We start from the raw sequence: 113,550 nt of genomic DNA on the forward strand, positions 1-113,550 counted from the left end.
TCTCTTCCGGTACGGCAGAGGTTTTCATGACCGCGCGGCCCAGATTGCCGCTCAGCACTTTCGTCCCACCATGATGAGAGAAAGGTTTATCGATAGTGGCGATAACCTGCGCATCAAGAGAGGCGGCAGCCCCATCACGCCAGTCCAGCTCACCGTTGTTCAACCACGGCTCCAGGGTATAACGCTGCAGACCAAACCCTGCTACGGTGTTCACGTCTTCATGCAGCAGACCGCCCTTCAGCAGCTCGCGCATCAGCACCGGTACGCCACCCGCGGCCTGGAAGTGGTTGATATCTGCCGGACCGTTCGGGTACAGGCGTGCCATCAATGGCACAACGGCAGAGATATCGGAGAAATCATCCCAGTTGATCAGAATGCCTGCAGCCCGCGCCATCGCCACCAGGTGCATGGTGTGGTTGGTTGAGCCACCGGTCGCCAGCAGAGCAACGATGCCGTTCACCACAACTTTTTCATCGACCATTTTGCCGAGCGGCATCCACTCAGTGCCGTTGCCGGTGAGACGCGTAACCTGGCGAGCTGCGGCCTCCGTCAGCGCCTGACGCAGTGGTGCATCTGGCTGAATAAAGGACGAACCCGGAAGCTGCATCCCCATAAACTCCACCACCATCTGGTTCGTGTTGGCCGTACCGTAGAAGGTGCAGGTGCCTGGTGCGTGGTAAGACGCCGCTTCTGCTTCCAGCAGCGCTTGTCGGTCCGCCTTGCCTTCAGCATACAGCTGGCGAATACGCACTTTTTCTTTGTTTGGCAGGCCGCTTGCCATCGGGCCGGACGGCACGAAAATCGCAGGCAGATGACCAAACGACAGTGCGGCCATCGCCAGGCCGGGAACGATTTTGTCGCACACGCCCAGATAGAGCGCACCATCAAACATATTGTGTGACAAGCCCACAGCAGCAGACATGGCAATCACTTCGCGGCTCAGCAAGGACAACTCCATCCCGTCCTGACCCTGCGTCACACCGTCGCACATGGCTGGCACACCGCCCGCCACCTGACCTACCGCATTCACACTGTGCAGCGCTTTACGGATGATCTCCGGATAGACTTCGTACGGCTGGTGCGCGGAAAGCATGTCGTTGTAGGAGGTTATGATCGCAATATTGTTACGCAGCATACTTTTCAGCGACGCTTTATCATCGGGCTGGCAGGCTGCAAAGCCGTGGGCTAAATTGCCGCACGCCAGCTGTGAACGATGAACCGTTGCTGATTTGGCCTGTTCGATACGTGCGAGGTAGGCAGTACGTGTCTTTTTCGAGCGATCAATAATACGCTGTGTTACCCGTAACAATACTGGATTCATAAAAGCTCCTAAAATTTGTTTTCCCTGGCTCGAATATTAACAAGGTAAGGCGCATGTATTAACAAGGCTGAAACGCTTGCAGTCAGGGCCAGTGGGCAAAATTACTGGAGGCAGTGTAATAAAAAAAGCTCCGTGGGTGAATCCACACGGAGCTTAAATGATTAAAAATTGTGCCACAATCTGTGCCAGATCATGTTACCGGTAAAATAACCCGTTTGGATTACCCGGAATGCTTACTCAAACTCGTTCCAGGAGCGACCATCGCGGGTGATCATCGCAACAGAGGCGACCGGTCCCCAGGTGCCCGCCTGATACGGTTTTGGCGCATCCTGATCGGCAGCCCACGCTTCGGTAATGGAGTCGACCCATTTCCACGCCTCTTCCACTTCATCACGACGCACGAACAGCGCCTGAATACCACGCATGGTTTCCAGCAGCAGGCGCTCGTAAGCGTCGGCCAGGTGCGTTTCGTTAAAGGTTTCGGAGTAGCTCAGGTCCAGTTTGGTGGTCTGTAGGTTATGTTTGTGATCCAGACCCGGCACTTTGTTCAGGATCTGAATATCCACACCTTCGTCCGGCTGCAAACGGATGGTCAGCTTATTCTGCGGCAGCTCCTGCCATGACTCTTTGAACAGGTTCAGCTCAGGGTTTTTGAAGTACACCACCACTTCGGAACATTTAGTTGGCAGGCGTTTGCCGGTGCGCAGGTAGAATGGTACGCCCGCCCAGCGCCAGTTATCGATATCCACGCGGATTGCGACAAACGTTTCGGTGTTGCTGGACTTGTTAGCGCCCTCTTCTTCCAGATAGCCAGGCACTTTTTTGCCCTGGGCAAACCCGGCGGTGTACTGCCCGCGGACGGTTTTCTCACGCACGTTTGAGCGATCGATGCGGCGCAGCGATTTCAGCACTTTCACTTTTTCATCACGGATGCTGTCTGCAGTCAGATCTGACGGCGGAGACATGGCGATCATGCACAGGATCTGCAGCAGGTGGTTCTGGATCATGTCGCGCATCTGACCGGCCTGGTCAAAGTAACCCCAGCGCCCTTCGATACCCACCTCTTCGGCCACGGTGATTTCCACGTGATCAATGGTGCGGTTATCCCAGTTGTTCACAAACAGGGAGTTGGCAAAACGCAGCGCCAGCAGGTTCAGTACCGTCTCTTTACCGAGATAGTGGTCAATACGGTAGACCTGGCACTCTTCAAAATATTCGCCCACCTGGTCGTTGATTTCACGCGAGGTTGAAAGCGATGTCCCCAGCGGTTTTTCCATGACCACGCGCGCAGGTTTGGCATTCAGTTTTGCCTCGCCCAGACCTTTGCAGATTGCGCCGAAGGTGCTTGGCGGCATGGCGAAATAGTTAATGGTGACGCGGTTTTTCTGATCCAGCATTTCGCCCAGACGGGAAAACGCACTCACGTCATTCACATCCAGGTTACAGAAATCGAGGCGTCCGCTCAGCGTGTCCCACAAACTTTCATCAATTTTCTCTTTCATGAAGGTTTCGAGCGCTTCGCGTACAACCTTAGTATAAGCGTCCTTGTCCCAGTCGGCGCGCCCAACACCCAGGATACGGGTATCCGGATGAAGCTGGCCCGCTTTCTCCAGTTGATACAGGGAAGGCAGCAATTTTCGGCGTGCAAGATCGCCTTTCGCGCCGAAAATGACCAGGTCACATGCCTGGGCTGTTTGCGTTACCGCCATGTCATTCTCCTCAGTTGGATCACCTGGTACTTCTGCCAGGTATCGTTGTAATTTTATTACAATGCACTGTACTGCTTTTACGTCATTCCCGAAACCATTAGCGCTTAGCGTCACGTGCGATACCGCGATTTTTCACCACTCAAAGGCACAGGAGACGGTTATCACGCAAAAAGCGTTGATTCTTTGTACTGATACGCCACAGCAAAACCCGACAGCGATCAAGTAATGAAAAAAAACAACAACATTTCTTGCCGACTGTTACCCTTTAGGGAAGTCACAGGGGTAATATCGGCTAAATCGAATCACGATTTCATCTATAAATGAAATCGTTTCCACACATGAGCGCCTTGTTAACAATGAACATGCTGGAAAAAATCCAGTTTCAACTGGAACACCTTAGCAAATCCGAGCGAAAAGTGGCTGAAGTTATTCTCGCCTCTCCCGCTCAGGCGATTCATTCAAGCATCGCCGCTCTGGCTCAGGAATCGGGCGTCAGCGAGCCGACGGTAAACCGATTCTGCCGAAGCCTGGAAACGCGCGGCTTCCCTGATTTTAAACTGCATCTTGCGCAAAGTCTGGCAAACGGTACTCCGTATGTTAATCGCAATGTGGATGAAGACGACAGCGTCGATGCATACACGGCGAAAATATTTGAGTCGGCCATGGCGACACTCGACCATGTCCGCCAGTCGCTGGATATGAGTTCAGTGAATCGTGCGGTGGATTTACTGACCCAGGCCAAACGGATTGCGTTTTTCGGCCTTGGCTCCTCTGCTGCCGTCGCCCATGATGCCATGAACAAGTTTTTCCGCTTCAATGTTCCCGTCATTTATTCCGATGACATTGTCCTGCAACGCATGAGCTGTATGAATTGTAGCGAAGATGATGTCGTGGTTCTGATTTCACACACCGGACGCACCAAAAGTCAGGTTGAACTGGCGCAACTGGCGCGTGAAAACGATGCCATGGTCATCGCCCTGACGACGGCCGGTACGCCGCTGGCACGAGAAGCGACGCTCGCCATCACTCTGGACGTCCCGGAAGACACCGATATGTATATGCCAATGGTTTCCCGCCTTGCGCAGCTCACGGTGATTGATGTACTGGCGACCGGATTTACCCTGCGTCGTGGCGCAAAATTCAGAGATAACTTGAAGCGGGTCAAGGAAGCGCTGAAGGAATCGCGTTTTGATAAAGAATTGCTTATAAAGAGCGATGTTCCCTAAAAGTTTATAACGAAGATGTAACAATTCACGGCATTCGGTCCCCTCCCTGTTGCCTTGCAGCAGAAGATGGCCGATTTATTGTTCACGCAACACCAAAGTTGTTTCAGTCAACGGAGTATTACATGTCCAGAAGGCTTCGCAGAACCAAGATCGTCACCACCTTAGGTCCGGCCACCGATCGCGATAATAACCTTGAAAAAATTATTGCCGCAGGTGCCAACGTGGTGCGTATGAACTTCTCTCACGGTACACCAGAAGACCATAAATTACGTGCAGATAAGGTCCGTGAGATCGCGGCTAAACTGGGCCGTCATGTTGCTATCCTCGGTGACCTGCAGGGTCCAAAAATTCGTGTATCAACATTCAAAGAAGGGAAAGTTTTCCTCAATATTGGCGACAAGTTCCTGCTTGATGCCAACCTGAGCAAAGGCGAAGGCGACAAAGAAAAAGTCGGCATCGACTACAAAGGCTTGCCCGCTGACGTTGTACCTGGCGACATCCTGCTGCTCGACGACGGTCGCGTACAGCTTAAAGTGCTGGAAGTTCAGGGGATGAAAGTGTTCACCGAAGTGACCGTCGGCGGCCCACTTTCCAACAACAAAGGGATCAACAAACTTGGCGGTGGCCTCTCTGCAGAAGCGCTGACCGAAAAAGACAAAGCGGATATCGTGACCGCGGCGCAAATTGGCGTCGACTATCTGGCCGTCTCCTTCCCGCGCTGCGGCGAAGACCTGAACTACGCGCGCCGTCTGGCACGCGACGCGGGCTGCGATGCGAAAATCGTTGCCAAGGTTGAACGTGCTGAAGCCGTTTGCGACCAGGATGCGATGGACGACGTGATTCTGGCGTCAGACGTAGTGATGGTTGCCCGTGGTGACCTGGGTGTGGAAATCGGCGACCCGGAACTGGTCGGTATCCAGAAAGCGCTGATCCGTCGTGCGCGTCAGCTGAACCGCGCGGTGATCACCGCGACCCAGATGATGGAGTCGATGATCACCAACCCAATGCCAACCCGCGCGGAAGTGATGGACGTAGCCAACGCCGTACTGGACGGCACGGATGCGGTTATGCTGTCAGCAGAAACGGCTGCAGGTCAGTATCCGGCAGAGACCGTGGCGGCGATGGCGCGCGTGTGCCTGGGCGCTGAAAAGATCCCAAGCATCAACGTCTCTAAACACCGCCTCGATATTCAGTTCGACAACGTGGAAGAAGCGATTGCGATGTCCGCCATGTACGCGGCGAACCACCTGAAAGGGGTAACGGCAATCATCACCATGACCGAATCCGGCCGCACCGCGCTGATGACCTCCCGTATCAGCTCCGGTCTGCCGATCTTCGCGATGTCTCGTCACGAACGTACGCTGAACCTGACGGCGCTGTACCGCGGTGTCACACCGGTTCACTTCGACAGCACCAATGACGGCGTCGCGGCCGCGCACGATGCAGTGAACCTGCTGCGCGACAAAGGCTACCTGGTGTCCGGTGATATTGTTATCGTGACGCAGGGTGACGTGATGAGCACCATCGGCTCGACCAACACCACCCGCGTATTGACCGTGGAATAAGGTTTGATCCCCTCTCCCCCAGGGAGAGGGGTATTATTTATTTCTTCGGAAAAAGCTCTTTGCGTTTGTAGGGCTCTTTTTCGCCCGGCTTACGCGTTTTAAGCAGTTTGAGTATCCACGTATACTGTTCAGTATGCGGTCCCACCAGCAGCTCCACCTCCTCATTCATACGACGCGCGATGGTGTGATCGTCTGCGGTTAGCAAGTCGTCCATCGGCGGACGCACCTCAATGGTCAGGCGATGCGTTGTACCGTCATAAATCGGGAAAAGCGGAATAACGCGGGCACGACAGACTTTCATCAGGCGACCAATCGCGGGCAGCGTGGCTTTGTACGTGGCGAAGAAATCCACAAATTCGCTGTGCTCAGGACCGTGATCCTGATCCGGCAGATAGTAACCCCAGTAGCCCTGACGCACAGACTGAATAAATGGCTTAATTCCGTCGTTTCGCGCGTGGAGCCGTCCACCAAAGCGACGACGAACGGTATTCCAGACGAAATCAAAAATCTTGTTTCCCTGGTTGTGGAACATGGCTGCCATCTTCTGACCCTGGGATGCCATCAGCATTGCCGGGATATCCACGCCCCAGCCATGTGGCACCAGAAAAATCACCTTCTCATCATTGCGACGCATGTCGTCGATGATTTCCAGTCCTTTCCAGTCCACACGCTTCAGGAGCTTTTCAGGGCCGCGCAGCGCCAGTTCTGCCATCATCGCCATTGCCTGCGGGGCGGTGGTATACATAGCATCAATAATGGCTTCACGCTCGGCGTCGCTTTTCTCGGGGAAGCAGTAGTAGAGATTGATTTGCGCACGGCGGCGAGCGCTTTTTCCTGCTCGTCCTGCAAGGCGGCCAATTTTACCCAGCACGGGATCGCGAACAGACGCGGGTAACAGTGCGATGCCAGCAAACGCGTAAACGCCAAGCCATGCCCCCCAGTTGCGTGGATGGCGGAAAGATTTTTCAAACTCAGGAATGTATTCAATATTGTTTTTTTTGGTTTCCATGCGGGTTCCAGGGTCTGGTGACGCAAAAATTCATTGAGATAGTGTAGCGAGGCAGCCGCTTACGCACAAAAGAAAAAGCCGGCGCATACAGACGCCGGCTTTTTAACAAAACGGATGGCTTAGTCGAAGCGCAGCTGCGGCATGACCTCTTTGACCTGAGCCAGGTAATCAGTACGATCTTTACCGGTCAGCCCTTCGGTCCGAGGCAGTTTTGCCGTCAGCGGATTCACCGCCTGCTGGTTAATCCACACTTCGTAGTGCAGGTGTGGACCCGTGGAACGTCCGGTGTTGCCTGAGAGCGCAATACGGTCGCCACGCTTCACCTTCTGCCCAGGTTTTACCAGAAGTTTGCGCAGGTGCATATAACGGGTGGTGTAAGTACGACCGTGACGGATGGCGACATAATACCCTGCCGCACCGCTGCGTTTCGCCATAACGACTTCACCGTCACCCACCGCGAGCACTGGTGTCCCCTGCGGCATGGCGAAGTCCACACCGCGGTGAGGTGCCACGCGACCGGTTACCGGATTCAGACGACGCGGGTTGAAGTTGGATGACACACGGAATTGTTTTGCCGTCGGGAAGCGCAGGAAACCTTTCGCAAGCCCTGTCCCACTGCGGTCATAGAACTTACCGTCTTCGGCACGAATGGCATAGTAATCTTTACCCGCAGAACGCAGGCGTACACCCACCAGCTGGCTCTGTTCGCGTTTGCCGTCCAGCATTTCACGGGACATCAGAACAGAGAATTCATCACCTTTTTTCAGCTTGCGGAAGTCCATTTGCCACTGCATGGCTTTGATAACCGAGCTAATTTCAGCACTGGTCAGCCCCGCATCGCGCGCGCTGGACACAAAACTCGCGCCGACAGTCCCTTTCATCACGCTGTTAACCCAGTCGCCCTGCTGCAGTTCGCTGGTCATCTTGAAACCAGTGGCAGTGCGATCGTAGGTGCGGGTTTCGCGACGCGACATTTCCCACGTCAGGCGTTGCAAATCCCCCTCCGGGGTTAATGTCCAGGAGAGCTGCTGACCGATTTTAAGGTTACGTAACTCTTTATCCGATGCGGCGAGCTGGCTGATATCCCCCATTTCGATGCCGTACTGGTTCAGAACGCTGCTCAGCGTATCCCCGGTTGAGACGACATATTCATGGATACCTGCTTCGTTCGCGATCTTGTCATCCAGCTCATCCTGAGGGATAGCTTCATCTTCCTGAGCCGCCTGGTCGATTGGCTCGCTGGCCTCAGGCAGCAAAGAACGAATTTCGCTCTTCTCAAGCTCGATGGTTTTGATGATAGGGGCAGAACTCGGGTGGTAAACATAGGGCCGCCAGACGGCGACCGCTAAAGTGAGAACTGTAAGCGACCCCAGCATAACGCGGTGGGGTCGGGGCAGATTATTAAATGCCAGGGCGACAGAGCGGGCTATCTGTTGCACGTATTCACTTCCTCGTTAATCTCCTTTCAGGCAGCTCGCATACTGGTTCGCCAGTTGGCTGAGGAACTGCGAATAGCTCGCTTTGCTCAACTGGATATTCGTTCCTAGCGGGTCAAGGGTACCCATGCGCACGGATGTTCCCCTGGCCACGGCTTCTACGACCGCTGGCCTGAACTGTGGCTCAGCAAAAACACATGTTGCTTTTTGCTCAACCAGCTGTGTTCTGATTTCATGTAAACGCTGCGCACCAGGCTGAATTTCAGGGTTGACGGTAAAATGCCCCAGCGGGGTCAGTCCGTAGTGTTTTTCGTAATAGCCATAGGCGTCATGAAAAACGAAATACCCTTTTCCTTTCAGCGGTGCCAGCTCGTTACCTACCTGCTTATCGGTTGCGGCTAATTGTGCCTCAAAATCCTTCAGGTTGGCGTCAAGTTTGGCTCGACTTTGCGGCATAAGTTCCACTAATTTGTCATGGATTGCAACCGCCGAAAGCCGCGCTATCTCTGGGGAGAGCCAAAGATGCATGTTGTACTCGCCATGATGGTGATGACCGTCACCTTTTTCACCGTGAGCATGATCGTGATCGTGTTCGTCGCCGTCGTCTTCAGCCCCTTTCATGAGCAACGGTTTCACACCGGAAAGATCGGCAATGGTGACCTGCTTTTCCTCAGGAACCTGTTTTGCCGACTTCTGCATAAACGCTTCCATCTCTGGGCCAATCCAGACAACTAAGTCCGCGTTTTTTAAGCGTTTTACATCAGAAGGCCGTAATGAGTAATCATGCTCAGAGGCACCATCAGGCAGTAATACCTCGGTCTCCGTTACCCCATCTGCAATGGCAGACGCGATAAATCCAAGCGGTTTAAGCGAAGCGACAACGGCAGCGTTAACATCTTGTGCTGTTGTACCCCAAAGGGCAGCGGATAATGCTGCGAAAAGAAGCGTATTTTTATGTAACATAATGCGACTAATCATCGTAATGAATGCGTGGAATGTGATATTATAACATTCGATGACTTCTGCAAGCATAAATTGACATGACGACTTTGGTTTCTCTCGAAAATATTTCGGTCTCTTTTGGTCAGCGCCGCGTCCTCTCTGATGTGTCGCTGGATTTGAAGCCCGGTAAAATACTGACGCTCCTCGGCCCCAACGGGGCAGGAAAATCGACGCTTGTCCGCGTGGTGTTAGGGCTGGTAGCACCGGATGAAGGTGTGATCAAACGCGACAACGCCTTACGTATTGGCTATGTGCCACAAAAATTACACCTGGATGCCACGCTGCCGCTGACGGTCAGCCGGTTTCTGCGTCTGCGTCCTGGCACCCGTAAAGCGGATATCCTTCCGGCGCTGAAACGCGTGCAGGCGGGTCATCTGGTTGATGCGCCACTGCAGAAACTCTCAGGTGGTGAAACGCAACGCGTTTTACTCGCCCGCGCCCTGCTAAGCAGCCCCCAGTTGCTGGTGCTGGACGAACCGACGCAGGGTGTCGATGTGAATGGCCAGGTTGCGCTTTATGATTTGATCGACCAGCTTCGCCGCGAGCTTAACTGCGCGGTGCTGATGGTTTCACATGACCTGCATCTGGTGATGGCAAAAACCGACGAAGTGCTGTGCCTGAACCACCACATTTGCTGCTCCGGTACGCCGGAAGTGGTGTCGATGCACCCGGAGTTTATCTCTATGTTTGGCCCTCGCGGTGCCGAACAGCTCGGAATATATCGCCATCATCACAATCACCGCCATGATTTACAGGGACGAATTGTCCTGCGCCGGGGAAATGGACACTCATGATTGAACTGTTACTGCCCGGCTGGCTGGCCGGGGTTATGCTTGCCTGCGCTGCGGGTCCACTTGGCTCGTTTGTGGTCTGGCGCAGAATGTCCTATTTCGGCGATACCCTCGCACACGCCTCTCTGCTGGGCGTTGCCTTTGGCCTGCTGCTGGACGTCAACCCGTTTTATGCCGTGATTGTGGTTACACTGCTGCTGGCCGCCGGTCTGGTCTGGCTGGAAAAACGCCCTCACCTCGCCATTGATACGCTGCTTGGCATTATGGCCCACAGTGCGCTCTCGCTCGGCCTGGTGGTGGTGAGTCTGATGTCAAATGTTCGCGTTGACCTGATGGCCTACCTGTTCGGCGACCTGCTGGCTGTTACGCCGGAAGATCTGATTTCCATTGCCATTGGCGTCGTCGTGGTACTGGGTATTCTGCTGTGGCAGTGGCGTAACCTGCTGGCGATGACCGTCAGCCCGGATCTGGCGTTTGTTGATGGCGTGAAGTTGCAGCGCGTGAAGTTGCTGCTGATGCTTGTGACGGCATTGACCATTGGCGTGGCAATGAAGTTTGTCGGAGCGCTGATTATTACGTCACTGCTAATCATACCTGCTGCCACGGCGCGTCGCTTTGCCCGCACGCCGGAGCAGATGGCAAGCGTGGCGGTCATAATCGGGATGATTGCGGTTACAGGAGGGTTAACCTTCTCGGCGTTCTATGACACGCCGGCGGGGCCGTCAGTGGTATTGTGCGCGGCAGTGCTGTTTATTTTCAGTATGATGAAAAAGACCGCGCAGTAGTCAGCATGTCCCCGGTGATGCTTCGCTTACCGGGGCTACAAAAACGTTCCATAGGCCGGGTAAGGCGTAGCCACCCCCCGGCATTATTTAAGGCATCGCTGGCGGCGTTATCCCGAAATGATTCCATGCCCGCACCGTCGCCATACGTCCACGCGGCGTGCGCTGTAAAAAGCCCTGCTGGATCAGATACGGCTCCAGTACATCCTCAATGGTTTCTCGCTCTTCCCCGATTGCCGCCGCCAGGTTATCCAGCCCGACCGGTCCGCCAAAGAACTTGTCCAGCACCGCCAGCAGCAGCTTGCGATCCATGTAATCAAAGCCTTCGGCATCCACATTCAGCATATCCAGCGCCTGGGCAGCGATTTCGGCTGAAATCGACCCATCGTGCTTCACTTCGGCAAAGTCACGCACACGGCGCAGCAGACGGTTAGCAATACGCGGCGTACCACGGGAACGCTTTGCGACTTCAAACGCACCCTCTTCGCTCATTTCCAGCCCCATATAGCGCGCACTGCGGCCCACAATATGCTGGAGATCGGGCACCTGATAGAACTCCAGACGCTGGACAATACCAAAGCGATCACGCAGCGGCGAAGTCAGCGACCCGGCACGCGTCGTCGCGCCTATCAGGGTAAACGGCGGCAGATCGATTTTAATAGAGCGCGCTGCCGGCCCTTCGCCAATCATAATATCCAGCTGGTAATCTTCCATCGCCGGATAAAGCACCTCTTCCACCACCGGAGAGAGGCGGTGGATTTCATCGATAAACAGCACGTCGTGAGGTTCAAGGTTGGTCAGCATCGCCGCCAGATCGCCTGCTTTCTCCAGCACCGGACCGGAGGTGGTACGCAGGTTAACGCCCATTTCATTGGCAACGATATTCGCCAGCGTGGTTTTACCTAAACCCGGCGGGCCGAAAATCAGCAGGTGATCGAGCGCATCACCGCGCAGCTTTGCCGCCTGGATGAAGATCTCCATCTGGGAACGAACCTGCGGCTGGCCAATGTACTCATCAAGCAGTTTCGGGCGGATCGCGCGATCCACCACGTCTTCTGCCTGAAGGGTGCCTGCCGATACCAGGCGGTCTGCTTCAATCATCCTTTACCTCACAATGCGGCGCGCAGCGCTTCACGAATCAGGGTTTCACTGCTGGCATCCGGCGTGGCGATTTTGCTCACCATCCGGCTGGCCTCCTGAGGTTTATATCCCAGCGCCACCAGCGCAGCAACCGCTTCCTGTTCGGCGTCATCCGACGTTGGCGCGCCTGGGGAGGTCAGCACCAGGTCAGCGGCTGGCGTAAACAGGTCGCCATGCAGCCCTTTAAAGCGGTCTTTCATTTCGACAATCAAACGCTCTGCGGTTTTTTTGCCGATACCCGGCAGTTTTATCAGCGCAGCAGGATCTTCGCGCTCAACAGCATTCACGAACTGTTGTGCAGACATACCGGACAAAATCGCCAGCGCCAGCTTGGGCCCTACGCCGTTGGTTTTGATCAGCTCGCGGAACAGCATGCGTTCCTGTTTATTGTTGAAACCGTACAGCAGTTGAGCATCTTCACGCACCACAAACTGGGTAAAGACAATCGCCTCTTTGCCCGCATCCGGCAGCTCGTAGAAGCAGGTCATCGGCATATGGACTTCATAGCCCACGCCACCCACTTCCAGCAGCACTAACGGGGGTTGTTTTTCAATGATGATGCCTCTGAGTCTGCCTATCACGTGACGCTCCTGCGTTCTGGAAAATTTGATATGCGACATAATAAAAAAAGGCTGGATAAACATCCAGCCTGATTTGTCATTATCGTAACCTGCCTCGCGCCAGATTAAGCCGCGACTCGCTCATTTGCATCGCGTTCTGGCTCACATGACAATGGGTAATCGCAATCGCCAGCGCATCGGCGGCATCGGCCTGCGGATTAGCAGGGAGCTTCAGTAACGTGCGCACCATGTGCTGCACCTGGCTTTTCTCCGCGCTACCAATCCCCACCACCGTCTGCTTAACCTGTCTTGCCGCGTATTCGAACACCGGAAGATCCTGGTTCACCGCAGCAACAATCGCTACGCCGCGCGCCTGGCCGAGCTTCAGCGCCGAATCAGCATTTTTCGCCATAAAGACCTGCTCGATGGCGAAATAGTCGGGCTGAAACTGGGTGATAATCTCCGACACGCCCGCGTAAATGAGCTTCAGGCGCGACGGCAGATCGTCCACTTTGGTACGAATACAGCCACTGCCGAGGTAGGTTAACTGGCGTCCAACCTGACGGATGACGCCATAACCGGTGACGCGTGAGCCAGGGTCAATCCCGAGGATAATCGACATCACGCGTCTCCTGTAGACGGTTTACACGCTCTCATCAGAGAGTTGCTGCAACCTCATCAGAGATTTCACCGTTGTGATACACTTCCTGCACGTCGTCGCAGTCTTCGAGCATGTCGATCAGACGCAGCAGTTTCGGTGCCGTTTCTGCATCCATATCCGCTTTGGTAGACGGGATCATGGACACTTCAGCGTTGTCCGCTTTCAGGCCAGCCGCTTCCAGCGCATCACGTACCGCGCCCATCTCTTCCCATGCGGTGTAAACGTCGATTGCGCCATCATCGTAGGTCACAACGTCTTCTGCACCCGCTTCCAGCGCCGCTTCCATGATAACGTCTTCATCACCTTTCTCGAAGGAGATGACGCCTTTCTTGCTGAACAGATAAGCGACGGAGCCGTCAGTGCCCAGGTTACCACCGGTTTTGCTGAATGCATGACGCACTTCCGCAACGGTACGGTTACGGTTGTCAGACAGACATTCAACCATCACCGCAGTACCGCCAGGGCCGTAACCTTCATAAATGATGGTTTCCATGTTCGCGTCTTCGTCACCGCCCACGCCACGCGCAATTGCACGGTTCAGGGTATCACGCGTCATGTTGTTCGACAGCGCTTTATCAACCGCTGCACGCAGACGTGGGTTAGACGCCGGATCGCCGCCGCCCAGACGCGCGGCTGTCACCAGCTCACGAATGATTTTGGTAAAGATTTTACCGCGCTTGGCATCCTGTGCCGCTTTGCGGTGTTTGGTGTTGGCCCACTTACTATGACCTGCCATAAAAGTATCCTCAAAGAGCGCGCCTTTTCAGGCAGCGTTAATTACAAATTCTTCAATCGCCTGCCGGTTGCTCCACGACTTGGTCAGCGCGGCAGCCTCCGCCGCATTCACCCAGCGGTAAGTCAGGTGTTCCGTGAACACAATCTCCCGTTCATGGGGAAGCGCAAGGCAAAACCACGATTCCGTGTTGCGCTCAATACCCGGCGCATAGCGATGACGTAAATGGCTAAAAATTTCAAACTCCACCGTACGCTGACAGTCCTTCAGGGTCAGTTGCTCGCAAGCAACATCAATGGTGACCTCTTCCTTTACTTCGCGCGCGGCGGCCTGCGGCGCGGTTTCTCCCTCTTCCAGGCTGCCGGTAACCGACTGCCAGAAATCAGGATCGTCGCGCCGCTGCAACATCAGCACCCGCTTCGTGTCTTCTGCATAAATGACGACCAGAACAGAAACGGGACGCTTATATGTCATATCAGTTTTTCTCTTCCTTTTTCACCACATCGATACCCAGTTCAGCCAGAGCTGCCGGGTTAGCGAAACTTGGCGCTTCGGTCATCAGACACGCCGCGGCAGTGGTTTTCGGGAAGGCGATAACATCACGAATGTTATCGGTGCCGGTCAGCAGCATGGTCAGACGGTCAAGACCGAATGCCAGGCCCGCATGCGGCGGCGTACCGTATTTCAGGGCATCCAGCAGGAAGCCGAATTTCTCGCGCTGCTCCTGCTCGTTAATGCCCAGAATGCCGAACACGGTCTGCTGCATGTCACCGCTGTGAATACGCACGGAACCGCCGCCCACTTCGTAACCGTTGATCACCATATCGTAGGCGTTTGCGACCGCATCTTCCGGTGCCGCTTTCAGCTCTGCCGCCGTCATGTCTTTTGGCGAGGTGAACGGGTGGTGCATTGCGGTCAGGCCGCCTTCGCCGTCGTCTTCAAACATCGGGAAGTCGATAACCCACAGTGGTGCCCATTTGCTTTCGTCGGTCAGGTTCAGGTCTTTACCGAGCTTCAGACGCAGCGCGCCCATCGCATCCGCAACGACTTTCTTGTTGTCTGCACCGAAGAAGATCATGTCGCCGTCCTGCGCGCCGGTGCGCTCAAGGATCGCTTCCACGATGTCTGCGTTCAGGAACTTCGCTACCGGGCTGGTGATACCTTCCAGACCTTTCGCACGCTCGGTCACTTTAATATAGGCCAGACCTTTCGCGCCGTAGATTTTGATGAAGTTGCCGTAGTCGTCAATCTGCTTACGGCTCAGAGCCGCACCACCCGGTACACGCAGGGCAGCCACGCGACCTTTCGCATCGTTAGCCGGGCCGGCAAATACCGCGAACTCAACGGATTTAACCAGGTCCGCAACGTCCACCAGCTCCATCGGGTTACGCAGGTCTGGTTTGTCAGAGCCGTAGCGACGCTCGGCTTCGGCGAAGGTCATGATAGGGAAATCGCCCAGCTCCACGCCTTTCACGTCATTCCACAGGCTACGCACCAGCGCTTCCATCACTTCACGCACCTGACCGGCCGTCATGAAGGAGGTTTCCACATCGATCTGGGTAAATTCTGGCTGACGGTCAGCACGCAGATCTTCGTCGCGGAAGCATTTTACGATCTGATAGTAGCGGTCGAAGCCGGACATCATCAGCAGCTGTTTGAACAGCTGAGGAGACTGTGGCAGCGCGTAGAATTTGCCTTTATGAACGCGGGACGGGACCAGGTAATCGCGCGCGCCTTCCGGCGTGGCTTTGGTCAGCATCGGGGTTTCGATATCGAGGAAACCGTGGTCATCCATAAAGCGACGCACCAGGCTGGTGATTTTCGCACGGGTTTTGAGGCGCTGGGCCATCTCCGGGCGACGCAGATCCAGGTAGCGATATTTCAGACGCGCTTCTTCGGTGTTGACGTGGTTAGAGTCCAGCGGCAGCGCTTCAGCACGGTTGATGATCACCAGGTCAGACGCCAGCACTTCAATTGCGCCGGTCGCCATGTCTGCGTTTACGTTTTTCTCGTCACGCGCACGAACGGTGCCGGTGACCTGAATGCAGAACTCATTACGCAGCTCAGAAGCCAGTTTCAACGCGTCCGCACGATCCGGATCGAAGAACACCTGAACGATACCTTCGCGGTCGCGCATATCGATGAAGATAAGGCTACCAAGATCACGACGACGGTTGACCCAACCACACAGGGTCACCTGCTGTCCCACGTGGGACTGACGCAGCTGCCCGCAATATTCTGTACGCATGAGATATCCCTTAATTAGCCGCAGGCTGATTGTCGCAGCTTTACTGTATGTCACAACTGGATGAAAAAAGGCGGCTATTATACTGGAAATTCCGCCTGACGATAAGAGAGAAGCGCGGCCTGACGCACGTTTGCTGCACTCTTATTGCGCATTCTCACAAAAATTAACAAAATTATCCGCCCGATAACAGGTCAGAACGTCGTAAGGTGTAGCCAACACCTTTATTTAACTGGAGTTATTATGTTGACACTTGATGCCACCAAAACCGCACTTGTGGTGATTGATTTACAGGAAGGGATCCTCCCCTTTGCTGGCGGCCCGCACACCGCTGACGAGGTGGTTAGCCGTGCCGCGCGTCTGGCGGAAAAATGCCGCGCCAGCGGTGCGCCTGTTGTCATGGTGCGTGTCGGCTGGTCAGCAGATTTCGCCGAAGCATTGAAACAACCAGTCGATGCGCAGGCGGCGGCACAGGCTCTGCCCGCCAACTGGTGGAACTACCCGGTTTCACTCGGCAAACGTGACAGCGATATCGAAGTGACCAAACGCCAGTGGGGCGCATTCTACGGCACCGATCTGGAGCTACAGCTGCGCCGTCGCGGCATTGATACCATTATTCTGTGCGGGATCTCCACCAATATCGGCGTGGAATCCACCGCCCGTAACGCATGGGAACTGGGCTTTAATCTGGTGATTGCCGAAGATGCCTGCAGTGCAGCGTCTGCGGAGCAGCATCAGGGCAGCATGAGCCATATTTTCCCGCGTATCGGCCGTGTGCGCAGCACGGATGAGATCGTAAACGCCTTATGATGTATGTGGGCCTTCCCCAGTGGTCGCACCCGAAATGGGTGCGCCTGGGCATCACCAGCCTTGAAGAGTATGCCCGACACTTTAACTGTGTTGAGGGGAACACCACGCTCTATGCATTGCCACGGGCCGAGATCGTCCAGCGCTGGCGTGAGCAAACTACCGATGATTTCCGCTTCTGTTTTAAATTTCCGGCAACCATCTCTCATACTGCTGCGCTGCGTAACTGCGGCGATTTAACCGACGAGTTCTTTCACAGAATGTCGCCGCTGGCAAACCGGATTGGTCAATACTGGTTACAACTGCCCGCCGCGTTTGCACCACGCGATCTTCCTGCTTTGTGGCAGTTTCTGGACACCCTCCCCCGCGAGTTTACTTACGGGGTTGAGGTCAGACACGCCGCATTCTTTGCCAAAGGTGAGGCTGAAAAAGCGCTTAATCGCGGCCTGCATGAGCGCGCCATTAACCGGGTGATCCTCGACAGCCGCCCCGTGCACAGCGCTATTCCGCATAACGAAGCGATTATTGATGCCCAGCGTAAAAAGCCCAAAGTCCCGGTGCATGCCGTCGTGACGGCAAAAAACCCGATGGTCCGGTTTATCGGCAGCGATAACATGCAGCAAAATCAGGCATTATTTAACGTCTGGCTGCAAACGTTGCCAAAATGGGAGCAAACCACCACGCCGTATCTCTTTTTGCATACGCCGGATATCGCTCAGGCTCCCGAACTGGTCGATGCTCTCTGGCAGGCCTTGCAGGCTGCGGTTCCGTCGGTAGGCAACGCCCCCTCTATCCCACAACAATCTTCTCTTTTCTGAAATCAGCCCCTATCATAGAGACGTGCCATCTGCCAAAAACAGGGAGTTTGTATGGTCAGCGCGCTGTATGCGGTGTTAGGTGCATTACTGCTGATTAAGTTTTCATTTGATGTTGTGCGCCTGAGAATGCAGTACCGCGTCTCCTACGGTGACGGTGGTTTTTCAGAACTGCAGAGCGCTATTCGCATTCACGGCAACGCGGTCGAGTACATCCCCATTGCATTAATTTTGCTGCTGTTTATGGAGATGGATGGCGCAGAAACGTGGATGGTTCACGTCTGTGGTCTGCTCCTGATTGCCGGCCGGTTAATGCATTATTACGGCTTTCACCATCGCTTATTCCGCTGGCGTCGTTCCGGCATGAGCGCGACATGGTGTTCGCTTTTGCTGATGGTGCTGGCTAACCTTTGGTATATGCCGTGGGAGTTGGTTTTCTCCTTCCATTAGCGCACAATACGCCACTTTATTTTTCCCGGATTTTTACGTTATGTCAGATCGCGACACGCTTTTTTCCGCGCCTATCGCCAGCCTGGGCGACTGGACCTTTGATGAACGGGTAGCTGAAGTCTTCCCGGATATGATCCAGCGCTCTGTTCCCGGTTACTCCAACATTATCTCCATGATCGGCATGCTGGCTGAGCGCTTCGTTCAACCCGGCACGCAGGTCTATGACCTGGGCTGCTCGCTTGGCGCGGCAACGTTGTCGGTACGTCGTAACATTCCCCACGAAGGCTGTAAAATTATTGCCGTGGATAACTCCCCCGCCATGGTTGAACGCTGCCGTCGCCACATTGACGCCTGGAAAGCGCCAACACCGGTCGAGGTGGTGGAAGGCGACATTCGTGATATCGAAATCAACAACGCCTCCATGGTCGTCCTGAATTTTACCCTGCAGTTCCTTGCGCCAGAAGACCGCCAGCTGTTGCTGGACAAAATTTATAAAGGTCTGAACCCCGGCGGTGCGCTGGTGTTATCCGAGAAATTCAGCTTTGAAGACGCTCAGGTGGGCGAACTGCTGTTCAATATGCACCACGATTTCAAACGGGCGAACGGTTACAGCGAGCTGGAAATTAGCCAGAAGCGCAGCATGCTTGAAAACGTGATGCTGACGGACTCCGTTGAAACGCATAAAGCACGCTTGCGTAAAGCCGGATTTGAGCACAGCGAACTGTGGTTCCAGTGCTTCAATTTTGGTTCTCTGGTGGCGCTGAAAGCTGAGGATGCGGCATGATCGAGTTCGGTAACTTCTATCAGCTGATTGCCAAAAACCACCTCTCCCACTGGCTGGAAACCCTGCCCGCGCAGATCGCCACCTGGCAGCGCGATCAGCAGCATGGCCTGTTAAAGCAGTGGTCCAACGCGGTTGAGTTTTTGCCGGAACTGACGCCGCACCGTCTGGATCTGCTGCACAGCGTGACGGCAGAGAGTGAAGAACCGCTCCCGGCCGGGCAGATAAACCGCATCGAAACGTTAATGCGTAACCTGATGCCGTGGCGCAAAGGGCCGTTCTCGCTCTACGGCGTGAACATCAACACCGAATGGCGCTCAGACTGGAAATGGGATCGCGTTCTGCCGCACCTGTCCGACCTGACCGGGCGCACCATTCTGGACGTGGGCTGTGGCAGCGGCTATCACATGTGGCGCATGATTGGCGCAGGCGCGCATCTGGCCGTCGGTATCGATCCGATGCAGCTGTTCCTGTGCCAGTTCGAAGCGGTGCGTAAACTGCTGGGTAACGATCAGCGCGCGCACCTGCTGCCGCTCGGCATCGAACAACTTCCGGCCCTGAAAGCGTTTGATACCGTGTTCTCCATGGGGGTGCTGTATCACCGTCGTTCTCCGCTTGAGCATCTCTGGCAGTTGAAAGATCAGCTGGTGAGCGGTGGCGAGCTGGTGCTCGAAACGCTGGTGATTGAAGGCGATGAAAATGCGGTGCTGGTGCCGGGTGACCGCTACGCGCAGATGCGCAACGTCTACTTTATCCCTTCCGCGCTGGCACTGAAGAACTGGCTGGAAAAGTGCGGATTCGTGGATGTACGCATTGCGGACGTAAGCGTAACGTCCATTGAAGAGCAGCGCCGCACCGACTGGATGATCACCGAATCGCTGGAGCAGTTCCTTGACCCGACCGATCACAGCAAAACCATCGAAGGCTATCCGGCACCGATGCGTGCGGTGTTGATTGCGACGAAGCCGTAGTATTGCCTCCCCCCCGGCCCTCTCCCCACTGGGGAGAGGGTGAAAAGACCGCACCGTGCAGTCCCCTCTCCACTGTGGGGAGAGGGTTAGTGTGAGGGGCGAATAAAAAAAGGCCCCTGTTGAAATTGCAGGGGCCTGGTACAAGCAAGCATCATATTGGGCGACATGATGCGCGGTAAAAATCGGTACGTTGCTACACGTGATGACGTTCAATCAACGATTTCATTACCGCAACCGACTCTCCATCTACACCGTAGCGCGAGTACTCATCCGCTTCAGCATCCGTCGACATTGACAACCCTGTATTGCGATAACGCATGGGTGACGGTGTCCATTTCCCCGCCGAGCTGTGAAGCTCCTCTACCCCTGCGTTCAAAAACAGTTCCAGATTGCTGGCGCGTACTCCTGCGCCCGCCATGATTATTGGAACACCGGAATGTGCTTTTAGTTCCGTAATTAATTGCAGTCCTTTTTCAGCACTCGACTGCTGTCCTGATGTCAGGATGCGCGCCACGCCAAGTTCAGCCAGCGTATCAAAGGCTTGCACAGGATCTTTACACATATCAAACGCGCGATGAAAAGTGACAGCCATTCCCTTCGCCGCGCTCATTACCTGTTGCATACGCGGTAAATCAACATGACCGTCCTCATCAAGCAGGCCGATAACCAGCCCTGGGAACCCCAGATCGCGAACGAGGGCGATATCTTCAAGCATGGCACTGAACTCGCCCGCCGTGTAACAAAAATCACCGCCGCGCGGACGGATAATCGGATGAACCGGAATCGTCACGACCTGACGGGCAGACTTCAGCACGCCATAAGAGGGCGTTAAGCCCCCCTCTTTCGGAGCCGCGCACAGTTCAATGCGATCGGCTCCCTGCTGTTGTGCAGTTTCGGCACACTCCACGCTGTAACAACAAATCTCCAGCAGCGCCATGTAATCCTCCTTAAAATCCACTCAACGCACCATCATGACACGCCTTATACTTACGGTCCCGGCGTAAACTCACAACTCTTACGCTTCGCTGGCAACGATCTGTTCGATAGTCCAGGGATGAAATTTCACGGTGACCTGTCCGTCAGTGACGGCCAGCGTCGGGTTAGGCAGACGCTCGCGCTCACCTTTCGGGGAACTGGTCTTCACAAAAATACCCGGCTTGCTTAGGCCCTCGTCTGATAGCAGCGCCAGCGCGCGGGCATTCAACGTTTCAGGCTCACCCGGCAGCACAATTTCAATATGTTCCCATCCTTCATGCGGATAGCGTTTCTCGCCCGGCCACGGCAGTTCGACCACGGTGAATTGCCAGTGCGCCACGCAGATCGGCTCATGCAGTTTGAACAGGCAAATAGGGCGACCATTAATGATGTTCTCCGAAAGCAGCGCGCCGCACTGTTCAAACCCACGACGCCAGCGTTCTGCGGTCGCGTTCTGATGGCAGCGCAACGAAATGTGATCGGCTTCTAATGGCGCAATATCCAGACCGAGGCGGGTGGCAAGTTCTGTGAACGCCTGGGTGAAGCGCGGTAAATCTGCGGAAATATCATGCAGTTCGTCAATGGATTGCCAGTTCGCCATAAATCAGTCTCTTATCGTGTCGCAAAGCCGCTAATTTACTCTGTTAGCCCCTTTCGACCAACCGCAGAATCAGAGTTTTGCTGACTGCATGATTATGCACACCTTCTTAGCCTGGATTCTGAGCAATCTTCGGCCCCTGCATTGCTGACGCCAGAGGGCATTTGCAGTATACTCCCGCCCTAAATTCTTTAACTGGCGCGGGTGGTTATTAACCCGCATCAAAAACGTAAGGTATCCAGGTGAATATTCAGGCTCTTCTCTCAGAAAAAGTCAGTCAGGCACTGATTGCCGCAGGTGCGCCTGCGGATTGCGAACCACAGGTTCGTCAGTCAGCAAAAGTACAGTTTGGCGACTATCAGGCTAATGGCGTGATGGCAGTGGCTAAAAAACTGGGCATGCCACCGCGACAACTCGCTGAGCAGGTACTGACGCATCTGGATCTCACCGGCATTGCCAGCAAAACCGAAATCGCCGGTCCGGGCTTTATCAACATTTTCCTTGAGCCTGCCTTCCTGGCAAGCCACGTTGACGCAGCGCTGAAGTCTGACCGTCTGGGTGTCACACAGCCGAAAGCGCAGACCGTGGTGATTGACTACTCTGCACCTAACGTGGCGAAAGAGATGCATGTGGGTCACCTGCGCTCCACGATTATCGGTGATGCGGCGGTGCGTACCAATGAATTCCTCGGCCATAAAGTGATCCGCGCGAACCACGTCGGCGACTGGGGTACTCAGTTCGGGATGCTGATCGCTTACCTGGAAAAACAACAGCAGGAAAATGCCGGCGAAATGGCGCTGGCGGACCTGGAAGGTTTTTACCGCGAAGCGAAAAAACACTACGACGAAGATGAAGCCTTCGCCGAGCGTGCGCGCAGCTACGTGGTGAAACTGCAGGGCGGCGATCCGTATTTCCTGGAGATGTGGCGCAAGCTGGTCGATATCACCATGTCTCAGAACCAGCTCACCTATAACCGCCTGAACGTGACGCTGACCCGTGACGACGTGATGGGTGAAAGCCTGTATAACCCAATGCTGCCTGGCATTGTGGCGGATCTGAAAGCCAAAGGTCTGGCGGTTGAGAGCGAAGGCGCAACGGTCGTGTTCCTTGATGAGTACAAAAACAAGGAAGGCGAACCGATGGGCGTCATCATCCAGAAAAAGGATGGCGGCTACCTCTACACCACCACCGATATCGCCTGTGCGAAGTACCGTTACGAAACCCTGCATGCCGATCGCGTGCTGTATTACATCGACTCCCGTCAGCACCAGCACCTGATGCAGGCGTGGACTATCGTGCGTAAAGCCGGTTACGTGCCGGATTCCGTGCCGCTGGAACACCACATGTTCGGCATGATGCTCGGCAAAGACGGCAAGCCGTTCAAAACCCGCGCAGGTGGCACCGTTAAACTTTCTGACCTGCTGGATGAAGCGCTGGAACGTGCCCGTCGCCTGGTGGCCGAGAAAAACCCGGACATGCCTGCCGATGAGCTGGAAAAACTGGCAAACGCCGTGGGTATCGGTGCTGTGAAATACGCAGATCTTTCCAAGAACCGTACCACCGACTATATCTTCGACTGGGATAACATGCTGGCGTTCGAAGGTAACACCGCGCCGTATATGCAGTATGCCTACACCCGCGTGCTCTCCGTGTTCCGCAAAGCCAACATTGACGAGAGCGTGCTGGCTAACGCCACGGTCTCCATTACGGAAGATCGCGAAGCGCAGCTGGCAGCCCGTCTGCTGCAGTTTGAAGAGACCCTCGCGGTCGTCGCGCGCGACGGTACGCCGCACGTCATGTGTTCATACCTGTACGATCTGGCCGGTCTGTTCTCCGGTTTCTACGAACACTGCCCTATTCTCTCTGCAGAAAGCGAAACCGTTCGCAACAGCCGTCTGAAGCTGGCGCAACTGACGGCGAAGACCCTGAAGCTGGGTCTGGATACCCTGGGTATCGAAACCGTAGAGCGTATGTAAAAAAGAAACCCGGCAATCGCCGGGTTTTTTATTATCAGAAGTATTTCCGTAAGTATTCGGTCAAACACAAAATCGCCATTGCCTGTCCATACGGCATCGACGTCAGCGGGATCTGGCGGTAAAAGTCTAAATCACTTCCCATCCCTGTGCCGAACGAGGTTTGCAGCAGTTCACCTTCCGGAGAGATGTTTTTCACAATCCCGCGAATCGCGTTCTCAGCGACCTCAGCATATTCCGCCCCGACATAACGCTTACGCACTGCTTTCAGTATACCGTAGGCAAACCCTGCCGTGGCCGATGCCTCCAGATAAGAGTCAGGATCGTCGAGCAGCGTATGCCACAGACCGCTGTCGTCCTGGCATTTCGCCAGCGCGGCAATCTGCGCATTCAATACCTGCACCAGATAGCGGCGCACGGCGTTGTTTTCCGGCAGATCCACCAGTTCAAGGAAATCCGGTATCACGATGGTGAGCCAACTGTTGCCGCGCGCCCAGCGGGCATGGGCAAAATTATGGTTCCCGTCATAATTCCAGCCGTGGAACCACAGCCCGGTTTCACGGTCCATCAGGTTCTGCACGTGCAGCAGGAACTGATACACCGCCTCTTCAACGTACTCCGGCTTGTTGAGCAATTTGCCAATTTTCGCCAGCGGCAGCACGGTCATCATCAGCGTGTCATCCCACATCTGCTGATGGTTCTCCTCCGCCAGGGTGATGTGCTGCATACCGCCGTGTTCGGTGCGCGGCATCTCGTTCATCGCCCACTCAGCCCAGCTTTCCAGCCATGGCAACCAGGCCGGGTTTTTAGTCTCTTCGTAGCGATATGCCAGCGTCAGGAACGGTGACATGGTGTTGACGTTTTTGGTGGTCGCCCCTTCCTCAAAACGATCGGCAAACCAGCGGTCAATAATATCGCGCATCGCTTCGTCGCCGGTCTGGCAGTAATACTGCCAGATACCGTACAAACCAACGCCATGCGTCCATTCCCATCCTGCCCAACCTTTGGTGTCGATCACGCGTCCGTCGTCCAGCCGCAGCAAAAATTCACCCGTTTTATCGTGGATGTTGACCAGGTTATGCGTCACCTTTTGAATCAGCGATTTCAGTTCATCCCTGGCGATAAAACGCTCAGGCTGACGCAGTAACGGGCTATGTTTGACAGGCCAAACTTTCATCATCTTAACCTCTGTTGTATGTCGAATTCAGTACCGCACGATCCTTCAGGGAAGGTGCCGCCGGTTTATTGCGATTCAGATAACCAATATTGTTGTTGCCCCACAGCGATTCGTACGGCATACCGGCCAGCATCTCAACGGTAGCGCGAGCTTGCGGGGTCGCCGTCTCCGGCATCGCGCGGCCAGACTCGCGCATTTTGGCCGTCTCTTCACGCAGCGTGCTGTGGGTCTGCAAATTAAGTTTGAAGCGCAGGGAGACCAGGAAACCACAGAACAGGACCAGAATCGTGCCTACGCTCAGGATCATCAGGATGGTGTGGCTGACTTCCGCAGGCTGAACTTTCTGGCCGCTGACAAAACCGGACATCTGCATCACAATCCCGACCAGCATCACCGCCCCGGCCTGCGACGCTTTGCGGGTCAGGGTCATGATGCCGGCAAAGATCCCTTCGCGGCGCTGACCGGTGATCACTTCATCCACGTCAGCAATATAGGTGTAGGTATTCCACGGCACATAGTTGATACCACCACGGCCAAGACCGGCAACGGCAGAAACCAGCAACAACAGAGAATAGATATCGCTCAGACCCGCGTAATAAAGCAGAGCATAAGAGAGGGACGCCAGACCGAACAGTACCACCACCATGCGGTAAGACGGCGCTGGCCCAAAGCGAATACAGAGCGGGATCATGCCGATGACGGCAAGGAACTGGAAGATAGCCATCGTACCCAGCAGGTTAGAAGCCATAGACGCTTCCTGCATCAGGACAAAGACCACGTAGTACGTAAAGACCGCATTGAAAACGTCCTGCGCAATATAGCCGCCGAGGTACATCCCCAGATGCTGACGGAAAATCTTGATGCGCAGCGTAGAGCTTAACTCCACAAACAGACGGTTGAGGCTCTGCCCCAGCGTCAGTTTCTTCTTCTCTTCTTCGGCACGCAGCGCCGCTTCAGACCACTCCTCGCGCGGGCGCTCCCAGGTAAAGAACCAGACGAAAGTCAGCATCAGCGCGCACAGCACGGAGAAGACCAGGCTCGCATAGAAGAAGGAGATGGCGTTGTCTTTGCCGAAGTGGGTCAGCAATATCCCCGGCAGGAATGACGCCAGAATAGCAGACATCTGCGCCATAGAGATGCGCGCGCCGGAGAACTTGGTTTTCTGTTTAAAGTCATCTGTCATTTCCGGCACCAGCGTTTCATAAGGCACCAGAATCATGGTGTAGACGATATCAAACACCAGATAAGTCAGCAGGTAGTACCAGAAGCTCATGTCGCCAACCCACATCAGTGAGTAGCTGAACACACAAGGAATACCCAGAAGAATAAAGAATTTACGGCGACCAAAGCGCTTACCGAGCCAGGTGGTGCCAAAGTTATCGGTCAAAAAGCCCATTAACGGGCTGACAACAGCGTCCAGCACCCTTGCTGCGGCAAAGATAAAGGTTGCTTCAATCGGTGTGAGTCCACAGAAGGTCGTATAAAAATATAAAAGCCAGGCCGCCGTCAGCGCGGTCGTTCCCGCCCCGAGGAAATCCCCTGACCCATAAGCAAGATAATTTGCGAGTCCAATTTTACGTGTTTTCATTGCCGTCAACCCTAATCAGTTTTGGGAGACTCCCTGTAAGCAAACCTCATCCGGGAGTTTTTACACGGCTACAGTAAAAGTATCGACCTGCCGATACCTTTCTGTTTCTGCCATCACAAAGTGCCGGATGGCAAAAATGCAAAGAGTGTCGTCACGCGTGTCACTGATTTATAAAACAGCGTTTCTATTGCATCAAAAGGTGAGGTCATTTTTGCGAGCCAGCCATCAGAATTGCCCGATGGCTGGTGAAAAGGCAGGCAGTTAGCGGTAGTTGACGATGACAGAATTGCTCTGCACTTTCAGCGCCGGGATCAGACGTCCCCCGCCCGGCACTTCCCAGATAAAGCGTAAAGGTTCAACCGCAGGGACGCCGTTGAACGCCTGTGTGGTTCCATTTTCACCGTCGATTTCCGTACACCGGGTCTGGGAGCACAGGCGTACCCGCAACCCGGCAGGCGTTGGCCCAATCAGCTTATAATTCCAGACCACCAGGGTCATCAGGCCAGAGGCGGGTTCAGGCGGGGACAGCGGGCGTGAAGACATGGAAACGCCACGATTGCTGAGCGTCACCCCCATGCTGCTCGCCTGCCACATCCCCTCGCCAGCAGCCTGCGCCGCCAGCGGGAAAAAGAGTATCCATAGCCACTTACGCATTATTTTCCTCCGATGGTCGCCGTCATACGAATATGACGGTTATCCGACAGTTCCATGTTCGACAGCACCACCAGCTGGTTCAGGCTACGACGCAGGAAGCGCGACAGCAGCGGACGCAGGGCATGATTCACCAGCAGTACCGGCGGCGCACCGAGCATCTCCTGCCGGGCCAGCGCCTCCTGAGTTTGTGCCAGTAACCGATCGGCCAGCCCCGGCTCCAGACCGCCGCCGCCCTGCAGGGCCTGTAACAACAGGCGCTCAAGTGGCGTATCAAGCCCAATCACCTGCACTTCGCCAGTGCCAGGGAACCACTGCTGGGTAATAGCACGGCCCAGTGCCACGCGAACCACCGCCGTCAGCTCGTGCGGATCGTTCTGCAGCGGCGCATGCTCGGCCAGCGTTTCCAGAATGGTACGCATATCGCGAATCGGCACTTTTTCGTCGAGCAGGTTTTGCAGCACCTTGTGCAGCGTGGTTAATGTCAGCACACCCGGCACCAGGTCTTCCGTCAGCTTCGGCATCTCCTGCGTCACGCGGTCAAGCAACTGCTGTGCTTCCTGGCGTCCAAACAGCTCGGCCGAGAACTGCCCAATCAGGTGATTTAGATGGGTCGCCACCACGGTACTGGCTTCTACCACGGTGTAGCCCTGGATCTGCGCCTGCTCTTTCAGCGCACTCTCAATCCAGATCGCTGCCAGGCCAAAGGCCGGATCGATGGTTTGTTCCCCCGGCAACGTCCCGGCGGCCGTTCCAGGGTTAATGGCCAGCCAGCGGCCCGGATAAGCGTCGCCGCTGCCGATTTCCACGCCTTTCATCAAAATGCGATAGCGCGCGGGGGGCAGATCCATGTTGTCACGAATATGAACAACCGGCGGCAGGAAGCCCATGTCCTGAGCGAATTTTTTGCGGATACTGCGAATGCGGCCGAGCAGTTCGCCGTCCTGCTGGAAGTCCACCATCGGGATCAGGCGATACCCCACTTCCATCCCGAGGGTATCTTCCAGTTGAACGTCGTTCCAGGTCGCTTCAACGGCCTGGGTGTTCTCCGGCATTTTAACCGGTGCGGGTTCAGCGGCCGGTTTGGTTTCACGGCCACGCATCCACCATGCAAGCCCCAACAGACCAGCAGTGAACAGCAGGAAGACCAGGTTTGGCATCCCCGGCACCAGCCCGAGCAGGCCCAGCACCGCCGCCGCCAGCAGCATGACGCGTGGGTTGCTGAACAGCTGCCCCACCATCTGCTCACCCACATCCTGATCGGTACTGACGCGGGTAACAATAACACCCGCCGCAGTGGAGATAACCAGCGCCGGGATCTGGGCAACCAGACCGTCACCGATGGTCAGCAGCGTATAGCTTTCCGCCGCATGACCCATGTCCATACCGTGTTGCAGAACGCCCACCAGCAGGCCGCCCACCACGTTAATCACCATGATCAGGATGCCCGCGATAGCGTCACCGCGCACAAATTTACTCGCACCGTCCATCGAACCGTAGAAGTCCGCTTCCTGCGTCACTTCCGCACGGCGCTTTTTCGCTTCATCTTCAGCGATTAAACCGGCGTTCAGGTCGGCGTCGATCGCCATCTGCTTACCCGGCATCCCGTCCAGCACGAAGCGCGCGCCCACTTCCGCGATACGTCCCGCCCCTTTGGTGATAACCATGAAGTTGATAATCACGAGGATCACGAACACCACGATACCGATGGCAAAGTTACCGCCGACAAGGAAGTGGCCGAAGGCTTCAACCACTTTACCTGCCGCCGCCGCACCGGTATGCCCTTCCATCAGGATGATACGCGTGGAGGCCACGTTCAGCGCCAGGCGCAATAAGGTGGTAAACAGCAGAATGGTCGGGAATGCCGCGAATTCCAGGGTACGCTGGGTGAACATCGCCACCAGCAGCACCATGATGGACAGCGCAATGTTGAATGTGAAAAGCAGGTCGAGGATGAATGCAGGTAACGGCAGCACCATCATCGACAGAATTAGCAGGATCAGAATCGGTCCGGCAAGGATCTGCCATTGGGTCGATTTCAGGTTGCCGGGCAGGCGCAACATTGCCACCAGATTAGCCATCAGTGTCCTTCTCGTTCAAAAAATCCAGCGCGTCAGGCACCGGAAGGTTTTCAGGTTTCACAGGTCGTTGACCGCCTGCTAAACGCCAGCGTTTCAGTTGCCACACCCAGGCCAGCACTTCCGCCACGGCGGCGTAAAGTTGCCCAGGGATCTGTTGTCCGATTTCCGCATGCCGGTATAACGCACGTGCCAGCGGCGGTGCTTCAAGAATGGGGACGCGGTTTTCCGTCGCGATTTCACGGATACGCAGCGCAATCAGCCCCGCCCCTTTCGCCACCACTTTCGGCGCGCTCATTTTGTTTTCGTCGTACTGCAGCGCAACGGAGTAATGCGTCGGGTTGGTCACGATAACATCGGCTTTTGGCACATCATCCATCATGCGGCGACGCGCGGCGGCACGCTGCATCTGGCGAATACGCCCTTTCACGTGCGGGTCGCCTTCCATTTGCTTGTATTCGTCGCGGATATCCTGACGTGACATGCGCAGTTTTTTGATGTGGGTATAAATCTGGAAGATAACGTCGAAGCCGACCATGGGAATAATACTGAGTACCACCAGCAGCGAGCATAACCCGATGAGGTTCATGGCGTTACTCATGGCGCTTAACGGTGATTCGCTAATCAGGCGCATCATCTCCGGCCAGTTGTGCAGCAGGAAAAAGCCTGCCGCGCTTCCCATCAGGGTAGATTTGAGGATAGCTTTAATCAGTTCCGCGCCGGTCTGCGCGGAGAACATACGCGCAATGCCCGGAAACGGATTAAGTTTGGAAAACTTGGGCTGCAGCGATTTGCCGCTAAACACCAGGCCACCCAGCATGATCGGTGACACAATAGCCACCAGCACCACGCCCGTGATCAGCGGCAACAAGGCGATCATCGCGCCTTTAATCAAAATAATGATTTGGCCGAGGATAAGGTTGGGATCGTTGACCATACTGTGGTCAAAACGCAACCCGGCAGAGAGCATCCCCGCCAGTCTGCGGGCGAGCGACTCCCCACCCAACCAGATAATGCACACGCCTACAACCAGGATCAGCAGGGAGGTCAATTCTCGGGATCGGGGGATCTGCCCTTCCTCACGCGCTTTTTCAAGTCGGTGGGGGGTGGGGGCTTCTGTTTTGTCGTCGTTTTCTTCTGCCACAGCGCGCGCTCGCTACCCATTACGTCACGCTTATCATGCCATCGCACCGTGTCATCAATGGGCTGAAAAAACCCTATAACCGGGTCTTTTTAGCCAGTTTACGGGCTACACCTTCAGTTGATGAAGGTTCAGGCAGGGCAAATAATGATCATTCAGAAATATTCCAGCGTTTTTTGGCGTGATTTTTACTTTAAAATGAAATTAAAAAAACTCAATATTCCTCGCCTCAATACCCTTTCACGTAAAAGACGTTAACATTGTCGGCGATTTTATCTTCATATCTTTTCAGAAAAGATAAAAATATGTAAATTCAATAGACCATACATATTGAAAGTCGAAGTTAAATTAATTTCCAACACATCAAAAATGCTTTATCTTATTTAAGATTAATTATGACCCACCCTTACCTGAAGAAAATAACGCGTTATACTCCTGCGTGGTGTAATTTGATTTAAAAAAATTCAAATGGCATACCACACATGTTTTTCACATTCAGGAATTTTATCAGATGGACTTTAAAAAACATTTTTTTGCAGGCATTGCGCTTGCGGCCCTTTCAACGAGCACGTTTGCCGCAGAAATGAATGCCGGAACAATCCACTTCACCGGTGAAATTATTGAACCAAGCTGTACCATTCAAGGAAACGACGGTACTGACAGTACCATTCCTCTGGGGACTTATCCTACCTCACTCTTCACCAGCGTTGGGACAGAAACCCCCCTCACCCCCTTCTCCATCGTTCTGGCTAACTGCCCGTTAAGAAGCGATGGTCTGCCAGCCATTCAGTTAACCTTCAATGGCCCCACCGCATTGACCAACACCAACACGCTGCTCGACGTCAGTACAATCACCACGACAGGTGATACCGCAGCCACCGGCATCGGTATTGCCGTCAGCCCTAAAGGTGAAAATACGCGTCTTATTACCATGGATGGTGCCGAAGAGCAGGTTTATATCGAACTGGCCACCAAATCTACAGATACCATTCAGGCTGACTTTAATGCGCGATACATATCTTTCGCGAATGAAGTCACACCCGGACCTGCCGATGCTGATATGACGGTAAACATTCTTTATCGTTAATCATCAGCTAATTTATATCCAGCATGCTTATATACGCGTCATGACGTTAAGGAGTCATGCTCCGATAATAGTTCCGGTATTTTTCCGGACTATTATCTTTTTCGCTTAATCGCCATTATAAAAGGTTCTACTATGCGCATCGCAACGCGACTTTTATTATGCCTTCCATTAATTACAGGCTCATTTTGTCACGCAACGGGCGTACAAATTGGTCGTACCCGCGTAATCTACGATGCCAATAAAAAGGAAGTTGCTCTGCCTCTACAAAACAATGATAAAGAACTTCCCTGGCTGGTGCAGTCCTGGACGGATACGGGCGACGGTAAAACACGCGGGCCTTTTATCGTTACGCCGCCCCTTTTTCGTCTTGATCCACAAAAGGAGCAAAGCCTGCGTATCACCTGGAATGGCACACCGCTTCCCACCGATAAAGAGACGCTTTTTTATCTGAATGTGCGCACGGTGCCTGCCACGGCTGCGGATGACGAAGCTAAAAACGTTCTGCGTCTTATCTACAAAACGCGCCTGAAACTTTTCTGGCGTCCGGCAGGACTGAGCGGCACACCCATTGATACATGCCAGAAACTGCGTTTTATTCGCCAGGGTCAGCAGCTTACGGCCATAAACGACGGCGCGTATTACAGCATTTTTGACTCCCTGACGCTGGACAATCAGAAAGTGGAAAAAGCCGACATGGTCGCGCCTCACTCCCGCGCTGACATCGCGCTGCCCGCCAGAGTACAAGGAACGCACGTCAGCTGGCGCTGCATCACGGACTACGGCAACGCTTCCGAAAAATTCTCTTCCATTCTGGCGCAGGATTAAAACATTTCATGATTGCAGAACGATATTCCTTGCCAGGTCCGCGACAGTTTCAGCTGAATCCGTTTCTTCGCTTCCTGAGCAGCATCTTAATTATGGCGAGTTGCTCCGCGCACGCCCGCGAGTATCGTTTTTCCCCTTCCTCGCTCGAAGGGGATATGTTGACCCAACAGGATATCGATCTCTCGCTGTTCTCGAAATCGAACGCCCAGTTACCCGGCACCTATTCATCTCGCGTGGTGATCAACAACAACCGAAGGAGCGATGCGGAGATCGCCTATATCAGTACGTCTGAAGGCGCGCTGGCACCACAACTGACGCCGAATATGCTGCGGGCATGGGGCATCAACGTCGATCGCTACCCGCAGCTTGCTGAGCTTCCCGCTGAGGAAATATTGCCGCAGCCCCTCAGCAATTACATACCACTGGCGTCGGCACAGCTTGATTTTTCAACCATGACGCTGCAGTTAAGCGTCCCCCAGGCGGCCATGTCCAGCAATGGACGCGACTATATTGACCCTTCTCGCTGGGATGACGGTGTACCCGTATTGTTCACCGATTACGCCTTTTCCGGATCGCAGAATGAAGACAGCGAGCACAACACCACTGAGAACCAGTATTTGAACCTGCGCACCGGCGCTAACCTGGGCGGCTGGCGGCTGCGCAATTACTCGACGTGGAGTAAATCCGACACCGATAATCAATGGGATACCATCAATACGTTCCTTCAGCACGACATTGACGTACTGAAAGCGCAGTTTACAGCGGGTGAAAGCAACAGCCGGGGCGAAGTATTTGACAGCCTGCAGTACCGCGGCGTGAATCTCAGCTCAGATGAAGAAATGCTGCCTTACAGCCAGCGCGGCTACGCGCCTGTTATACGCGGTATTGCCAGTTCAAATGCCGAAGTGTCCGTTCGTCAGAATGGCTATCTTATCTATCAACAGAACGTCGCACCGGGCGCGTTTGAAATCAACGATCTTTACTCCACCACCAATAGCGGCGATCTGGAGGTCACGGTAAAAGAGGCCGACGGTACTGAGCATCACTTTACGCAACCATACTCCAGTATCGCGGTGATGCAGCGTCCAGGGCATTTCAAATACGAATTTACGGCCGGGCGTTACCGGGCGGACAGCGGCAGCGATCAAAACGAACCCGATTTTCTGCAGGGAAGCCTGATTTACGGTTTAAACAACCGCCTCACCGGGTTTGGCGGGCTGACGCTTTCAAAAGATTATAATGCCGTGAATACCGGCGTCGGCGTGGCGCTGGGGTTACTGGGGTCGCTGTCGGCGGATGTTACCCTGGCCCGCGCAAAACTTGACGATGAAAGCGAGCATACCGGCCAGTCCTGGCGTTTTCTCTATACCGGCAAAATCGACAGCACCAATACTAACTTCACTCTTGGCAGTTATCGCTATTCCAGCCGTGGGTACTACAGCTTTGCCGACGCCAATCAAAAAATGGACGGGCATGAAGACGATCTGCTGTTCCAGTACAACAAACGTAGCCGTATTCAGGCCAGCATGAGCCAGACGATTTCAGGGATAAGTCTTTACCTGAATGGTTATCAGCAGGATTACTGGGGAACGTCCAAAAAAGAACGCAGCCTGTCAGCCGGTTTTAACACCGTCTATGCTGGCATTAGCTACCACCTGGCCTACACCTACAGCAAAACCAACGGTGAAGATGACGACCGGATGGTCTCCTTTGGCTTTAGCTTACCGCTCGCCAGATTGCTGCCACACGCCTGGAGCAGCTACAACATCAGCAACACCAGAGGCGGCTACACGCGGCAAAACCTGGGGGTCAATGGAACATTGCTGGACGATGAACGCTTAAGCTATTCGCTGCAGCAGAGTCATTCCAACCACGACGGGGAAGATACCAGCAGCGTTTACGGCAGCTATCGTTCGCAATACGCCAACCTGAACGCCGGGTATTACACGTCGACAGACGATTCACAGCAGCTCAGCTATGGGATCAGCGGCGGTATCGTGGCGCATCCCCACGGCCTCACCCTGGCTCAGCCTTTGGGCAGCCAGTTTGCCATCGTTAACGCTAACGACGCCGCCGGGGTCCGCTTCCAGAACCAACAGGGAATTCAGACAGACTGGCAAGGCAATGCCATCATCCCGTCGCTGACGCCTTATCAGGAAAACCGCATACGCATCGACACATCCAGCCTGCCGGAAGATGTGGACAGCGGTGACACCACGGCCACCGTTATCCCTTCCCGCAACGCGGCGGTGATGGCGAATTTTGACGCCCACGTAGGCTACCGCCTGTTGATTACGTTGACGCGTCCTGACGGCCAGCATGTACCCTTCGGCGCTATCGCCACCCTCACCTCTCCGGCGCTGAGCGGTATCGTTGACGATACCGGCACCGTTTACCTGGCAGGCGTAGCAGAAACCGCGCAGCTTACGGTGAAATGGGGCAACGCCCCCGATCAGCAGTGCAGCGCCCGAATTTCACAACAGTCAGAACGGCAAAACGTAAGCCCTAACGGAATCCGTTCGGTTAGCGCGCTTTGCCAGCAGGAACACTCGCATGGAAAATAAACTGAAGAGACGGCTCACCGCAGCTTCACTGGCTTTCGCACTCAACCTTCTGTCCACCACGCCGGTATGGGCGGTAACGGTACTGCATAACTGTTTTGACGCGCCGCAAACCTACACGATCTCATACGATCATGAATTTGCAGCCAGCGATAACGTCGCCAATAAAGACTACGATATTCCGGGACATCTTGTGGGAGCTGGTCCTGAAATGGAGGCAAACTGCAGTTGTCCTGGCAATCTGTATGCTTCCACAATCGTTTATGAAGATACGCTGGCGGGCAGCCCGCTTAATCCGGGAACAAATGGTTACGGCTATCTCACCGATAAAATCGACATCGACGTGACCGGCTACGCCGATGCGATCCATTCTCCTGATGGCAGCTATCTTAATCCCCTGAGAATCAACGAATACCCTACGTCACGGGGAAATATGCCTGTCACGTTTGAGACGGCGAGGATAACGGAGGGCGAAGCCAGCGTGTGTAGCAACGAGACGCGCCCCGCAGATTCCACCTCCGTGAAGCGTAAATTTCGCTGGAACGTGGTGGGCGTTATGCTGCACGTTAAAAAACCCATTCTGGGTGAAGAGGTGATTCCACCGACAATTATCGTCCAGAACTATGCCTGCCTCTATTTTAGTTCCGGTAGCTGCGATCCCTCACTGGCGCAACAGGTCTCCAGTATCTGGTTCGGCGGCACCTTGTCAGCCCCGCTGAGCTGCACCATTAACGAAGGCAGTACCATTGAAGTCGAGTTTGGCAGCATCGTCAGCAAGCAGTTCACCAGCAAGGGCCAGCCGCCACAGGGCTATGCGCTCAAAAATGTCGATATTACGTATCACTGTGATGACAATGCCATCGGCAATACCGACAGGATTAAGTTCACGCTCACCGCCGATCAGGGCGTTGCGGACAGCAGTACACCGTACATCGCCAGGCTGCTTGAACGAAACGACCTTGGCGTGCGGGTATACGATGAAAACAACCATGACGTCGCTCTGGACGGGAGCTATGAGTTTCCGGTTACGTTGGATGAACAGGGAAATGGCGTGGTTAAAATTCAGGCCGTACCGGTGAGTACCACGAATGCGACACCCGAACCGGGCAGTTTTGAAGGCAACGTCACAATAAAAATGGATTTGCGTTAATACACCCTGCTCAGGCTGTCACGCAGCCTGAGCAGGGTTTCAATGCAGACTTAAAAGCCGAGGCTGTCCAGCAGGTCGTCCACCTGGTCCTGGCTTGCCACGACGCCTGCTTTGGTCGCGTCGAGCTGTGGGCCATTGAGCAGGCTTTCGTTCTCGCGTTTTGGACGGGCAGCCGGTTCCGGGATGTTCTCCAGCAGCACCATCAGCAGCTGACGTTCAATTTCCTGAATCACGTCCATCATGCGCTTGATCACCTGACCGGTCAGGTCCTGGAAATCCTGCGCCATCATGATGTCCAGCAGCTGAGCGTTGGTGAAACTGGTGTGACCCGGCACATCCCCCAGGAACTGGCGGGTATCGGTCACCAGCTCGCGGGCATCTGCCAGCTCGATGGGGTTTTCAAACCACTCGTCCCAGCGTTTAGTCAGCGCCTTCGCCCCCTTCTCCATCGCATCCTGGTGTGGCTGTGATGCTTCAACGCTGTTCAGCGCACGTTCCGCCGCCTGCGCGGTCATCTGGACAACGTAGTCAAGACGGTCACGGGCATCGGGAATGGCTTCTGCCGCTTCGGCAATAGCCTGATCCAGCCCCAGTTCACGCAGGCTGTCGCGCAGCATGCGCGTCAGGCTACCAATGCGGGCAATAATATCGCTGGGCGAATGTTCTTCAACGGGTTTCATAGCAGGTTGCATCATAACCAACACCTCACATGCCGAGTTTCTCGAAGATCTTGCCGAGCTTCTCTTCCAGGGTCGCTGCGGTGAATGGCTTCACCACATAGCCGCTTGCGCCCGCCTGTGCAGCGGCGATGATGTTCTCTTTCTTCGCTTCCGCAGTCACCATCAGTACCGGCAGAGAGGCCATACCGGCATCTGCACGAATGGTTTTCAGCAGTTCCAGACCATCCATGTTTGGCATGTTCCAGTCGGAGATAACAAAACCAAATCCGCCAGCCTGCAGTTTATTCAGCGCATCCACGCCGTCTTCTGCTTCTTCAACATTGTTGAAGCCCAGCTCTTTCAGCAGGTTGCGCACGATGCGACGCATGGTGGAAAAGTCATCCACAACCAAAAACTTAAGCTCTTTATCCGCCATAAAATAATACTCCTGAGTCAAATACGTATTGCCTGTCCGGCACTGATTTTCGCCAGCATCTGCTGGCTTACCTGGCTAAGATCGACCACTTCGCTCACGCCACCCATATTGATGGCCTCGCGCGGCATGCCGAACACCACACAACTTGCTTCATTCTGCGCAATCGTCCAGGCTCCGGCCTGGTGCATTGCAAGCATTCCGGCGGCACCATCGTTGCCCATCCCCGTCAGGATCACCCCAACGGCGTTGCGCCCCGCATGTTTCGCCACCGAATGAAACAGCACATCCACCGACGGGCGGTGCCGGTTGACCGGCGGCCCGTCATGAATTTTGATCTGATAGTTCGCACCGCTTCGCGCCAGCTCCATATGCTTGTCACCCGGCGCAATATAGGCGTGCCCCGGCAGTACGCGCTCACCGTCTTCCGCCTCTTTCACGCTGATCTGACACAGTTTGTTCAGACGCTCCGCGAACGAGCGGGTAAAGCCTGGCGGCATATGCTGAGTGATAAGAATACCGGGACTTGAAAGCGGCAATGGCTGGAGTACATGACGAATTGCCTCTGTTCCCCCGGTTGACGCGCCAATCACCAGCAATTTTTCCGAGCTGAGTAAGGGCCCGGCTTTCAGGGTTGCCGGGGTAGCCAACGGTTTGTGGGCGGCCAGCTTCGCGCGCGACGCAGTGCGGATCTTCTCCGCTATCATCTCGCTGTAGGCCAGCATCCCTTCGCGAATGCCAAGCTGTGGCTTGGTGACAAAGTCCACCGCCCCCAGCTCCAGCGCGCGCAGGGTAATTTCAGAGCCTTTCCCCGTCAGCGAGGAGACCATCACCACCGGCATCGGACGCAGGCGCATTAATTTTTCCAGAAAATCGATGCCATCCATGCGCGGCATTTCGACATCCAGCGTCAGCACGTCGGGGTTAAATTTTTTAATTAAATCCCGCGCAACTAAAGGATCAGGGGCTGTCGCCACCATCTCCATATCGCTGTGGCTATTGATAATTTCAGTCATGATCTGGCGCATCAGCGCCGAATCATCGACAGACAATACCCTGATTTTACTCATGCTTTTTCCTTACTCAGCGCATAAACCGTTTGCCCACGCAGGCTAAACTCACGCACGAGGTTGCTAAAGTTTTCCGAGTGCCCGGCAAACAGTAAACCGTCAGGCTTGAGCAACGGAACAAAGCGACGCAGAATGTCCTGTTGCGTCGCTTTATCAAAATAAATCATTACGTTACGGCAAAAGATGGCGTCGAAAGGCCCCGGCACGTTGTACTGCTTGTCAAGCAGATTGATGGGGGCGAACTCGACGCAGTTCGCCAGTTCCTGACGCACGCGCACCAGCCCTTCATGCGGGCCTGTGCCACGCATGAAGTAACGCTGCAGTTGCTGAGGTGACAGCGTTTTCAGTTCATCCTGGCGATAAACGCCGTTACGGGCTTTCTCCAGTACCTCAGTGTCGATATCGCTGGCGAACACTTTCCAGCGCCCCGGAGCCATTCCCAGGGTATCGGCAAGGGTGATCGCCAGAGAGTACGGCTCTTCCCCGGTCGATGCCGCTGCACTCCAGACGCGATACTCCCCGCTACGACGACGCGCGTGTTCCGCCAGCACCGGAAAGTGGTGAGCCTCGCGGAAAAACGCGGTCAGGTTAGTGGTGAGAGAGTTGATAAATGCCTGCCATTCGGCGCTGTTCTGGTTCGCTTCGAGCATGCTCAGATAGCGGCCAAAATCATCCAGCCCAAGCGTGCGCAAGCGCCGCACCAGTCGGTTGTAAACCATGTCTCGCTTATGATCGGCAAGCACGATCCCCGCACGCTGGTAGATTAACTGACATATCCGACGAAAATGCGCGTCGGACAGCGCGAGGCGCTGTGTCATCTGCAACAATAATGACGTTTGCCCTGAGGGCATGGGTGATGTCATAGCGCCTTCTTAATCACATTCAGGATACAACTGGCACGGCCTGCGACCGCCCGACTTCTGTTACTGCTTCTACGTGCTCTTTCACATTAAATACCGCCACCAGCCCGGTCAGATGGTCCGCCTGGTTTGCCAGCTGCTCAGTGGCCGCCGCCGCCTCCTCAACCAGCGAGGCGTTCTGCTGCGTCACCTGATCCATCTGGCTGACCGCCTGCGCCACCTGCTCAATCCCGCGGCGCTGCTCATCAGACGCAGAGGCAATCTCACCCATGATGTCGTTAACCCGCGTGATGGAGGTGACGATCTCGGTCATGGTTTTCGCCGCCGTATCCACAAGCGTTGAGCCCTGCTGAACGCGGGAGACCGACTCTTCAATCAGCCCCTTAATCTCTTTCGCTGCGTTGGCGCTGCGGCTCGCCAGGTTACGAACTTCGCCAGCCACTACCGCAAATCCGCGTCCCTGCTCACCGGCGCGCGCAGCCTCAACCGCCGCGTTGAGTGCCAGAATGTTGGTCTGGAAGGCAATACCGTCAATCACGCTAATGATGTCGCCAATTTTCTGCGAGCTGGCGGCAATGTCCTGCATGGTGGTCGCGACGTGGGAGGCCTGATCGCCCCCCTTCTTCGCCGTCAACGCCGCCTGTTTTGACAGGTCAGACGCCTGACGCGCGTTGTCGGCGTTCTGACTCACCGTTGCGGTCAACTGCTCCATACTCGCGGCCGTCTGTGCCAGCGAGGCCGCCTGTTGTTCGGTTCGGGAAGAGAGATCGTTATTCCCGGCCGCAATTTCTGAGATCCCGGTGTGCATGGCATAACTGCCCTGGCGCACATCGGTCACCGTTTCCCTGAGCGATCCCTGCATTGCCTTAAGGCTGGCAAAAATTGCGGAGATTTCGTTTTTACCGTACACCGCCACCGGGCGCGCCAGATCCCCTTTAGCGATGCTGTCGAAGTGGCTACTGATAATGGCCAGCGGCTGTACGATCATCTTGCGTGACCAGAACAGCGCCCCGCCGGTTAACAGCGCCGCCAGGATCACCATCACGGCAAAAATCACGCCCGACATGTGGTAGCTTTTGCGGCTGCCTTCTCCGGCACGCTCGACAAACTGGTTAATTTCCTGCTGCCATGCGTTAAAACTGCCGTCAAACGCATCCTGAGACGCCTGCACCGGCGCGGTCATAAAGTCAGAGAGCTGGTTGTTCTCAAGCCAGGTCGCCTGATGCTCCAGATCGCTGTGCCACTGTGCAAAGTTCTTCTTCATGGCAACCTTCAGCGCTTTTCCTTTCTCGTTCACCGCGTCCTGCGACATGAAGGTTTTAAACTGCGCATCGGCCTGCCTGAGGCTGTCGCGCGCCGTTACCATCAACGCCTTGATATCGTCCGGCGGATAGCTCAACGCAGTTAACGTCCCTGCTTTATTCAGCGCAGTGCTTGCCTGCAACAGCACGGCACGCGTTTGTGCCAGTGCGGAACGCTGCTGATTACTCGTCTCGACTTCCTGTAAATTCTGATAGCCATCGCGAAACGCCCAAAAAGACAACCCGTTACTGCCAACCTGCAACACACCACACAGGATCAGAATCAAAAACAGTGTGGTCGAGATACGAATACGATTTAACATCCACGCTCCCATCAAGCGGCAAGCAGCCGCGGTTTAAATGTCAGTCAAAATGTTTCCCAGTTATCATCTTGTCCGGCCACGACTGCGCGGGTGCGTGTTGCCACCGGCGCGGACGGTGTCTCGTTATATGAACGCGAGCTGACCGGTTTTGTTGTTTTGGAAGTAAGACGGAACGCCGAGACGGCCATTTTCAGGCGGCTCGCCTGGTCTTCCAGCGCAGCGGCCGCCGTGGCGGACTCCTGCACCAGCGCGGCGTTTTGCTGTGTCACACGGTCCATTTCCGATACCGCCAGAGCAACCTGGTCAATACCCCGACTCTGCTCATCCGATGCAGAGGCGATTTCACCCATGATGTCCGTTACGCGAGTCACGGCATTCACGATGTCATTCATGGTTTCACCCGCACTTTCCACCAGCACCGAGCCGGTATCCACGCGTGAAACGGAGTCTTCAATCAACGCTTTGATCTCTTTCGCTGCATTGGCACTGCGGCTGGCAAGGTTGCGTACTTCACCGGCCACCACTGCGAAACCACGTCCCTGCTCACCGGCACGCGCCGCTTCTACCGCCGCGTTCAGTGCCAGGATATTGGTCTGGAAGGCGATGCCGTCGATCACGCTGATGATGTCAGCGATTTTTTTCGAGCTGTCGGCAATTTCGTGCATGGTTTTCACCACGCCATCGACCACACGTCCCCCGCGCTGCGCCGTTTCGGAGGCGCTTTCAGCCAGTTGCGAAGCCTGGCGAGCGTTATCGGCGTTCTGCTTCACGGTGGCGGTGAGTTCTTCCATGCTGGCCGCCGTCTCTTCCAGCGCGGAAGCCTGCTGCTCGGTGCGCGAGGAGAGATCGTTATTACCCATGGCAATCTCACTGGTGCCGGTATAGATAGCATCCGACCCTTCACGCACATTGGCGACGGTATCAATTAACGAGCGCTGCATATGATCCACGCTGTTTGCCAGCTCCGTGATCTCATTACGCCCGGTAACCGTCAGGGTTTTGGTCAGGTCGCCGCTGGCAATATCGCGGATATGGGCAATCACACGGCCAAGCGGGTTAAGCAGAATATGGCGAATGCCATACCAGACGGCCACCAGCACGATAACCAGCGCCAGCGCGAGAACCGCCACCTGCCATTTGGCGAAGCGATAGTCATTCTGGCTTTCGGCAAACGCCGAGTGATAAAGCTCGCTACTGGCTTTGGCGTAGTCACCCAGCGCCGCGCCGAGGGCGTTTTGCATCCCCTGGGTTGGCTGCGCAAAATAGGCGTCCATATTGCCGCTTTCCAGGAACTGCACCAGCTCCGTCAGGCCCGCAAAATAGGCGTTATATTTTTCATCAATGTTGGCGCTCACCTGCGCCATCGCAGGCTGCGGGGTGATCTTTTTAAAGGCGTCGTAATGTTTTGCGGCATCAGCAAGGGTGGTACGGGCATTTTTCAACAGATCCGTTTTCGCACTGCTCTGCTGATTGTTCGGGTCCATCATCATGCGAGCGGACGAGCGGCTCAGGTTGATACGCGTTTGCAGCATCAGATCCCACGTCGACGTCAGTTCACTTTGCTGTAAACGGAGATCGTTCGACGCGGCGAAACTGTCCTGATTTTGTTTTAAAGACGAGAAAAAAAGCCCGCCGGAGATGAGCTGAAGTAGTGCGAAAATGACCAGCACCATCATGAGCATTGTGACAACGCGGATACGGTTCAACATACAACACCTTCTCATAGATTTATTAACGGTGTTATCGGCACCCGCCACAGGAACTTTACATTTGCGAAAGGGAAAAGGAGAAGGAGGATCGAGAATGTCGTTTATGGCTACCGCTTCAACCAGGCACTCACAACAAAATCAATAAAAATTAAAAAAGAGTTGTATCCCTTCTCGCTTTACTTCAATTTATGTGCCGAATGAATTCCCACGCTGCGATAAAAAATCCATATACATCAGCGTGGAATATATCCTAAGCGCATAGAGGGTCTTTTTTCGTGGCAAGTGCAAACAAACTCACACTCTTCATCGTGATATTCATGCTGGCGGGTATTCTTTCGGGGGCCGCAATTCATGAGTACGCCTCACCGGATGCCATCAACGCCTGGTCTGATAACATCACGCTCCTCACCGACATCTTCCTGCGGTTGATCAAAATGGTCATTGCGCCACTGGTCTTCAGCACCCTGACGGTCGGAATTATGAAACTGGGCGAAACGTCCACCATTGGCCGCGTAGGGGGCAAAGCAATGGTGTGGTTTATCAGCTCATCCGTGCTTTCCATCCTGGTAGGGCTGTTTATCGTCACGCTGGAACATCCGGGCAGCGGGCTGAATCTGGCGATTCCTGCTGAATCGGTGGACACCGGCCTGGCCGTCGGCGGAATGACGCTGAAGGGCTTCCTGACTCATACCATTCCAACCAGCATCGCCGGGGCGATGGCAAATAACGAGATCCTGCAAATTGTGGTGTTCTCAATGTTCTTCGGTATTGGCGGTGCGTCGCTAGGGCAGAAATTCAACGCCCCGCTGGTGGCCGCGCTGGATGTGGTCTCTCACATCATGCTGAAGGTGACCGGTTACGTGATGTATGTTGCGCCGCTGGCTATTTTCGCGGCTATCTCGTCGGTTGTCGCAACCCAGGGGCTGGGCATTCTCCTGAATTACGCCTCTTTCATTGGCGGCTATTATGTCGCGATTGTACTGACCTGCATGGTGCTTATGGCGGTCGGTTACATGATGCTGAAAAAAGAGGTGTTCCGCCTGGTCAGCATGCTGAAAGATCCGGTGCTGGTTGCCTTTACAACCAGCAGTTCTGAAGCGGCTTATCCAAAAACGCTGGAGCAACTGGTGCGCTTTGGCTGCTCACGCAACATCGTGTCGTTCGTGTTGCCGATTGGCTATTCCTTTAACCTGGTCGGCTCCATGGTGTATTGCTCTTTCGCCTCGATGTTTATCGCCCAGGCATACAACATTCATTTGAGCTTTTCGGAAGTGACGGTACTGATGCTAACCCTGATGCTGGCCTCGAAAGGGATTGCCGGTGTGCCACGTTCTGCACTGGTGGTACTGGCAGCAACCATTCCGGGTTTTAATATTCCTGTTGCGGGGATTCTGCTGCTGATGGGGATCGATCACTTCCTGGATATGGGCCGTTCAGCAATTAACGTGCTGGGTAACGGGATTGCAACGGCAATGCTGGCGCAAAACGAAGGGTTGCTTGAAGAAGAAGCTGAACTGGTGGAGCAGGAAGCGTAAGGTGAAAAAAAGGGTGAGGCCTGATGCCCTCACCCCAGCCCTCTCCCTAAGGGAGAGGGGGCAAACACAAAAAACGGCAACCTGGTTGCCGTTTTGCATTTACCTACGCTACATGGCTCGCCGCAATATCCAGCAGCGCCATCTCTTCGCTGTTCAGCAGCTTCTCAATGTTCACCAGAATCAGCATACGCTCGCCGAGTGCACCCAGGCCGGTCAGGTATTCGGTCGACAGCGTGACCGCAAATTCCGGTGCCGGACGGATTTGATCGGACGTTAACGACAGCACATCGGATACGCCGTCAACGACGATGCCGACCACACGCTGCCCCAGGTTGAGCACAATCACCACGGTGTTGTCGTTGTACTCCACATCGCCCTGGCTGAATTTCACGCGCAGGTCAACGATGGGCACAATAACGCCGCGCAGGTTGGTCACACCTTTGATAAAGGCGGGAGTGTTAGCAATGCGCGTAACCTGATCATAACCACGAATTTCCTGCACTTTCAGGATGTCGATACCGTACTCTTCGTCACCCAAAGTGAAAACCAGGAATTCCTGTCCTGATGGCTCGCCCGCCAGTTTCGTTACATTACTCATACCGGTCATGTTATTACCTTCTACTTAATCAGGCGGCTGTGTACGCCACACGTTGTTCACGATTTAACCCCTGAAGCGCCGAAACATCGACGATCAGCGCGACGCTACCATCACCGAGGATGGTGGCGGCAGAAATACCTGGCACTTTGCGGTAGTTACTTTCGAGGTTCTTCACCACCACCTGGTGCTGACCAATCAGTTGATCCACCAGCAGCGCATAGCGGCGTCCGGCGCTTTGCAGGATCACAACGATGCCCTGCGTGGCTTCGGTTTTCGCGCCGTCCACCTCGAACACTTTCCACAGCTCCACCAGCGGCAGGTACTCCCCGCGCACTTCAAGCACGCGCTCGCCGCCCGCCAGCGGATGCAGATCTTCTTCGCGCGGCTGGAGTGATTCCATCACCGCGTTCAGCGGTAGAATGAAGACTTCGTCCGCCACTTTGACGGACATACCGTCGAGGATTGCCAGCGTCAGCGGCAGCAGGATGCGAATGGTCGTGCCGGAGCCTTGCTTAGACTGGATCTCAACGTGGCCGCCCATCTCCTGGATGTTACGTTTCACCACGTCCATCCCTACGCCACGCCCGGAAACGTCCGTCACCTGCTCGGCGGTGGAGAAACCCGGCGCGAAGATCAGCATGCCCACTTCTTCGTCAGTCATGTTTTCATTGACCGCCATCCCCTGCGAAATGGCTTTCGCCAGAATGCGCTCGCGGTTCAGGCCAGCCCCGTCATCGGTCACTTCGATGCAGATGTTGCCGCCCTGGTGTTCCGCGGAGAGGATCAGGTTGCCGACCGGTGATTTCCCGGCAGCAATACGGTTTTCCGGCAGTTCGATCCCGTGGTCAAGGCTGTTACGCACCAGGTGCGTTAACGGATCGATGATGCGTTCGATCAGGCTCTTGTCCAGCTCGGTAGAGCTGCCCATCAGCGTCAGTTCAATCTGTTTATTCAGCTTACCGGCCAGGTCACGCACCAGACGCGGGAAGCGGCTAAAGACATATTCCATCGGCATCATACGGATGGACATCACCGATTCCTGCAGATCGCGGGCGTTACGTTGTAACTGACCCATGCTGGTGATGAGATCGCCGTGGGTGACCGGGTCCAGTTCGTTAGAACGTTGCGCCAGCATCGACTGGGTGATCACCAGTTCGCCCACCAGGTTAATCAGCTGGTCAACCTTCTCAACCGCCACGCGAATGCTGGTGGATTCACTGGAGCGCGCCGCCGGCTTTTCGCCGCGACCAGGCGCGGCCGCCTCTTTCGGTACGGCCTTCAGCACAGGTGCCGCCGGCACGACGGCGGGCGCAGCCGCTTCAGGGGCTTCGGCCTCCACCACCGCAGGCGCATCAACGGCCGCGGTTTCCGTCTCGAAAGCAATCTGATCCGCTTCGATAACAAAGCACAGCACCGCGATGATGTCGTCCTGGCTGATCCCGTCATCAAGCGTCGCAGCCAGGCTATCTTTGCCTTTCACCACGTTGCTTAACGTCGCCAGGTTGCCCAGCTCTTCTTCCAGCAGGTCAACTTCGTTCTCTTTCAGGCGAGACAGCACCACGCGCAATTTGCCCGAGGGTGCAGCCGCTGGCGCAGCGTCTTGTGCGGCAACCGCATCGACCACGCTCAGTTTTGCCGCAGGGACAACAGCCGCGGCGACTTCACCTTTTGCTTCCAGCGCTAACTGACGCAGCGCATTGCAGATGTATTCAAAGCTGGCGGCATCAGGCTCTGCCGAGCTTTTATAGGCGTCGAGCTGTTCCTGCATAATATCTTTGGTTTCCAAAAACAGGTTGATAATATCGGTATTGAGCTGCATCTCACCGCGTCGTGCTTCATCAAGCAGGTTCTCCATCAGGTGCGTGGTTTCCTGCAAAATGGTAAAGCCAAAGGTTCCGGCTCCGCCTTTAATGGAGTGCGCCGCACGGAAGATGGCATTGAGTTGCTCTGAATCGGGTGCTTCGGGCACCAGATCCAGCAGGTGTTGCTCCATATCGGCCAACAATTCGTCGGCTTCATCAAAGAATGTCTGGTAAAAATCGCTAATATCCATGCTCACGCTATCACCTCGGATTGGCTGGTGGCGATGTTGGAACGGCAGCCGAAGGAACGGCCCCAGGCTGTTTTAAATCGTCCAGTGACTCATTCTGACTTTCGGCGTTTTCATGCAGGATGGCCTGCTCCGCCTGCTGGTTCAGCACTAAAAGACTGATACGACGGTTGATGGCGTCATCCGGCCCGCGGTCGGTGACACGCATGGTTGCTGCCATGCCGACCACGCGCAGTACCTTGCCATCATCAAGCCCACCCGCCACCAGCTCGCGACGCGAGGCGTTGGCACGATCGGCAGAAAGTTCCCAGTTGCTGTATCCCTTCTCACCCGTGGCATACGGGAAATCATCCGTGTGTCCTGACAGGCTGATTCGGTTAGGAATGCCGTTCAGCACCGGGGCAATCGCGCGCAAAATATCGCGCATATAGGGTTCAACTTCCGCACTCCCGGTTTTAAACATGGGGCGGTTCTGGCTGTCGATAATCTGAATACGCAGACCTTCCTGCACGAGGTCAATCTTCAGATGCGGGCGCAGCGCGCGCAGTTTCGGGTCCGCTTCGATCAGTTGATCCAGGTCACCACGCAGTTTTTTCAGGCGCGCCTGTTCCATCCGTTTTTTCAGCTCGTCGATGTTAGGCTCTTTTTTCACCTCACCCTTCTGCTGGGTGTAATCATCGCCACCGCCAGGAATGGGACTCTCGCTGTTTGAAATGCGTTGTCCCCCTGTCACCGCTGTGGCCAGCGGCGTTCTGAAATATTCCGCAATCTGGATAAGCTCTTTCGGGCTGGAGATGGAGATCAGCCACATCACCAGAAAGAACGCCATCATGGCGGTCATAAAATCGGCATACGCGATCTTCCAGGAGCCATGCGCACCGTGCCCATGCCCCTTGTGCTTGCGTTTTTTTACGATGACGATCGGATGGGACTGGTTTTTCATGCGTCCTCAGTGGTCGTCTGTTGGTTTGGGTTTTTCACCGCACGCACGTGCTCTTCCAGTTCGATAAACGATGGACGTTCACTGGAGTAGAGCGTTTTACGGCCAAATTCGACGGCGATCGGTGGCGCATAACCGTTGAGATTAGAGAGCAGCGTGATCTTCACGCACTGCATCATTTTGGTGGTTTCCGCGCTCTTCTGGCGCAGGACGCTTGCCAGCGGTGAGATAAAACCGTAGGCCAGCAAAATACCGAGGAAGGTACCGACCATCGCGTGGGCAATCAGCGCGCCCAGTTCTGCCGCCGGACGATCCGCTGACGCCAGGGCATGAACCACACCCATAACCGCCGCAACGATACCGAACGCCGGAAGCGAGTCACCGACCAGTGCCAGGCTGTTGGCCGGCACTTCGGATTCGCTTTCGTGGGTCTCAATTTCTTCGTCCATCAACGCTTCGATTTCGAAGGTATTCATGTTGCCGCTGATAATGAGGCGCAGGTAATCGACAATGAAATCCAGCATCATCGCGTCCGCAAGAATGCGCGGATAGCTGGCGAAGATTTCGCTCTCTTTTGGGTTTTCGATGTCACGCTCCAGCGAGAACATCCCCTGCTGACGGGATTTCGCCATCAGACGATAGAGCAGCGCCAGCAGATCCATGTACATACTTTTGGTGTATTTTGAGCGACGGAACAGCAACGGAATGGCTTTTAGCGTCCCCTTGATCGATTTACCGTTGTTGCCAACGATAAAAGCCCCTATCCCTGCGCCGCCGATGATAATAAGTTCAGCCGGTTGATAGAGTGCTCCAAGGTGCCCGCCGGTCATCATGTAACCGCCGAAAACTGTACCGAGAACTACCAGGTAACCTAATAAGATAAGCACGACATCATCCTTCCGCTAGTGACTATGGCAGGACGTTCATCTCGAACGGGTTACCGGAATGGAGGGTAAAAAAAAGCAGCGGTAATCTCTTACCGCTGCTGGAATCTTGCCCACACGTTCGGGTTAAACAGCTTGTTCGATCTGTTCATCCAGCAGTTGTGGAATAATATCGGCAGCCTGTCGGGAAAGTTTACGTCTTTTTACTGCACGGGATGGTGGCTGACATAAACTACAGGCGAAGCTGCCAGCAGGCTGGTGCGCATGGGTAATAAAATTACCGTTACAGCAATTGCAGTGTGACAATTCAAGCATTCCGCTTTCAACAAAACGCACCAGCGTCCATGCGCGGGTCAGCGCCAGCAGGGGGCCTCCTTCCTGCTGTGGGCATTGCTCAAGGTAAAGTTTATACGCTTTGATCACGGCATCGACACCGCTACACAAACCGGTTTTCAGCAGATACTGCCAGGCGTTACAGAACATCGAGGCATGAATATTCTGTTCCCAGGTCATAAACCAGTCCGTTGAAAACGGCAGCATCCCCTTCGGTGGAGGGCTGCCACGTAACTCTTTATACAGTTTAATCAGGCGACCACGGCTCAGCTGAGTCTCGCTTTCCAGCATTTGTAAACGAGCACCCAGCGTAATCAATTCCATTGCCAGCTGTATGTCACGGGCTTCCTGAACAATGCTTTTCTCGCTCATTTTTACGCCCTTTTCTTACGGGCTGCGTCATCAGTCTGGCTGATTTCGTTGAGCAGGCGAGTTGAGAGCAGGATACCGGTATGGATCTGTTGCAGATCGTCAACACGGGATTCCTGAGTAAGACGCGTAATCGTCTGCGGATTATCAAAACGGAACTGACAAACCAGTTGGTTCGTTTCAGCCAGCTTTACCATTTGTGGAAGGGTTAATCCACCCAGCATGGTTGCCATCTCTTCGTTAATACCCAGACGAAACATCGCGGACGCTTTGTCCTGACTAATCAAACGCTGCGCGAGCAGTAAATATGACAAATTGATGTCATAGATATGTTTTAGCAACTCGGATGTATGCATTTTTCCCATCCCGAATAACCAACTATTATTTTTATGCGGAAAGACCGCACCCCGTGATGTCGCCGGGAAATCACCCGGTATAAAAAGAAAAGGCCAAATGCATAGTTGAATTAAGGTTGTATGCTGTAAAACGCGCAGCAACTCAGCACGCGGATGCGTTGCTTACACCTTTTATCATTTCTTACAAATAACTAAGATTTTTCCTAATTCGACGCAAACTCTACTCGTCAGTTTTGACACATACAATGCAGCCTCCCCTGAAATTTAAAAAAAATGTGATCCACATCACATAATTTAAGCGAATATATCCCATAAATCCATCAGCACGACTTGTAAGTTGGCTAATTTATGCTCAATCGACACGCTTTTGTATTCCAGCAGGACGAATACTGATGCAGAAGGCTGAGTTAAATGGGTACAGGAATTGCTTACCACCCTAACGATGACGCGGCCAGACGCCGGAGAGGCTGCGCTGTCAGAAACGAAGTTTCATTAATCATGAAAAACAGGAAGTTATCCTTAAAAAAGCCGCAGGAAGTTTCACACTGAAATCATCCCGCCCGTGTTAATAACGCGTTAAAACGATTTAGCCAGGCAGAATGTTAAATGTGTGATTTAGGTTAAGATGTTAATTTTTCTCATTCACGAGCACGTTTGCAGTATTCTTCTTATAAGAATAATTAATGAATAATTATGATAAGGTTCACACTATTGTCGTATTCCCCACTTGCAGAAGTGGCAAATTCGCGGTAAAGCTGAGAAAACATTGTCTTTCAGACATCAAAGGAGTGCGTGATGAGTTACAGCCATCTTCTTGTTTCTGTAGCAGTTTCACCGGAAAGCCATCAACTCGTCGCCCGTGCTGTTTCCATTGCCAGACCCACCAATGCCCGTATCAGCCTGATCACGCTGGCCGCCGAGCCTGAGATGTACAATCAACTGGCTGCGCCCATGCTTGAAGATATTCGTGATGTCCTGCAGGAAGAAACACAGCAATTTCTGCGGGAGCTGGTAGAAAAGGCGCAATATCCTGTTCATGAAACCGTTATTGCGACGGGGGAATTAAATCAACATATTCTGGATATATGTCGTAAACAGAATATTGATTTGGTTATTTGCGGTAATCATAACCAGAGCTTTTTTTCGCGTGCAGCCTGTTCGGCTAAATCAATTGTTGCGTCAAGCCAGGTGGATGTACTGTTAGTGCCTCTCGGGGGCCGGTAATGCCCCCGAGGAATATCATGCCAGTTTAGGGAATGTCGCGATCTTCTTTTGCAGATGGCCTTCGCTGTTTTGCGGCGTAATCTCGCGTAAATCACTCATAAAGCGCGCCTGCCAGTGATTAATATCGTTCGTGCGAATGGTTTCCATCATCTCCGCATGTCGTGAGATACGTTCGGTAAGGGGCATTTTCAGCGCACGATCGAGCGCATTCGCGACATCATCGCGGTCATAAGGATTGACAAGCAGTGCGGACGTGAGTTCATTCGCTGCACCGGCAAACTGTGACAGGACCAGCACGCCAGGGTCGGCAGGATCTTGTGCTGCAACATACTCCTTCGCCACCAGATTCATCCCGTCGCGCAGCGGCGTTACCAGCCCGACATCCGCATAGCGGAAGACCTTCATCAGGATCTTGCGGTCAAAGTGTTGATTCAGATAGAAAAGCGGCGTCCAGCCCAGTTGCCCGTATCGGCCATTAATTCGGCCCGCTTCCGTCTCCAGTTGATGACGAATATCCTGATAGGCCTGCACTTCACCCCGTGATGTGGGCGCGATTTGCGTGTAGCGGATCTTTCCGTGGTGCTCAGGGTATTTATCCAGCAGCGTCTCATAAGCCAGAAAACGCTCCGGCAAGCCTTTTGAGTAATCCAGACGTTCTACCGAAAAGATGTTCTTCACATGCTTCAGCTCGTTTTTAAGCTGTGCCAGCTTCGGCGGTAGCGGGCCTGACGCCTGTTCGGCAATCTCGTCCGGTTCGATGCCGATAGGATAAACCTCGGTGTGGAACGTCTTCCCCCATGCCGTATGCGATTTCCCGCTGTGCGTCGTCAGACGCGTTTTACCGGACACGCTGTCAAGGAAGGCCAGACGGTCATTTTCCGTCTGGAAGCCCAGCAGATCATAATCTGCCAGCGCCTCAAGCAGCTCTTCATGCGGCGGCAGCGCGGTGAATATCTCCGGTGTCGGGAAAGGAATATGGAGGAAGAAGCCGATCCGGTTATTCACGCCCCGTTTTCTCAGCTCTCTGGCGAAGGGAAGAAGATGATAATCGTGTATCCATAGAATATCGTCCTCCTGGATTAATGGCAGCAGTTTATCCGCCAGCAGCGCATTGACGCGCATATACCCTTCGAATGACTCCCGCTGGAACTTCACCAGGTCGAGGCGGTAGTGAAACGCAGGCCACAATACGGCGTTGGAGAACTCGGAGTAATACTCTTCATAATCTTTTTCACTGAGAGCAAACGAGGCCCAGGTGATATTGCCCTGCGTGACTTTTTCCAGCGGTTTCTCGTCATTACTGATTTCACCGCTCCAGCCAAACCACAGGCCACCGGCGGCTTTTAAGGCACCTAACACCCCTACCGCCAGGCCACCCGCACTGGCTTTTTTATCATCCGGCGGTGCAATGCGATTAGAGACGACGACTAAGCGACCCATAATGATTTCTCCCGTTGTTTTGCGCTATTTGTTGTTGTTGCTGGTTAGCGACGTCAGATATCCATTGCCAGACGCTGGCGACGCTTTCCAGCCGCCATTCGGCAATTGTTTCTCCAGGGCCGACTTTGACAGACATCCCGCCGGCCTTGTTTACCACGGTAAACCCGGCCTCATCGGTCAGGTCATCCCCAAAAAATACTGGCGTCCTGCCCCTGAAGGGCGGCTCAGCCATAAACGCCGCGATTGCAGCGCCTTTGTTGATCCCTTGCGGTTTTATCTCAACGACACATTTTCCCGGCTGCAGAGCGAGCTGCGGATGCGCCTCGGCCACGCTTCTGGCAATGGCAAAGATTGCCGCTTCATGATGTGGGGCCTGGCGGTAGTGCAAGGCAAAAGCCATACCTTTGGGTTCCAGCTCAGTACCCGGCAGCTTTTCAAGCGCCTGAGCGAGATGCATATGCAGCATCTGGATTAAGGTATCGGGGAGTGAAACCACATGCAGTTGATCATGGATATCGCGGCGCTCCGCTCCGTGCACACCAGCCAGCGGAAAGTGGTATGGACTGGCGAGCACATCCAGCTCGGCCATAGAGCGCCCTGAAATCAATGCCAGTGCTCCCTCGTTCATTCGGGAGAGCTGCTGCAAATTCTCTAATACCGTATCCGGTACGACGACCTCATCAGGATGCGGTTTTATCCCGGCGAGAGTCCCGTCGAGGTCAAAAAAGAAAGCAAATTTTCCGGGCAGTACAGGCGGTGCGGTTAACAAGTCAGCCACCCTTTTCCTCCTTACAGTGAGTAAACAACCATGTAAGTATAGACAGTGTGACGGTGCTCGCCATTTGACAACCGACCCGCCTGTGAAACTGGCGGGCCGGTCAGGAGGTCAACTATGGTTAATAGTTGAGCAGAATAAAGGCAGGAAGTGACTCAGACGGTACGCTTCGCTTTTTGTTTGTAACGGTCGAAAATCACGGCTGCCAGCAGGATCAGGCCGCGAACCACGTACTGCGAGAACGGTGAAATATTCAACAGGTTCATGGCGTTCTCCACCGTCCCCAGAATCAGGATACCGGCCACCACATATGAGATTTTTCCGATGCCGCCTTTCAGGGAAACACCACCCAATACGCACGCTGAAATGACGATCAGCTCGTAACCGATAGAGGTCATTGGCTGGCCGCTGGTCATACGCGAAGCCAGAATGATCCCCGCCGCTGCAGAGACCAGCCCGGAGAGCACGAAGATGATGATCTTGGTGCGTACAACCGGCACACCGGCCAGACGCGCAGCCTCTTCATTACCGCCAATCGCCAGGGTATTACGACCAAAGGTGGTACGGTTGAGCAGGAAGCCGAACAGGATCAGGCATGCCACCGTCAGCCAGATGGGGGCGGGCAAGCCGAGCCAGTTCGCATAGCCCAGGGTGAAGAAACGTTCGTCTTCAATCCCGACCGCTTTACCATCGGAAATGATGTAAGCCAGACCACGCACGATTTGCATCGTCGCAAGCGTCGTGATCAGAGCGTTAATTTTCAGGCGGGCAATGACAAACCCGTTCACCAGCCCGCTGAGAACGCCCAGCAACAGACCAGCGAAAACGCCAATCCACAGGCTTTCGGTCAGGTTGATGACCACCGCCGTTGTCACGCCCGCACAGGCAATCACCGAGGCGACAGAGAGGTCGAAATCGCCGGAGGCCAGACAGAACAGCATCCCGCAGGCCACCATGCCGGACATAGAGATCGCCAGCCCCAGCCCTTTCATATTGATAAAGGTGGCGAAGTTAGGCACAAAAATCGCGCAGGCGATGAACAGCGCGGCAAAAACGACCAGCATGCCGTACTGGTCCCAGATGCGGCCAAAACTGAAAGCTGACTTCGGCGCTCCGGATGTAGTAACAGAGGACATCATTGACTCCTTACTCAGGCGACAGCCTGGCTAACTTTAGGCATGGCGAGACTCAACGCCTGTTGTTCATTCGCCTGTTCATGTTGCAACTCACCGGCAATTTCACCTTCACGCATCACAACGATGCGGTCAGCGACGCCAAGCACCTCAGGCAGATCGCTGGAGGCGAACAACACCGCCACGCCGCGTTTTGCCAGTTCATAAATGACGTTATAGATTTCATGCTTCGCCCCCACGTCAATACCGCGTGTCGGCTCATCCAGCAAAATGACCTTCATATCTTCCGACAACCAGCGGCCCAGAATCGCCTTCTGCTGATTACCACCGGAAAGATTCATGATCAGTTGCGCCGCCCCCGGCGTTTTTATGTTGAGCGAACGGATATGGCGATCGGCGTTGCTCGCTTCCCAGCTGTCGTTGATCAGGCAGCCCGCCCGGATGTATTTACGCCTTGCCGAGATATTGATGTTGTCGCGCACCGAGTGGACCGGAATAATCCCCTCCGCTTTGCGATCTTCCGGGCAAAGCATCATGCCCGCGTTGATAGCGTGGGCCGGCTTCTGGATATCAACCGCTTTTCCGTCGATGGAGACCTGCCCCCCGGTAATGCGCGTGCCGCCAAACAGCCCTTTCATCAATTCACTCCGCCCGGCCCCAACCAGGCCAAACAGCCCGACAATTTCACCGCTGCGCACCGAAAGCGAAACGGGTGTCCGCACCCCTGGCGCTTTCACATTGTCCAGCCGCAGACGTTCAGGGCCGTATTCACGCGGCTGCCAGTGGTAAATATCCCCCAGCTCGCGACCCACCATCGCCTGCACCAGCTGATCATGGTTAACCTGCTGCATGTCGGTAAACGTGCGCACATAGCGGCCATCTTTAAACACGGTAATGGCATCGCTTAGGGCAAAAATCTCTTCCATACGGTGAGAGACATACAAAATGACGCGTCCTTCTTTGCGCAGCTCGCGGATGACGCGGAACAGATTTTCGATTTCACGCGCAGAGAGCGAACTGGTCGGCTCGTCAAAGGCGATAATTTTGGCGTTACGTGCCAGAGCCTTGGCAATTTCTACCATCTGCCACTGACCGATAGAGAGATATTTCAGGGGCGTCTGGGGATCAACATCCAGACCAAGATGTTTTAACTGCAGCCCCGCTTCATAATTGAGTAGCGAGCGATTAACCAGGCCGCTTTTGTGCGGCAACTGGCCCAGATAGATGTTTTCCGCCACGGTCATCTCAGGGATCAAATGCAGTTCCTGATAGATAATGGCGACCCCGGCGTTTAGCGCCGCCGTGGTGTCGGCAAAGGTCATCTCTTCGCCGCGAATAGCCAGTGTTCCGGTTGTTGGCGTGTAGTTGCCGCTGAGGATTTTCAACAGCGTGGATTTCCCCGCGCCGTTCTCCCCCATCAGCGCATGAACCTGGCCAGCATAGCAGTCGAAACTGATATCGGTCAGCGCGTTAACACCGGGGAAGGTTTTCCCGATGCCGCGAAATGAGAGATACGGATCAGACTGTCGCATAACGTCTCCGTGATTCCAGTAGTGTGTACGTCTGGCCCCTCACGATGAGCGAGGGGCACAATCACTGCGTATTACTTACCGCCCAGTCCTTTTTTCGCCAGCTCCTCTTTGAAGTTATCGCGGGTGATGAGCACCACGTCGGTCACTTCGGTGAATTTCGGTGGCTCAACCCCTTTGGTCACCCAGTTGTAGAGCATCTCGCTGGATTTGTAGCCGTGTACGTCAGGGCTTGGTAACAGCGAGCCGTAGAAGCCGGTGGCTTGTGCTTTGGACAGCTCGCTGACCGCGTCCACGCCGTTGATGCCAATCCCGATGACATCAGGTGCCTTGAAGCCCTGCCCCTCTGTCGCGCGCACGCCACCCAGTACGGTGTTATCGTTCATGCCGACCACCAGCCAGTGTTTGACTTCAGGGTGCTGCACCAGCATGGAGTTCGCGGCATCGAATGCGCCGGGGATATCGTTGGATTTGGTCGGCACTTTATAGATCTGTTTTTCCGGGAAACCGGCAGCTTTCAGCGCGTCCATTGAACCGGTGGTACGGCGGCGCGCGGTATCCAGCTCATCAGCGGTGATAGCCATTACCCCGGTCTCTTTGACATCCCAGCCGCGTTTTTGCATCTCTTTATAGAGTTCCTGGCCCTGACGCTCGCCGATTTTGGTCGCCGCCATCATCACCAGCGGTACGGAGTCCATCGGTTTGCCTTTGGCGTTCACGAACTGATCGTCAACAGCGATCACCTTCATGTCGTAACCGCGCGCTTTTGCTGCAATGGCTGAACCCAGTTTTGGGTCCGGCGTACAGATCACAAACCCTTTCGCGCCGCTGGCCGCCAGGCTGTCGATGGCGTTCAGGGTTTTTTCTCCATCCGGCACGGCGATTTTAATAACGTCAAAACCTAAATCTTTCCCGGCTTTATCAGCGAATTTCCATTCGGTCTGGAACCAGGGTTCTTCGGGTTGTTTCACCAAAAAACCGAGTTTTAAATTTTCTGCGATAGCGGATTGTGACATAACGGCAGCCAAACCGATGGCCGCCAGCGCTTTAGTAAATTTGTGCATGGTAAACTCCAGCTTTAGCGTTCTTTTCTGTAGGGAATAATTGCGTGCTTCTTATTTAATCGGACTTAAAACAAGGCATTAGCGCTTACCTCGTCATAAGCGTTAGTGCTGGTGATAGTTTTAGCGGGAAATTAATCATCCATAAGAGAGCGACATCACACCGCAGAATTACAGTAATTGCGTACATAAATTCAGCGGAAAATGACATAAAAAAGGAGGGTATTGTCGGACAAATGAAAGGGGGTTAAGCAGAATTATCCATAAGGTCAGCTAAGAAATCCTTGTCAGCCGAACGCCATAGCGTCCGGCGAGGAAATTACCAGGCGTAGTAGATGTGATCGGCGTGATCGCGAACAGGTGCCTCGTCACCCAGCAGGCGGGCAGAAAGCGTCAGTGCAAAATCGAAAGCATGTCCAAGCCCTTTGCCGCTGATTAGGTTTTTATCCTCAACAACCGGTGCATCAACATATTCACCGTCTTTTACCTTTTCCCATAAGTCGCCAGAACAGACGTAACGACGTCCCTTCAGCAGGCCGTTCCCGCCCAGAACGCGCGCCGCCGCGGAACAGATTGGGCAAATCAGTTTGCCACTCTCATCATGTGCTGTAATAAAGCGCACTACGTCGCGGCTAGCCGCCAGATTCATGCTCCCCTGTGGCCCGCCCGGTAAGACCACGGCGTCATAAAGCGTATTGATACGCTCTGTTAACGTGCTGTCTGCCACCATGGGGATATTGTGGTAACTCACCACCGCACGGGACTCCGCACAGGCCAGTGTTTCCACCTCAATCTCCAGACGACGCAGGATATCAATTGTGATGATTGCTTCCGCTTCTTCAAACCCAGGAGCCAGTAGCACAGCAACTTTAGCCATTTTCAACCTCAGTGATAAAAGTTATAAAACACTGTTTCATTTTCTCATTATGCGCAGAAACATACCTGCACGGAGATCACATAACGCGCTTATCATGCTAATTTGATCTGACTCATTTTTTCTATTACATCATATATTCGGAGTTATTAATCCGCATTCGCCTTTTCCTTATCGCCACTACATCATTAATTATTTAAAAAATGTCTCTTGCTCAATAACCAAAAGTAATCCCATAAAAATCATAAGATTATATATTTTTAATTTATGCATGCTGATTCGAAAATTTGGACTATATTAAAATTTGTAATCTATGGTAAACACAGCGACGTTAAGAGTTTTCTTAGACCAGAGACAAGGGTATGCTTATTTATATCGAACACAGGAAGTGAATATTCGGTCACTTTTATTCAGCGCAGAAATGACATTTCTGCCCGTCAATCGCATGAGCCTGCCGGGTCAGGTTAAGCAGCGGACATCGTGTCCCTCAGTCAATAAGGATATTTGTATGGCTACCCAAACGATGATTCAAAAACTCAATGCCCAGATGAACCTGGAGTTCTATGCATCAAATCTGCACCTGCATTTGAGCAAATGGTGTTCTGAGAACAGTCTCAACGGTACGGCCACCTTCTTTCGTACGCAGGCACAAAGCAACGTCACGCATATGATGCGCGTGTTTAATTTTATGAAAACTGCCGGGGCGAACCCAATCGTCAAAGCACTAGATACGATCGATGACAGCTACTCTTCTCTCGAAGAGCTGGTTCAGAAAACGCTTGAAGAGTATGAGCAACGTTGCACCACGCTCAGCAATCTGGCCGAAGAAGCGAAAGCACAGCAGGACAGCACGACCCTGAATTTCTTACGCGATATGGATAAAGAGCAACAGCAGGATGGCATGCTGCTCAAAACGCTCGCCGATGAAATTCGCAATGCCAGACGCAACGGCTTATGTCTGGAACAAACCGATCGCCATCTGCTCGATCTGGTGACGGTGCAACATCACTAAACATTTCCCCCTGCTCCCGATCGGGGGCAGGTTCTTCTTCCCACAACGCCCTGCTTTTGCTGAAATTTAACAAATCTGATCTTGCTCCCAATGAATAACCACACATCGTGTAATGATTTGTTTAATAACAATCATTGACGAGAGAGCATCATGATCACCATTGAGTTTATTGTCATTATCCTCTGCCTGCTGGTAGGCACCCGATTCGGCGGTATGGGGCTTGGGCTGATAAGCGGTATTGGCCTGTTTATTCTGAGTTTTGTCTTTGGCCTGCAGCCCGGTAAACCGCCGGTTGATGTCATGCTCACGATCCTCGCCGTTATTGGCTGTGCGGCAACATTGCAGACAGCGGGTGGCCTGAATGTGATGATGCAGTTCGCTGAGCGCCTGCTGCGTAAACACCCGCAGCACATTACCCTGCTTGCGCCTTTCACCACCTGGATGCTGACTTTCCTGTGCGGGACCGGGCATGTGGTCTACACCATGTTCCCTATTATTGCCGATATCGCATTGAAAAAAGGGATTCGTCCGGAGCGCCCGATGGCCGTGGCGTCGGTGGCCTCGCAGATGGCGATCACCGCCTCCCCGGTTTCCGTTGCCGTGGTTTCGCTGGTGTCGATACTGGGTGCGCAGCATGGGATCGGTCACGCGTGGGGGATACTCGAAATCCTCGCGGTGTCCGTTCCCGCCTCGCTGTGTGGCGTCGCCATTGCCGCGATGTGGAGCCTGCGTCGTGGCAAAGATCTGGCCGATGACCAGGAGTTCCAGGAAAAGCTAAAAGATCCGAAACAGCGGGAGTTCATTTATGGCAGTACGGAAACGTTGATGAACCAGCGGTTCCCGAAACAGGCGTACTGGTCCACATGGATTTTCTTCGCCGGGATCGCCGTTGTTGTTTTGCTGGGTGCATTGCCGGAGCTGCGTCCTGCCTTTGAGGTCAAAGGTAAAATGACCGCGCTGTCGATGAACCTTGTCATCCAGATGATGATGCTTATTGCCGGTGCTGTAATGCTCGTGGCCTGTAAGGTCAACGCCTCTGCCATCTCGAACGGTGCGGTATTTAAAGCGGGTATGGTCGCTATCTTCTCAGTATTCGGCGTGGCATGGATGAGTGATACCTTCTTTCAGGCACATCTTGATGAGCTAAAAATGGCGCTGGAAGGCGTAGTGAAAAGCCATCCGTGGACGTATGCCATTGTGCTGTTCCTGGTTTCCAAGCTGGTGAACAGCCAGGCAGCGGCGCTAACCGCTGTTGCGCCCATGGGGTTAATGCTAGGTATTGACCCGAAAATGCTCATCGCCTTCTTCCCGGCGTCGTATGGCTATTTTGTTCTGCCCACCTATCCGAGCGATCTGGCGTGTATCGGGTTTGATCGCTCTGGCACCACCCGTATCGGCAAATACATCATCAACCACAGCTTTATTCTGCCGGGGCTGATTGGCGTAAGCTCGGCGTGTGTCGTGAGTTATCTGCTGGTCCAGACCTTCTTCTGATCCTTTCTCCGGGCGACAACCTGTGTCGCCCTTCGACGTTTGAGCAGAAATCTGTTTCTAATTTCAAAACATCGGTTTATTTTAGTGAGACTCACCCTGCGGCGTGAATCTCAGCTCAATCAGCGCGATAGCTTTCTGAATCGCACGGAGCGTGACCGGATCGGCCGCAGCAGGATGGCTGGTGAAATCGATGTTTTTCAGTTGGGTGGACATCTTCTCGCGCACTTCGACTGGCGCGATAACGTCCAGTACATCAAGGATCTGTTTGATAACCAACTGGCATGCGACGACGTCAGACACCAGTTCCTGATCGGCGCTCAGGTTTTGTGACATGGGCTTTCTCCTTATTCAAAGGCCGCCATAGTAGCAAAACGCACGCCCTTTCATCTCTCTCTCGTCGTCTGCAGGCATAAAAAAACCTGCCGAAGCAGGTTTTTTTATCAGAACATCGCACCCGGTGGGACGTCTTTAAAGGTGTTGCAGTAGTTAGCCCACATGCTTTTCAGGATTTTGCGCAGTTTCATTATGATGCTCCGGTAATTTGTTATGCAGGTGTTATTGTCTATGCGCTTATAATATGACCGCCATCACAAAAATCAATACTTTTGTGACTAAAATCACAGTCATAAAACCCACTGCGCGGCTGAGATGTTAATAAAAATGACGATAAATCCGTTAGTTACGATCGTATAAATTCCAGTAAATTTTTATAAAATTTTTTGATATGGCAGGAAAAATGAGCGAGAACATAACTGACAAAGAGCGTCGTGGCTTATCGCCTGCGGCGCTGTTGGTTGCCGGTGCTTTCTTTATGGAGTTTCTTGACGGGACGGTGATTGCCACCGCCCTGCCCGACATGGCGAAGAGTTTCGGCGTGCAGGCGGTGGATCTGAATATCGGGATCAGCGCCTATCTCATTACGCTTGCCGTGCTCATCCCCGCCAGCGGCTGGATTGCCGACCGCTTCGGCGCGCGCAAAGTATTTGCCTTTGCACTGGCGATCTTCACGCTGGCCTCTGTTTTTTGCGGGCTGTCGAACACGGTCGATCAGTTTGTCGCCATGCGTGTCCTGCAGGGGATGGGCGGCGCGCTGATGGTGCCCGTCGGTCGTCTGGCCGTCCTGCGCACGACACCAAAACACCAGCTGATTACAGCCATCGCCACACTGACCTGGCCCGCGCTGGTTGCTCCAATTATTGGCCCACCGCTGGGCGGGTTTATTACCAGCTACGCCGACTGGCGCTGGATATTCTTTATTAATGTTCCGCTGGGGATTGTGGCCATTATTCTGGCGCTGCGTATTATTCCCGACCTGCATGAAGATGCTCGTCGCCCCTTCGACCTCACGGGCTTTGTTGCAACAACGATTGCGATGGTCAGCCTGGTCTATGCGATGGAAACCCTGGGCGGGCAGCATGTAAAGGAAGGGATAACGCTTGCACTGATGGTTGTGGGTCTACTTTCGCTGGTGTTTGCTCTGCGCCATTTCAGGCGCACGAAATGGCCGATGATTCGGCTTGATGCACTGCAGGTTCCCACGTTCCGCGTGACAATGTACGGAGGTTCGCTGTTCCGCGCGTCAATCAGCGCCGTTCCCTTCCTGCTACCGTTGATGTTTCAGGTTGGCTTTGGGATGGATGCCTTTCACTCTGGCCTGCTGGTTCTTGCCGTGTTCGTCGGGAATCTCACTATTAAACCCGCCACCACGCCCTTAATCCGTGGATTAGGCTTTAAGCGCTTGCTGCTGATCAACGGCGCATTAAACGTGCTGGCGCTGCTGGCCTGCGCATTTCTTACCGCCGACACGCCCGTCTGGCTGATTATGCTGATCCTTTACCTCGGCGGGGTATTTCGTTCGATTCAGTTTACGGCAGTAAGCACGCTCGCCTTTGCCGATGTGCCCTCAGCCCAGATGAGTTACGCCAATACGCTGTTTTCCACCGCCACGCAGCTTGCCGTGGGGCTGGGCATCACGCTGGGCGCAATTGGTATTCGCATTGGTGAAAAAATCAGTGAGGCGTTTGGGCTTGAAGCCATACCCGGCATTAGCTTCCGGCTGGCGTTTGTCGCCATCGCGCTCATTTGCCTGGTGGGGATGTTTGACACGCTACGCCTGACTAAAGATGCGGGCAGCGCCGTATCGACGAAGAGGTGATGTTATAAGCCGGGCAACACGGCCCGGCAATGACACAGTTAGCCCACAATCCCGCGAACGAAGGCTTCGATCTCTTTGTCCTGGCAGTTTTCAAAGAAGCACTGCTGGAAGCGCTGGCCGGAAACGGCAGTCTTCACCAGTTCAGGATCGATCGCACGCAGAGTATCGAGATAGTTCTCTTTTACTACGGCGGCTTTCACCTGGTTCAGTATCCCGGCGTTACGCACCTGTGGCTCTTTACGCTCTGGCGGATAACCTTCGCCATTACGGCCAGTGAAGGCTTTTTCAAAGATAAAGCGCACGTTCAGCTCCGCACCCCAGCCAAAGCCTTTCGCAAACGGCAGGGAGAGCGCGTTACCGTTGTTGATCTGCGCGAACAGGAAGGCATCAGCAGGATCGATGCAGTAGCCACAAATCACGCCCGGATGAATATTCAGAGACATCAGCGCACCCTGACCCGTACCGCAGCCGGTGACAACAAAATCAACGGCTTTTGAATTGAGCAGAATACTCGCCATGATTCCAAGGTGAATATAGGTAAGGTGATGATCGTTCTCATCACTCATGCCTACGTTATACACCGGGAAGCCCTTCTCATCGGCGACGGCTTTTAACTCATTAAGGATGATGGGATTTTTAGCTGCCTGGCTGTTTTCCATCATCAGTGCAATTTTCATCTTTTCTCTCCTGAATGCATGGCGGGAAGTCCCGCTGTGGATACCTTTTCATCAGTAACCTTACTATCAAACAAACATGCTTTCAAATTAAGTGAAAACTTGTTTTAAAAAACACAGATGCGCTCACAATTTCTCGACCTGATGCTGTTCGTTGCGAAGAGAAAGGGTTGATCCTCCGGCTATTCCAGCCATTGACCTGAACGGTGGACGTTAAAATAACGTATTTCCCCTTCACGCAGAGTGAACCATGAAAAGAGTAATCATAGCTGGCACGATCCTGCTTCTCGCTGGGTGTAACATTAACCGCCAGGCTGAGGTCAGTCATCTTGACGCACCCAACGGGATTGTCCGCCTTGACTTCGGCCAGGCCATACTGCAAAACGCCCACTCCGATGAGTATGTGAATAACGGTACAGCCGTTAAAGCCTGTCAGAGCATGGGATATGCCACCGCCTCCGCCTATGGTCAACCCGTCAAAACATGTACCCTCATTAGTGGCTCTCTGTGTCTTAATGAGAGCGTGACGATCCAGTATAAATGCATGGGCTACGCCGTTAACCCTAATGCAACCAATCCGTGGTAATAATCTCTGCTGCCAGCACCGCTGGCAGTCTGTTTAATTAAGAACAAAAATAATTCTCATTAATATAAATACAAAGCGTCAATGCGTTTTATTCCCATTCGTATTTTTAATAAAGAAATATTTATTTTACTTTTTGCAAATAATTAAATAACAAATTATAGTGTCGCTCATCGTGAACCAGAAATAATAAACCGGAGCTGCACCATGCTGAAAACTGAAATGATCGACAAGCTCAATGCACAAATGAACCTTGAGCTTTATTCCTCTCTCCTTTACCAGCAAATGAGCGCCTGGTGCAGCTACCACAGCTTTGAAGGTGCTGCGGCATTTCTGCGTCGCCATGCGCAGGAAGAGATGACTCACATGCAGCGCCTGTTTGACTACATGACCGATACCGGCAGCCTGCCGCGTATTGAACCGGTGGCTTCCCCGGTTGCGGAATACGGTTCTCTTGATGAGCTGTTCCGAGCCACCTACGAGCATGAGCAGCTGATCACCCAGAAAATTAACGAACTGGTTCATGCCGCTATGATCGGCCAGGACTATCCAACCTTTAATTTCCTGCAGTGGTATGTTGCAGAGCAACATGAAGAAGAGAAACTGTTTAAATCCGTGCTGGATAAATTATCTCTGGCAGGTAAATCCGGTGAAGGTCTTTACTTTATTGATAAAGAACTTTCCACGCTCGATACGCAGAATTAATTCTCTGACGGTGCTGATCTTTCAGCACCGTTTTCATGACACCCACGCCACGTATTACCTTTTCTTTCCCTCGCACACAATTAAACACATCACTTTCTCATCGCCAGATATCGCTTAGCGCCAGCCCCGATTTGTGCCCCTCTGTCGAACCGTAAACATTTAATTACATGGGTTGTAACGGTGATTTGACGAGTTACGGCTTTTCCCTTACTCTGCGCCGCAGATTTTGTCGCGATATGGAACGGTTGTAGAGGAAAGCGTGAAAAACAGAACTCTGGGAAGTATTTTTATCGTCGCCGGTACGACGATTGGCGCAGGAATGCTGGCAATGCCACTGGCAGCCGCAGGCGTTGGATTTAGCGTCACGCTGCTGTTACTGGCCGGGCTTTGGGCACTGATGTGTTACACCGCCCTGCTACTGCTGGAGGTTTATCAGCATGTTCCTGCTGATACAGGGTTGGGCTCGCTTGCGGCACGCTATCTCGGGCGCTACGGGAAGTGGCTCACCGGCTTTAGCATGATGTTTTTGATGTACGCCCTCACCGCCGCTTACATTAGCGGTGCCGGGGAGCTGATCGCCTCCAGCGTTAATGACGGGTTCGGCTTTGACATTTCACCGGCGACCGGTGCCATGTTCTTCGCGCTGACTGGCGGCGGTGTCGTCTGTGCAGGGACTACACTGGTCGATCTGTTTAACCGTTTTTTGTTCAGTGCCAAAATTCTCTTCCTGATTGTGATGCTAGTTCTGCTGGCACCGCATGTTCACAAGGTTAACCTGCTGACGCTGCCGCTGGAGAAGGGGCTGGCGCTTTCCGCCATCCCGGTGATTTTCACCTCATTCGGTTTCCACGGCAGCGTACCGAGCATTGTTAGCTATATGAAGGGGGACATACGCAAGCTGCGTCGCGTCTTTGTTATCGGCAGCGCCATTCCGCTGATCGCCTATATCTTCTGGCAACTGGTGACGCTCGGCAGCATTGATTCCCCGACCTTTATCGGTTTAATGGCGGCGCATTCGGGCCTGAATGGTTTCCTGCTGGCGCTGCGTGAGGTCGTCACTTCCCCACACGTCGAGCTGGCGGTACATCTGTTCGCAGACCTGGCGCTGGCCACCTCATTCCTGGGTGTGGCGCTCGGTCTGTTTGATTACCTGGCGGATCTGTTCCAGCGTCGCAACACCGTTGCCGGACGTTTACAGACAGGGGCGATCACCTTCCTGCCCCCGCTGGCCTTCGCGCTGTTTTATCCGCGAGGATTTGTGATGGCGCTGGGCTATGCGGGTGTGGCGTTATCGGTACTGGCGCTGCTGCTGCCTTCCCTGCTGGCGTGGAAAAGCCGTCAGCAGCATCCTCAGCAAGGGTATCGCGTAGCGGGCGGTAAGCCGCTGCTGTGTATTGTGTTTACCTGTGGCGTGGTCATTATTCTGGTGCAGTTTTTGATCGCAGCGGGGATGCTGCCGGAAGTGGGATAACGCAAGGGGCTCTGAATGAGCCCCTCTTTTTATCAGTGCAAACAGCAACTCTTAAACTTCTTTCCGCTGCCGCACGGACACGGATCGTTACGGCCAACCTTCGTCCCGTTCACCGTTGGCTTTTTCGCTTCCGGCTGCTGCGGGTTTTCCACCCAGTAGTTGTACAAACGCAACGCCGCTGGCTGGATACGCTCAATGCTGGCAGTGTATTCCGCTTCGGTCAGGTCATCCAGCGTCTCGCTGTTTTCTTCTGAACCGTGCAGCGCAATAACATCCAGATCCGCTTTTAACGCGTCAGGCAATGCGGACCAGTCTGTCAGCGCCACGCCGCGCATATAGCCGTAGCACCACTCTTCCACCACGGTGTAGCTCTGGCCGTCAACGTCGTTATAGCCAAACATCGGTTCAAACTGATCCGGGTATTCGCTCAGGCGCTCAGCAATGTCGTTCATATGCTTAAAGCAGAGATCGATAAAACGGTTCATTTCACGATCGTTTTTCCAGCGCGGAATATATTTCTCGCCGCCCCATACCGCCACCAGCCAGGTATCGGGTTCAACCACAACGGGGCCGGAAAGCACTGCGGTAAGCATGCCGTCCAGTTCGGACACGTCAATCACGGACGCATCGTCATGACCGTAAGACATTAACGTCTCTTCCAGCCACTCCATTTCACTTTCATTTAATGGGCCTTCAGTCATTACTGACACTCCTGATAAAAAGGAAACGATCCTGACATATATTGCAGTCGATGCCTATCTGAAGTTTAGGCCGGGGCTGCCGTAAAAACGTGCAAATCGTGACCGTTGCACAACTTATGGGCATTGTTGTTAACGGGATGTGATCTTCGCTGTAATTTCGCGCCATCCCCGAAGGCTGCGTAAAACGGCGCTCTATACTCAAACATGTCGCAACCCACTCAACGGGTTAACCATTCTGGCAACATTCTTGCTTAGTCTTTTTCGCGCGTAACCACGCCGGAAAAACTCGCCGTACTGAGCTGAATAATGTCTGGATCTCGTTCGTTTCGTGCATTTTGTTCTCGCTTTTGTTTTTGGATTGACAACGCCAGCAGGCGTTCAGGTTTATACCGTGGTGCAAAAACCTCTTTGCTAAGGAACATAATAATGTCGCTGAAATTTATCAGAAGTCCCCTTTCTCTTGTGCTGGCTGGTTGTCTGGTGACGGCATTTTCCGCCCAGGCCGATATAGTCATTGGCGTGGCCGGGCCGTTCACGGGGCCGAATGCAACCTATGGCGATCAGTACTGGCATGGTGCAACACAGGCCGCAGAAGACATTAACGCCGCGGGCGGGATCAACGGCGAGAAAATCAAACTGGTTCAGGGCGATGACGCATGCGAGCCAAAGCAGGCGGTCGCCGTCGCCAACCGCTTAGTTGACCAGGACAAAGTCAACGCCGTGGTCGGCCATTTCTGCTCCTCTTCCACCATGCCCGCCTCTGAGGTGTACAGCGACGCAGGAATAATCTCCATCACCCCCGGTTCGACAAACCCGCTGATTACCGAACGCGGCATGAGTGATATGTTCCGCATGTGTGGTCGCGATGACCAGCAGGGCCAGGTCGCCAGCGATTTCATTATCGATAAGCTGAAAGCCAAACGTGTGGTGATCATCCACGATAAAGACACCTATGGGCAGGGGCTGGCAGACGCCACTAAGGCCGCGCTGGCAAAACGCGGTGTTCAGGATGTGATGTACGAGGGCTTATCGCGCGGGGAAAAGGACTTTAACGCACTGGTAACCAAAATTGGCGCACAAAAACCGGACGTGGTCTTCTTCGGTGGCTGCCACCCGGAAGCGGGCCCGCTGGTTCGTCAGATGCGTGAACAGGGCGTGCAGGCCAAGTTCTTCTCCGGTGACTGCATCGTCAATGAAGAGATGGTCACGGCGGCAGGTGGCCCGCAATACACTAATGGTATTTACATGACCTTCGGGAAAGATCCACGCCTGATCCCGGATGGCAAAGCCGTTATCGATAAATTCCGCGCCGGTAAGTTCGAACCTGAAGGCTACACTCTCTACGCCTATGCCTCAATCCAGGCCATCGCGGCAGCATTTAACGCCACAAAAGGAACCGATTCCGCCAAAGCCAGCGAATGGCTGAAAGCCAATTCCGTCGACACGGTGATGGGTAAAAAAGCCTGGGACAGCAAAGGCGACCTGAAAGTTTCTGACTATGTGGTGTATCAGTGGGATGACAAAGGAAAATATAAGGAAGTGCAGTAACGGGACGGAGTCACGCTCAACGTCGGCAGGTTCGCCTGTCGACGCGTAATAAACATCAGGCTGCGCGCAATGCGCGGCCCAGAACACGAGCGCGCGATGATGAGTACATTCTTTTTGCAACAACTGATCAATGGATTAACGCTGGGTTCCGTATACGGGTTAATCGCCATCGGTTATACGATGGTGTATGGCATCATTGGCATGATCAATTTCGCCCACGGCGAAGTGTATATGATTTCCGCTTATCTCTGTGCCATCGGACTGGCACTGCTCTCCTTCTTTGGTCTGGAATCCTTTCCCCTGCTGATTCTGGGTACGCTGGTATTTACCGTTGTGGTGACGGGCGTCTATGGCTGGACTATCGAGCGCATCGCCTATAAACCGCTACGCAACTCGACCCGTCTGGCACCGCTGATCTCCGCCATCGGGATGTCGCTCATCCTGCAAAACTACGCCCAGCTCAGCCAAGGCCCGCGTCAGCAGGGCGTTCCAACCATGCTGGACGGCGTATTCCGCCTCCATCTTGGGGAAGGTTTTGTCCAGATAACCTACACCAAAGTGTTTATTCTTCTCGCCTCGTTCGCAGGGATGCTGCTGTTGACCTGGATAATCAGCCATACCCGGCTGGGACGTATGTGCCGCGCGGTGCAGCAGGATCGCAAAATGGCATCCATTCTGGGAATTAATACTGACAGAATCATTTCGCTGGTGTTTGTTATCGGCGCAGCGATGGCTGGTCTGGCAGGCGTATTGATCACCATGAATTACGGCACCTTCGATTTCTACGTCGGGTTTGTCATCGGTATTAAGGCGTTTACGGCGGCGGTGCTGGGGGGCATTGGCTCTCTGCCGGGTGCCATGCTCGGCGGGTTGATACTCGGCGTGGCCGAAGCGCAATTCTCCGGGATGGTGAACTCAGATTATAAAGACGTGTTCTCGTTTGGCTTACTGGTCATGATCCTGATTTTCCGTCCTCAGGGGCTGCTTGGCCGCCCTGTCGTGGCCAAAGTGTAAAGGTGAAAACAATGATATCTGCCGGGTTTTCCCTTAAGCGCTGCATTCTGGATGCCGTTTTTTCCGGACTGGTGGCTCTGATTATTTTTGGCCCCATCGCGGGCGTAGTGCTGGACGGGTACAGCTTTAACTTCGAAGGTCGGCGGCTGGCATGGATCATCGCCATCGTTATGCTGGGGCGTTTTCTGCTGAGTGCGTTTTTAGGGACGGCTTACGGACGGCGTTTTCAGGCGCGTTTTGAGGCGGACAGCGCTGGCGTTTATGTCCGCCCTCCTGAATATAAGAGCCGTATGCGCTGGATTATTCCCCTGATTATTGCTCTTGCGATCTGCTTCCCGTTTGTTGCCACCAAATACGTGCTGACCGTTGCCATTCTTGGGCTGATCTACGTGTTGCTCGGGCTCGGGCTGAACATCGTGGTCGGTCTTGCCGGGCTGCTGGATCTGGGCTATGTCGCTTTTTACGCCATCGGTGCGTATGGCCTGGCGCTCGGATACCAGTATCTGGGGCTCGGATTCTGGAGCATGTTGCCGCTGGCGGCAATCATGGCCGCTGCCGCCGGTGCCCTGCTCGGCTTCCCGGTGCTTCGTATGCACGGGGATTATCTGGCTATTGTGACGCTCGGGTTCGGGGAGATCATCCGCCTGGTCCTGAACAACTGGCTCTCTTTCACCGGCGGGCCGAACGGCGTTTCTGCCCCGCCTCCTACCTTTTTCGGCCTTGAATTTGGCCGACGGGCAAAAGAAGGCGGCGTACCGTTCCACGAGTTTTTCGGCCTGACCTATAACCCGAACATGAAGTTTATCTTTATCTACGCAGTGCTGTTTCTGGTGGTGTTGCTGGTGCTTTACATCAAACACCGCCTGACGCGAATGCCGATTGGCCGGGCGTGGGAAGCGCTGCGCGAAGACGAAATCGCCTGCCGCTCGATGGGGCTGAACCATGTGCTGGTCAAGCTCTCGGCCTTTACGCTGGGTGCTTCGACGGCAGGCATTGCCGGAGTGTTCTTTGCTACGTATCAGGGATTTGTGAACCCGACGTCATTCACTTTTTTTGAATCGGCACTCATTCTCGCGATTGTGGTGTTGGGAGGTATGGGCTCCACTGTGGGCGTGGTTCTGGCCGCCTTCGTGCTCACCGTCACCCCGGAGCTGTTACGCAGCTTTGCGGAGTACCGGGTATTGCTGTTTGGCATGCTGATGGTGGTGATGATGATCTGGCGGCCTCGCGGCCTGATCCGCATTAACCGCAGCGGTTTCGCCGTGCGTAAGGGAGTCGCGCCATGAACGGGACGATATTACGCGTCGAACATCTGATGATGCACTTTGGCGGGATTAAGGCGTTAAACGACGTCAACCTTGACGTGCAACGCGGATCGATTACCGCCCTGATCGGGCCGAACGGCGCGGGGAAAACAACGGTATTTAACTGCCTGACCGGATTTTACAGGGCATCCGGCGGCAGCATTCTGTTCAATACGCGCCACAAAACCACCAACGTCATTCAGGTGCTCGGGCAGAAGTTCCAGCCAGGTGACTGGGTCAACCCGGCACAGCTGGGGCAACGTCTTTTCTATAAAATGTTTGGCGGGACTCACCTGGTTAACCGCGCCGGTCTTGCGCGCACTTTCCAGAACATCCGTCTGTTTCGCGAAATGTCGGTCATTGAAAACCTGCTGGTTGCACAGCATATGCGCGTCAACCGCAATCTGCTCGCGGGCGTGCTGAACACACCCGCTTACCGTCGCGCAGAAAGTGACGCACTGGACAGGGCCTTTTACTGGCTGGAAGTGGTTGACCTGGTGGATTGCGCGAATCGTCTGGCAGGCGAGATGTCCTACGGGCAACAGCGACGGCTCGAAATTGCGCGCGCAATGTGCACCGGCCCGGAGATGATCTGCCTGGATGAACCCGCCGCAGGCCTGAACCCGGTGGAAACGCACAAGCTGAGTAACATTATTCGTTTTCTGCGCGATCACCATGACATGACGGTCTTACTGATTGAGCATGATATGGGAATGGTAATGGGGATTTCAGACGACATTATTGTGCTCGACCATGGCGACGTGATTGCTCAGGGAAAACCAGAGCAGATCCAGCATGATGAAAAAGTGATTGCCGCCTATCTGGGTACAGAAGAAAGCGAGGTCAACCTGTGAGCGAACCGATGCTGGCGTTTCGTGACGTCGACGTTTTTTATGGCGTGATCCAGGCGCTAAAACAGGTTTCCCTTGAGGTCAATAAAGGCGAAACCGTGGCGCTGATTGGTGCCAACGGCGCGGGTAAATCGACGCTGCTGATGTCAATCTTCGGGCAGCCGCGTATTCGCAACGGTCAGATTTTCTTCTGTGGGGAGGATATTAGCCATCAATCCACCCACTATGTCGCCTCCGGCGGTATCGCCCAGGCACCTGAAGGACGGCGTATCTTTCCGGATATGACGGTTGAAGAGAACCTGCTGATGGGGACAATCCCCATCGGCAGTCAGTATGCGGCGGAAGATATGCAAAGCATGTTCGATCTGTTTCCACGCCTGAAAGAACGGCGTAAACAGCGCGCCATGACCATGTCTGGCGGAGAGCAGCAGATGCTGGCTATCGCCCGCGCATTAATGAGCCGACCAAAGCTCCTGTTGCTGGATGAGCCTAGCCTGGGGCTGGCACCGATTGTGGTGAAACAGATCTTCCAGACACTGCGCGAGCTGGCCCGGAATGGCATGACGATATTTCTGGTAGAGCAGAATGCACACCATGCGCTGAAGCTCTCTGACCGAGGGTATGTGATGGTCAACGGGCAAATACGGCTGAGCGGCAGCGGTGAAGAACTGCTAGGAAATCAGGAAGTGAGGAAGGCGTATCTGGGTGGTGTGTGAAGAATCCGTGCAATGACGCCTGGATTGAGCGCGACAAAACCCGCCTGAGCGGGTTGTTTGATCCCGTATTACTTTGGTTTCTGCGGCAGATTAGGACATTCTTTTGACCATTTTACAAATTTAGCGTTGTAAACGGCGTCATCGTCACTGACGAAAGAGACATGACCAACTTTTGCCGCGCCATCTTTTAACGTCCCTAACAGATCTAACTGCACCGTGCGTTCATCGAACTCTTTACCTTTCTCATCGAACGCCCTGTAACACCCAACAAAACCTGTAAGCTCAATTGGCGCATCAACCTTACTCGAAACGACAAGGTTGAAGGTTTTCTCGTATTTAGGTTGCCCCTCAATAACCACCGTCCCTTCGGATTCAGGGATTGCCTGGATAACAAGTTTGTTGTGCAGATCCTCTGCGGCCCATGTAGAAAATGAGACAAGAACGAATGAAGAAAGAACGAGAGCGTTAACTCTTTTCATAACAACCTCCTTTATAAACCTCTGAAGGTTATATCTCATAAAGATGACTCCACCAAATTTAAACATAAACCTGGAGTAAACGAACGTAAAACAATCATTCGGCATCATCCCGTAACGGGACAGGCCACGCACATGAAATAATTCCTGACCATTCCGCCACCGAACTGACGTGTTTTGCCCAAAAAAAAGACCTGCGCAGGCAGGTCAAAATATGAAGTGCATAACTGTTTGTTATTCTGAAATAAAGTGTGTGACGTGCGCTGAGCACTCACCCGATTATGATTTATGTTCTATCACTTTCTGGTTATTCTCTATCGCTATTTTTTTAGGTTTTTCACTTTCCGGGATCTCCTGGTAAATATCGACCTGCAGCAGGCCATTCTCCAGCCTTGCACCATTCACTTTGGTGTGCTCAGGTAATGAAAAGCTCAACTGGAAATCCGCACGTCGAATACCACGATATATCCAGTTTTCGTTTTCTTCTGTCGATTCTTCGGCCCGCTTACCAGAAACAGTCAAATTTCCCCCCACGGTTTCAATTTCAAGCTCGTTTTCCTTCCAGCCTGGAACGCTTACCGTAAGTTGATAGCGATTCGAATCCTGTTTCCTGAGATCGTATGCAGGCGAAGCAGAGACAGGGGTGTCACCTGTTAGCTGACTAAACAATCTGTCTATTCTGTTGAATCGGTCTGAGAAAATAGAATCAGCAAATACCGGGAGTGCTGACAAGGTTCTGAGTGCCATAATTAACCTCCTGAATTCCTGTTCAAAAGCTCAACATAGAGGCAAGCATTGCTTGTCCGATAAATAAAATAATTCCACTCACACCGTTTTCAAGCCCTGCCAGAAAATTTTTTTTAGCCCGTCAGGGTATGGCGCAGTTGGAGGAGATTCATTTTCGGAGAGGTGAATTTCAGGCAATAAAAAACCACCCGTAGGTGGTTTACACGACACTGCTTATTGCTTTGATTATTCTTTGTTTTCCCATGGTAGCCGGAGTGGGACTTGAACCCACACAGCGCGAACGCCGAGGGATTTTAAATCCCTTGTGTCTACCGATTCCACCATCCGGCCAGGGAAGAAAGTGGAGGCGCGTTCCGGAGTCGAACCGGACTAGACGGATTTGCAATCCGCTACATAACCGCTTTGCTAACGCGCCTTAAATCTGTTGTCTTTCGACTTACACCCGCGATTGCCGATGTATTTAATCTGGAGCGGGAAACGAGACTCGAACTCGCGACCCCGACCTTGGCAAGGTCGTGCTCTACCAACTGAGCTATTCCCGCATGTTATTAAGTTAACATCTAACCACTTGATTTCATTATCGTCCGGCTAACTGTGCCGCCGTTCGATGCGTTGCATTCTACTGATATGACGTTTTGAGTCAACGTTATTTTTTACATCCCTGGATCGTTTGCTGAAAATTACGTCGAAACGATCACTGTTCAAGCAAATCTCCGCGAGCAGCGTTTAAATACTGCAGCATTGACCACAGCGTCAGCACCGCGGCAACCCACAGCAGGCCAATCCCTGCCCATTCAACCCAGGCGTTCGGACGCCACAGCATCCAGACCAGCGCCGCCATTTGCGCAGTGGTTTTCACTTTGCCGATCCACGATACCGCCACGCTGCTGCGTTTACCCAGCTCCGCCATCCACTCACGCAGGGCAGAGATAATGATCTCACGACCAATCATCGTTGCCGCAGGCAGCGTTACCCACCAGGTATGATAGTGCTCAGCAACCAGCACCATCGCGATCGCCACCATCACTTTATCGGCAACCGGATCGAGGAACGCGCCAAAGCGGGTACTTTGATTCCAGCGACGCGCCAGATAGCCGTCAAACCAGTCCGTAACGGCGGCAATCAGGAAAATCAGCGCACAGGCGAAAGGAGCCCAGACAACCGGCAGGTAAAATGCCAGTACAAAGAACGGGATAAGCACGACGCGAAAGAGAGTGAGCAACGTAGGGATATTAAATCGCATAATGACGGTAACTGTCTGTTGTCAGTAAAATTTAGCTCTATGTTGCTACAGAGCCCTCAATGTTTCAACGAGTAGTAGATCTTTTCTGCCAGCCCTTGCGAAATACCCGGCACTTTTGCAATTTCCTCCATACTGGCATTGAGTAATCCTTGCAATCCGCCCATATACTTCAACAGCATTTGCCGACGTTTTGGCCCAACGCCTTCGATGGTCTCAAGCGTACTGGTATTTTTGACTTTCGCCCGTTTCTTACGATGGCCGCTGATCGCATGATCGTGCGATTCATCGCGGATATGCTGGATCACATGCAGCGCAGGGGAATCCGGCGGCAGGCTAAAGCCCTCACCTTCCGGTTCGAAAAACAGCGTTTCCAGCCCGGCTTTACGATCCGCCCCTTTCGCCACACCGAGCAGCAACGGATGGTTTTTGTCCCACTCAACGTCAAGAGATGCGAATACTGCCTTCGCCTGGCCAAGCTGCCCTTTGCCACCGTCGATCAGGATGACGTCAGGAATTTTGCTCTCTTCAATCGCTTTGCCATAGCGACGGCGCAAAACCTGGTTCATCGCCGCATAGTCATCACCTGGCGTGATCCCGGTGATGTTGTAGCGACGGTACTCCGCCCGCAACGGCCCGTTGGCATCAAATACCACGCACGACGCCACAGTCTGCTCACCCATCGTATGGCTGATATCGAAACACTCCATACGTTTGACTTCCGACAGCTTCAGCAGGGATGCCAGAGCGGTTAAACGCTGGTGGACCGTCGACTGCTGCGAAAGTTTAGTGGTCAGCGCCGTGGCCGCGTTGGTACGCGCCAGTTTAAGGTAGCGCGCGCGATCCCCACGCGGTTTGGTCTGCACATTGACGCGACGGCCAGCCAGCTCTGAAAGGGAATCTGCCAGCAGGGTTTTGTCATCAAGACTGAAATCGAGCAGGATCTCCGATGGCAGCGTGCGCATCTGGCTCCCCTGCAGGTAAAACTGCCCGACAAAGGTTTCGACCACTTCACCCAGTTCTGTACCACCAGGCACTTTCGGGAAGTAACTGCGGCTGCCGAGCACTTTCCCCTGGCGGATAAACAGCACGTGAACACAGGCCATACCGGCGTCAAACGAAACGCCGATAACATCCAGATCGTCACCCGTATTGGAGACAAACTGCTTCTCGGTGACCCTGCGCACCGCCTGGATTTGGTCGCGAATGCGCGCAGCCTCTTCGAACTCCAGCGCAGCGCTGGCTTTTTCCATGCGGGCAATCAGCTGGGTAAGGACCTGATCGTCTTTACCGGCTAAAAACAGGCGCACATATTCCACCTGCTGCGCATACTCTTCTTCACTCACCAGCCCGGCAACGCAAGGCCCGAGGCAGCGACCAATCTGGTACTGCAGACACGGACGCGAGCGGTTCCGGTAGACGCTATTCTCGCACTGGCGAATGGGGAAGATTTTTTGCAGCAGCGCCAGCGTTTCCCGCACGGCATATCCGTTCGGGAAGGGACCGAAATATTCACCCTTCGCATGTTTGGCACCACGGTGCATGGCCAGACGCGGATGGGTATCGCCGCTCAGGAAAATAAAGGGATAGGATTTGTCATCACGCAGCAGTACGTTGTAGCGCGGCTGATAGAGCTTAATGTAGTTGTGTTCAAGCAGCAGCGCTTCCGTCTCGGTGTGCGTCACGGTGACATCAATATTTTGTATCAATGCGACCAGCGCTTCGGTCTTACGGGAGGCCAGATTGCTGCGGAAATAGCTGGAAAGGCGTTTTTTGAGATCTTTTGCCTTACCCACATAGATAACCGTACCGCCAGCGTCATACATGCGATAGACGCCTGGCTGGCTGGTCACGGTTTTCAGAAATGCTTTTGAATCGAACGCTTCACTCACTGACTTATCAACGACTCCGCATTACACAGACCATGACGAATAGCCAGGTGAGTCAACTCGACATCACCGTGAATGTTTAATTTACTGAACATCCGATAGCGGTAGCTGTTAACCGTTTTCGGGCTGAGATTCAGCTGTTCAGAGATCTCATTCACTTTCTGACCTTTAGTGATCATCAGCATAATCTGCAATTCGCGCTCAGACAAACTGGCAAACGGCGACTCCGTTTTCTCCGGCTCAATCTGACTCAACGCCATTTGTTGGGCAATGTCAGAGGCAATATAGCGCTGCCCGGCATATACACAACGGATGGCATTGACAACTTCCTGCGGGGCGGCCCCTTTACTCAGATACCCGGCCGCGCCTGCCTGCATCACTTTCGCAGGCAGAGGATTTTCGGTATGTACGGTCAGCATGATGACTTTGGTATCAACAAACGTGCGGGCGATTTTACGTGTTGCTTCAAGCCCGCCAATGCCGGGCATGTTCATATCCATCAACACGACGTCTGCTGAGTTGGCGCGACACCATTTTACAGCATCTTCGCCACAGCATGCTTCACCAGCAACTTTGATACCCTTTATATCTTCAAGAATGCGTCGTATCCCTGCGCGCACCAGTTCGTGGTCATCAACAAGAAGGACGTTGATCAAAGGAAATGTCTCCAGAATAGGGATAACGCTACTGACTGCTAATTACGTTTATATTAACGGTTTTCCTCGCAAGATTAAAACGCTAAAAAACCCGCGCTTCGATTTTGCTCTCGTTTTTGGAAATTAGCCTGTACAGACAGTGGAAAGGAAAACCCGCGCGGCCAGAGCCTTAGCGGCTATTTTTAAGCATCTGTATTCAAAAAGTTACAAAAAATACGCATTGAAGCCTCACATCAAAACAGCTTTCAACTTTTTGTAACAACAATTAACGGCAAGCGAACCGGTGATAAACAATTAATTGCAGATGACATGCGGTAAAGATTACCCCCGAACGCTGTTTACGCAAATAAACAAAATGCAGAAAAGTACAAAAAACAACCACTGCTTTTTTTACCCCAGGTTGTGGTATACTCCGCCGCCTTAACTTTCATCGTCGCGCTCGAGCGCTGTTTTATAATGAGGAAAATAAATGAGCACACCTGAATTCGCCACTGCGGAGAATAACCAAGAGCTGGCACAGGAAGTAAACTGCCTGAAATCGCTGCTGACACTCATGCTGCAGGCAATGGGCCAGGCCGACGCCGGACGTGTGATCATTAAAATGGAAAAACAGATCGCGCAGATGGAAGATGAAGCGGAGTCCGCGGTATTTGCTAATACTGTTAAGCAAATTAAACAGGCTTACCGTCAGTAAAAAAAACGGCTGGATGCAGTGCATTCAGCCGTTGTCTTGTCTGACACGCAGAACGTTGGGTTGATCAGATAAGCCCCGTCGCCGCGGCATAACATGCGATCTGCGTCTTGTTCGGTGCATTGAATTTCTTCTGCATATTCTTCTGATGGAAGTTAACGGTATTCTCTGAAATCGAGAGGATGATGGCTATTTCCGCTGACGTTTTCCCTTCCGCCGTCCACTTTAAAATTTCCCGCTCACGCTTGCTGAATTTCATTTCAGGCGGCATCACCATCTCGTGTTCAAAACGGAGCAGAGAGGTCAATGCCATTTGCACCAGCATTTGCAAACGCAACTCAATTTCTTCGCTACGGGTCATACTGACCTGCGCACCATCTCGCGAGACGGAAAGAAAACCGAGCGCGTGATTGGGTAACATCAGATACTGCGTTATTCCCGAACGCAAACCGTGGTCGCGCGCGCCATCCCATAATTCCTGCGCATCAGCGAATAATTCATCTGTCCAGGGTAAATGCCCCTGAATGAAATTCTCAGGCTTGAGCACCGGATCGATAGCGAAATAATTCTCTGACTGATATTGCGCCATCCACTGCTGCGGATAGGTGGAATGTACTGCTATTTTAGGGCGCGTAAAAGGTACAGGATGACGAACGCAGAGTGCGAAATAATCGAATTCGAGTGCCTGCGTTTGTCGCTGAAGTTCCTGATATACCTCGTCGGCACAGGTCAATTCCTGAAACCGGAGGAAGCATTCCCGCCGCCATGTGAAAAAGTCTGAATCCCTCATACTGACTGAATGAAGCCCCTGATAAAGATAATCATTATTATGGTGAATATAACGTAACACATAAAACTTATTTATTAATACAAAATATCGGCCGCAAAACCATTATCTTCAGTTTTAAAATGAGTTAGCCAGAATGAACCGAATAAAAGGAACAGGAAAAGGGACTTCAGGGGAGGATAATTTGCTCCAGCGGGATAATCTGGAGCAAATTTAGCACATAAATGCTACTGCATAAGGAATTTTTCAAGGAACTGCCGGGTTCGCGGATGCTGCGGATTCGCAAACAGGTTTTTCGCGGGCCCCTGCTCCACAATTTTCCCCTGATCCATAAAAATAGCCCGGTCAGCCACATCGCGGGCAAAACTCATTTCATGGGTCACAATCACCATCGTGCGCTTCTCTTGCGCCAGCTGGCGAATGGTATTCAGTACCTCACCCACCAGTTCTGGATCGAGCGCGGATGTCGGTTCATCGAACAGGATCACATCCGGACGCATTGCCAGCGCACGCGCAATCGCCACGCGCTGCTGCTGGCCGCCCGACAGACGGCGCGGGTAGCTGGTCTCCTTGCCCGCCAGCCCGACCTTTGCCAGCAATTCCCGTGCGCGAACCGTCGCCTCTTCCTTTGGTTCGCCTTTCACAATAACCGGGCCTTCAATAATGTTTTCCAGCACCGTCCGGTGCGGGAAAAGGTTGAAACTCTGGAAAACGAAGCCAACATGCTGGCGCAGACGGCGGATCAACCCTTTCTGCTGGCTAATGGATTTGCCGGTATCAATGGTGATATCCCCTACCCGGATCGTGCCGCCTTCAGGCTGTTCGAGCAGGTTAATGCTGCGCAGCAGCGTGGTTTTACCGGAACCGCTTGGCCCGATAATCGCCACTACCTCACCCTGCTCCACTTCCAGATCGATACCGTGGAGCACCGTTTGCCCGTGGAATTTTTTCACCAGGTTTTTGACGTCGATTGCACTCATTTCGGATCACGCTCCTGGCGGTTAAGCTGGTTTTCAAAATAGTTCTGCAGCGCGGAAAGCACCGTCGCCATGACCCAGTAAATCAGCGAAGCCGCCAGATACATGGTGAACACTTCCAGTGTACGCGAGGTGATCAGCTGCGCCTGACGGAACAGCTCTGGCACCTGAATGGTTGCCGCCAGCGACGTATCTTTCACCAGGCTAATAAAGCTGTTGCTCAGCGGAGGCAGCGCCACGCGCGCGGCCTGCGGCAGGATTGCCCGGCGCAGAGTCTGCCACGGCGTCATACCGATACTGGCGGCGGCTTCCCACTGGCCTTTATCAATGGAGGAGATTGCCGCACGCAGGGTTTCCGAGGTGTACGCCGCGGTGTTCAGCGACAGGCCAATCATCGCCGCCGGGATCGGATCAAGCTCGATACCAAATTGCGGCAGACCGTAGTAAATCATAAACAGCTGAGCAATAAGCGGCGTTCCGCGAAACACGGAAATATAGAACCGCGCCAGCCAACGCACCGGCCAGACGGGCGACATGCGCATCAACGCCAGCACAAACCCGAGCACCAGCCCGAAGAACATCCCGCCAATACTGAGCTGTAACGTAAACACCGCCCCCTTCAGCAGGAACGGCAACGAATCAATAACCAGTTGAATACTTTCTTGCATTATTATTTTTCGACCTGATTTTTAGACATGCGGATGATAGGCGAACAGTGCAGGTGCTCCGCCGGTGTGAACAAACAAAATCGGACCTTCATCCTTAAAGCGTTTCTGCGCAATGCCGTCGATAAGCCCCGCCATTGCCTTACCGGTATAAACCGGATCGAGCAGGATACCTTCAAGGCGCGCCAGCAGCTTCACTGCGTCCATCCCTTCGTCGTTTGGCGTACCGTAGCCAGGCGCAAAGTAGTCATCCCACAGCACAATCTCCGCTTTCGCCTGCAGCTCCAGTTGCTCTGCCACCGCCTGCTGTAAGGTCACCACTTTTGGCTTTTGATCCGCAACGCTACGGGACACGGTGACGCCAATCAGCTCAACGTCCGGCATCAGCTGCTCCAGGCCGACCGCCAGCCCGGCGTGGGTGCCTGCACTTCCGGACGCCACCACTACCGAAGATAAACTCACCGCCCCTTCACACTGCTGGGCAATTTCCAGCGCACTTTCGACATAGCCCAACGCCCCCAGTGCATTCGAGCCGCCGACAGGTATGACATAGGGACGAAATCCCTGCGCTTCCAGGCGCGTGGCCAGCTCGTCGAGCTGTGCGGTTGGATCGGTCAGCGCGTCGACCATTTCGACCTGCACGTTAAACAGATCCAGCAGCAGGCGGTTACCGTTGGTCAGGTAGTTTTCTGCTCGCGTGCCGATGGGGTTTTCCAGCAGCGCCACACAGTGGAGCCCAAGTTTTGCCGCGACTGCCGCCGTCTGACGAACGTGGTTGGACTGAATGGCCCCTGCGGTAATCAGCGTATCCGCACCTTCACGCAGTGCGTCAGCCGCCAGAAACTCCAGCTTACGCAGCTTATTGCCGCCCATCGCCATTGGCGTCACGTCGTCACGCTTAATAAAAATATCGCGTCCTAAATAGTCGGAAAATCGCGGCAGATACTCCAGCGGCGTGGGTGCGCCGATAAACTCCAGGCGGGGAAAGCGCGTTAAATTCTGCAGTGACATGAAACCTCCGGTAACTCTGTAAATAGGCACTTTTTTTATTATGCACGTAGTCGTGCCAGAAATAAAAAAGGCGCTTTTAAAAGCGCCTTTTTTTTACCATCAAAGACTTATTTGGTGACGTCTGCTCCGAACCACTTCTCAGACAATGCCTTGAGGCTACCATCTTTCTGCATGTCCGCAATGGCACCATCAATGGCTTTCACCAGATCGTCGTTACCTTTACGGATGGCAACACCGGCTTCCTGACGAGAGAACGCATCACCGGCAACCGCCAGCGTGTTGTTGGTTTTCTTCACCAGATCCAGTGCCGCCAGGCGGTCAACCAGAATGGCATCAATACGGCCAACGCGCAGATCCTGGTATTTGGTCGGGTCATCATCATAGGTGCGGATATCCACGCCCTGCACGTTCTGGCGCAGCCACTCTTCATAGTTCGTGCCCAGACCCACACCGACTTTCTTGCCTTTCAGATCAGCCGCTGATTTGATGGAGCCTTCGTTCCCTTTCTTCACCAGCGCCTGAATACCGGATACGGTGTACGGCGTGGAGAAGTCATACTTCTTCTTACGCTCGTCAGAAATGGTTACCTGGTTAATCACCACATCGATACGTTTAGAGTCCAGCGACGCCAGCATACCGTCCCATTTGGTCGGCTTCAGGGACGCTTTCACGCCCAGATGTTTCGCCAGCTCTTCCGCAAACTCCACTTCAAACCCGGTCAGTTTACCGTCATCGCCCTGGAAGCTGAACGGAGGATAGGTTCCTTCCAGCCCAACCAACAGCGTGCCGCGCTCTTTCACTTTATTCAGCAGATTTTCTGCCGCGAACGTTTTCACGCTCATACCCGCGACCAGCGCAACGGCCATCACCCCCATCAGCGCCTGACGACCCAGAAGTGCTAATTTCATATATACCCCGATACAGTGGAATTTTTGAGTAGTGTAGAGATTTCACCTGTAACGTCAAAGGCGACTCCGCTACATCTTATTCATTTTTAATATATATCAGAAGTTGTCCCGGTGTGGACTTTCTGCTTTACCGCACCCGGCATTTGGACCTTATATTGTGCATACTTGCGCAGCGCAATTCGGTAATTGTTGGTGCTGGTCGCAGGTAACCACGGCTCCAGATTTTCATCCAGATACCCGGTTTTAAGCAGATCGCGAGAAATGTTTTGCACGGTCAGATGCTGGCCGAGACGACGCAGGCGAACCACATATTCGCGCACGGTGCCGTGGCTCATCTCCGTTTGTTCAAACAGGAATTGTTTAAAGCCGATAATGTCAAAGAAGTCGCTTTGCTCTTTGCAGTGGAGATCGCCACAGAAACGGCAAAGCGCTACCCACTCTTTTTGCTCTTCGAGCCACGCAGCCTCATCCATCAACGTGTCGAGACGCGAAATCGCAATCTTATTCACGATTTCGCCACGACGAACCAGCGTGATACGGTCGAGTAATTTATTACAGTGGGCGCAATGCGTCTGGCTGTGTTTAAAGTCTTTCAGGTAGCGGCTTAAAGGCCGTCTTTTAGATTGCTGCACCGTCATGATAACTCCTGGTTGTCAATACGTTGTGCGGCATTTTTCAGGTGAATCAATCACCTATAACTTACCCAGTTTCGTGCGCAGGCGTTTAATGGCCTGACTGTGCAGCTGGCTAACCCGCGACTCCCCTACTTCCAGCACCGCACCAATCTCTTTGAGATTAAGTTCTTCCTGGTAATAGAGGGTCAACACCAGCTGTTCGCGTTCTGGTAGCGCTTCAATGGCTTCCATTACGCGCTGGCGTAAATTACCTTCCAGTAAATGGTGTAACGGGTTTTCTTGCTGATGCTCATCCGTCACCAGCTCGATACTATCGCCATGCTCTTCTCGCCACTCATCATAAGAGAAGAGTTGGCTATTATTGGTGTCGAGCAACATCTGACGATACTCTTCAACAGCGATCCCAAGACGCTCCGCCACTTCTGTTTCCGTCGCGTTGCGTCCCAGTTCCTGTTCCAGCTGCCCCATCGCATGCGCCACTTCGCGCGCGTTGCGGCGAACACTGCGCGGCACCCAGTCGCGGCTGCGCAGCTCGTCCAGCATCGCACCACGAATACGCTGAACTGCGTAAGTCGTAAATGCCGTTCCTTGCAGAGCGTCGTATCGGTCAACTGCATTCAATAACCCGATACCGCCCGCCTGTAGCAGATCGTCCAGTTCCACGCTCGCCGGCAAACGCACCTGGAGGCGCAATGCTTCGTGACGCACCAGCGGGACATAACGCTGCCACAGCGAGTGTTTATCCATTACACCTTCAGCGGTATAGAGTGAATTCACGATAAACAGCCCTGCATTAATTGAGTTATCGGCATGATTATCCGATTCTGCAGGGGTTTTAATCGGGTGAATAGTGGGTGAAATGAGGGGTTATTTAGGGGTTACAAATAATATAGAGAGGAAAAAAACCCCGCCGAAGCGGGGTTTGAGCTTATTCAGGCGATTAGCCCTGCAGCAGAGACAGAACCTGCTGAGGAACCTGGTTAGCTTTGGACAGCACGGAGTTACCGGCCTGCTGGATGATCTGCGCTTTAGACATGTTGGACACTTCGGTCGCATAGTCGGCGTCCTGAATACGGGACTGCGCTTCAGACAGGTTGGTGGTGGTGTTGTTCAGGTTGGTTACAGCAGAGCCCAGACGGTTCTGGATCGCACCCAGTGATGAACGGAATTTATCAATAGAGCTGATCGCATCGTCCAGCGCCTTAAGAGGATCAGTGGTGGCAGTACCCGCAGTAGTTGCTTCAGAGGTAATTTTACCGCCAGAAGTTACATATGCTGCTGAGCCAACGGCTTTAGCGAATGGATTGCTGTTGCTGTCATCAACAGTACCAGCAGTACCATCACCAAGCAGGTTAGCATTAACGCTAACTGCCCCGGTATCTCTGTCCACTTTATACTGTGTGGTGAATTCCTTCACACTGGTAAAGTTGCCGCTTGCATCTTTATAAGTTGCATCTGCTTTACCAACGTCAGCACCTGTGCTGTTAAAGGTAATTGAACCAGAGAGAACACCAGACGCATAATTAACAGTTGACGCCGTTGCTGCACCAGCAACAGTTGAGGCAGTATCAGTGCTTCCTACTTTAGCCATCACTTCATCTTTAGAGATGGTGGCAGTGTAGGTCATGTTACCATCAGTGGCATCAGTAAAGTTATAAGTAGTACCACTCAGGCTTACGGAAGAGGTATATGCACCAGTAGTAGCTTTTGCTGCATCTGCAGAGGCCTGCATGAGACCATCCAGAGTAGCCGCAGTACCGGTACCACCAGCATTGCTGGTTGTCAGGTTACCTGCAGTATCAAGGAAGGCGTCTTGACCACCAATAGTGATTTTACCATTAGCATCAACGTCAAACTTAACGCTGGCAGTAGTACCATTAGATGCTGTATATACCCCAGACTGAGAACCTGACGCAGGAACCAGTTTTTGCGCGAAGGCAGTAACATCTGCGTTATCAACGCTTGCCGCGTAGCTGAAGTTACCTTTAGCCGCATCATAGGTATAGTTCGTAGTAATATCACCAGCACCGCCATCAACATATGTTTTGATGGATACGGTATCGCCAGTGCTCAGTTTAGAGAAAGCATCAGATGCAGTTACAGCATCATTCTTAGTCGTCAGATTGTAGAGACCAGAACCTGTTGCAGTTTCGGTCGCACCAGCTGCAGTAAGGTTGCTGACGGTAGCTGCTTTGTTATTAACAGTGCCGGAACCGTTCACGTTAAAACCATTCAGACCCAGAGTGTCAGAGTCGATTTTTTTCAGATCGATAGTGATGGTTTGACCATCGTTCGCACCAACCTGAATTTTCATGGAACCGTCTTTTGCAAGAACGTTCACGCCGTTAAACTGAGTCTGACCAGACACGCGATCAATTTCGTCCAGACGAGATTTAATTTCGTCCTGGATTGAAGCCAGATCGGAATCGGAGTTGGTACCGGTAGATGACTGTACTGTCAGCTCACGGATACGCTGCAAGTTGTTGTTGATTTCAGACAGTGCGCCTTCAGTGGTCTGCGCCAGAGAGATACCGTCGTTGGCGTTACGTGCAGCCTGAGTCAAGCCTTTAATGTTAGACGTGAAGCGGTTAGCAATCGCCTGGCCCGCCGCATCATCTTTTGCGCTGTTAATACGCAGGCCCGAAGACAGACGTTCGATAGAAGTAGAAAGCGCAGACTGGTTCTTGTTGATGTTGTTCTGAGTGATCAGCGAGAGGCTGTTGGTATTAATGACTTGTGCCATGATTACGTTTCCTGTTGTTCATCAAATCTGTTTGGTTAGATTTGGGTTTCCACCCTTCGGCTTCATCGCCGTCAAAGGTGTTATCGTCTGGTCCAAAACAACCTTTAGATTTTTTTTCAGGATCTCGATAATTTTTTTAGCCACTGAAATACTCTTCTCTATTAGCGTTATTCCTGCCATTAAAAAAAAGAATTTAACCGTAAACTTTCCGCCATTAAAGCCGATAACCCCACTATTCGTTCTACGTGTCGATAGATTAAGGAATAAATATGGCAAGTATTTCATCATTGGGAATCGGTTCAGGGCTTCAATTAGCAGATATTCTGGACAGCCTGACAGCAGCTGAAAAAGCCCAGTTGACGCCGATTTCGAATCAGCAGTCATCTTATACCGCCAAGCTAAGCGCTTACGGCACGTTAAAAAGTTCGCTGGAAGCGTTCCAGACTGCAAATACCGCACTGAATAAAGCCGACCTGTTTACGGCAACCAGCACGGCAAGCAGCACTACGGCATTTAGCGCCACCACAACCGGCAGCGCGATTGCCGGAAAATATACTATCAGCGTGTCACAGCTGGCGCAGGCGCAAACGCTGACCACCAAAAACACCCAGGCCGACAGCAAAACGGCGATTGCCACAACGGACAGCAAAATCACCTTTACGGCGGGTAATGGTAAAGATCCGGTTACGGTGGATATCAGCGCAGCGAACTCCTCGCTGTCTGGCATTCGCGATGCCATTAACAAAGCCGATGCCGGTGTGACCGCCAGTATTATTAACGTCGGTAATGGTCAGTATCGCCTGTCCATCACCTCCACCGAAACCGGTGCGGACAATGCCGTCAGCATCAGCGTAAGCGGTGACAGCGCCCTGCAATCCTTCATGGGTTACAACGGCACCAGCACCGATGCCAGCAACGGCATGACCGAAAGCGTCACCGCGCAAAACGCGAAGCTGAAGGTGAACAACGTTGATATCGAAAACAGCAGCAACACCATCAGTGATGCGCTGGAAGATATCACCCTGAATCTGAATGACGTGACCACCGGCAACCAGACGCTGACGATCACCAAGGACACCTCTAAAGCCGAAACGGCGATGAAAGCCTGGGTGGATGCGTATAACACGCTTCAGGACAACTTCGCGACATTAACAAAATATACCGCGGTTGAAGCAGGGACTAGCACGCAGAACACCAGCAACGGTGCCCTGCTCGGCGACAGCACGTTGCGCACCATTCAGACGCAGTTGAAAACCATGCTGAGCAACACCGTTGGCGGTACAGCGTATAAAACGTTGTCGCAACTGGGCATTACCACTGACCCAAGTTCCGGCAAGCTGGAGCTGGACAGTACCAAACTTGAAAAAGCGCTGACCGATAATCCGGCAGCCGTAAAAGATCTGGTTGTCGGTGACGGTAAAACCACCGGTATCACCACCAGCATGGCCACCAACCTGACCGACTGGCTTTCAAGCAAAGGCATTATTCAGGCGGCCAAAGACGGCGTCAGTAAAACGCTGAACAATCTGACGGATCAATACAACGCCGTGAGCGAACGTATTGATGCGACCGTGGCGCAGTACAAAGCCCAGTTTACTCAGCTGGACGTACTGATGACCTCACTGAACAACACCAGCAGCTATCTGACGCAGCAGTTCGAAAACACATCGTCCAGCAGCAAGTAGTAAACGCTAATCAGACCCGAGGGGGATAACATGTACGGCGCAAAAGGCACGCAAGCCTACGCAAAAATAGAAGTTGAAAGCGCGGTGATGAGCGCCAGCCAGCAGCAGCTGGTTATCATGCTATTTGATGGTGCCCTCAGCGCGCTGGTACGCGCGCGTCTGTTCTTGCAGGACGGCAATATCCCGGCAAAAGGGCAAGCGCTTTCGAAAGCCATCAATATTATCGAGAACGGGCTCAAAATTGGGCTGGTTGAAGAAAATGGTGATGAGCTGACACAAAACCTGATTGCCCTTTATGCCTATATGGTACGCCGACTCCTGCACGCCAACGTGAATAACGACGCCAGCGCCATCGAAGAGGTGGAAACCTTGCTGCGCAATATCGCTGACGGGTGGAAGGAGGTTGCCGGTACGCCAAAACTGATTCAGGACGCCGTCTAATGAGTAATGCACCGCAACTCTATACCCTTTATCAGCAACTCCTTGAGCAGAGCCAGTTGATGTTGCGACTGGCTCGCCAGGGCTTATGGGATGACCTCATTACCTGTGAAACCGATTATGTCAATGCGGTGCACTCGCTGGCTCGTCTCACGCAGGAGATTGAACCTTCAGGCCAATTGCAGGAGCAGCTTCGTCCCACGCTGCGCGTGATCCTGGATAATGAAACCCAGGTGAAAGCGCTGCTGCAAACCCGAATGGACGAGCTGGCAAAGCTGGTAGGCCAATCGTCCATCCAGAAAACGGTTCTCTCCACCTATAGCAACCAGGGCGGCCATGTCCTGGTCCCGCAGAGCAATATCGATATAAATTAGCTTCTTACCTGGCGAACGAACATTACGCGCTTCGTTCGCCAGGCATTTCTGCAAAACCTGCTCCATACTTGAGTTTCGCGACCTCATGGAGATGGTGCATGCGCAATCCAACCTTACTGCAGTGCTTTCACTGGTATTACCCCGCTGGCGGTGAACTGTGGCGGGAAGTTACAGCTTTAGCCCCTAACCTCAACGAAATCGGCATTAATATGATCTGGCTGCCTCCCGCGTACAAAGGCGCATCGGGCGGTCATTCCGTCGGATATGACTCTTACGATCTGTTTGATCTCGGCGAGTTTGATCAGAAAGGCACCGTTGCCACCAAATACGGTGATAAAGCCCAGCTACTGGAAGCGATTGATGCCCTGAAAAGCAATCACATTGCAGTGCTGCTGGACGTCGTGGTGAATCATAAAATGGGGGCCGATGAGAAAGAGTCAATTCGCGTGCAGCGGGTCAATGAGCAAGATCGCACACAAATCGAGGACGAGATCATCGAGTGTGAGGCCTGGACACGCTACACCTTCCCTGCCCGTGCCGGAGAGTATTCGGCATTCATCTGGGATTTTAAATGTTTCAGCGGCGTCGATCACATTGAAAACCCTGATGAAGACGGCATCTTTAAAATCGTCAACGACTATACCGGCGAAGGCTGGAACGATCAGGTCGATGATGAAATGGGTAATTTCGATTACCTGATGGGTGAGAACATCGACTTTCGCAATCACGCGGTAACCGAGGAGATTAAATACTGGGCGCGCTGGGTGATGGAACAAACGCGCTGCGACGGTTTTCGTCTGGATGCGGTAAAACACATTCCGGCCTGGTTTTATAAAGAGTGGATTGAGCACGTACAGGAAGTTGCAGAACAACCGCTGTTCATTGTTGCGGAATACTGGTCGCATGAAGTGGATAAGCTGCAGAACTACATCGATCAGGTTGACGGCAAAACCATGTTGTTCGATGCGCCGCTGCAGATGAAGTTCCATGAAGCGTCGCGTCAGGGCCGCGACTACGACATGAGCCAGATATTTACCGGAACGCTGGTGGAAGCCGATCCGTTCCATGCGGTAACGCTGGTTGCCAACCATGACACCCAACCTTTGCAGGCGCTGGAAGCCCCTGTCGAGGCCTGGTTCAAACCGCTGGCCTATGCGCTGATCCTGCTACGGGAGAACGGAGTCCCAAGCGTTTTTTACCCCGATCTCTTCGGAGCCAGTTACGACGACACCGGCGGCGATGGCGAAACGTACCACATCGACATGCCCGTTATCGAGCAACTGCACGAGCTGATCCTGGCCCGTCAGCGCTTCGCCCACGGCGTACAGACACTCTTTTTTGACCACCCGAACTGCATCGCGTTTAGCCGCAGCGGTACAGATGAGTCGCCAGGGTGCGTCGTGGTACTGTCGAATGGCGACGACGGGGAAAAGGTGATCTGCCTGGGTGAAAATTACGGCAACAAGACATGGCGTGATTTTCTCGGAAACCGGGAAGAGACGGTCACCACAGCAGCCGACGGCGAAGGGACGTTCTTCTGTAACGGCGGAAGTGTCAGCGTGTGGGTCATAGAGGATGTACTGTAGACAGGAGCCGGGTAGCGGCGAGCGCTACCCGGCAAAAACGTTAAGGCAGCTGACTCTCCAGCGGATTTTTGCTCAGGTAGTCAGCGCACTCCACGGTCGGGCGGTCAACTTTTTGCAGCGCCATCCCGTCGTATTCAAGCGTAGTCCCCTCGCGCTCAAGCGGATAGACATCGAGTTTACGGGTCACGTTATAGTAGCTGTCCGAACGCAGCATAATCTTACCCGGCACGGCCACCACGCGCTGCCACTGACGGCAATCCAGCGTATCACCCTCTTCCGTCACCACCAGTGTGGCGATTGCTTCCGGGCTTACCATACGGCTTTGCGGTCCTTTTGACTGCCAGTATCCGGCCAGATTTGACGGCACCGGATGCTTAATGACGGCCTGATAGTTATCAACCTGAACGCATCCGGTCAAGGCCAGCAGCACGCCAGCAATTGCTATTTTTTTCATCATGTTTCCTGCATGCGAAGAAAAAAATATTGTGGCATTAAAGCGGTAAGGCTGCCAGCGTAAGATCCGCCGTTTTAAACCTGCATGCCCATCACTTCCTGGTACGCCGACACCAGCTTATTACGCACCTGAAGCCCCATCTGCAGAGAAACCGACGCTTTTTGCAGATCGGCCATCACATCGTTCAGCGCCACGCCCGGTTCACCAAGGGTAAATTTTTCCGCCTGAGTACGCGCCGCAGTCTGTTTTTCGCTAATACGGTCAAGCGCGGCGTTCAGTTGCCCCGCAAAGCTGATGGTCGGCTGTTCGTCCATCACGTTCTGATTACGGGCCGTCATCGCCGTTGCCTGCAACTGACTGATGACCCCTTCAATGCCCTGTATAGCCATGACTTTCCCCTGGATGGTTTTTTACGCGGTCAAGACTAACAGCTTGTCAATAAGATAATGGCGGTAAATAGCATGAAAAAACCAGGTTATTTGACGCATAGAAAATTCTGAATCATCAAATAATGGCAGGGCCATCACTATGGAACTTTTGTCGTGTTTGCCGACCCGGGAGTCAGTTTTGTTTCTCTACACGAATAACGTAAACCACCAGGATTTAAGAGGTGCGCAATGAGTGCGACAGCAGCATCGACAGCGCCACAAAATAAATCACTCGAGTGGATGAACCGCCTTCGCGCGAACCCTAAAATCCCGCTGATCGTGGCAGGTGCCGCCGCCATTGCGATCCTTGTAGCGATGGTCCTGTGGGCAAAAAGCCCTGATTACCGCACGCTTTACAGTAACCTTTCCGATCAGGATGGCGGTGCCATCGTCACCCAACTCACCCAGATGAACATCCCGTATCGCTTCGCCGATAACGGCGGTGCGCTTGAAGTTCCGGCAGATAAAGTTCATGAGCTGCGCCTGCGCCTGGCGCAACAGGGTCTGCCAAAAGGTGGCGCGGTGGGCTTTGAACTGCTGGATCAAGAAAAATTCGGTATCAGCCAGTTCAGCGAGCAGGTTAACTACCAGCGTGCACTGGAAGGCGAGCTGGCCCGTACCATTGAAACCTTAGGCCCGGTCAAGAGTGCCCGCGTGCACCTGGCGATGCCTAAACCGTCTCTGTTTGTTCGTGAACAAAAATCGCCTTCGGCCTCAGTGACCGTCAATCTCGAACCGGGTCGTGCGCTTGACGAAGGGCAAATCAGTGCCGTTACGCATCTGGTGTCCAGTGCGGTCGCCGGTTTACCGCCGGGTAATGTAACGCTGGTCGATCAGAGCGGACATCTGCTGACACAAAACAACAGCGCAGGCCGTGACCTGAATGATGCTCAGTTAAAATATGCTGCTGATGTGGAAGGCCGCCTGCAGCGTCGTATCGAAGCGATCCTCGGCCCGGTAGTGGGCAACAGCAACGTTCACGCCCAGGTTACCGCGCAGATTGACTTCGCCAATAAAGAACAGACTGAAGAGCAGTACAGCCCGAACGGTAATCCGTCTCAGGCCGTGATGCGCTCCCGCCAGATCAATGAGAACGAACAGGTGGGAGGCCCTTATCCTGGAGGTGTTCCGGGTGCGCTCTCGAACCAACCGGCTCCGGCTAACGCTGCGCCTATCACCACGCCTGCTGCCAACCAAAACCAGCAGAATGGCCAGCAAAATAATCAGCAGACGACGTCAACGGCGAATAACGGCGTGCCACGTAACAGCAGCCGCAACGAAACAACGAACTACGAAGTTGACCGTACTATCCGCCACACGAAACTGAACGTGGGCGATATTCAGCGCCTCTCTGTTGCCGTCGTGGTGAATTACAAAACGTTGCCGGATGGTAAACCGCTGCCGCTGACCGCCGAGCAGATGAAACAGATCGAAGACCTGACCCGCGAAGCGATGGGCTATTCCGAAAAACGTGGCGATACCCTCAACGTGGTGAACTCTCCGTTCAACTCGGTTGATGAAACGGGTGGCGAACTGCCGTTCTGGCAACAGCAGGCGTTTATCGACCAGCTGATGTCCGCAGGCCGTTGGTTACTGGTGCTGATTGTCGCGTGGCTGCTGTGGCGTAAGGGCATTCGCCCGCAGCTCCAGCGCCGTGCTGAAGCAGAGAAAGCCGCGCTGGAACAATTGAATGCGCGTGAAGATGTCGAAGAAGCCGTTGAAGTTCGCCTCAGCAAAGACGAACAAATGCAGCAGCGCCGTGCTAACCAGCGCATGGGCGCTGAGGTTATGAGCCAGCGTATTCGCGAAATGTCAGATAACGATCCGCGCGTCGTTGCGCTGGTCATCCGCAGCTGGATGGGTAACGAACATGAGTAATACGCTTACAGGTACTGAAAAAAGCGTCATCCTGCTGATGACCATTGGTGAAGACCGTGCGGCAGAGGTGTTTAAACACCTCTCCCAGCGGGAAGTACAAATCCTCAGTGCGGCGATGGCGAGCGTGCGTCAGATCTCCAACAAACAGCTGACCGACGTACTGGCTGAGTTTGAGCAGGAAGCCGAACAGTTTGCCGCGCTCAACGTCAACGCCAACGAATATCTGCGCTCCGTGCTGGTCAAGGCGCTGGGCGAAGAACGTGCCGCCAGCCTGCTGGAAGATATTCTGGAAACCCGCGATACCGCCAGCGGTATCGAGACGCTCAACTTTATGGAGCCGCAGAGTGCCGCCGACCTTATTCGCGACGAGCACCCGCAGATTATCGCCACCATTCTGGTACACCTCAAACGGGGCCAGGCGGCCGATATTCTGGCGCTGTTCGAAGAGCGTCTGCGTCACGATGTAATGCTGCGTATCGCCACCTTTGGTGGTGTCCAGCCAGCCGCACTGGCGGAACTGACCGAAGTGCTGAACAACCTGCTCGACGGCCAGAACCTCAAGCGCAGCAAAATGGGCGGCGTGAGAACGGCGGCCGAGATCATCAACCTGATGAAAACGCAGCAGGAAGAAGCGGTTATCACGGCGGTTCGCGAGTTCGACGGCGAACTGGCGCAGAAAATTATCGACGAGATGTTCCTGTTCGAAAACCTGGTCGAAGTGGACGATCGCAGCATCCAGCGTCTGCTCCAGGAAGTGGACTCCGAATCGCTGCTTATCGCCCTCAAAGGTGCCGAACAGCCACTGCGCGAGAAATTCCTGCGCAACATGTCTCAGCGTGCGGCAGATATCCTGCGCGACGACCTTGCCAACCGCGGCCCGGTCCGTCTGTCTCAGGTGGAAAACGAACAGAAAGCGATCCTGCTTATTGTTCGTCGTCTGGCGGAAACCGGCGAGATGGTGATTGGCAGCGGAGACGACACCTATGTCTGATGAGCTGTCGTGGAAACGCTGGACGCCCGACGATCTGGCCCCTCCTCTCTCTGAATTCACGCCTGCCATGATGTCGCCCGAAACGGGCGACTCAGACACTGACGAGCCTTCGCTGAGCGAAGAGGAGCAACGAGCCCAGATGCTGGCACAGCTGCAAATGCAGGCGCATGAGCAGGGTTTTAATGCAGGGCTGAATGAAGGCCGCCAGAAAGGACAGGAACAGGGTTATCAGGAAGGTCTGGCAAAAGGTTTAGAGCAAGGCATTGAACAGGCGCGTCAGCAGCAGGCACCGCTTCACGCCCGCATGCAGCAACTGGTCAGCGAATTCCAGCACACGCTGGACGCGCTGGACAGCGTGATTGCCTCACGCCTGATGCAAATGGCGCTGGAAGCGGCCCGTCAGGTGATCGGCCAGACGCCCGTGGTGGATAACGCCGCACTCATCAAACAGATCCAGGGGCTGCTCCAGCAGGAGCCGCTGTTCAGCGGAAAACCGCAGTTGCGCGTTCACCCTGATGATTTACAGCGCGTTGAAGAGAGCCTCGGTGCAACCCTCAGCCTGCACGGCTGGCGGCTGCGCGGCGACCCCTCGCTGCATCACGGCGGCTGCAAAGTCTCTGCCGATGAAGGCGATCTCGATGCCAGCGTTGCCACCCGCTGGCAGGAACTGTGCCGCCTGGCGGCACCGGGAGTCATCTGATGACCGCTCGCCTCACCCGCTGGCTCAATACGCTTGATAATTTCGAAGCGAAGATGGCACAACTGCCCTCTGTGCGTCGTTACGGTCGGTTAACCCGCGCGACCGGTCTGGTGCTGGAAGCAACGGGCCTGCAGCTTCCGCTGGGTGCCACCTGCGTGATAGAGCGCCAGGACCGGCTGGAAACGCGCGAAGTGGAAAGCGAAGTGGTCGGTTTCAACGGCCAGCGCCTGTTCCTGATGCCGCTTGAGGAAGTCGAAGGCATTCTGCCCGGCGCGCGCGTCTACGCGAAAAACAATTCCGGCGATGGTTTGCAAAGTGGCAAACAGTTGCCGCTGGGCCCGGCGCTGCTGGGGCGCGTGCTGGACGGAAGCGGCAAACCGCTCGACGGTCTGCCCTCCCCGGACACCACCGAAACCGGCGCGCTGATTACTCAGCCGTTTAACCCGTTGCAACGTACCCCTATCGAGCATGTGCTGGATACCGGCGTGCGTCCGATTAATGCCCTGCTGACCGTTGGGCGTGGGCAACGTATGGGCCTGTTTGCAGGTTCCGGCGTGGGGAAATCCGTCCTTCTCGGCATGATGGCGCGCTATACCCAGGCGGATGTGATTGTCGTCGGTCTGATCGGCGAACGTGGCCGCGAAGTAAAAGATTTCATCGAAAACATTCTGGGTGCGGAAGGCCGTGCCCGCTCGGTGGTCATCGCCGCACCTGCCGACGTATCGCCGCTGCTGCGTATGCAGGGTGCCGCATACGCTACCCGTATCGCCGAAGATTTCCGCGACCGTGGCCAGCATGTGTTGCTGATCATGGACTCCCTGACCCGTTACGCGATGGCACAGCGTGAAATCGCGCTGGCTATCGGCGAGCCACCGGCGACCAAAGGCTACCCGCCTTCTGTCTTCGCCAAACTGCCCGCCCTGGTTGAACGCGCCGGAAACGGCATTAGCGGCGGTGGCTCCATCACGGCGTTTTATACGGTACTGACCGAAGGCGATGACCAGCAAGACCCGATTGCCGACTCCGCGCGTGCAATCCTCGACGGTCATATTGTGTTATCGCGCCGTCTGGCCGAAGCCGGGCACTATCCGGCCATTGATATCGAAGCCTCAATCAGCCGCGCCATGACGGCACTGATCACCGAGAAGCACTACGCCCGCGTGCGTAACTTCAAACAACTGCTCTCCAGCTTCCAGCGTAACCGCGATCTGGTGAGCGTTGGGGCGTATGCCAAAGGCAGCGACCCAATGCTCGACAAAGCGATTGCCCTGTGGCCACAGCTGGAGGCGTTTTTGCAACAAGGCATTTTTGAACGCGCCGACTGGGAAGACTCAATTCAGGCTCTGGAACTGATTTTCCCGCAGGTGTAACACAGGTGGAGGGCGAAGGTCATGGCGCAAAACAGCGCGTTATCAACGCTAAAAGATCTGGCTGAAAAAGAAGTTGATGATGCCGCATTGCAGCTTGGCGCAATGCGACGCGGATGTCAGCAGGCTGAAGAACAGTTGAAGATGTTAATTGACTATCAGCATGAATATCGCACCAACCTTAATACCGATATGACAAAGGGCATTGGCAGCCAGCGCTGGATTAACTATCAGCAGTTTATCCAGACGCTGGAAAAGGCGATAGAGCAGCATCGCCAGCAGCTAAACCAGTGGACTGAAAAAGTCGATAACGCGCTGAATTTCTGGCGCGAGAAAAAACAGCGGCTGCAGGCCTGGCAAACGTTACAGGACCGGCAGGTAGCCGCGACAACCCTGGCGGAAAACCGCCTGGATCAGAAAAAAATGGATGAGTTTGCCCAGCGCGCATCAATGAGGAAACCGGAATGATCACACTGCAACAACTGCTGATGACCGACAGTGACCTGTCAGGCAGCACGCAGATGGGGAAAGGCACCGAGGGTGCACAAGATTTTCTCTCCCTGCTGGCGGGCGCGCTTACCGACGCCACTGGTCAGGGCAAGGATGCGACGCTGACCCTGGCTGACCTGAAAGCCGCCGGAAGCAAGCTGGCGAAAGCGGCGCAGAAGGAAGATGGCGAGGCCACCCTGCAGGCAAAAATTGCCGACCTGCTTTCGCGTCAGGATACCCTGACCGGCGATGACGCTGCGCAAACCAATGCGCTGCAGACGCTGATTTCCGGATTGGTCCCGACGACACACAGCGACGCCCTGAAATCATTGACCGGCGCAGCACCCCAGGATGAGCGTAAAACCGAGCTGAATGAAGAAGAGCTGGCAGGCTTAAGTGCACTGATGGCGATGCTGCCACACCAGCAGACCGCCACCGCGATGACGCCACAGGCCAGCGGCATCGATGGGGTGAGCACCAAAGCACTTGCAACGTCGACGCTGGCACAGACCGGCGTCGGTCAACAGCCTGCGACGCTGAACAATACTGCCGGGCATGAAAAAGCGCAGTCTCCCTATCAGGCACTGACGCCAGACGATTCACAACCGGTTACAGCCTCCGTCACACCTGCCGTGGCGGTGGTTGCTGAGAAGCAGGATATTGCAAGTAACGCCTCATCCACGACGCCGACCTCAACACTGGCCCCGATTGTCAGCAGCCAGGCGACAGCACAGCCTGCCGCAACCGTGGCTACCGCGCCAGTGCTGAGCCAGCCGCTCGGAACCAGCGAATGGCAGCAGACGCTGAGCCAGCACATCACGCTATTCACTAAGCAAGGGCAACAAACAGCGGAACTGCGTCTGCACCCGAAAGATCTGGGTCAGGTGCAAATTTCGCTCAAGCTGGATGATAACCAGGCCCAGCTGCAGATGGTTTCTCCACACAGCCATGTGCGCGCCGCGCTGGAAGCGGCTCTGCCGATACTGCGCACTCAGCTTGCTGAAAATGGCATTCAGCTATCGCAAAGCAGCGTCAGCAGTGAGAGCTTCGCCGGGCAGCAGCAGTCATCTTCTCAGCAGCAACAGCAGGCGTCGCGTTCCGGTCAGCATGGCGGCTTTAATGAAGAGAGCGACGAGTTATTGCCGACGCCTGCCGCACTGCAATCTGCCGCACGTGGCAACAGTGCCGTAGACATCTTCGCCTAAACGCCAGAGGTAACGTGATTATCTCCGTCTTTTCCACGCTTTGACCTAAGCCGGACACGGGATAATCACCTTATTAAGCTGTACCGAAACAGGAAGCTCGTATCAGATGACTGACTCCGCTATCACCAAAAAAAGTAAGCGTTCCATCTGGGTTCCGCTGCTGGTGTTGATCACGCTCGCCGCCTGCGCTACTGCGGGCTATAGTTACTGGCGTATGCAGCAGGAACCGGCCGCCACGGCGGCCAACGCAGAACCCCCGCCACCACCGGCTCCGGTATTCTTTCCACTGGATACGTTCACCGTTAACCTGGGTGATGCGGATCGTGTGCTGTACGTGGGGATTACGCTGCGCCTGAAAGACGAAGCAACCCGTTCTCGTCTGAACGATTATCTTCCTGAAGTGCGTAGCCGTTTACTGCTGCTGTTCTCTCGTCAGGATGCCTCGACGCTTGCCACCGATGAAGGCAAGCAAAAGCTGGTCGACGCCATTAAACAGACGCTGGCGACACCGCTGGTAAACGGCCAACCTAAGCAGGAAGTCACTGACGTTCTGTATACAGCCTTCATACTGCGGTAACGACATGGGCGACAGTATTCTTTCTCAGGCAGAAATCGATGCGCTGCTTAACGGCGACAGCGATAAGAGTGATGATCCGCAACCGGGTATTGGCGGCGATAGCGATATTCGTCCCTATGACCCGAATACCCAGCGTCGCGTGGTACGTGAACGTCTGCAGGCGCTGGAGATCATCAACGAACGTTTTGCGCGTCAGTTCCGTATGGGGCTGTTTAACCTGCTGCGTCGTAGCCCGGATATCACGGTCGGTGCGATCCGCATTCAGCCGTATCATGAGTTTGCCCGCAACCTGCCGGTGCCAACCAACCTTAACCTGATCCATCTGAAACCGCTGCGCGGCACCGGGCTGGTGGTGTTTTCGCCGAGCCTGGTGTTCATTGCGGTCGATAACCTGTTCGGTGGCGATGGCCGTTTCCCGACCAAAGTGGAAGGCCGTGAATTTACCCATACCGAGCAGCGCGTCATTAACCGCATGCTGAAGCTGGCGCTGGAATCCTACAGCGACGCGTGGAAAGCGATTAACCCGCTGGAAGTGGAGTACGTCCGTTCCGAGATGCAGGTGAAGTTCACCAACATCACCACCTCGCCGAACGATATCGTGGTGAACACGCCGTTTCACGTAGAGATTGGTAACCTGACCGGTGAGTTCAATATCTGCCTGCCGTTCAGCATGATTGAACCGCTGCGCGAGCTGCTGGTGAACCCGCCACTGGAGAACTCACGTCATGAAGATCAGAACTGGCGTGAAAACCTGGTACGTCAGGTGCAGCACTCTCAGCTGGAGCTGGTGGCGAATTTTGCCGACATCTCCATGCGGTTATCCCAGATCCTGAAATTACAACCCGGCGATGTTCTGCCGATAGACAAACCCGACCGCATTATTGCCCATGTGGATGGCGTACCCGTGCTGACAAGCCAGTACGGCACGATAAACGGTCAGTATGCGTTACGCGTTGAGCACTTGATCAACCCGATATTGAATTCGCTGAATGAGGAACAGCCCAAATGAGTGACATGAACAATCCGTCCGATGAAAACAGCGGAGCACTGGACGATCTGTGGGCTGACGCATTAAACGAGCAAAAAACCACCCCGAGCAAAAGCGCGGCAGATGCGGTATTCCAGCAGCTAGGCGGCGGCGACGTCAGCGGCACGCTGCAGGACATCGATCTGATTATGGATATCCCGGTCAAGCTGACCGTTGAACTGGGTCGCACCCGCATGACCATCAAAGAGCTGCTGCGCCTGACGCAGGGTTCTGTGGTGGCGCTTGACGGCCTGGCCGGTGAGCCGCTGGATATCCTGATCAACGGTTATCTGATTGCGCAGGGTGAAGTCGTGGTCGTGGCCGACAAATATGGCGTGCGTATCACCGACATCATCACGCCGTCTGAACGTATGCGTCGCCTGAGCCGTTAAGCATGAAAACCCAGGCAACAATATCCCAACCCTCCGCAGTACCGGGTTCGCCGCTGCTCCAGGTGAGCGGTGCTCTGTTCGGTATTATTGCCTTTATTCTGATCGCCGCCTGGCTGGCAAAGCGCTTTGGTCTGGCGGGTAAAACCGCCGGTGCGCGTGGCCTGAAGGTCAGCGCCAGTACCTCACTGGGGCCGCGCGAGCGCGTGGTCATCGTTGATGTGGAAGATGCGCGTCTGGTGCTGGGCGTGACGGCTTCACATATCAACGTATTACATACATTACCGCCTGCGCCTGAAACTGCGGACGCCAGCGCCGACACACCCGCGGATTTTCAGTCCGTTATGAAGAGTTTGCTTAAGCGTTCCGGGAGATCCTGATGCGCCGTTTGTTATCCCTCACGCTTGCGGGCCTGGCCCTGTTTGCTCCCGCTGTCTATGCGCAACTGCCTGGCCTGGTTTCAACGCCACTGGCAGGTGGCGGGCAAAGCTGGTCGCTTCCGGTTCAGACGCTGGTTTTCATCACCTCCCTGACGTTTATTCCGGCGATCCTGCTGATGATGACCAGCTTCACCCGCATCATCATTGTGTTTGGTCTGCTGCGTAATGCATTAGGCACTCCGTCGGCACCGCCAAACCAGGTGCTGCTTGGCCTGGCTCTGTTTTTGACTTTTTTCATTATGTCGCCGGTTATTGACAAGATTTATACCGACGCGTACCAGCCATTCAGCGAAGACAAAATTTCCATGCAGGATGCGCTGGAAAAAGGCGCTCAACCTCTGCGTGAATTTATGCTGCGTCAGACGCGTGAAGCGGATCTGGCCCTGTTTGCCCGCCTGTCCAATACCGGTGAGTTACAGGGGCCGGAAGCGGTGCCGATGCGCATTCTGCTGCCTGCGTATGTCACCAGCGAGCTGAAAACCGCGTTCCAGATTGGCTTTACCATTTTTATCCCGTTCCTGATTATCGACCTGGTGATCGCAAGCGTCCTGATGGCACTCGGTATGATGATGGTGCCCCCTGCAACCATTGCCCTCCCCTTTAAGATCATGCTTTTTGTTCTGGTCGATGGCTGGCAGTTGCTGGTCAGTTCGCTGGCGCAGAGTTTCTACAGTTGAGGAGCGCGTAATGACGCCAGAATCGGTCATGATGATGGGCACGGAAGCGATGAAAGTGGCCATTGCCGTCGCTGCGCCCCTGTTACTTGTTGCGCTCGTCACCGGCCTGATTATCAGTATCCTGCAGGCCGCCACGCAAATTAACGAAATGACGCTGTCATTTATTCCGAAGATAATCGCCGTGTTCGTGGCGATTATCGTCGCCGGGCCGTGGATGCTCAATTTGCTGCTGGACTACATGCGCAACCTCTTTACCAATCTGCCGTACATCATCGGCTGATATCACGATGCTGCATTTCACCAGCGACCAGTGGGTTCAGTGGCTTGGCGTCTACTTCTGGCCGATGCTGCGCATTATGGCGCTCATCTCAACCGCGCCGATTCTCAGTGAAAAAACCGTCCCTAAACGCGTCAAAGTGGGGCTGGGCATCATCATCACGATTATTGTTGCGCCCTCACTGCCGCCGGTTGATATCCCCATTTTTTCCCCTAACGCCGTGTGGGTTGCCCTGCAGCAGGTGATGATTGGCGTCGCGGTCGGGTTTACCATGCAGCTGGCTTTTGCTGCCGTGCGTACTGCGGGCGAACTGATCGGCCTGCAGATGGGTTTATCTTTTGCGACCTTCGTCGACCCCGGCAGCCATCTCAACATGCCGGTACTGGCGCGTATTATCGATCTGCTGGCGATGCTGCTGTTTCTCTCGTTCAATGGCCACCTGTGGCTGATCTCAATGCTGGTAGACACCTTCCATACCCTGCCAATTGGAGAGAACCCGGTGAACAGTAACGCATTTCTGGCCCTCGTCCGTGCAGCCGGGCTTATATTCCTCAACGGACTGATGCTGGCGCTGCCGATCATCACTCTGCTGCTGACCGTTAACCTGTCATTAGGTTTACTGAACAGAATGGCACCACAGTTATCGGTATTTGTTATCGGTTTTCCGGTGACGCTGACGGTCGGACTTTTATTAATGTCATTGCTAATGCCACTTATCGCCCCCTTCTGCGAACATTTATTCAGCGAGATATTCAATCTCTTAGCAGATATTGTTAGCGAATTACCACGCAAATAATAATCCGCAATCTTTACGGTGTCTTCCTGAGGATATTCCTAAAATAAAAATCGAAAAACATCTTCCAGGATATATCTGACGCGGTTTAATTGTTTCTAACCACCTCACAATACTTAATATTTACTTTACTTTAAGATGATTCCTGGCAAATTATACGTAACTTTACGGGATAGTGAGTTCGCCTGAAAGTCTTTGTCATGCTCACAGGTTTTATTACGTTTTTCCATCCCGTATGGCTGTTTATGAGCTCTCAGGCAGATGGTGAATTATCGTTACGCATTGAGTGAGGGTATGCCATGTCAACGATCATTATGGATTTATGCAGCTACACCCGGCTAGGGTTAACCGGGTACTTAGCAAGCAGAGGGGTAAGAAAGAGAGACATCAACGATGCACACACCGTTGACGAACTTGCAGCCGCTTGTGATGAACACAAGCCCGGCGTGGTGTTTATTAATGAGGACTGTTTCATTCACGATCCAGCCAACAGTCAGCACATTAAGCAGATCATTAATCAGCATCCTAAAACCCTGTTTATTGTTTTTATGGCGATCGCGAATATCCATTTCGATGAATATTTGTTGGTCCGTAAAAATTTATTGATCAGTTCTAAGTCGATTAAACCAGAGTCGCTGGATGACATCCTGGGTGATTATTTGAATAAAGAAGTGAAGAATGTAGGGGCGGTTAACTTACCCACCCTATCATTAAGCAGAACTGAATCAAGTATGTTACGAATGTGGATGGCTGGGCAAGGGACAATTCAGATCTCTGACCAGATGAATATCAAAGCAAAAACCGTTTCATCACACAAAGGAAATATTAAAAGGAAGATTAAAACGCATAATAAGCAAGTGATCTATCACGTCGTTCGCCTGACTGATAATGTGACAAATGGAATTTTCGTCAATATGCGCTAGTGTGCCTCACTGCTGTCGTACCCTACCTTGATCTCTGGCCTGGCCAGAGATTTTTGCTTTTACAGCAGCAGAAGTCGGGTACGCTGAACGCCACCCGACCGCCTGCTATTCTGCCGTTTCCACAAAGATACCATCCGGGTGACCCAGTTCATTGAAGAACCAGATGCCGAGCGGGTAGTCGTCCAGTGACACCAGGTACATCGTGCCTTCATTAAACTCTTCTATTGCCAGCACCACACCGGGGCGGCGCGGTCCACCGTCCGTTTTGACAGTTACCCGATCGTTGACCTTCATACATTCCTCCTGTGGTTTTGAGCCAGTGTAGAACAAAACGCATTACCTGGCATCGACGTCGGGTTCGAATGGCGTTTTTGTGTGCGGTCTATACTTAAAAACGGACACGGTTAAATGAGGACCCCGTAATGAAGACCGATAAAGAGTACAGCGACACCATCAAACGCGACGTGGAAGTGGATGTTGATGCCCTGCTCGCCGCTATCAATGAGATCAGCGAATCTGAGGTTCGTCGCACGGACGATGGTTCCGACAGAGTGATTGTGAACGGCAGGGATTACCACACCTACCGTGAGCTGGCCGAGGCCTTCGAGCTCGATATCCATGACTTTAGCGTGTCTGAAGCGAACCGTTGAGGCGAAAAAAATCCCGGTCATGGGGATGGCCGGGATGAAACTTGCTTATGCAAGAAGCACTTGAAAATTCGTTACACCAGGAAATCTGATGTACGAAAACATTATCCCCAACAAAATTGCCTGACAAGCATATATTCTTCTGACGAATATAATATTTTATACATGTGATTTTTGGTTATGAGCATAAACGTGCGTGGCGTATGGGTTTGACGGGATCGTTTCCATAACCAGCCCTCCTCTGCCGTGTCCGTTATTTAGGATTTTTCTTAGAACCTCTCGCTATCAATCACCAGGAGCCATTATGCTTTCGCTGCAGGAGACCTTACTGATTTTCACCGACCTCGACGGAACATTGCTGGATATTCATACCTATGACTGGCAACCTGCGGCGTCCTGGCTGGAGAGGCTCCAGGATGAACAGATCCCTGTCATTTTATGCAGCAGCAAAACCGCAGCGGAAATGCACGAGATTCAGCAGGATCTGGGGCTGGAAGGACTTCCGTTCATTGCTGAAAACGGTGCGGTTATTCAGCCTGACATTCGCTGGGAAAATGTATCACGGTTGCTCAGAGGTATACCGCACCCTGACATCCGCCGCGTGATTGAGCAGGTTCGCGCGCGTGAGGGCTATAAATTCACTACGTTTGATGATGTGGATGTACAGATCATTAGCGACTGGACGGGGCTTAACCGCGCGCGTTCCACGCTTGCGCGCAAGCATGAAGCCTCCGTGACGTTAATCTGGCGCGACAGCGACCGGCAACTCGCATGCTTTGAAGACTCGCTGGAACAGGCTGGCCTGAAACTGGTACAGGGGGCACGCTTCTGGCATGTTCTGGATGCCCGCTGTGGTAAAGATATCGCGATTGAGTGGATGGTTGAACGCTATCGCCAGTATGAAGACAGAGAGCCAACGACGCTGGGGCTCGGTGATGGCCCTAACGATGCCCCTCTGCTGGACTGCGTTGACTTCGCCGTTGTCGTCAAAGGTATTAACCGACTCGGCATAACGCTTCAGGATAATAACCCTGAGCGGGTTTACCACACTCAGCTTCCCGGTCCGGCGGGCTGGAGCGAGGGCCTCGATCACTTCCTGGGGTGATCCTGCCAGACGACCTGGTTGCGTCCGCCCTGTTTTGCCTGATACAGCCGCGTATCAGCAATAGACTGTAGCTGTTCAAACTCATAGTTGCCCTTCTCATGCGCACAACTCACCCCAAATGATGCACTGATACGTAACGTCGTACTTTTTTGAACCAGAATTTCTCTGCTGTTGATACGTGAGCGAATACGTTCAGCAATTGCCGCCGCTTCCGGCAGCGCCACGCCAGGTAAAACCACGCAAAACTCTTCTCCCCCGACACGCCCTGCCAGCTCGCCCTCACGTAATCCGCTCGCAATAATCCCTGCGGCGTGGGAAAGAACCTTGTCGCCGGCCTGGTGCCCGAAGCGGTCGTTAATGCTCTTAAAACAGTCAAGATCGATCTGGATGACGGAAAACGGTCGCGACTGCTGCTGACATTGCATGGCGAGAATTTTTGCTCGCTCAAACAAGGCTCCACGGTTATTCAGCCGGGTTAACGGATCATGCCAGGCCTGCCACTGAAGGGAATGCTGGAGGGTATACATATTGCTGACCATGCGACGAATAACCAGCCAGGAGATCAGCAGCATGGCGGTAAACAGCGCCCACAACAGCGCCAGCACAATACTGATGCTGCCAAAATCCCCGCGCACGCCTTCGTTCAGGGTATGGATACGCAGGACAACGCCATCGAAATGATCGAGCCGCTCCCAGCTGATAAAGCGGCTTCCCAGGCGAATACCGCCCTGCGTATCGCTCTCAATGGCGCGGGCGATCTGCGCTGTCTCACGCTTATCAAAACGGCTTGCCTGATTGTCCGGCCTTTCCGAGGTAGCAATCATGTTGAGGCGAGTGTCGTAAAGCTGGTACTCCCCTTCCGTATGATCATCCATGGCATCTTCCAGCAGACGTTTCATGGTGCCAAAGGTGAAATCCATCGCCACCACGCCGTACCAGAAATGGTCGTAATAAATTGGCACGCTGGCGGTGATCAGCGGTTCTTTCCCGACAAAAGCCGAAGCCGGTGAAATAAACCACCGTACGGCACGCGCCCGGTTTCCGCGCTCAGACTGTTGGGTAAACCAGGGTTGAGTGACCAGTTGATAATAGCGAGGCGCAATATCCTCTGATTTATCCGTCGCATCGGTTGCGAGAAAGAACCCGGCGCGAGAAACATACACCACGCGCACTTCTTTGCGTTTATCTGACGATGCCAGGCGCAGCAGATACCCCACTTCCAGGGCGGCGGAAAGCTCACTGTTAAGGCGGGTGTTGTCGCGGTTAAGAAGCGTGGTTTTTTCGACAAACGCGTCGGAAACGCCATTTATCGGCAGCGTGCGTTTCCGGTCCAGTGCAATCTGCCAGTTTGGGGTGGCCCGCAGGCTACTAAAGCGCAGCACTGCATCATGCAATACGCCGAACGCCAGCGGCGTTTGCAGCGCATCGCCCATGCTGTGACGGAAAAAAAGCATTTTATCGACGCTGAACTGTAGCTGTCGGTCCAGCGCATTCGCGACCGTTTCGAGATGGTTACGCTGGCTGGAAATGTAGGCATCTTCCAGCACGACAACTTCACGCCAGGTCAGAAGAGTGGAAAAGATCAGCACGATCAGAAAACAGCTATTAACAATCAGACCGGGATTGCTGCGCTTATGCAGCCATTGCAGAAAAGATCGTTTTACACGGTTGGTATCGCGCTGCACACACACTCCCTGATTGCCACTCTTTACCCAATACGATAAGCCTGCGTCAGTAAAAACGCCCGGCCAGGCCGGGCGTTAAGTGATTAAGCCTTGTCGCGGTTCTGCCGCCTGTCACCCGGCTGAAGCTCGTCTTCACGAAACGCCTCCCGCTTGATGCCGTACCCATCATACCACCGGCATTCCACCATTCCGCTGGAATAACCGGTAACGATCATGCGTGGACCGCCATTCTTAGGCTTTACTTCATCACTGACCAAAAAGACCATACCTGCCTCCTGTATCAGGGTGAAACTGTTTCAATTTAGACGAGGAATGGCCTTTTTGCATCCTTCAGAAAGAAACAATTAGTGCGACGTTCCGCGCATTTTTTCGACCAGCGTCACGACAGCCACAACGATACCGCCAAGGATAAAACCCAGCACCAGATTGAGCAGCGTCGGCAGAATAGCCGCCACAACAGCGCCCTGCGCTGCGGCAAAATGTTCGATCGCATGGTGCAACGGCGCAATACCATGCACCACAATTCCGCCCCCGACGAGGAACATCGCCAGCGTGCCCACAATGGATAAACTCTTCATTAACCAGGGAGCCAGCACCAGCAGGCTTTTGCCGATACCTCGCGCCAGCACACTAGATTTCTCTTCCAGCCAGAAGCCAATATCGTCCAGCTTCACAATCAGCCCAACCAGGCCGTATACGCCTATTGTCACCAGAATCGCGATACCGGAGAGGATCAGCACCTGGTTGAACAACGGCGCGTCCGAGACAATCCCCAGCGTAATGGCAACGATCTCGGCTGACAGAATAAAGTCAGTGCGGATAGCGCCTTTGACTTTATCGCGTTCAAACGTTTTCGGGTCCTGCGCGGCCAGCGCTTCCAGACGCTGCTGTCGCGCCTCAGGTGTATCGCTCTCTTTGCGTGCAGCGAAGGAGTGCACTATTTTCTCTGCGCCCTCATAGCACAAAAACGCCCCGCCAATCATCAGCAACGGTGTAATGGCCCAGGGAATAAAAGCGCTGATCAGCAACGCCAGCGGAACCAGGATCACCTTGTTGATAAAGGAGCCTTTCGCCACGCCCCACACCACCGGCAGCTCGCGGTTCGCCCTGACCCCGCTCACCTGTTGCGCGTTCAGTGATAAATCATCCCCCAGTACGCCAGCGGTCTTTTTCGCTGCCAGTTTTCCCATGACGGAAATGTCATCCAGCAAGGTGGCGATATCGTCGAGCAATGTTAATAAGCTACTTCCTGCCAAAATCTCTATCCTTCTTTTTTTGGTAATTAAGTGAATAGTATGGAGCAAAACCGGAAACCCTGAAACAGGTAGCTCAAGTCAACAAAAAATTCACATCAACGCCACAATTAAAGGACTCGCCAGCGCGATAGTTTTCACGTTTACTATGATCGACCTTTTTATTCCGTCGTGAGGGACTATGCGTTTCCGGCACTTATTACCGCTCACAGGAGCGCTTTTTTCGCTGTATATCATCTGGGGTTCGACCTATTTTGTCATTCGTATCGGCGTGGAGAGCTGGCCTCCGCTGATGATGGCAGGCGTTCGCTTCCTCTCGGCCGGCGTGCTGCTGATGGCCTTTTTACTGCTGCGTGGGCATAAACTTCCAACGCTGCGCCCGATGCTCAACGCGGCGCTGATTGGCCTGCTGTTGCTGGCGGTGGGGAATGGTTTTGTCACCGTCGCCGAGCACCAGAACGTGCCGTCGGGTATTGCGGCCGTCGTGGTCGCCACCGTGCCGCTGTTTACGCTCTGCTTTAGCCGTCTGTTTGGCATTCGCACACGAAAACTGGAATGGCTGGGGATCGCAATCGGCCTGGCCGGGATTATTATGCTCAACAGTGGCGGTAATCTGAGCGGGAATCCGTGGGGGGCGCTGCTGATCCTGATTGGCTCCATGAGCTGGGCTTTTGGCTCGGTCTACGGCTCACGTATCGAACTGCCTTCCGGCATGATGGCGGGTGCCATTGAGATGCTTGCGGCGGGTATTGTGCTGTTGATTGCCTCAGCGTTGACCGGGGAAAAGCTGACGGCAATGCCGGATCTGTCTGGCTTGCTCGCCGTCGGTTATCTGGCACTGTTTGGCTCCATCATCGCCATTAATGCCTATATGTTCCTGATCCGCAATGTCTCCCCGGCTGTCGCCACCAGCTATGCGTATGTTAACCCGGTGGTCGCCGTGCTGCTGGGCACCGGTTTTGCTGGCGAAGTGTTGTCGACCATTGAATGGCTGGCGCTGGGAGTGATTGTTTTTGCCGTGGTGCTGGTGACGTTGGGCAAATATTTGCTGCCCGCTAAGCCCGTGGTGGCACCGTGTGAGGTTGAGAAACCGTAACCGGGTGAATGCCCTGAGTGTCGATCTGCGCCGCCTGACCGCCGCCGCAGATCCACTCTTCCAGCCGCTCCGTCAGCGCCACATCACTGAGTTTCAGCCTGCCGCGCAGAGCACACTCCCAGACGATCAGTACCCGCCAGCCTTCCGCCAAAAGCGTTGCGACATCCCGTTTATCACGCTCCACGTTATTGCCTATCTTCTCCAGCCAGAAATCGGTGCGCGTGGCGGGCACTTTAAACAGATAACAGTCGTGATGATGCCAGAAACAGCCGTGGGTAAAGATGATGCACTGGTACGGGTCAATCACAAAATCAGGGCGTCCGGCCAGCGCCGCATCCTGCACCCGAAACGTAAACCCCGCCCCGGCCAGCAACCCGGCCAGCCGCTTTTCAATGGCAGTATCACGCGTGCCAATCGCACGCATGTTTTTACTGCGCGTTGCTTTGTCGTGTACATCCGTCATTGACGGCCTCACTTTTTCGCAACATCACCGCTTTATTGATGCGTGAAACCAGCAGCTTCGCCACCGCCGCAAACGCGGGCACCACGACCGAGTTACCAAACTGGCGGTACGCCTGAGTGTCCGATACCGGAATACGGAAACTGTAGCCTTGTGGCGTCTCAAATCCCATCAGGCGGGCGCACTCGCGGGGCGTTAACCGACGCGGACGATGTTGCTGGTTCTGCGGATCGTCGAAATCTTTTTCACCGAGTGCTTTATCCCACCCTCTGTCGATAAGGATTTCCGCGCCATCTTTGTAATAACGGGCAGACAACGTGCGGGTCACGCTATCCGGATTATCAGGGTTCACCATGCCAAAACCAAAGCCGTTGCCTTTGGCCTGATGCTTTTTGGCATAGCGATACAGGTATTTCCACAGCACTGGCGTGAGAATAAATTTCGCGTCAACGACGGGTTCCAGCAAATCAGCGATAGTCGGACGGCGCGCCGGGTATAACGACGGGAGATCCCGAAGGGTAAAATCGCCCTTCAGATTAAGATCCCGGCGGAACCCCACCAGCACAATACGTTCGCGATGCTGGGGCAGGAAATGTTTGCCATCGATAATTTTCGGATCATCTGCCCCCATATCCTGTGAATCCGCTACGTCGTAGCCCAGCTCATCCAGCGTTTGCATAATAATGCGGAACGTTTTTCCGCCGTCATGACTTTTTAAATTCTTGACGTTTTCCAGCACAAAAATCGCCGGACGACGGGCATCGATAATGCGGGCAACATCGAAAAAGAGCGTTCCCTGCGTATCACAGGCAAAACCGTGCGCGCGTCCCAGGGCGTTCTTTTTCGACACACCGGCCAGCGAGAAAGGCTGGCACGGAAAGCCCGCCAGCAGCACGTCATGGGCGGGGATGGTGTTGCGAATATGCGCTGCGGCCTCTTCATCGGTGACGCCACTTTTATGGCTCAGGGTCACATCGCGGATGTCGGCATTAAAATGGTGCGCGTGCGGATCGCAGTACCAGTTGGCTTTGTAGGTGCGTACCGCGTGTTTATTCCATTCACTGGTAAAGACGCACTGGCCGCCGATAGCTTCAAAACCGTGGCGGATGCCGCCGATACCGGCGAAGAGATCGATAAAACGGAAGGCATAATCCGGGTGTGCGGCAGAAGGCCGCGGGAGCAGGTTCTGCAGATAACGAAATTCACCTTCGCTCAGGCGGTGCCCTGCCCGCTCGCTGTTCCGGAGTCTCTTCAGGATTGCCGGGCTCCAGTGACTTTCTCCGTGAGCCTCCAGCTGGTTCGCCAGCGTTCTGGCATCATAGATATCCATCAGCTGACGCAGTAATGCCTGCACCGCTGCCGTTGATTTCTCACCCCGCTCAGGCGCGGGCTCAGTCACAGATCGATTTTCCTGCATTCTCTTAACCGGACAATAAAGACTGAAAACAGAGTACCACAGTTCAGGAACTCAAGCTGCGATGGAAACGACGCTGCACCTGGCTGTCTAATCCCAGGCAGTCGCCCTGCAATTCGGCGCTCAGTTTCGCCAGAAACTGGATCAGAAAATCGGCGTTATGTCGCGCCAGTTCGCGCCCGACCTCCGTTTGCATGGTCTCAGGTAAATGAAGCAGCTTGGTCTGGAAATGATCGAGCGCGTAGGCTTTGTCATTCAGAGGGCGCGTTTCCGCGAACGGATCGTCCGCATCAAACAGTGCCACGCCCAGCGCACCGGACACGGCGAAAACGCGCGCCAGGCCGATAGCGCCTAACGCTTCCAGCCGGTCAGCATCCTGCACAATTTTGGCTTCAGGGCTTTGCGGTGCAATCCCGGCGCTGAAGCTGTGCGCTTCAATAACATGTTCGACGGCGGCATAGCATTCTGGCGGGAAGTCCGGGAAATAGTGACACAGAATGTCACGTGTTTTACGCGCTGCCAGCCTTGATGACTGGTGTCGTTCGGGATGATTTTTCGGCAGGCTGACAATGTCATGAAAGTAACAGGCGGTAAGCACCACCAGCGGATTGACCGTCTGGTGAGACAGCATTTTCTGCGCCGTCATCCAGACTCGGCGGAAATGAGAAATATCATGCGCCGCGTCATCCGTCGCGTGGTTGTCCTTGAGCCAACGTTCAAAGCGGTGTTGCCACAGTGCGAGATCCATAACCCTGCCCAGTCACTAAAAAGAGAACGAACTATAACACAACCGAATTAAATCAATTAAAAAATAGAACCGCCAAATACTTAATAATAATTACGACATATATATTTTATATATCAATTCGCGAGAATAATAAAGTGACAATAAGAAATATTTTGCAATATTTTATATAATTTAATTACATTTATTTTTGAACCAAAATCATTCTTCGTAGAATAGTATCGACGATGTAATTACGGAGGGTGATTACATATATTCATATAAATTATCTTTAAAGGGAATATATAATGAAAAGAAAAGTTTTGGCAATTCTTGTACCCGCGTTATTAATGGCTGGCGCAGCAAATGCGGCAGAAATGTACAATAAAGACGGTAATAAAGTTGACCTGTACGGTAAAGTCGACGCGCGTCATACTTTCTCTGACCATGCGGGTGATGATGGCGATGAAACCTACGTCCAGATTGGTTTCAAAGGCGAAACGCAGATCAACAACGATCTGGTTGGCTATGGTCAGTGGGAATATAAAACCTACGCTAACGATACCGAAGGCGCGGGCGATACCTCCTTTAACCGTCTGGCTTACGCTGGCCTGAAATATGGTGAATACGGTTCATTTGATTACGGTCGTAATTACGGCGTCGTGTATGACGTCGAAGCATGGACCGATATGCTGCCAGTATTTGGTGGCGACTCTTACACCTGGACTGACAACTTTATGAATGGCCGTGCTAACGGTCTGGCGACTTACCGTAATAATGATTTCTTCGGTATGGTTGATGGTCTGAACTTCGCGCTGCAATATCAGGGCAACAACGAAGGTTCAAATGCTAACGAAGATCAGGAAGGCACCAAAAATGGTCACGAAAATGTTCGTTTCCAGAATGGCGACGGCTTCGGTATGTCAACGACCTATGACTTCGACTTCGGTCTGAGCCTGGGCGCTGCATACTCTTCTTCCGATCGTACTAATGAGCAAGTTGCTTACGGTGCAGGCAGCAATAACCGCTTCAGCAAATTTGCTGGTGGTGAAACGGCTGAAGCCTGGACCATCGGCGCGAAATACGACGCGCAGGGTTACTACCTGGCGATGATGTATGCTGAAACCCGCAACATGACGCCATACGGCGACACTGGCATTGCCAACAAAACGCAGAACTTCGAAGCCGTAGCGCAGTATCAGTTCGACTTCGGTCTGCGTCCATCCCTGGCATGGGTTTACTCAAAAGGTATCGATCTGGGCGGCAACGATTACCACCCAGGCAATGGCTATGACTATGTGGACCAGGATCTGGTTAACTACATCGACCTGGGCATGACCTTCAGCTTCAACAAAAACTTCTCCACCTATGTTGATTACAAAATCAACCTGCTGGATGAAGACGATGCCTTCTACAATGACAACGGTATTGCGACCGACGATATTGTTGGCGTTGGTATGACTTACCAGTTCTAATCCCCATAAATACTAAAGCCCGCTCTGCGGGCTTTTTTTATCTCATGCACTCAATCGTTACGGCGCTTCCTGCAGCGCAACCCGAATAAAGCCATTGTTCTGCGCCAGCAGTTCATGCGCCTTCCATGCATCCAGCCCCGTCAGCACCATCAGGACCGCCGTTTTACAATTGTGATTACAGCTTTCCAGTGCCGCTTTTGCTACGGCGCGGGTGCATCCGCCGGCTTCCATCACAATGGCAATTTGCCGCTCTGCCCATCGGGTGTTGCTTGCCTCCAGATCCACACGCAGGTTGCTGTATACGCGCCCGGTGCGGATCGCCAGCCCGGTCATTACCATATTGAGGATCATTTTTTGGGCTATCCCCGCTTTGGTATTCGCATACCCTGCGACCACATCCGCCCCCAGATCCGGCGCAATGACCATACTCGCCAGCTGCGCGGCTTCACTTTGCGGATCGCCCGTAATGACGGCAACGGCTGCGCCCAGCGACCATGCATGCCGCATTGCCCCCCAGACCCAGGGCGTTTTACCGCTGACCGTCAGGGCCAGCATCATATCGTGCTCACCAAACGTCATCGCCTGCAGGTCGGCAACTCCGCGCTCATAGTTTCCGGCATCGTTGCCAGCAGAGATGGCTAAAACGGGATGTTTTCCGGGGGCATATTCTGCTCCTGCCTGCTCTGCCACGCGTCCGGATGGCCCCGCCCCGACAATCACCAGACGACCACCATGGCTGAGTGTTGCCGCCGCGTTATCGACCACACGGGCAAGGGTTGTTAAAAAGGGAGTAATAGCATCGGAGATTTGTGCATCATCCTGGTGAATGACGTTCAGCATGTCCAGCGTGGACAATCTATCGATATTCATCGTGCTGGCGTGCCGTCTTTCCTTGACTGAACCGGTAAGCATAATGCTCATAAACAGCCTCCTTATTATGAGTTCCCACACACTATAAAGTGTTTTATATAGATGACCTGCGAGGAGCCTCACGAAAAGAGGACAGAATGCATGCTTTTACATGGCTTTAAGAAAAGCGCTTCATCGGTGATAATTAGCCCTTACTTCTTCATCGCGGAGTATTGATGAGCGATTTGCAGCCCTTCCCCCCGACGCGCAAGCGCCCCATGAAACTGAACACGCTGGTCACGCTGATGGTCTGTGCCATTATCGGCTCTGTTCTGTTGCTGGTGTTTGCACTCTATTCCGTGCAAATCACGCGCGCCACACGCGATGATGTCAAAGATACGGCGCTGGGTATTGCCCGGACCTTTGCCGACAGCCCGGACGTGAAGCGCGGCCTGCTGCAATCGCCGCAGGCGGATATCATTCAGCCCATTGCCCAGGCCGTAACAACCCGCAACGATCTGCTGTTTACAGTCGTGACCGACATGCGGGGCATCCGTTATTCGCACCCGAACGAGGCGCTATTAGGCCTGCATTTTATCGGCGATGACCTCACGCCTGCACTGGAAGGAAAAGAGAACGTCTCTGTTAACCGGGGCGTACTCGCCGAAGCGCTGCGCGTATTTACCCCCATTTATGATGCCCGGCATGAGCAAATTGGCGTTGTGGTGGTGGGGATCTCCCTGAATAAAGTGGAAGAGCAGATCGCCCGCGGGCGGCTGAATGCCATATGGACCATTCTGTTCAGTATTTTGATGAGTTCGCTGGCGATCTGGGGCCTGGTTCGCGTCCTGAAACGCATTCTGTTCGGGCTGGAGCCTTACGAGATCTCTGCACTGTTTGAACAGCGCCAGGCGATGCTGCAGTCGCTCCGGGAAGGCGTGATGGCGGTGGACATTCATGGCCGTGTGACGATGATTAACCATGCCGCCCGCGAAATTTTACTTCTGCCTTCCGGCCAGCACTCCGAAAATACCAGCGAACCGCTGCTGGCAAGCCTGCGGGAAGTCTCGAAGACCGGTATTGCGCGACAGGATCAGGAGATCAGCTGTAACGGGCGACTGCTGCTGTGCAATATGGTGCCCGTGAAAAGCCAGAACCAGGTGATCGGTGCTATCAGCACCTTCCGTGATAAAACCGAAATCAGCCAGCTGATGCAGCGCATTGATG

At 53.7% G+C, this 113,550-nt stretch carries 114 protein-coding genes, 3 tRNA genes and 1 pseudogene (2 of these 118 only partly in view); 52 read left to right on the forward strand and 66 right to left on the reverse strand.

Annotated features, from left to right (window positions below; translation table 11 throughout):
* Positions 1–1,321: the 5' portion of a phosphogluconate dehydratase gene (edd, locus tag EoCCA6_RS02995; RefSeq protein WP_152081411.1), read on the reverse strand. The gene continues 491 nt to the left of window position 1, outside the view; the window shows 1,321 of its 1,812 coding nt (coding positions 1–1,321); it begins with the start codon at positions 1,319–1,321; its stop codon lies beyond the left edge, outside the window.
* A 233-nt stretch (positions 1,322–1,554) separates the two neighbouring features.
* Positions 1,555–3,030: a glucose-6-phosphate dehydrogenase gene (gene zwf / locus EoCCA6_RS03000; protein ID WP_152081412.1), complete on the reverse strand. Its 1,476-nt coding sequence runs from the start codon at positions 3,028–3,030 to the stop codon at positions 1,555–1,557.
* 356 nt (positions 3,031–3,386) lie between these two features.
* Here zwf and EoCCA6_RS03005 point away from each other — a divergent pair, with 356 nt between their 5' ends.
* Both EoCCA6_RS03005 and pyk read left to right on the forward strand, forming a co-directional pair.
* Positions 3,387–4,256 (forward strand): MurR/RpiR family transcriptional regulator, encoded by an 870-nt coding sequence (locus tag EoCCA6_RS03005; protein WP_119937233.1) that lies wholly within the window; start codon positions 3,387–3,389, stop codon positions 4,254–4,256.
* Between the two features lie 122 nt (positions 4,257–4,378).
* Positions 4,379–5,821 (forward strand): pyruvate kinase, encoded by a 1,443-nt coding sequence (gene pyk / locus EoCCA6_RS03010; RefSeq protein WP_112012431.1) that lies wholly within the window; start codon positions 4,379–4,381, stop codon positions 5,819–5,821.
* Positions 5,822–5,858: 37 nt separating this feature from the next.
* Here pyk and lpxM read toward each other — a convergent pair whose 3' ends face one another.
* From lpxM to znuA, 3 genes are all read right to left on the reverse strand, one after another.
* Entirely contained in the window at positions 5,859–6,830 is a 972-nt protein-coding gene (gene lpxM / locus EoCCA6_RS03015; protein ID WP_152081413.1) for a lauroyl-Kdo(2)-lipid IV(A) myristoyltransferase, read from the reverse strand.
* A 119-nt stretch (positions 6,831–6,949) separates the two neighbouring features.
* On the reverse strand, positions 6,950–8,269 hold the full coding sequence (gene mepM, locus EoCCA6_RS03020; RefSeq protein WP_152081414.1) for a murein DD-endopeptidase MepM: 1,320 nt from the start codon (positions 8,267–8,269) through the stop codon (positions 6,950–6,952).
* Positions 8,270–8,284: 15 nt separating this feature from the next.
* Entirely contained in the window at positions 8,285–9,229 is a 945-nt protein-coding gene (gene znuA, locus EoCCA6_RS03025; protein WP_152084388.1) for a zinc ABC transporter substrate-binding protein ZnuA, read from the reverse strand.
* 77 nt (positions 9,230–9,306) lie between these two features.
* Here znuA and znuC point away from each other — a divergent pair, with 77 nt between their 5' ends.
* Both znuC and znuB read left to right on the forward strand, forming a co-directional pair.
* Positions 9,307–10,062, forward strand: coding sequence for a zinc ABC transporter ATP-binding protein ZnuC (znuC, locus tag EoCCA6_RS03030; RefSeq protein ID WP_152081415.1), 756 nt, complete (start codon positions 9,307–9,309; stop codon positions 10,060–10,062).
* Positions 10,059–10,844, forward strand: a complete 786-nt coding sequence (gene znuB / locus EoCCA6_RS03035) for a zinc ABC transporter permease subunit ZnuB (RefSeq protein ID WP_152081416.1) — start codon at positions 10,059–10,061, stop codon at positions 10,842–10,844. Before znuC ends, znuB begins: the two co-directional genes overlap by 4 nt.
* Positions 10,845–10,931: 87 nt before the next feature.
* On the opposite strand, the gene ruvB is transcribed toward znuB, so the two are convergent.
* The 6 genes from ruvB to aspS all read right to left on the reverse strand — a co-directional run bounded on the left by ruvB (position 10,932) and on the right by aspS (position 16,183).
* Positions 10,932–11,942, reverse strand: coding sequence for a Holliday junction branch migration DNA helicase RuvB (gene ruvB / locus EoCCA6_RS03040; RefSeq protein WP_047345932.1), 1,011 nt, complete (start codon positions 11,940–11,942; stop codon positions 10,932–10,934).
* A gap of 8 nt (positions 11,943–11,950) precedes the next feature.
* Entirely contained in the window at positions 11,951–12,562 is a 612-nt protein-coding gene (ruvA, locus tag EoCCA6_RS03045) for a Holliday junction branch migration protein RuvA (RefSeq protein ID WP_152081417.1), read from the reverse strand.
* 79 nt (positions 12,563–12,641) lie between these two features.
* Entirely contained in the window at positions 12,642–13,163 is a 522-nt protein-coding gene (ruvC, locus tag EoCCA6_RS03050; RefSeq protein ID WP_003859749.1) for a crossover junction endodeoxyribonuclease RuvC, read from the reverse strand.
* 34 nt (positions 13,164–13,197) lie between these two features.
* Complete coding sequence (locus EoCCA6_RS03055; RefSeq protein ID WP_152081418.1) at positions 13,198–13,938, reverse strand: YebC/PmpR family DNA-binding transcriptional regulator; 741 nt, start codon at positions 13,936–13,938, stop codon at positions 13,198–13,200.
* A 27-nt stretch (positions 13,939–13,965) separates the two neighbouring features.
* Positions 13,966–14,409, reverse strand: coding sequence for a dihydroneopterin triphosphate diphosphatase (nudB, locus tag EoCCA6_RS03060; protein WP_152081419.1), 444 nt, complete (start codon positions 14,407–14,409; stop codon positions 13,966–13,968).
* 1 nt (position 14,410) lies between these two features.
* Positions 14,411–16,183: an aspartate--tRNA ligase gene (aspS, locus tag EoCCA6_RS03065; protein WP_152081420.1), complete on the reverse strand. Its 1,773-nt coding sequence runs from the start codon at positions 16,181–16,183 to the stop codon at positions 14,411–14,413.
* Between the two features lie 240 nt (positions 16,184–16,423).
* Between aspS and EoCCA6_RS03070 the strand changes: the two genes are divergently transcribed.
* From EoCCA6_RS03070 to cmoB, 5 genes are read left to right on the forward strand one after another with little or no spacing between them, the layout of a single operon-like run.
* The gene (locus tag EoCCA6_RS03070; RefSeq protein WP_152081421.1) at positions 16,424–16,990 is read left to right on the forward strand and encodes a hydrolase; all 567 of its coding nucleotides are present in this window, start codon (positions 16,424–16,426) and stop codon (positions 16,988–16,990) included.
* Positions 16,987–17,805 carry a DUF72 domain-containing protein gene (locus EoCCA6_RS03075; protein ID WP_152081422.1) on the forward strand — a complete coding sequence of 273 codons (819 nt, stop codon included), beginning with the start codon at positions 16,987–16,989 and terminating at the stop codon, positions 17,803–17,805. Before EoCCA6_RS03070 ends, EoCCA6_RS03075 begins: the two co-directional genes overlap by 4 nt.
* A 51-nt stretch (positions 17,806–17,856) precedes the next feature.
* Complete coding sequence (locus EoCCA6_RS03080; protein WP_152081423.1) at positions 17,857–18,252, forward strand: MAPEG family protein; 396 nt, start codon at positions 17,857–17,859, stop codon at positions 18,250–18,252.
* Between the two features lie 40 nt (positions 18,253–18,292).
* Positions 18,293–19,036, forward strand: coding sequence for a carboxy-S-adenosyl-L-methionine synthase CmoA (gene cmoA, locus EoCCA6_RS03085; protein ID WP_152081424.1), 744 nt, complete (start codon positions 18,293–18,295; stop codon positions 19,034–19,036).
* Positions 19,033–20,004, forward strand: a complete 972-nt coding sequence (cmoB, locus tag EoCCA6_RS03090; protein ID WP_152081425.1) for a tRNA 5-methoxyuridine(34)/uridine 5-oxyacetic acid(34) synthase CmoB — start codon at positions 19,033–19,035, stop codon at positions 20,002–20,004. Before cmoA ends, cmoB begins: the two co-directional genes overlap by 4 nt.
* A gap of 193 nt (positions 20,005–20,197) precedes the next feature.
* On the opposite strand, the gene cutC is transcribed toward cmoB, so the two are convergent.
* Complete coding sequence (cutC, locus tag EoCCA6_RS03095; protein WP_152081426.1) at positions 20,198–20,941, reverse strand: copper homeostasis protein CutC; 744 nt, start codon at positions 20,939–20,941, stop codon at positions 20,198–20,200.
* Positions 20,942–21,019: 78 nt separating this feature from the next.
* A complete protein-coding gene (locus EoCCA6_RS03100) occupies positions 21,020–21,580 on the reverse strand; it encodes a VOC family protein (protein WP_152081427.1) in 561 nt (186 codons plus the stop codon).
* Between the two features lie 239 nt (positions 21,581–21,819).
* Here EoCCA6_RS03100 and argS point away from each other — a divergent pair, with 239 nt between their 5' ends.
* Complete coding sequence (gene argS / locus EoCCA6_RS03105; RefSeq protein ID WP_152081428.1) at positions 21,820–23,553, forward strand: arginine--tRNA ligase; 1,734 nt, start codon at positions 21,820–21,822, stop codon at positions 23,551–23,553.
* A gap of 34 nt (positions 23,554–23,587) precedes the next feature.
* Here the strand turns inward: argS and bglB are convergent, their stop codons facing one another.
* The 5 genes from bglB to flhB all read right to left on the reverse strand — a co-directional run bounded on the left by bglB (position 23,588) and on the right by flhB (position 30,188).
* On the reverse strand, positions 23,588–24,727 hold the full coding sequence (gene bglB, locus EoCCA6_RS03110; RefSeq protein ID WP_152084389.1) for a beta-galactosidase BglB: 1,140 nt from the start codon (positions 24,725–24,727) through the stop codon (positions 23,588–23,590).
* A 4-nt stretch (positions 24,728–24,731) separates the two neighbouring features.
* Positions 24,732–26,315 (reverse strand): MFS transporter, encoded by a 1,584-nt coding sequence (locus EoCCA6_RS03115; protein WP_152081429.1) that lies wholly within the window; start codon positions 26,313–26,315, stop codon positions 24,732–24,734.
* Between the two features lie 261 nt (positions 26,316–26,576).
* A complete protein-coding gene (gene flhE / locus EoCCA6_RS03120) occupies positions 26,577–26,972 on the reverse strand; it encodes a flagellar protein FlhE (RefSeq protein ID WP_152081430.1) in 396 nt (131 codons plus the stop codon).
* Positions 26,969–29,047, reverse strand: a complete 2,079-nt coding sequence (flhA, locus tag EoCCA6_RS03125; RefSeq protein WP_152081431.1) for a flagellar biosynthesis protein FlhA — start codon at positions 29,045–29,047, stop codon at positions 26,969–26,971. Before flhA ends, flhE begins: the two co-directional genes overlap by 4 nt.
* Entirely contained in the window at positions 29,040–30,188 is a 1,149-nt protein-coding gene (gene flhB / locus EoCCA6_RS03130) for a flagellar biosynthesis protein FlhB (protein WP_152081432.1), read from the reverse strand. Before flhB ends, flhA begins: the two co-directional genes overlap by 8 nt.
* Positions 30,189–30,696: 508 nt before the next feature.
* On the opposite strand from flhB, the gene EoCCA6_RS03135 reads away from it, so the two are divergent.
* The 4 genes from EoCCA6_RS03135 to EoCCA6_RS03150 all read left to right on the forward strand — a co-directional run bounded on the left by EoCCA6_RS03135 (position 30,697) and on the right by EoCCA6_RS03150 (position 35,808).
* Positions 30,697–31,272: a fimbrial protein gene (locus EoCCA6_RS03135; protein ID WP_152081433.1), complete on the forward strand. Its 576-nt coding sequence runs from the start codon at positions 30,697–30,699 to the stop codon at positions 31,270–31,272.
* Between the two features lie 132 nt (positions 31,273–31,404).
* Positions 31,405–32,097 carry a fimbrial biogenesis chaperone gene (locus EoCCA6_RS03140; RefSeq protein ID WP_152081434.1) on the forward strand — a complete coding sequence of 231 codons (693 nt, stop codon included), beginning with the start codon at positions 31,405–31,407 and terminating at the stop codon, positions 32,095–32,097.
* Between the two features lie 92 nt (positions 32,098–32,189).
* Complete coding sequence (locus EoCCA6_RS03145; protein WP_232623269.1) at positions 32,190–34,661, forward strand: fimbria/pilus outer membrane usher protein; 2,472 nt, start codon at positions 32,190–32,192, stop codon at positions 34,659–34,661.
* Entirely contained in the window at positions 34,651–35,808 is a 1,158-nt protein-coding gene (locus EoCCA6_RS03150; protein ID WP_152081436.1) for a fimbrial protein, read from the forward strand. The genes EoCCA6_RS03145 and EoCCA6_RS03150 overlap by 11 nt, the downstream gene beginning before the upstream one ends.
* A gap of 50 nt (positions 35,809–35,858) precedes the next feature.
* Here EoCCA6_RS03150 and cheZ read toward each other — a convergent pair whose 3' ends face one another.
* Genes cheZ through tar form a run of 6 tightly spaced genes read right to left on the reverse strand, consistent with a single transcriptional unit; the run spans position 35,859 to position 42,163 of the window.
* A complete protein-coding gene (gene cheZ, locus EoCCA6_RS03155; RefSeq protein ID WP_013096065.1) occupies positions 35,859–36,503 on the reverse strand; it encodes a protein phosphatase CheZ in 645 nt (214 codons plus the stop codon).
* A 10-nt stretch (positions 36,504–36,513) separates the two neighbouring features.
* Positions 36,514–36,903 (reverse strand): chemotaxis response regulator CheY, encoded by a 390-nt coding sequence (gene cheY, locus EoCCA6_RS03160; protein WP_000763862.1) that lies wholly within the window; start codon positions 36,901–36,903, stop codon positions 36,514–36,516.
* Positions 36,904–36,920: 17 nt separating this feature from the next.
* Positions 36,921–37,970 carry a protein-glutamate methylesterase/protein-glutamine glutaminase gene (locus tag EoCCA6_RS03165; RefSeq protein ID WP_152081437.1) on the reverse strand — a complete coding sequence of 350 codons (1,050 nt, stop codon included), beginning with the start codon at positions 37,968–37,970 and terminating at the stop codon, positions 36,921–36,923.
* The gene (gene cheR, locus EoCCA6_RS03170; RefSeq protein WP_152081438.1) at positions 37,967–38,833 is read right to left on the reverse strand and encodes a protein-glutamate O-methyltransferase CheR; all 867 of its coding nucleotides are present in this window, start codon (positions 38,831–38,833) and stop codon (positions 37,967–37,969) included. The genes EoCCA6_RS03165 and cheR overlap by 4 nt, the downstream gene beginning before the upstream one ends.
* A 19-nt stretch (positions 38,834–38,852) precedes the next feature.
* The gene (gene tap, locus EoCCA6_RS03175; protein WP_152081439.1) at positions 38,853–40,454 is read right to left on the reverse strand and encodes a methyl-accepting chemotaxis protein IV; all 1,602 of its coding nucleotides are present in this window, start codon (positions 40,452–40,454) and stop codon (positions 38,853–38,855) included.
* A gap of 44 nt (positions 40,455–40,498) precedes the next feature.
* Complete coding sequence (tar, locus tag EoCCA6_RS03180) at positions 40,499–42,163, reverse strand: methyl-accepting chemotaxis protein II (RefSeq protein ID WP_152081440.1); 1,665 nt, start codon at positions 42,161–42,163, stop codon at positions 40,499–40,501.
* A 275-nt stretch (positions 42,164–42,438) separates the two neighbouring features.
* Between tar and EoCCA6_RS03185 the strand changes: the two genes are divergently transcribed.
* A complete protein-coding gene (locus tag EoCCA6_RS03185; RefSeq protein WP_152081441.1) occupies positions 42,439–43,698 on the forward strand; it encodes a dicarboxylate/amino acid:cation symporter in 1,260 nt (419 codons plus the stop codon).
* A gap of 103 nt (positions 43,699–43,801) precedes the next feature.
* On the opposite strand, the gene cheW is transcribed toward EoCCA6_RS03185, so the two are convergent.
* From cheW to flhD, 6 genes are all read right to left on the reverse strand, one after another.
* A complete protein-coding gene (cheW, locus tag EoCCA6_RS03190) occupies positions 43,802–44,305 on the reverse strand; it encodes a chemotaxis protein CheW (protein ID WP_152081442.1) in 504 nt (167 codons plus the stop codon).
* A 19-nt stretch (positions 44,306–44,324) separates the two neighbouring features.
* Complete coding sequence (cheA, locus tag EoCCA6_RS03195; protein WP_152081443.1) at positions 44,325–46,355, reverse strand: chemotaxis protein CheA; 2,031 nt, start codon at positions 46,353–46,355, stop codon at positions 44,325–44,327.
* Between the two features lie 4 nt (positions 46,356–46,359).
* The gene (gene motB / locus EoCCA6_RS03200; RefSeq protein ID WP_152081444.1) at positions 46,360–47,289 is read right to left on the reverse strand and encodes a flagellar motor protein MotB; all 930 of its coding nucleotides are present in this window, start codon (positions 47,287–47,289) and stop codon (positions 46,360–46,362) included.
* Positions 47,286–48,173 carry a flagellar motor stator protein MotA gene (gene motA / locus EoCCA6_RS03205; RefSeq protein ID WP_152081445.1) on the reverse strand — a complete coding sequence of 296 codons (888 nt, stop codon included), beginning with the start codon at positions 48,171–48,173 and terminating at the stop codon, positions 47,286–47,288. Before motA ends, motB begins: the two co-directional genes overlap by 4 nt.
* Positions 48,174–48,296: 123 nt before the next feature.
* The gene (gene flhC, locus EoCCA6_RS03210; RefSeq protein WP_152081446.1) at positions 48,297–48,875 is read right to left on the reverse strand and encodes a flagellar transcriptional regulator FlhC; all 579 of its coding nucleotides are present in this window, start codon (positions 48,873–48,875) and stop codon (positions 48,297–48,299) included.
* Positions 48,876–48,877: 2 nt separating this feature from the next.
* On the reverse strand, positions 48,878–49,228 hold the full coding sequence (gene flhD, locus EoCCA6_RS03215; protein ID WP_198440046.1) for a flagellar transcriptional regulator FlhD: 351 nt from the start codon (positions 49,226–49,228) through the stop codon (positions 48,878–48,880).
* Between the two features lie 795 nt (positions 49,229–50,023).
* Here flhD and uspC point away from each other — a divergent pair.
* On the forward strand, positions 50,024–50,452 hold the full coding sequence (uspC, locus tag EoCCA6_RS03220) for a universal stress protein UspC (protein ID WP_152081448.1): 429 nt from the start codon (positions 50,024–50,026) through the stop codon (positions 50,450–50,452).
* Positions 50,453–50,467: 15 nt separating this feature from the next.
* Here uspC and otsA read toward each other — a convergent pair whose 3' ends face one another.
* The 6 genes from otsA to EoCCA6_RS03250 form a co-directional block, all read right to left on the reverse strand.
* Positions 50,468–51,892, reverse strand: coding sequence for an alpha,alpha-trehalose-phosphate synthase (gene otsA, locus EoCCA6_RS03225; RefSeq protein WP_152081449.1), 1,425 nt, complete (start codon positions 51,890–51,892; stop codon positions 50,468–50,470).
* Complete coding sequence (gene otsB / locus EoCCA6_RS03230; protein WP_152081450.1) at positions 51,867–52,670, reverse strand: trehalose-phosphatase; 804 nt, start codon at positions 52,668–52,670, stop codon at positions 51,867–51,869. Before otsB ends, otsA begins: the two co-directional genes overlap by 26 nt.
* A 152-nt stretch (positions 52,671–52,822) precedes the next feature.
* Positions 52,823–53,803: an arabinose ABC transporter permease AraH gene (gene araH / locus EoCCA6_RS03235; RefSeq protein WP_152081451.1), complete on the reverse strand. Its 981-nt coding sequence runs from the start codon at positions 53,801–53,803 to the stop codon at positions 52,823–52,825.
* A gap of 14 nt (positions 53,804–53,817) precedes the next feature.
* On the reverse strand, positions 53,818–55,332 hold the full coding sequence (gene araG, locus EoCCA6_RS03240; RefSeq protein ID WP_152081452.1) for an L-arabinose ABC transporter ATP-binding protein AraG: 1,515 nt from the start codon (positions 55,330–55,332) through the stop codon (positions 53,818–53,820).
* Between the two features lie 71 nt (positions 55,333–55,403).
* Positions 55,404–56,393: an arabinose ABC transporter substrate-binding protein AraF gene (gene araF, locus EoCCA6_RS03245; RefSeq protein ID WP_152081453.1), complete on the reverse strand. Its 990-nt coding sequence runs from the start codon at positions 56,391–56,393 to the stop codon at positions 55,404–55,406.
* Positions 56,394–56,709: 316 nt separating this feature from the next.
* The gene (locus EoCCA6_RS03250) at positions 56,710–57,267 is read right to left on the reverse strand and encodes a DJ-1 family glyoxalase III (protein ID WP_152081454.1); all 558 of its coding nucleotides are present in this window, start codon (positions 57,265–57,267) and stop codon (positions 56,710–56,712) included.
* A 505-nt stretch (positions 57,268–57,772) separates the two neighbouring features.
* Between EoCCA6_RS03250 and EoCCA6_RS03255 the strand changes: the two genes are divergently transcribed.
* Positions 57,773–58,276 (forward strand): non-heme ferritin-like protein, encoded by a 504-nt coding sequence (locus EoCCA6_RS03255; protein WP_152081455.1) that lies wholly within the window; start codon positions 57,773–57,775, stop codon positions 58,274–58,276.
* Between the two features lie 150 nt (positions 58,277–58,426).
* Positions 58,427–59,770, forward strand: coding sequence for an anaerobic C4-dicarboxylate transporter (locus EoCCA6_RS03260; protein WP_152081456.1), 1,344 nt, complete (start codon positions 58,427–58,429; stop codon positions 59,768–59,770).
* 81 nt (positions 59,771–59,851) lie between these two features.
* Here the strand turns inward: EoCCA6_RS03260 and EoCCA6_RS03265 are convergent, their stop codons facing one another.
* A complete protein-coding gene (locus tag EoCCA6_RS03265) occupies positions 59,852–60,103 on the reverse strand; it encodes a DUF2766 family protein (RefSeq protein ID WP_014832436.1) in 252 nt (83 codons plus the stop codon).
* 107 nt (positions 60,104–60,210) lie between these two features.
* Positions 60,211–60,294: a stress response protein AzuC gene (azuC, locus tag EoCCA6_RS03270; protein WP_014832437.1), complete on the reverse strand. Its 84-nt coding sequence runs from the start codon at positions 60,292–60,294 to the stop codon at positions 60,211–60,213.
* 212 nt (positions 60,295–60,506) lie between these two features.
* On the opposite strand from azuC, the gene EoCCA6_RS03275 reads away from it, so the two are divergent.
* Positions 60,507–61,925 (forward strand): MFS transporter, encoded by a 1,419-nt coding sequence (locus EoCCA6_RS03275; RefSeq protein WP_152081457.1) that lies wholly within the window; start codon positions 60,507–60,509, stop codon positions 61,923–61,925.
* A 38-nt stretch (positions 61,926–61,963) separates the two neighbouring features.
* Here EoCCA6_RS03275 and EoCCA6_RS03280 read toward each other — a convergent pair whose 3' ends face one another.
* On the reverse strand, positions 61,964–62,602 hold the full coding sequence (locus EoCCA6_RS03280; protein ID WP_126545470.1) for an RpiB/LacA/LacB family sugar-phosphate isomerase: 639 nt from the start codon (positions 62,600–62,602) through the stop codon (positions 61,964–61,966).
* 247 nt (positions 62,603–62,849) lie between these two features.
* On the opposite strand from EoCCA6_RS03280, the gene yecR reads away from it, so the two are divergent.
* From yecR to tyrP, 3 genes are all read left to right on the forward strand, one after another.
* Positions 62,850–63,185: a YecR family lipoprotein gene (gene yecR, locus EoCCA6_RS03285; RefSeq protein WP_152081458.1), complete on the forward strand. Its 336-nt coding sequence runs from the start codon at positions 62,850–62,852 to the stop codon at positions 63,183–63,185.
* Positions 63,186–63,389: 204 nt separating this feature from the next.
* The gene (gene ftnA / locus EoCCA6_RS03290; protein ID WP_152081459.1) at positions 63,390–63,887 is read left to right on the forward strand and encodes a non-heme ferritin; all 498 of its coding nucleotides are present in this window, start codon (positions 63,390–63,392) and stop codon (positions 63,885–63,887) included.
* Between the two features lie 259 nt (positions 63,888–64,146).
* Positions 64,147–65,358 (forward strand): tyrosine transporter TyrP, encoded by a 1,212-nt coding sequence (gene tyrP, locus EoCCA6_RS03295; RefSeq protein ID WP_152081460.1) that lies wholly within the window; start codon positions 64,147–64,149, stop codon positions 65,356–65,358.
* A gap of 32 nt (positions 65,359–65,390) precedes the next feature.
* Here the strand turns inward: tyrP and EoCCA6_RS03300 are convergent, their stop codons facing one another.
* Positions 65,391–66,059 carry a YecA/YgfB family protein gene (locus tag EoCCA6_RS03300; protein ID WP_152081461.1) on the reverse strand — a complete coding sequence of 223 codons (669 nt, stop codon included), beginning with the start codon at positions 66,057–66,059 and terminating at the stop codon, positions 65,391–65,393.
* 426 nt (positions 66,060–66,485) lie between these two features.
* On the opposite strand from EoCCA6_RS03300, the gene EoCCA6_RS03305 reads away from it, so the two are divergent.
* The 5 genes from EoCCA6_RS03305 to EoCCA6_RS03325 all read left to right on the forward strand — a co-directional run bounded on the left by EoCCA6_RS03305 (position 66,486) and on the right by EoCCA6_RS03325 (position 71,492).
* Entirely contained in the window at positions 66,486–67,607 is a 1,122-nt protein-coding gene (locus EoCCA6_RS03305) for a branched-chain amino acid ABC transporter substrate-binding protein (RefSeq protein ID WP_152081462.1), read from the forward strand.
* 99 nt (positions 67,608–67,706) lie between these two features.
* Positions 67,707–68,621 (forward strand): ABC transporter permease subunit, encoded by a 915-nt coding sequence (locus EoCCA6_RS03310; RefSeq protein WP_152084390.1) that lies wholly within the window; start codon positions 67,707–67,709, stop codon positions 68,619–68,621.
* A gap of 11 nt (positions 68,622–68,632) precedes the next feature.
* Positions 68,633–69,907 carry a high-affinity branched-chain amino acid ABC transporter permease LivM gene (gene livM / locus EoCCA6_RS03315; protein WP_152084391.1) on the forward strand — a complete coding sequence of 425 codons (1,275 nt, stop codon included), beginning with the start codon at positions 68,633–68,635 and terminating at the stop codon, positions 69,905–69,907.
* Positions 69,904–70,779: an ATP-binding cassette domain-containing protein gene (locus EoCCA6_RS03320; protein ID WP_152081463.1), complete on the forward strand. Its 876-nt coding sequence runs from the start codon at positions 69,904–69,906 to the stop codon at positions 70,777–70,779. The genes livM and EoCCA6_RS03320 overlap by 4 nt, the downstream gene beginning before the upstream one ends.
* The gene (locus tag EoCCA6_RS03325; protein ID WP_152081464.1) at positions 70,776–71,492 is read left to right on the forward strand and encodes an ABC transporter ATP-binding protein; all 717 of its coding nucleotides are present in this window, start codon (positions 70,776–70,778) and stop codon (positions 71,490–71,492) included. Before EoCCA6_RS03320 ends, EoCCA6_RS03325 begins: the two co-directional genes overlap by 4 nt.
* A 68-nt stretch (positions 71,493–71,560) precedes the next feature.
* Here the strand turns inward: EoCCA6_RS03325 and EoCCA6_RS03330 are convergent, their stop codons facing one another.
* The 8 genes from EoCCA6_RS03330 to uvrY all read right to left on the reverse strand — a co-directional run bounded on the left by EoCCA6_RS03330 (position 71,561) and on the right by uvrY (position 76,500).
* A complete protein-coding gene (locus tag EoCCA6_RS03330) occupies positions 71,561–71,971 on the reverse strand; it encodes a DUF4354 family protein (RefSeq protein ID WP_167515525.1) in 411 nt (136 codons plus the stop codon).
* 276 nt (positions 71,972–72,247) lie between these two features.
* Positions 72,248–72,715, reverse strand: a complete 468-nt coding sequence (locus EoCCA6_RS03335; protein WP_152081466.1) for an Hsp20 family protein — start codon at positions 72,713–72,715, stop codon at positions 72,248–72,250.
* Positions 72,716–72,958: 243 nt separating this feature from the next.
* A tRNA-Leu gene (locus EoCCA6_RS03340) sits at positions 72,959–73,045 on the reverse strand.
* Positions 73,046–73,056: 11 nt separating this feature from the next.
* A tRNA-Cys gene (locus EoCCA6_RS03345) sits at positions 73,057–73,130 on the reverse strand.
* Between the two features lie 51 nt (positions 73,131–73,181).
* Positions 73,182–73,257: transfer RNA gene (locus tag EoCCA6_RS03350), tRNA-Gly, on the reverse strand.
* A gap of 152 nt (positions 73,258–73,409) precedes the next feature.
* Positions 73,410–73,958, reverse strand: coding sequence for a CDP-diacylglycerol--glycerol-3-phosphate 3-phosphatidyltransferase (pgsA, locus tag EoCCA6_RS03355; protein ID WP_003859652.1), 549 nt, complete (start codon positions 73,956–73,958; stop codon positions 73,410–73,412).
* 56 nt (positions 73,959–74,014) lie between these two features.
* Positions 74,015–75,847, reverse strand: a complete 1,833-nt coding sequence (gene uvrC / locus EoCCA6_RS03360; RefSeq protein WP_152081467.1) for an excinuclease ABC subunit UvrC — start codon at positions 75,845–75,847, stop codon at positions 74,015–74,017.
* A complete protein-coding gene (gene uvrY, locus EoCCA6_RS03365) occupies positions 75,844–76,500 on the reverse strand; it encodes a UvrY/SirA/GacA family response regulator transcription factor (protein ID WP_152081468.1) in 657 nt (218 codons plus the stop codon). Before uvrY ends, uvrC begins: the two co-directional genes overlap by 4 nt.
* Before the next feature lie 402 nt (positions 76,501–76,902).
* On the opposite strand from uvrY, the gene EoCCA6_RS21745 reads away from it, so the two are divergent.
* The gene (locus EoCCA6_RS21745) at positions 76,903–76,983 is read left to right on the forward strand and encodes a hypothetical protein (RefSeq protein ID WP_420841609.1); all 81 of its coding nucleotides are present in this window, start codon (positions 76,903–76,905) and stop codon (positions 76,981–76,983) included.
* Positions 76,970–77,194 (forward strand): DUF2594 family protein, encoded by a 225-nt coding sequence (locus EoCCA6_RS03370; RefSeq protein WP_152081469.1) that lies wholly within the window; start codon positions 76,970–76,972, stop codon positions 77,192–77,194. Before EoCCA6_RS21745 ends, EoCCA6_RS03370 begins: the two co-directional genes overlap by 14 nt.
* Positions 77,195–77,258: 64 nt before the next feature.
* Here the strand turns inward: EoCCA6_RS03370 and sdiA are convergent, their stop codons facing one another.
* From sdiA to EoCCA6_RS03410, 8 genes are all read right to left on the reverse strand, one after another.
* Entirely contained in the window at positions 77,259–77,981 is a 723-nt protein-coding gene (gene sdiA / locus EoCCA6_RS03375; RefSeq protein ID WP_152084392.1) for a quorum-sensing transcriptional regulator SdiA, read from the reverse strand.
* Between the two features lie 224 nt (positions 77,982–78,205).
* On the reverse strand, positions 78,206–78,958 hold the full coding sequence (gene tcyN, locus EoCCA6_RS03380) for an L-cystine ABC transporter ATP-binding protein TcyN (RefSeq protein WP_152081470.1): 753 nt from the start codon (positions 78,956–78,958) through the stop codon (positions 78,206–78,208).
* Positions 78,955–79,623 (reverse strand): cystine ABC transporter permease, encoded by a 669-nt coding sequence (gene tcyL / locus EoCCA6_RS03385; RefSeq protein ID WP_013096022.1) that lies wholly within the window; start codon positions 79,621–79,623, stop codon positions 78,955–78,957. Before tcyL ends, tcyN begins: the two co-directional genes overlap by 4 nt.
* 21 nt (positions 79,624–79,644) lie before the next feature.
* Positions 79,645–80,631 (reverse strand): D-cysteine desulfhydrase, encoded by a 987-nt coding sequence (gene dcyD, locus EoCCA6_RS03390; RefSeq protein WP_152081471.1) that lies wholly within the window; start codon positions 80,629–80,631, stop codon positions 79,645–79,647.
* A 107-nt stretch (positions 80,632–80,738) separates the two neighbouring features.
* A complete protein-coding gene (gene tcyJ, locus EoCCA6_RS03395) occupies positions 80,739–81,539 on the reverse strand; it encodes a cystine ABC transporter substrate-binding protein (RefSeq protein WP_152081472.1) in 801 nt (266 codons plus the stop codon).
* An 86-nt stretch (positions 81,540–81,625) separates the two neighbouring features.
* Positions 81,626–82,177, reverse strand: coding sequence for a flagella biosynthesis regulatory protein FliZ (fliZ, locus tag EoCCA6_RS03400; protein WP_152081473.1), 552 nt, complete (start codon positions 82,175–82,177; stop codon positions 81,626–81,628).
* A 54-nt stretch (positions 82,178–82,231) separates the two neighbouring features.
* Positions 82,232–82,951, reverse strand: a complete 720-nt coding sequence (locus tag EoCCA6_RS03405; RefSeq protein ID WP_152081474.1) for an RNA polymerase sigma factor FliA — start codon at positions 82,949–82,951, stop codon at positions 82,232–82,234.
* 163 nt (positions 82,952–83,114) lie between these two features.
* Positions 83,115–84,917 carry a FliC/FljB family flagellin gene (locus EoCCA6_RS03410; RefSeq protein WP_152081475.1) on the reverse strand — a complete coding sequence of 601 codons (1,803 nt, stop codon included), beginning with the start codon at positions 84,915–84,917 and terminating at the stop codon, positions 83,115–83,117.
* Positions 84,918–85,186: 269 nt separating this feature from the next.
* Here EoCCA6_RS03410 and fliD point away from each other — a divergent pair, with 269 nt between their 5' ends.
* From fliD to amyA, 4 genes are all read left to right on the forward strand, one after another.
* Complete coding sequence (gene fliD, locus EoCCA6_RS03415) at positions 85,187–86,602, forward strand: flagellar filament capping protein FliD (protein ID WP_152081476.1); 1,416 nt, start codon at positions 85,187–85,189, stop codon at positions 86,600–86,602.
* Positions 86,603–86,632: 30 nt separating this feature from the next.
* The gene (gene fliS, locus EoCCA6_RS03420; RefSeq protein WP_152081477.1) at positions 86,633–87,043 is read left to right on the forward strand and encodes a flagellar export chaperone FliS; all 411 of its coding nucleotides are present in this window, start codon (positions 86,633–86,635) and stop codon (positions 87,041–87,043) included.
* Positions 87,043–87,414 carry a flagella biosynthesis regulatory protein FliT gene (fliT, locus tag EoCCA6_RS03425; RefSeq protein WP_152081478.1) on the forward strand — a complete coding sequence of 124 codons (372 nt, stop codon included), beginning with the start codon at positions 87,043–87,045 and terminating at the stop codon, positions 87,412–87,414. Before fliS ends, fliT begins: the two co-directional genes overlap by 1 nt.
* A 98-nt stretch (positions 87,415–87,512) precedes the next feature.
* Entirely contained in the window at positions 87,513–89,000 is a 1,488-nt protein-coding gene (amyA, locus tag EoCCA6_RS03430) for an alpha-amylase (protein WP_152081479.1), read from the forward strand.
* A gap of 40 nt (positions 89,001–89,040) precedes the next feature.
* On the opposite strand, the gene yedD is transcribed toward amyA, so the two are convergent.
* Positions 89,041–89,454 carry a lipoprotein YedD gene (gene yedD, locus EoCCA6_RS03435; protein WP_152081480.1) on the reverse strand — a complete coding sequence of 138 codons (414 nt, stop codon included), beginning with the start codon at positions 89,452–89,454 and terminating at the stop codon, positions 89,041–89,043.
* Between the two features lie 74 nt (positions 89,455–89,528).
* Positions 89,529–89,843, reverse strand: a complete 315-nt coding sequence (gene fliE / locus EoCCA6_RS03440; protein ID WP_152081481.1) for a flagellar hook-basal body complex protein FliE — start codon at positions 89,841–89,843, stop codon at positions 89,529–89,531.
* A gap of 228 nt (positions 89,844–90,071) precedes the next feature.
* On the opposite strand from fliE, the gene fliF reads away from it, so the two are divergent.
* The 14 genes and pseudogenes from fliF (at position 90,072) to rcsA (ending at position 101,615) form a co-directional block, all read left to right on the forward strand.
* The gene (fliF, locus tag EoCCA6_RS03445) at positions 90,072–91,760 is read left to right on the forward strand and encodes a flagellar basal-body MS-ring/collar protein FliF (protein WP_152081482.1); all 1,689 of its coding nucleotides are present in this window, start codon (positions 90,072–90,074) and stop codon (positions 91,758–91,760) included.
* Positions 91,753–92,751 (forward strand): flagellar motor switch protein FliG, encoded by a 999-nt coding sequence (gene fliG / locus EoCCA6_RS03450; protein WP_152081483.1) that lies wholly within the window; start codon positions 91,753–91,755, stop codon positions 92,749–92,751. The genes fliF and fliG overlap by 8 nt, the downstream gene beginning before the upstream one ends.
* Positions 92,744–93,451, forward strand: coding sequence for a flagellar assembly protein FliH (fliH, locus tag EoCCA6_RS03455; RefSeq protein ID WP_152081484.1), 708 nt, complete (start codon positions 92,744–92,746; stop codon positions 93,449–93,451). Before fliG ends, fliH begins: the two co-directional genes overlap by 8 nt.
* A complete protein-coding gene (fliI, locus tag EoCCA6_RS03460) occupies positions 93,451–94,821 on the forward strand; it encodes a flagellar protein export ATPase FliI (protein WP_152081485.1) in 1,371 nt (456 codons plus the stop codon). The genes fliH and fliI overlap by 1 nt, the downstream gene beginning before the upstream one ends.
* 21 nt (positions 94,822–94,842) lie before the next feature.
* Positions 94,843–95,286, forward strand: coding sequence for a flagellar export protein FliJ (gene fliJ / locus EoCCA6_RS03465; RefSeq protein WP_152081486.1), 444 nt, complete (start codon positions 94,843–94,845; stop codon positions 95,284–95,286).
* Entirely contained in the window at positions 95,283–96,512 is a 1,230-nt protein-coding gene (gene fliK / locus EoCCA6_RS03470) for a flagellar hook length control protein FliK (RefSeq protein WP_152081487.1), read from the forward strand. Before fliJ ends, fliK begins: the two co-directional genes overlap by 4 nt.
* A gap of 106 nt (positions 96,513–96,618) precedes the next feature.
* The gene (fliL, locus tag EoCCA6_RS03475; protein ID WP_152081488.1) at positions 96,619–97,089 is read left to right on the forward strand and encodes a flagellar basal body-associated protein FliL; all 471 of its coding nucleotides are present in this window, start codon (positions 96,619–96,621) and stop codon (positions 97,087–97,089) included.
* 4 nt (positions 97,090–97,093) lie between these two features.
* Positions 97,094–98,098: a flagellar motor switch protein FliM gene (gene fliM / locus EoCCA6_RS03480; protein ID WP_152081489.1), complete on the forward strand. Its 1,005-nt coding sequence runs from the start codon at positions 97,094–97,096 to the stop codon at positions 98,096–98,098.
* On the forward strand, positions 98,095–98,508 hold the full coding sequence (gene fliN, locus EoCCA6_RS03485; RefSeq protein ID WP_101737389.1) for a flagellar motor switch protein FliN: 414 nt from the start codon (positions 98,095–98,097) through the stop codon (positions 98,506–98,508). The genes fliM and fliN overlap by 4 nt, the downstream gene beginning before the upstream one ends.
* A 2-nt stretch (positions 98,509–98,510) precedes the next feature.
* Positions 98,511–98,885, forward strand: coding sequence for a flagellar biosynthetic protein FliO (gene fliO, locus EoCCA6_RS03490; RefSeq protein WP_152081490.1), 375 nt, complete (start codon positions 98,511–98,513; stop codon positions 98,883–98,885).
* A complete protein-coding gene (fliP, locus tag EoCCA6_RS03495) occupies positions 98,885–99,622 on the forward strand; it encodes a flagellar type III secretion system pore protein FliP (protein WP_152081491.1) in 738 nt (245 codons plus the stop codon). The genes fliO and fliP overlap by 1 nt, the downstream gene beginning before the upstream one ends.
* Before the next feature lie 10 nt (positions 99,623–99,632).
* Positions 99,633–99,902, forward strand: coding sequence for a flagellar biosynthesis protein FliQ (gene fliQ / locus EoCCA6_RS03500; RefSeq protein WP_003859587.1), 270 nt, complete (start codon positions 99,633–99,635; stop codon positions 99,900–99,902).
* A 7-nt stretch (positions 99,903–99,909) separates the two neighbouring features.
* Positions 99,910–100,702 (forward strand): annotated as a pseudogene (fliR, locus tag EoCCA6_RS03505) (flagellar biosynthetic protein FliR); the annotation flags it as partial.
* A gap of 289 nt (positions 100,703–100,991) precedes the next feature.
* The gene (gene rcsA, locus EoCCA6_RS03510; protein ID WP_152081493.1) at positions 100,992–101,615 is read left to right on the forward strand and encodes a transcriptional regulator RcsA; all 624 of its coding nucleotides are present in this window, start codon (positions 100,992–100,994) and stop codon (positions 101,613–101,615) included.
* Between the two features lie 105 nt (positions 101,616–101,720).
* On the opposite strand, the gene dsrB is transcribed toward rcsA, so the two are convergent.
* Positions 101,721–101,909 (reverse strand): protein DsrB, encoded by a 189-nt coding sequence (gene dsrB / locus EoCCA6_RS03515; protein WP_152081494.1) that lies wholly within the window; start codon positions 101,907–101,909, stop codon positions 101,721–101,723.
* A gap of 128 nt (positions 101,910–102,037) precedes the next feature.
* Between dsrB and yodD the strand changes: the two genes are divergently transcribed.
* Complete coding sequence (yodD, locus tag EoCCA6_RS03520) at positions 102,038–102,265, forward strand: YodD family peroxide/acid resistance protein (RefSeq protein ID WP_152081495.1); 228 nt, start codon at positions 102,038–102,040, stop codon at positions 102,263–102,265.
* A 301-nt stretch (positions 102,266–102,566) separates the two neighbouring features.
* Entirely contained in the window at positions 102,567–103,367 is an 801-nt protein-coding gene (locus EoCCA6_RS03525) for a mannosyl-3-phosphoglycerate phosphatase-related protein (RefSeq protein WP_152081496.1), read from the forward strand.
* On the opposite strand, the gene dgcQ is transcribed toward EoCCA6_RS03525, so the two are convergent.
* The 3 genes from dgcQ to EoCCA6_RS03540 form a co-directional block, all read right to left on the reverse strand.
* Positions 103,352–105,052, reverse strand: a complete 1,701-nt coding sequence (dgcQ, locus tag EoCCA6_RS03530) for a cellulose biosynthesis regulator diguanylate cyclase DgcQ (RefSeq protein WP_152081497.1) — start codon at positions 105,050–105,052, stop codon at positions 103,352–103,354. The two genes, EoCCA6_RS03525 and dgcQ, sit on opposite strands and share 16 nt — an antisense overlap.
* A gap of 83 nt (positions 105,053–105,135) precedes the next feature.
* The gene (locus EoCCA6_RS03535; protein ID WP_152081498.1) at positions 105,136–105,318 is read right to left on the reverse strand and encodes a YodC family protein; all 183 of its coding nucleotides are present in this window, start codon (positions 105,316–105,318) and stop codon (positions 105,136–105,138) included.
* A 78-nt stretch (positions 105,319–105,396) separates the two neighbouring features.
* A complete protein-coding gene (locus EoCCA6_RS03540) occupies positions 105,397–106,308 on the reverse strand; it encodes a DUF808 domain-containing protein (protein ID WP_152081499.1) in 912 nt (303 codons plus the stop codon).
* Between the two features lie 178 nt (positions 106,309–106,486).
* Here EoCCA6_RS03540 and yedA point away from each other — a divergent pair, with 178 nt between their 5' ends.
* Entirely contained in the window at positions 106,487–107,401 is a 915-nt protein-coding gene (gene yedA, locus EoCCA6_RS03545) for a drug/metabolite exporter YedA (protein WP_152081500.1), read from the forward strand.
* On the opposite strand, the gene EoCCA6_RS03550 is transcribed toward yedA, so the two are convergent.
* From EoCCA6_RS03550 to EoCCA6_RS03560, 3 genes are all read right to left on the reverse strand, one after another.
* On the reverse strand, positions 107,361–107,864 hold the full coding sequence (locus EoCCA6_RS03550; protein ID WP_152081501.1) for a very short patch repair endonuclease: 504 nt from the start codon (positions 107,862–107,864) through the stop codon (positions 107,361–107,363). The two genes, yedA and EoCCA6_RS03550, sit on opposite strands and share 41 nt — an antisense overlap.
* Positions 107,830–109,260: a DNA cytosine methyltransferase gene (locus EoCCA6_RS03555; RefSeq protein ID WP_152081502.1), complete on the reverse strand. Its 1,431-nt coding sequence runs from the start codon at positions 109,258–109,260 to the stop codon at positions 107,830–107,832. Before EoCCA6_RS03555 ends, EoCCA6_RS03550 begins: the two co-directional genes overlap by 35 nt.
* Positions 109,261–109,321: 61 nt before the next feature.
* Positions 109,322–110,023: a phosphohydrolase gene (locus EoCCA6_RS03560; RefSeq protein ID WP_152081503.1), complete on the reverse strand. Its 702-nt coding sequence runs from the start codon at positions 110,021–110,023 to the stop codon at positions 109,322–109,324.
* A 284-nt stretch (positions 110,024–110,307) separates the two neighbouring features.
* On the opposite strand from EoCCA6_RS03560, the gene ompC reads away from it, so the two are divergent.
* Complete coding sequence (gene ompC, locus EoCCA6_RS03565; protein WP_152081504.1) at positions 110,308–111,474, forward strand: porin OmpC; 1,167 nt, start codon at positions 110,308–110,310, stop codon at positions 111,472–111,474.
* 57 nt (positions 111,475–111,531) lie between these two features.
* Here ompC and EoCCA6_RS03570 read toward each other — a convergent pair whose 3' ends face one another.
* Positions 111,532–112,395 carry an N-acetylmuramic acid 6-phosphate etherase gene (locus tag EoCCA6_RS03570; RefSeq protein WP_152081505.1) on the reverse strand — a complete coding sequence of 288 codons (864 nt, stop codon included), beginning with the start codon at positions 112,393–112,395 and terminating at the stop codon, positions 111,532–111,534.
* A gap of 164 nt (positions 112,396–112,559) precedes the next feature.
* Between EoCCA6_RS03570 and EoCCA6_RS03575 the strand changes: the two genes are divergently transcribed.
* Positions 112,560–113,550: the 5' portion of a sensor histidine kinase gene (locus EoCCA6_RS03575; RefSeq protein WP_152081506.1), read on the forward strand. Its footprint extends 626 nt past the window's final position; only the first 991 of its 1,617 coding nucleotides appear in the window; its start codon is at positions 112,560–112,562; its stop codon lies off the right edge, out of view.

Origin of the sequence: Enterobacter oligotrophicus (assembly GCF_009176645.1) — a bacterium.
GTDB classification, from domain to species: domain Bacteria; phylum Pseudomonadota; class Gammaproteobacteria; order Enterobacterales; family Enterobacteriaceae; genus Enterobacter; species Enterobacter oligotrophicus.

What these genes read in the sequence shown, in the direction of transcription:
- zwf (WP_152081412.1), bottom strand. Translation starts at nt 3,030, where the DNA reads ATGGCGGTAACGCAAACAGCCCAGGCATGTGACCTGGTCATTTTCGGC.
- EoCCA6_RS03005 (WP_119937233.1), top strand. Translation starts at nt 3,387, where the DNA reads ATGAACATGCTGGAAAAAATCCAGTTTCAACTGGAACACCTTAGCAAA.
- pyk (WP_112012431.1), top strand. Translation starts at nt 4,379, where the DNA reads ATGTCCAGAAGGCTTCGCAGAACCAAGATCGTCACCACCTTAGGTCCG.
- lpxM (WP_152081413.1), bottom strand. Translation starts at nt 6,830, where the DNA reads ATGGAAACCAAAAAAAACAATATTGAATACATTCCTGAGTTTGAAAAA.
- znuA (WP_152084388.1), bottom strand. Translation starts at nt 9,229, where the DNA reads ATGTTACATAAAAATACGCTTCTTTTCGCAGCATTATCCGCTGCCCTT.
- znuC (WP_152081415.1), top strand. Translation starts at nt 9,307, where the DNA reads ATGACGACTTTGGTTTCTCTCGAAAATATTTCGGTCTCTTTTGGTCAG.
- znuB (WP_152081416.1), top strand. Translation starts at nt 10,059, where the DNA reads ATGATTGAACTGTTACTGCCCGGCTGGCTGGCCGGGGTTATGCTTGCC.
- ruvB (WP_047345932.1), bottom strand. Translation starts at nt 11,942, where the DNA reads ATGATTGAAGCAGACCGCCTGGTATCGGCAGGCACCCTTCAGGCAGAA.
- ruvC (WP_003859749.1), bottom strand. Translation starts at nt 13,163, where the DNA reads ATGTCGATTATCCTCGGGATTGACCCTGGCTCACGCGTCACCGGTTAT.
- EoCCA6_RS03055 (WP_152081418.1), bottom strand. Translation starts at nt 13,938, where the DNA reads ATGGCAGGTCATAGTAAGTGGGCCAACACCAAACACCGCAAAGCGGCA.
- nudB (WP_152081419.1), bottom strand. Translation starts at nt 14,409, where the DNA reads ATGACATATAAGCGTCCCGTTTCTGTTCTGGTCGTCATTTATGCAGAA.
- aspS (WP_152081420.1), bottom strand. Translation starts at nt 16,183, where the DNA reads ATGCGTACAGAATATTGCGGGCAGCTGCGTCAGTCCCACGTGGGACAG.
- EoCCA6_RS03070 (WP_152081421.1), top strand. Translation starts at nt 16,424, where the DNA reads ATGTTGACACTTGATGCCACCAAAACCGCACTTGTGGTGATTGATTTA.
- EoCCA6_RS03075 (WP_152081422.1), top strand. Translation starts at nt 16,987, where the DNA reads ATGATGTATGTGGGCCTTCCCCAGTGGTCGCACCCGAAATGGGTGCGC.
- EoCCA6_RS03080 (WP_152081423.1), top strand. Translation starts at nt 17,857, where the DNA reads ATGGTCAGCGCGCTGTATGCGGTGTTAGGTGCATTACTGCTGATTAAG.
- cmoA (WP_152081424.1), top strand. Translation starts at nt 18,293, where the DNA reads ATGTCAGATCGCGACACGCTTTTTTCCGCGCCTATCGCCAGCCTGGGC.
- cmoB (WP_152081425.1), top strand. Translation starts at nt 19,033, where the DNA reads ATGATCGAGTTCGGTAACTTCTATCAGCTGATTGCCAAAAACCACCTC.
- cutC (WP_152081426.1), bottom strand. Translation starts at nt 20,941, where the DNA reads ATGGCGCTGCTGGAGATTTGTTGTTACAGCGTGGAGTGTGCCGAAACT.
- EoCCA6_RS03100 (WP_152081427.1), bottom strand. Translation starts at nt 21,580, where the DNA reads ATGGCGAACTGGCAATCCATTGACGAACTGCATGATATTTCCGCAGAT.
- bglB (WP_152084389.1), bottom strand. Translation starts at nt 24,727, where the DNA reads ATGAAAGTTTGGCCTGTCAAACATAGCCCGTTACTGCGTCAGCCTGAG.
- EoCCA6_RS03115 (WP_152081429.1), bottom strand. Translation starts at nt 26,315, where the DNA reads ATGAAAACACGTAAAATTGGACTCGCAAATTATCTTGCTTATGGGTCA.
- flhA (WP_152081431.1), bottom strand. Translation starts at nt 29,047, where the DNA reads ATGGCTAATCTGGTGGCAATGTTGCGCCTGCCCGGCAACCTGAAATCG.
- EoCCA6_RS03135 (WP_152081433.1), top strand. Translation starts at nt 30,697, where the DNA reads ATGGACTTTAAAAAACATTTTTTTGCAGGCATTGCGCTTGCGGCCCTT.
- EoCCA6_RS03140 (WP_152081434.1), top strand. Translation starts at nt 31,405, where the DNA reads ATGCGCATCGCAACGCGACTTTTATTATGCCTTCCATTAATTACAGGC.
- EoCCA6_RS03145 (WP_232623269.1), top strand. Translation starts at nt 32,190, where the DNA reads ATGGCGAGTTGCTCCGCGCACGCCCGCGAGTATCGTTTTTCCCCTTCC.
- EoCCA6_RS03150 (WP_152081436.1), top strand. Translation starts at nt 34,651, where the DNA reads ATGGAAAATAAACTGAAGAGACGGCTCACCGCAGCTTCACTGGCTTTC.
- cheZ (WP_013096065.1), bottom strand. Translation starts at nt 36,503, where the DNA reads ATGATGCAACCTGCTATGAAACCCGTTGAAGAACATTCGCCCAGCGAT.
- cheY (WP_000763862.1), bottom strand. Translation starts at nt 36,903, where the DNA reads ATGGCGGATAAAGAGCTTAAGTTTTTGGTTGTGGATGACTTTTCCACC.
- EoCCA6_RS03165 (WP_152081437.1), bottom strand. Translation starts at nt 37,970, where the DNA reads ATGAGTAAAATCAGGGTATTGTCTGTCGATGATTCGGCGCTGATGCGC.
- cheR (WP_152081438.1), bottom strand. Translation starts at nt 38,833, where the DNA reads ATGACATCACCCATGCCCTCAGGGCAAACGTCATTATTGTTGCAGATG.
- tap (WP_152081439.1), bottom strand. Translation starts at nt 40,454, where the DNA reads ATGTTAAATCGTATTCGTATCTCGACCACACTGTTTTTGATTCTGATC.
- tar (WP_152081440.1), bottom strand. Translation starts at nt 42,163, where the DNA reads ATGTTGAACCGTATCCGCGTTGTCACAATGCTCATGATGGTGCTGGTC.
- cheW (WP_152081442.1), bottom strand. Translation starts at nt 44,305, where the DNA reads ATGACCGGTATGAGTAATGTAACGAAACTGGCGGGCGAGCCATCAGGA.
- motB (WP_152081444.1), bottom strand. Translation starts at nt 47,289, where the DNA reads ATGAAAAACCAGTCCCATCCGATCGTCATCGTAAAAAAACGCAAGCAC.
- flhC (WP_152081446.1), bottom strand. Translation starts at nt 48,875, where the DNA reads ATGAGCGAGAAAAGCATTGTTCAGGAAGCCCGTGACATACAGCTGGCA.
- flhD (WP_198440046.1), bottom strand. Translation starts at nt 49,228, where the DNA reads ATGCATACATCCGAGTTGCTAAAACATATCTATGACATCAATTTGTCA.
- uspC (WP_152081448.1), top strand. Translation starts at nt 50,024, where the DNA reads ATGAGTTACAGCCATCTTCTTGTTTCTGTAGCAGTTTCACCGGAAAGC.
- otsA (WP_152081449.1), bottom strand. Translation starts at nt 51,892, where the DNA reads ATGGGTCGCTTAGTCGTCGTCTCTAATCGCATTGCACCGCCGGATGAT.
- araH (WP_152081451.1), bottom strand. Translation starts at nt 53,803, where the DNA reads ATGTCCTCTGTTACTACATCCGGAGCGCCGAAGTCAGCTTTCAGTTTT.
- araG (WP_152081452.1), bottom strand. Translation starts at nt 55,332, where the DNA reads ATGCGACAGTCTGATCCGTATCTCTCATTTCGCGGCATCGGGAAAACC.
- araF (WP_152081453.1), bottom strand. Translation starts at nt 56,393, where the DNA reads ATGCACAAATTTACTAAAGCGCTGGCGGCCATCGGTTTGGCTGCCGTT.
- EoCCA6_RS03250 (WP_152081454.1), bottom strand. Translation starts at nt 57,267, where the DNA reads ATGGCTAAAGTTGCTGTGCTACTGGCTCCTGGGTTTGAAGAAGCGGAA.
- EoCCA6_RS03255 (WP_152081455.1), top strand. Translation starts at nt 57,773, where the DNA reads ATGGCTACCCAAACGATGATTCAAAAACTCAATGCCCAGATGAACCTG.
- EoCCA6_RS03260 (WP_152081456.1), top strand. Translation starts at nt 58,427, where the DNA reads ATGATCACCATTGAGTTTATTGTCATTATCCTCTGCCTGCTGGTAGGC.
- EoCCA6_RS03265 (WP_014832436.1), bottom strand. Translation starts at nt 60,103, where the DNA reads ATGTCACAAAACCTGAGCGCCGATCAGGAACTGGTGTCTGACGTCGTC.
- azuC (WP_014832437.1), bottom strand. Translation starts at nt 60,294, where the DNA reads ATGAAACTGCGCAAAATCCTGAAAAGCATGTGGGCTAACTACTGCAAC.
- EoCCA6_RS03275 (WP_152081457.1), top strand. Translation starts at nt 60,507, where the DNA reads ATGAGCGAGAACATAACTGACAAAGAGCGTCGTGGCTTATCGCCTGCG.
- EoCCA6_RS03280 (WP_126545470.1), bottom strand. Translation starts at nt 62,602, where the DNA reads ATGAAAATTGCACTGATGATGGAAAACAGCCAGGCAGCTAAAAATCCC.
- yecR (WP_152081458.1), top strand. Translation starts at nt 62,850, where the DNA reads ATGAAAAGAGTAATCATAGCTGGCACGATCCTGCTTCTCGCTGGGTGT.
- ftnA (WP_152081459.1), top strand. Translation starts at nt 63,390, where the DNA reads ATGCTGAAAACTGAAATGATCGACAAGCTCAATGCACAAATGAACCTT.
- EoCCA6_RS03300 (WP_152081461.1), bottom strand. Translation starts at nt 66,059, where the DNA reads ATGACTGAAGGCCCATTAAATGAAAGTGAAATGGAGTGGCTGGAAGAG.
- EoCCA6_RS03305 (WP_152081462.1), top strand. Translation starts at nt 66,486, where the DNA reads ATGTCGCTGAAATTTATCAGAAGTCCCCTTTCTCTTGTGCTGGCTGGT.
- EoCCA6_RS03310 (WP_152084390.1), top strand. Translation starts at nt 67,707, where the DNA reads ATGAGTACATTCTTTTTGCAACAACTGATCAATGGATTAACGCTGGGT.
- livM (WP_152084391.1), top strand. Translation starts at nt 68,633, where the DNA reads ATGATATCTGCCGGGTTTTCCCTTAAGCGCTGCATTCTGGATGCCGTT.
- EoCCA6_RS03320 (WP_152081463.1), top strand. Translation starts at nt 69,904, where the DNA reads ATGAACGGGACGATATTACGCGTCGAACATCTGATGATGCACTTTGGC.
- EoCCA6_RS03330 (WP_167515525.1), bottom strand. Translation starts at nt 71,971, where the DNA reads ATGAAAAGAGTTAACGCTCTCGTTCTTTCTTCATTCGTTCTTGTCTCA.
- EoCCA6_RS03335 (WP_152081466.1), bottom strand. Translation starts at nt 72,715, where the DNA reads ATGGCACTCAGAACCTTGTCAGCACTCCCGGTATTTGCTGATTCTATT.
- pgsA (WP_003859652.1), bottom strand. Translation starts at nt 73,958, where the DNA reads ATGCGATTTAATATCCCTACGTTGCTCACTCTCTTTCGCGTCGTGCTT.
- EoCCA6_RS03370 (WP_152081469.1), top strand. Translation starts at nt 76,970, where the DNA reads ATGAGCACACCTGAATTCGCCACTGCGGAGAATAACCAAGAGCTGGCA.
- sdiA (WP_152084392.1), bottom strand. Translation starts at nt 77,981, where the DNA reads ATGAGGGATTCAGACTTTTTCACATGGCGGCGGGAATGCTTCCTCCGG.
- tcyN (WP_152081470.1), bottom strand. Translation starts at nt 78,958, where the DNA reads ATGAGTGCAATCGACGTCAAAAACCTGGTGAAAAAATTCCACGGGCAA.
- tcyL (WP_013096022.1), bottom strand. Translation starts at nt 79,623, where the DNA reads ATGCAAGAAAGTATTCAACTGGTTATTGATTCGTTGCCGTTCCTGCTG.
- dcyD (WP_152081471.1), bottom strand. Translation starts at nt 80,631, where the DNA reads ATGTCACTGCAGAATTTAACGCGCTTTCCCCGCCTGGAGTTTATCGGC.
- tcyJ (WP_152081472.1), bottom strand. Translation starts at nt 81,539, where the DNA reads ATGAAATTAGCACTTCTGGGTCGTCAGGCGCTGATGGGGGTGATGGCC.
- fliZ (WP_152081473.1), bottom strand. Translation starts at nt 82,177, where the DNA reads ATGACGGTGCAGCAATCTAAAAGACGGCCTTTAAGCCGCTACCTGAAA.
- EoCCA6_RS03410 (WP_152081475.1), bottom strand. Translation starts at nt 84,917, where the DNA reads ATGGCACAAGTCATTAATACCAACAGCCTCTCGCTGATCACTCAGAAC.
- fliD (WP_152081476.1), top strand. Translation starts at nt 85,187, where the DNA reads ATGGCAAGTATTTCATCATTGGGAATCGGTTCAGGGCTTCAATTAGCA.
- fliS (WP_152081477.1), top strand. Translation starts at nt 86,633, where the DNA reads ATGTACGGCGCAAAAGGCACGCAAGCCTACGCAAAAATAGAAGTTGAA.
- fliT (WP_152081478.1), top strand. Translation starts at nt 87,043, where the DNA reads ATGAGTAATGCACCGCAACTCTATACCCTTTATCAGCAACTCCTTGAG.
- amyA (WP_152081479.1), top strand. Translation starts at nt 87,513, where the DNA reads ATGCGCAATCCAACCTTACTGCAGTGCTTTCACTGGTATTACCCCGCT.
- yedD (WP_152081480.1), bottom strand. Translation starts at nt 89,454, where the DNA reads ATGAAAAAAATAGCAATTGCTGGCGTGCTGCTGGCCTTGACCGGATGC.
- fliE (WP_152081481.1), bottom strand. Translation starts at nt 89,843, where the DNA reads ATGGCTATACAGGGCATTGAAGGGGTCATCAGTCAGTTGCAGGCAACG.
- fliF (WP_152081482.1), top strand. Translation starts at nt 90,072, where the DNA reads ATGAGTGCGACAGCAGCATCGACAGCGCCACAAAATAAATCACTCGAG.
- fliG (WP_152081483.1), top strand. Translation starts at nt 91,753, where the DNA reads ATGAGTAATACGCTTACAGGTACTGAAAAAAGCGTCATCCTGCTGATG.
- fliH (WP_152081484.1), top strand. Translation starts at nt 92,744, where the DNA reads ATGTCTGATGAGCTGTCGTGGAAACGCTGGACGCCCGACGATCTGGCC.
- fliI (WP_152081485.1), top strand. Translation starts at nt 93,451, where the DNA reads ATGACCGCTCGCCTCACCCGCTGGCTCAATACGCTTGATAATTTCGAA.
- fliJ (WP_152081486.1), top strand. Translation starts at nt 94,843, where the DNA reads ATGGCGCAAAACAGCGCGTTATCAACGCTAAAAGATCTGGCTGAAAAA.
- fliK (WP_152081487.1), top strand. Translation starts at nt 95,283, where the DNA reads ATGATCACACTGCAACAACTGCTGATGACCGACAGTGACCTGTCAGGC.
- fliL (WP_152081488.1), top strand. Translation starts at nt 96,619, where the DNA reads ATGACTGACTCCGCTATCACCAAAAAAAGTAAGCGTTCCATCTGGGTT.
- fliM (WP_152081489.1), top strand. Translation starts at nt 97,094, where the DNA reads ATGGGCGACAGTATTCTTTCTCAGGCAGAAATCGATGCGCTGCTTAAC.
- fliN (WP_101737389.1), top strand. Translation starts at nt 98,095, where the DNA reads ATGAGTGACATGAACAATCCGTCCGATGAAAACAGCGGAGCACTGGAC.
- fliO (WP_152081490.1), top strand. Translation starts at nt 98,511, where the DNA reads ATGAAAACCCAGGCAACAATATCCCAACCCTCCGCAGTACCGGGTTCG.
- fliP (WP_152081491.1), top strand. Translation starts at nt 98,885, where the DNA reads ATGCGCCGTTTGTTATCCCTCACGCTTGCGGGCCTGGCCCTGTTTGCT.
- fliQ (WP_003859587.1), top strand. Translation starts at nt 99,633, where the DNA reads ATGACGCCAGAATCGGTCATGATGATGGGCACGGAAGCGATGAAAGTG.
- rcsA (WP_152081493.1), top strand. Translation starts at nt 100,992, where the DNA reads ATGTCAACGATCATTATGGATTTATGCAGCTACACCCGGCTAGGGTTA.
- dsrB (WP_152081494.1), bottom strand. Translation starts at nt 101,909, where the DNA reads ATGAAGGTCAACGATCGGGTAACTGTCAAAACGGACGGTGGACCGCGC.
- yodD (WP_152081495.1), top strand. Translation starts at nt 102,038, where the DNA reads ATGAAGACCGATAAAGAGTACAGCGACACCATCAAACGCGACGTGGAA.
- EoCCA6_RS03525 (WP_152081496.1), top strand. Translation starts at nt 102,567, where the DNA reads ATGCTTTCGCTGCAGGAGACCTTACTGATTTTCACCGACCTCGACGGA.
- EoCCA6_RS03535 (WP_152081498.1), bottom strand. Translation starts at nt 105,318, where the DNA reads ATGGTCTTTTTGGTCAGTGATGAAGTAAAGCCTAAGAATGGCGGTCCA.
- yedA (WP_152081500.1), top strand. Translation starts at nt 106,487, where the DNA reads ATGCGTTTCCGGCACTTATTACCGCTCACAGGAGCGCTTTTTTCGCTG.
- EoCCA6_RS03550 (WP_152081501.1), bottom strand. Translation starts at nt 107,864, where the DNA reads ATGACGGATGTACACGACAAAGCAACGCGCAGTAAAAACATGCGTGCG.
- EoCCA6_RS03560 (WP_152081503.1), bottom strand. Translation starts at nt 110,023, where the DNA reads ATGGATCTCGCACTGTGGCAACACCGCTTTGAACGTTGGCTCAAGGAC.
- ompC (WP_152081504.1), top strand. Translation starts at nt 110,308, where the DNA reads ATGAAAAGAAAAGTTTTGGCAATTCTTGTACCCGCGTTATTAATGGCT.
- EoCCA6_RS03570 (WP_152081505.1), bottom strand. Translation starts at nt 112,395, where the DNA reads ATGAGCATTATGCTTACCGGTTCAGTCAAGGAAAGACGGCACGCCAGC.